This window comes from uncultured Winogradskyella sp., assembly GCF_947496485.1.
In the GTDB taxonomy this organism is placed as follows: Bacteria; Bacteroidota; Bacteroidia; order Flavobacteriales; family Flavobacteriaceae; genus Winogradskyella.
The window spans coordinates 112,196-206,869 of the sequence record NZ_CANMCZ010000006.1; the positions used below are offsets into that span (position 1 = coordinate 112,196).

Sequence of the window (94,674 nt, forward strand, 5' to 3'; positions counted from 1 at the left end):
GAAGGAGAAATCTCTTCACCTAAATAAAATTTGTAATTAGATTTATAATTCTGAATACTAAGTAGGCGCTCAAACTCTAATGATTTTTCCTCTGCAGTTTTAAAAAAATCCTCAACATTAATCTTAGCAAGCGCATTTAAATGCCTTTGTTTTACATTAGCTATGTTCTTAATATAGGTCGTTTCATCAACTTTATAAAAGGCATCTAAATCCTTGGTAAGCTCTGAGCCTTTAACTGATTTCTTAGCAAGATAATTATTTCGTTCTGCACCTTTTCCTTCAAAAACCAGTGTTTCATCAAAATGTTCTGCATCAAAACTTATACTGAGTTCATCCTTTGGATAAAGATAGATATATGCTGTATTGCGCCCATAACTTAAAAAGTAAAAACCACCTTCTATTTTAGCAGATATTTTAAAATTTCCATTGTCATCTAGTTCAGCTGAAGCAACTTCTTTATAATCGAAATAGGTAATCTTTATGGAAGTTACAGAAGGGTTACTGACTTTTCCCGATAGAATCACTTTACCAGATTTAGCAAATACAGATAGACTAATAAATAAAATAAAGAATGTACTAATAGTTTTGTGCATAGTTTTAAAATAAAAACTAAATATACATATTTTGATGTTTGACGTTCTCGAAAATTTAAACGAAATTCGTTATTTAATAATTTGAGATAATGAGACAGAATCTAATAAATAAAATTTTCAGTTTAAAAATTAAATGAAAACACTTTCAATTCTAATTCTCTTAATATTCTGTAATATCAGCTTTTCCCAGGAGCTCGAATTTTCAAATACAATAAATGATATTGTACAACAGATCACTTTTCAGGAAAAACTGAATACAATTCTTTTGTCCACAAATAATTATAAGGATGGTGATAAAGTAAGAATTTTTGCTTCTTTTGTTCTTAACGAAAAAGGTAGATTAATGAATATTACTGTTAGAGCACCACATCCTAAAATTGAAAAATCTGTTAAGGATCTTTTAAATAAAATTATAATTCAAGAAGAACTAACAAAGCAACTACTTAGTAAACATGAAGACGGAAAATTCGCTATTCCAATAATTTATTATGTTATTAGCAGATCTAAAATGAAACGCATTATAGCAAAGCATAATCGAAAAAAAAATAAATCTTAATTAGAAAGAAACAAATCAAATTTAAAGCGATATTAGTTTTTCTGGGACCAATTACTAAAAACAAGTTCAGTATAACAAAACTTTAGAATAATTCCTTCACCTCATCAAAATCCAAACCACCATAATTACCAGAACTCATTAATAACAAAGATTTGTTATCAAAGTTTTGAGAGAATAAGAAGTCTTTAAAATCTTCTGGGTTGGTGTAGATGATTAAATCATCACGTTCAAAAGCGTTGGCTATTTGCGTTTCTGTAACTTCTTCTAATTTTTTAATTTCTACAGCATGTGGAGAATAAAATACAACTGCTACATCTGCGGCATCTAAAGCGCCTTTGTATTCTTTAAGGAATTCAGCATTTAAGCTGCTGTAAGTATGTAATTCTAAGCAAGCGACTAAAGTCCTGTCGCTGTATTGTTCTTTTAAGGCCTTGGTTGTGGCTTCTACTTTACTTGGTGAGTGCGCAAAATCTTTATACGCAATACTGGTTTTAGATTCGGCAATTTTTTCTAAACGCTTGCTTGCTCCTTTAAATGAAGAAATGGCTTCGTAGAAATCGTCTTCATCAATACCCATATGCTGGCAAATCCATTTGGCACCTGCTAAATTGTTTAAGTTGTGTGCGCCAAATACTTCAATTGGCATTGGTCCTTCTGGTGTTTCTAAAAGGGTTTCGCCATTTTCAACCGTATATTCAGGAGTTTGGTAGGCTATTTTTCGTATCTGGTTTTCTGAGGCTTCTACTACGCGTTTTACTTCTAAATCTTCTTCATTATAGTTAATACTTCCACCTGTAATAATTGAATCTACAAAAATGCTAAACTGTTCGACATAGTTTTCATAAGTTGGAAACACATTAATATGATCCCATGCAATTCCGCTTAACAAGGCAATATTAGGTTTGTACAAATGAAATTTTGGGCGCATGTCTATTGGTGAGCTTAAATATTCATCACCTTCTAAAACCATAAAATCATTGTCTTCGGTGAGTTTCACCATCACATCAAAACCTTCTAATTGAGCACCAACCATATAATCGACGTCTCTATCGTGATAATGCATCACGTGCAAAATCATTGAGGTAATCGTTGTCTTTCCATGACTTCCACCAATCACCACACGTGTTTTATTTTTGGCTTGCTCGTATAGAAATTCAGGATAACTATAGATTTTAAGTCCTAGGTCTTGGGCCTTAAGTAATTCAGGATTATCTGCTTTAGCATGCATACCCAAAACAATGGCATCTAAATCTGAAGTGATTTTTTCAGGATACCAACCAAAAGCTTCTGGTAATAAACCTTTAACTTCTAATCTCGATTTTGAAGGGTCGAAAATAGTGTCATCACTTCCCGTGACTTTATAACCTTTATTATGAAGTGCTATGGCCAAATTGTGCATTGCTGCACCACCAATAGCTATAAAATGTACGTTCATAGAATCCTTAAATAAGTAATGTAAAAATACTATTTATAATTCAGGATTTACAGCCAAACTATTAAAAAGCTTTGCTTTAGTGCTGAAGAATTTATTCTGAATCTCAATGGCCTTTAACTGGCCATCAATCAATTTAGACTCACGAGAATTAACCAAAAACAAAGAGCTTTCTCCAAGTTGGAATTTACGCTCTTCTGCTTGTAGCATTCGCTCATAATCCGAGACCATTTCAGTAGTTATCTCATTTTGAGCTACATAAGATTCTAACTCTTGCTTTAGCGCACTAATCTTATTTTGAAGATTCACACGTGTGGCATCCATTTCAAATTCTGTGTCTTGCAACTTAATTTTGGCTAGCCTTAAATCACCACGTTCTTTTCTCAAAAATAAGGGGAAACTCAGGTTTAGTCCACCTTTGTATTCAGCAGTGTTTAAACTTCGGGCCACTTCTGGTGCTTCGGTTAAGAAGTTATATTCCACATCAATTCTTGGTAGTAATCGATTAGCTTTTAAACGCTTATCAACTTCCAACCCTTCGAGTTTATAACCTAAAGACAACATTTTAGGATGTTCATCTAGCATAACCTCATCATCTCGCAATTGATTAATATTAAAGGTGGCATCAACTATTGGTTCTGTATTTACATCTGGAATAATATTGGGTTGTAATTCCACTGGCATATTATTTTCTAGCCATAAAAAATTAGATAATTCTAAAGCTGCTTTCATTAGTTTAACCTTAGATTGCTCTAATCCTAATTTCCTATTATTGACCGCAATACGCGCTTCTGTCGCATCAATTTCTGCATTTTCACCAACTTCTACTCCTTTTTGAATTCCGGTAAAACGTAATTCTGCGTTAACTAAAATATTTTCAAACAACTTTAACTCATTATATGCTTGTAACCATTTAAAGTAAACTAGAGAGGCTTCAAACAGAATGTTATTGACATAAATATCGCGATCTGCTTTGGCTTGTTCTCTAAATAATTTGGCTTGCTTTAGTGACGCCATCCTACTGTTAATCAATAGTCCCTGACCTAATGACACTGAAACACCCGCACTGTACAAACCATCTTCTGGTACAAAAGCTTCAGGATTTAAAAAGTCACCTGTGTTTTCTTCAAAAGCTGCTTTTAACTCTACTCCAAACCAGGTCGGAATTTTAAAGGTTCCGTTGAGTCTATCAAAATACTCTGTGTTCTTGAATTTCTTTCTATCATAATCGACTTCTAATTTTGGGTCAAAAGCACCACGAGATTTCATGAGTTTTGCCTGACTTTCGTCTATAACCAATTGAGCTTGTTTTACAATAGGATGAAATTTCTTCACATAACCAAGATACTCATCAAAGCGCAATACGTTTGATAATTGATCTGTCTGTGCAAAGCTTATAAAACCTAATCCAATAAGCAGTATTGAAAATTTTAGTCTCATCTATTTATTTCTTTTTAGGTCTTGATCTGCCTTCTGGTTGATAGTAATTTGGTGGAAAACCATTCAACTGTCTCCATAATTCATAACCAATTGGTACATCTTCTAGTAATGCCATCGTAAATGCGCCTGAGCCAGCTCTAATATCCTTTGGCCATTCGTGATCTTCCTCATCTGGTGCCAAAAGCACTCTAAATTTTCCATTATCGCTAATAAAATTTTCTATGGCAACAACTTTAGCACCATATGTTCCGTATGATACGTTTGGCCAACCACTAAATATAATTGCAGGCCAACCATCAAACTGTACTCTGACTTTTTCACCAAGGTGAAGCAATGGTAAATCAATAGGCTCTACAAATGTTTCTACGGCTAGGTCAACTTCGGCAGGCATAATGCCTACCAAAGCCTCTCCTTCTTTAAATGTCTGCCCTACACCTCCTCTTATAGCTTTATTGATGTAACCATCGTAAGGTGCTTTGATAAATCGAAGCTCGTCACGCATCTGGTAATTAGAATATTCATTATCTAATTTAGATACTTGTGCTTCTGTATCAAATTGACTCGACTGTGCTGTAAATTTATCGCTCTGTGCTTTAGATATCTTATCAGCATAAGAAGCATTAACTCTTGAAATTTCTACCTGAGCGTTAATCACTTCATTTTTACTTGCTAATAATTTATTCTCTTGTGATATTAATTTAGCTTCCGTTTCCTGAAGCTTTAATCGCTTGTCTTCAACATCTTTAGTAGCTTTAAAACCTTCTGCTTGCAGAGTTACTGTACGATCAAATTGACGTTGTGCAATTTGCTTGTTCGTCTTTGCAGCTTCAAGATCTATGCTATCACTTTGAACTTTTAGCTTAGATTGCATTAACTTATTTCTTGCCTGTTGTAATTTTAGCTGTCTTTCTTGAGAAAGTGCACCAATTTGACGATTCAAAGCTTTTACTTTTTCCCCATATGAACCAACAGATAGTGCTTTAGCATCTCTTTGTTGTCCTGTACGCTCCACTAAGTTAGGATCAAAATATTCACTCTTAATTTCAGAGATTTTCATAATTGTGTCTCCTTTTGAAACAAAGTCACCTTCGCGTACAAACCAATTCTCAATTCTACCTGGTATAGGAGATTGTATGGTCTGTGGTCTTTGTTCTGGTGTGAGTGTCGTCACCAGACCTCTACCCGTAATATTCTGTGTCCATGGTAAAAACAAAATAATGATTCCGACTACAGCGAACGCACCAAGAAATCTATTAAAGTACATGTAATACCTGCCGTGAAAGACACGCTTACCTGACTTTGATTTTGTTATGTCTACCGACTTATTAAGTTGATTATGAGATATATTTAACATGATATTGGTCTTTAAATGATTTCACCCTTTTTTAGTGTAATGACTTCACTACAACTTTGCTCCCAATCATTGTTGCTAATACTTACAACTACCAAAGCCCAAGGATTGGTATCATTTGTAAGGAAAGTAATAATACTGTTCACTTCTTCTGGTTCGAAATGCTCTAAAGGATCTTCTAATATTAATATTTTAGGTTTACCAACAATTGCCCTAGCCAAAACGATTTTCTTAGCTACAGTGAATGATGTTTGTTTGCCTTCAGGATACAAAACCGTATTTAATCCTTGTGGACTCTCTTTAATAAATTCGCTTAACCCAACCTTTTCAATTGCCCACAGGAGTTGCTCTTCTGATATATTTTCGTTTCCAAAAGTTATATTTTCTTTAATAGTACCTTCAAATGGAGTTTCATCTGCCAGAGATAGCCCAAGATGCGATCTATAATGATTTAGGTTAATATTCTTCAATGAATATTCGTCAATATAAACACTTCCGGTAGTGGGCTCAATAACACCAGCAATAAGACGTAACAAACTCGACTTACCAGAACCACTTTCACCTCTAACCAATATTCTACTTTTTGGTTTAATTTTCAGTGAAACATTCTCAAGAATACTCTGATCTCTTTGAGGCACCCTGTACGATACATTATCTAACTCTAAACTAAAATTATCTTTAAAGTCTGGCTTATCACCAACTTGCATTTCTAAATCTTTATCTACAACTTGTCCCATTTTCTCAAGAGAGGTTAAGACGTCATAAAAAGATTCCAATCCTAGTATTAGTTTTTCAACAGAGTTAATAACTAATAGTATTATGATCTCAGCAGCAACAAACTGCCCAATATTCATTTCTTGATTTAAAACTAATAAGCCGCCTATAAGGAGTAAGCCAGCGGTTACAATTACTTTAAAGCCGATCATTTGAATAAACTGTATCACAAGAATTCTAAAATGACTTTCTCTAGCGATTAGATATTCATTGACCAAATCATCATTTTTATTGACTGCTAATGTGGTTTTTCCTGATAATTTGAAACTTACAACAGCTCTGGCAACTTCTTGAATCCAGTGTGCTACCTTATACTTATGTTTAGACTCTTGTAAACTTGTATCCATGCCCTTTTGAGCTGTGAATTTAAAGACCACGTATATTAATAGAAGGAGTAAAATTCCGAATGCTATAAAAAATGGATGATAAAATGATAACAATATCAAAGCAAATAATATCTGCAATACTGCAGATGGAATATCAACTAAAATCTTAGCTAATCCCTTTTGGATATTAAGTGTATCAAAAAAACGATTCGCTAATTCTGGCGGATAGTAGTTGCGCAATTCATTCATTTTAATTTTTGGAAAACGATAGGTGAATTCAAAAGATGCTCTAGTGAAAATACGTTGCTGAATAGTTTCAATAATTCGCATTTGCATCAACTGAAGAATACCAACAAAAGCGACTCCGAGAGTCACTAAAATAACCAAGACAATCCAAGATGTGCTCACTTGTGCACCTTGTATTAGATTGATAATTGCTTGAATTCCCAATGGTAATGTTAAACCTAAAAGCCCTGAAAAAACAGCATAATAAATAACTTGAAGTAAGTCTTTTTTTTCTAGTTTTAACAAGCCAACAAGCCTTTCCCAAGGCGACATAATTTCTTTTTTATCCATGATAAATTATCTCCTAATAGCGTTAATGGTGAGTTCTTTAAAAAAGTCTGTAGGTGTAACATCCTTATTACAATCAGTTATTGAAATAAAGTGTTCTTTTAAAAAGTGTTGATGCAGAGCTCCTTCTACAATTGTACTTGCTAAACTTGAAGCGAATTTATATTTAGGATTGATATTTATAATCATATCTCGCAGTCGCATTATCAAACGCTTATACACTACAAAATAGCCTTCCTTATTTTCAACATCGACCTCCTTGGTTAAGTAAGATTTTGAGTATTCATTAATGATAATTCTATTAAGAACAACTTCGTTAATATGAGTAAAAGTTACATCTTGTTCAATAGTCTTCGTAACCACATCAATAGCTTTAAATAATTGATCTTCCTTATTAGGCATATTAAATGTAGTAAAGACCATTTGATATTCTATCCAAGCCCAATACCAAGAGGTAAGATATAGTAATAGCTTATGCTTACTTTCAAAATAACGATAAATAGAACTCTCATTAGAACCTATTTTTACACCAAGCTTTTTAAACGTGAAACTGTCAAAACCTATTTCATCAATCAATAAAATACTATGCTCAATAATACGCTTACCCAAATCTGATGATTCAGGATCTTTGATGTAGATTTTATCTGGTACAGATATCTTTAAATTTGAAAGTAAACTTTTCATGACTAAATTATTTAATTGCAAATATAATAGTATTACTATTAATTTTGCGCATTTAACAATAATTTAGCATTCTATTAAGCAGAATGTAATTAACAAATAAAATATATGAAGTTAATCTACAGCTTAGAAATTGCTGATTTTTCGTCTTTAAAGACTTGAATTTTAGGCAAACCTGCTATGGCTTTATCAATCCAATTTAAGGCTTCTGTTTTATTGTCTTTATGCTTATAAATTTGTGCCAATCTATAGTAAGCCCACTCTTTTGGCACTCCATCTTTTGAAGAATGATTAGATAAGTAAGCTTTAAGGCATTTCTCGCCTTTATCTAATTGCACATTGTAATCTGCGCAGACTTTACCTATTTGATAGTGCATAGCATTACGTTGAAGTTTTTCATGCCCTTCTTCGAGATTACTAATAGCTTTTTCTGGTTCATTTTGTTCTTCGTAAAAATTGGTCAGCTTTTCATAACATGTAACTGATCCACCCACTTTTATGGCTAGCTTATAATATTTTTCGGCTAATTCTGGTTCGTCATCGTACTCATAGACATAGCCTTTAGCTAAGTAACCATCTACTTTAGATAAGTTTTGCAATTCATTAGCGTATTTTAAAGCTTTAGAATTGCTACCACCTATAATTCCTGGAAGCGACACATACAATTCAACTAAAGCCCAACGCGCATCGATATGATTTGGGTCTAATTCAGCAGCTTTTAAAAATGCTTGCTTTACATCTCCAATAATTCCTAAGGCTTTGATTTTACTAATGCTTAAAGCTTTCATTCCTAAAGCACCACCATATTTGTATTGGTAATTGGCATTTTTAGGTTCCTTTTCTGTTAAGGTTTTATATTGCTCAATAGCTTTATCCCATTTCTTTTGATGACCATAGGCGTCACCTAAAATTTCGATAGCTTCTTTATCTCCAGGATTTGATTCCAAAAACGTAACCATTTCACTTTGAGCATTTTTATACTCTTTTTCAGCAATAAACTCCTCTGCTTTCTCTTTTGAATTTTGAGAAAAGCATATTGAAGACATTAAAAAAACACATAAAAATCTAATCATGATTTAAAGATTTTTTTTACAAAAATACAATATAATAACGTTCCGTTTCACTCACAAATTGTTTAACTTCACTCATCCAAATAATATGTTTACTCGTTACTACTATTTTTGGAATACCTTTTGAAGGTATCTTGTAGAAAATTGATACAGATGAAAAACTATATACATATACTCATGCTAATTTGCTTCGCTTCTTTCTCTAATGCACAAAATGATTTTGATAGTCAATGGGAAGCTGTCACCAAGCTTGAAAACGAAGGCTTAACAAAAAGCGCTTCAGATTTAGTTGAAGACATATATGAGTCTGCCGTTAGCAAAAAGAATAAACAACAACGTATAAAAGCTTTGCTCTACAAAAGCAAATACATGCTAACGCTTGAAGAGGAAGCACAATTAAATGTCGTCAACCTATTTAAGTCGGAGATTGAAACCAGCGACATTGTCACTAAACATGTATTAGAAAATATGTTGGCAACAATGTATTGGCAGTATTTTCAGCAAAACAGGTATAAGTTTTACAACCGGACAAAAACCGAAAGCAAAGTTGATGAAGTTGACTTTAGAACTTGGGATTTAGAGACCTTGTTTAATGAAATTCACGTATACTATCAGCGTTCTTTAGAGAATGGTATTTTATTACAACTAGAACCTTTAGATAATTATAAAACACTTATTGTAGAAGCTAAAAATTCTAAAAATTTTCGTCCAACATTATATGATTTATTAAATCATAATGCCTTAGAATTTTATAAAACTGATGAAAACAGCATCACACAACCTGCTTATAAATTTAGTATTGACACTACAAATTTTATTGCTGACAGTGAGCAGTTCATTAATATTAAAATTGCATCAAAAGATTCAACCTCTTTACAACTCAATGCTTTAAAAATCTATCAAAATCTATTAAAATTCCATCGCAAAAATAAGGCATCGAAAGCATTTGTTGATGTTGATATTGAACGGTTAAGATTTGTATTTCAACATGCAACTTTTGATAATATTGAAAGTTTATTTCTAAAAACCTTAAAAACTAAAGCCGAAACTTTAAAATCATCACCTCAGTCTGCCCTTTATAATTTTGAAATCGCTTATCGATATGTACAACAAGGTTATGGTTATAGTAGCACTGCATACGATGAAGGAGAAGTTGACGAAACACATCGCTGGAAACTTAAAGAAGCTATTGAACTTTGTAACTCCGTAATTGCTGATTATCCTGAAAGCACTGGAGCAAAAAAATGCGAAGGTTTAAAACAAGAAATTTTATATTCTCGCCTAACATTAGAAAGTCTGGAGTTCATTTCTGTTAACTCACCATCGAGAGTACTGATAACCTATAAGAATCTTAATGCACTCGATTTTAAAATTTATAAAATCTCTAAAAAGCAATTAGAACAATATAACAGTTCCTACAGAGCTGATGAAAAGATTAAATTTTTTAAAAAATTAAACGCAGTAGAATCATTCTCAAGCCAATTAAAAACTGAAGATGATTACCAAAATCACAGCACAGAAATTGTATTACCAAAATTGCCTAATGGCTTGTATCTGATAAAAGTTGACACGAATTCTGGAGAAAATGTATTTGCAGTCGCGCACTTTCAGGTTACCGATTTAGCCTTAATTGAAAGCACAGAAAATAATACGCATAATTATCAATTGATTAACCGAAATAATGGGAAACCAATCGTGGATGCAAAAGTTGAATTATCATACACCCAAAATAATTACAATCAACGTTGGAAGAAAAACTTTGTTACTGATCGTTATGGTAAATTTCAATTCAAAAAAGACAATAACCGCTACAGAAATGTTGAAATAAAGGCTAATTATAAAGATGATACTGGCTACTTTGGCGACTATTATATTAATAGGAAATACGAGCAGAATCCTAATAACGATACCCAATATACCTCATTCTTATTTACAGATAGAAGTATTTACAGACCAGGACAAACGGTTTACTTTAAGGGTATTGCAACACAATCTAAAGATGGTAAAACAGAAGTTAATGCTGACAACGAAGCCAAAATAAGACTCAAAAATGTAAATGGTGAAGTCGTTAGCGAACTACTTCTAAAAACCAATGAATTTGGGTCTGTACACGGAGAATTCATTTTGCCAAACGATGGCTTAACAGGTAACTATACCATAGATATGTTTTGTGGTAATTATGGCTATGCCTACATTTCGGTTGAAGAATACAAACGTCCAAAATTTAAACCAGAATTTCAACCGATTACCGAAACTTTTAAAGTTAATGACAGCATCACTGTTAACGGAACAGCAATTGCTTTTGCTGGTAGTAACATTACTGATGCTAAGGTGGTATATCGGGTAAAACGTCAAGTACAATATCCTAGTTGGTACTACTGGAGACGTCCTTATTTTAATTCTGAACCACAAGAAATTACTTTTGGTGAGACTAAAACGAATAACAAAGGAGAGTTTGAAGTCACTTTTAAAGCGATTCCAGATGAAAGTGTCTCTAAAGAAAATCTCCCTGTTTTTAGATACGAAGTTACTGCAGATGTCACAGATATAAATGGTGAGACCAGAACGGCTACAACCACAGTAAATGTTGGTTATCATGCAATGACTGTTCGTATCGTTGCACCAGATATGATTGATAAATCAAAAAAGGAAGTTGAAATATCACTCATATCTAAAAACCTTAATGGGCAGGATGTAACAGCTAAAGGCACACTAAAAATCTATAAACTCAACGCACCAAATACGGTTTTAAAAAACAGGTCTTGGCGTGCTCCAGATTATCAAGTCATATCTAAGGAAAAGTTTAAAGCTTTATTCCCTCACGAAGCATATGAAGATGAAGGTCTCATCACTAATTGGGAAAAAGGAGATGAAGTTTTTAAAACAAATTTTGATACTGAAAAAAGTAAAACCATAACGATAAAGAAGCTTAAAAAATGGGATTCTGGTAAATACATTGTTGTTTTAGAAAGCGAAGACAAATTTGGACAAGCCATAAAAGATGAAGCCTACACCTCATTATTTAGTGCTGATGATAAAATGGTTGCAGACTCTCAATTATTTGAAGCTCAATTAGACAAAGGTAGTTATGACATTGGTTCAATGGCTAAACTAACCATTGGCTCAGCTGCAGAGGATATTACTGTAACTGTTGAAATTGAAAAAGACGGAAAAGTTATTATGACGCAATTGGTGCAACTGAATAACTCAAAACAGACGATAACCATTCCTGTTTTAGAAAGTGATTTAGGTGGTTTTGAAGTGCATTGTAGTTTTGCTGCTTTTAACGATTATACCTCTAGAAAATTCAGAGTTAATGTACCTTATCCTAAAACTGATTTAGAAATAGAAACTAAAACCTTTAGAGATAAGTTACAACCAGGACAGGACGAAACTTGGAGCTTTAAAATTAAAGGACCAAAAGGAGATAAAGTCTCAGCTGAGTTATTAGCAAGCATGTACGATGCCTCATTGGATGAATTCAGAGGACATCAGTGGAGTTTCAACCCAATTAACCGTCCTACATATTATGGTCGTATAAATAAAAACTCTAGACAAAGTTTTGGGACTACAAATTTTAGATTATTTAATAGCTTTAATAGATCTGTAAATTATCCTCAACAAGGTTATGACCGTTTGAATTGGTTTGGTTTTTATTTTGGGAATAATCGTTATTTAAGAAGAAGTGTTATGAAGTCTGAAACTAGGCTATATGACGCAGTAACTATAGAAGAATCGGAATCTTCAAATGAAGCTCCTATGGCTGTAGGTTTAGCCTTGGAAGGAGATGTAAATGGACTTCTTAACATGTCAGATGATGAATGGAGTCCTAAAAATTCAGATAGTAATTATGGTGATAAATCAGCAAATAAAATTGAAGAAAAAGTAGATTTAGAAAACATCCAAATCCGAAAAAACCTAAACGAAACTGCATTCTTCTTTCCGCAATTACAAACTGATGCAGAAGGCAATGTTAGTTTCAACTTTAAAGCACCAGAAGCTTTGACGAAATGGAAACTGCAATTATTAGCACACACCAAAAACTTAGAAAGTGCAGTAACGCAATTAGAAGCAGTAACACAAAAAGAGTTGATGGTAATACCAAATGCACCACGTTTTTTAAGAGAAGGTGATAAAATTAGAATCAGTACCAAGATTGCAAATCTTACAGACAATGAATTATCTGGTATTGCACAGTTATTATTAACTGATCCTGTAACAGGAAAATCTATTGATGGTGAATTATCAAATGCATATAACGATTTAGGTTTTAAAGTCGATGCAAAAGGCAATACTCAAGTCACGTGGAATATAGAAATCCCTGAAGGCATACAAGCTGTACAATACAAAGTTATTGCAAAATCAGGTGATTTTAGTGATGGTGAGCAAAATGCACTGCCAGTATTAAGTAACAGAATGTTGGTTACTGAAACTATGCCAATGTGGATTCGATCTAATGAGACAAAGACGTTTACTTTAGATAAGTTGAAAGATAATACCTCAACAACGCTTAGTCATCATAAGTTAACTTTAGAAATGACTTCTAATCCAGCTTGGTATGCTGTACAAGCATTACCATACTTAATGGAATATCCTTACGATTGTAACGAGCAAACGTTTTCAAGATACTATGCTAATGCTCTTGCGCAACATATTGTAAAATCAAATCCAAAAATTGAGGCCGTTTTTAATCAATGGAAATCTACTGATGCTTTGTTAAGTAACTTAGAGAAGAATGAAGAATTGAAATCATTATTAATTCAAGAAACACCTTGGTTACGAGATGCACAATCTGAAACTGAACAGAAAAAACGCATCGGTTTATTATTCGATATGAATAAAATGACTAATGAATTAAATTCTGCAAAACGTAAGCTACAGCAAAACCAATTACCTTCTGGAGCTTGGCCATGGTTTAATGGAGGACGTGATAACAGATATATCACACAACATATCATTGCAGGTTTTGGGCACTTAAAGCAACTTAATGTAGTTTCAACTGAGCATGACAATCATGATATGATTATGCTAGCTTTACGCTATTTAGATGCAGAATTTGTAAAAGAGTATAAAGATTTAAAAAAGTATAACAAAGATGTTGATTTAAGCAAAGATCATTTATCATACACGCAATTACATTATCTCTATGTACGTAGTTTTTATCCTGAAATTACTCCTTCTAAAGAGGTAAAAACAATAATAGATTATTACCAAAGTCAGATTCAGAAGTATTGGTTAAAACGCTCTTTGTATGCTAAAGGGTTGATGGCCTTAACAATGCATAGAATGAATGATGCAAAAACTGCTGGAAAAATTCTAAAATCATTAAAAGAGAATAGTATCACTTCTGATGAATTAGGTATGTATTGGAAAGCCAACACTAATTCTTGGTACTGGTATCAAGCACCTATTGAAACACAAGCTTTATTAATTGAAGCTTTTTCCGAGGTTGGAACTATCATTCAAAGCGAAGCGAAGAATCTCGAAGATATTGATAACCTAAAAATCTGGTTATTAAAAAACAAACAAACCAATCAGTGGAAAACAACTAAAGCAACAACGGAAGCTGTATATGCCTTGTTGTTACAAGGCAGTGATTGGCTAGATGTTACTGAAATGGTAGATGTTAAAGTTGGTAGCGAAACTATTTCACCTGCAACATTAGAAAATGTAAAACTCGAAGCAGGAACAGGTTACTACAAAACATCGTGGATAGGTTCAGAAATTAAGTCTGAACAAGCGGATGTTACCATAACTAAAAAAGGAGATGGCATAGCTTGGGGAGCTATGTATTGGCAATACTTTGAGGATTTAGATAAAATTACCTCAGCTGAAACACCGTTGAAGTTAAGCAAGAAATTGTTCCTTAAAACGAATACTGATAAAGGAGAAGAGATTTCTGAGATTACTTCAGACACTAAATTAAACGTTGGAGATTTAGTTAGAGTAAGAATAGAACTGAGAACTGATCGTTCTATGGAATTTGTACACCTTAAAGATATGCGTGCTGCAGGTTTTGAACCTATAAATGTATTATCACAATACAAATGGCAAGATGGTTTAGGATATTATGAAAGTACAAAAGATGCGGCAACAAATTTCTTCATCGACTATTTACCAAAAGGTGTTTATGTTTTTGAATACGACTTGCGCGTAAATAATGCTGGTGATATGAGTAATGGTATTAGTACAATTCAATCCATGTATGCACCAGAATTTAGTAGTCATAGTGAAGGAATAAGGATAAAGGTTGAGTAGTTAATTTTTTCTATCTTTATAGGACTAACTAAAGCTAAAAATTATGAATCCAACTGTTTTTAAAGTTATCCGAGTTATTTTTGGAGTGTTACTAGTCATATTTGGCGCGAATAAGTTTTTCAACTTTATGCCAGCACCAGAAGAGATGCCAGAATCGATTATCAACTATATGACTGCTTTGATGTCTACGAAAACCATAGATTTGGTTGGCATTGTAGAAATTGTAGCAGGTTTAGCTTTTATATTCAATAAATATGGCGGATTATTAGCCATTATCTTAATGAGTATTTCAATAAACGCAGTATTGTTTCATGCCTTTTTAGGTCCAGCAGATATTTACGGAGCTATTGTATTACTAATTTTAAATATTGTAATGCTGTTTGGCTATAAACATCAATATAAGGATATGCTCTAATAAAAAATAAAAAAGGCTTCCATTGGGAAACCTTTTTTATTTCTATTTACTACTTGGAGGTGTTGTTGGTCTTACTTCAATTTTACTTGGCAAAGTTCTTGGATTCATTTTTAATAAATCCACAACCAATTCTCCAATATCTTCAATCTGAATTTTCCATGCTCCTTTTTCATTCGGTTCATTGCTATTGAAATAGGTTGAAACCGAACCTGGCATAATAGTACTAACCTTTACTCCGTACTTACGTAAATCTAACATTACAGCTTGGGTAAAACCGGTAACACCAAATTTACTAGCGTTATAAGCTGAACCTCCTGCAAAGAAATTTGTACCAGCTAAACTCGAAATTGTAATATAATACCCTTTGGAATTTTTTAATGCATCTACACTAGCTTTAATGGAGTTAAAAACACCTGTAAGATTAGTATCTATAACATCATTCCACTGTTCTGAAGTTAGATCTTCAATACTACCAAAGTGACCAAGACCTGCATTGGCAACCACAATATCTAGTTGCCCAAAAGTTTTCAGTGCCTGGTTCACAGCTTCTTTTTGACTTTCGAGTCGTCTTACATCGGCTTGAACTCCAATGACAGAACCTGTTGTATTTGTTTTTCTGGCTAAAGATTCTGCAGCTTCGTTAGCTGCCTTTTCATTACGACTTGTAATGACCACTTTTAATCCTTGATTGAGAAGTGCTTCCGCAACACCATATCCTATTCCTTTTGTACCTCCTGTAATCAGCGCTACTTTTCCTTTTAATCTTTCCATAATCTTATTTTTCTATTGAAATCAAAATTACAAAACGAGGAAACAAAGCGGAAGTTTAAACTGTTATGAAAATGATAAAATTATGGAATCCTTTTAGTAATCATAGCCAACTGTCCCATATGATTTGCTTGGTGTTCCATAACATGAAACCATGCCCAATGGTTACTCATATTTCCAATTTTCTTTTTAAACCATTCGTCATCTTTAGTTTTTAGAAGTTCTTTAGTCTTTTTGCGAACGTTATCATAAATATCCATGTAGTATTGAATAGGCTTATCCTTAAATTCCTCGCGTGCTTTATCTCCAAGGCTTAAGGCAGTTTCCCATTTTTTCTTTTCTTCAGCATTAAATCCTCTACCTTCAAATGTGTATACTTGGTAATACGCCTCTGTCGCTGCTAAATGATAGATTATGGCTCCAGGACTATTAGCATTTTCGTCTAAGAGAAAGTCGGTTCCTTCTTGATTTAAATTTCTAACGTTACGTTCTACGCGTTGCTTTAAATTATCGAGCATAGAAATCATGTTTCCTATGTCTTTAGTAAAGCCTTTTGGTGGTTTTATTTCATTCTGAGCAAATGCAAATGAGGTCGATAAAAATGCCACTAACAGTAAAGTTTTAATTTGATTTTTCATTGATTGAATATTTTAGTTTTCTAAAAATAAAGACCAAAACACTTTTCAACCTGAAGATTAACAGTAGATTAACTTATTTTTTAGGAGGATAACCTTCAAATATCTTTTCAACGAGTTTAGCCAAAGTAGCTTCGCGTTTTTCAACTGAAGCGTTTGCTTTGTATGTACTCTCACTTACGGCTTGCCAAAACAATTTTTCATTTTGCGATTTGTCTACAAAATCAATAACTATTTCTCTAGTATATTGATTTCCACCTAGTGGTATACCAACAGAGACACCACCAAAGCCTCCGGCACCTCCACCTCCAGCACCTACACCAATATTAGGATTGTTTCGGTTCATCAGTTCACTACTTTGAATATCAATATAAAAATCTGGACTGTCGGATCGTTTAAGACCCATTGTGGATAGTTTGGCATCTATTGCGCTGATTATACGAATACTGTCAAACTTACTTAAACCCGTCTGCATATCGTCAAAGTAATCATAAGTTTTGTAATGTGTAAAGTCAGTGGATTTCTCGTAGTCGTAATTTACTATTGTTCCGCAAGACGTGAACAAAATTGCAATACATAAATATTTGAGGGTTTTCATAGCTTTTTATTTTAAAGATACGAAATCTAGAAAAGTTATTAATTTAAGATTCTGTTAATCATTCAACATCTTCCAAAGTTTATCCTTTAGCTCAGTAAGTCCTTGTTGTGCAACTGAAGAAATAAACATATAATCAGCTTCTAAATCTTTATCTAAGATAGTAGAAATTTCAGATTTGAGTTCATCGTCCAACATGTCGGATTTTGAGATACAGACAAAACGCTCCTTATCTAACATTTCAGGATTGTAACGCCTCAATTCATCTAACAAAATTTCGTATTGTTCTACAATATCTTTAGCATCAGCCGGAATTAAAAACAACAGAATAGAATTACGTTCTATATGCCTTAAAAAGTAGTAACCTAAACCTTTACCTTCGGCTGCACCTTCAATAATACCAGGTATATCTGCCATTACAAAGGATTTGTAATCACGATACTCTACTATACCTAAATTAGGTTTTAGTGTAGTGAATTCATAATCTGCAATCTTAGGTTTTGCCGACGTTAAGACGGAAAGAAGTGTTGATTTCCCTGCATTTGGAAAACCCACTAAACCTACATCTGCTAATATCTTTAACTCTAAGGTAATATGTCGTTCTTCTAAAGGAATACCTGGTTGCGCATAACGTGGAGTTTGATTTACTGAACTTTTAAAATGCCAGTTACCTCGACCTCCCATTCCACCTTCTGCTACAATCTTTTCTTCTCCATCTTCTGTGATTTCAAATAAAATCTCATTAGTCTCTGTATCTCTAACTACAGTTCCTAAAGGCACTTCTAAATAGGCATCTTCACCATCTGCACCAGTACTTCTACCTTTACTTCCGTGTGCACCATGGCCAGCTTTAATGTGTCGTTTAAATTTTAAGTGAATTAAAGTCCATAGGTTAGAGTTTCCTTTAAGAATTACATGACCTCCACGACCACCATCTCCACCATCTGGACCACCTTTTTGTATATATTTTTCCCGGTGTAAATGCGCAGAACCTTTTCCCCCATTTCCAGAGGATACATGCATTTTTACGTAGTCAACAAAATTTCCTTCAGTCATGTTTATTTCCCACGATAGTGGAAATTTTTTTTAATTAATAAGAAACAAATTCTTGTTTTTGACAAGAATTAAAGTTTATCAATGACTGAACTCAACCGTACAGTAATATCTTCAATGCTACCAACACCATCAACACCAAAGTATTTGTCTTGTGCAGCATAGTAATCTTTCAAAATTGCTGTTTTAGTATAGTATTCCTTAATTCGGTTTCGAATAATACTTTCGTCAGCATCATCTGCTCTTCCACTGGTTTTTCCTCTTTCCAGTAAACGTTTTACCAATACTTCATCATCAACTTCTAATGCAACCATAGCATTAATCTGAGAATCTTTGCTATCCATTAATTCGTCGAGTGCTTTAGCTTGTGCATTTGTTCTTGGGAAACCGTCAAAAATAAAACCTTTAGCATGTGCATTTTTTTCAACTTCTTTGTTTAGCATGTCTATAGTCACTTGGTCTGGTACCAATTCACCTTTATCCATGTAAGACTTAGCCAACATACCCAATGCCGTTTCATTTTTAATATTGTATCTAAATACATCTCCTGTAGAGATATGTACTAAATCATATTTTTCTTTTAAGAAGTTAGCTTGTGTTCCTTTGCCTGCTCCTGGAGGTCCAAATAGCACTAAGTTAGTCATGTGTTGTGTTGTTTTTAATTGATATACATCTGGCAAATCTCTTCCCAAGCCATCGTAATCTAAGCCATAGCCTACAATAAACTTATCAGGAATTTCTATACCAACATAATGAAGTTTAAAATCTTTGTCATAGGCTTCAGGTTTATAGAACAATGTCGCAATGATTAGCTCTTTAACTCCTTCATTCTTAAAAATGCGATGCACTTCTTCTAGAGTTTTTCCTGAATCTATTATGTCTTCTAAAATAACTACTGTACGTCCTGTTAAATCTTGAGTAAGCCCAATCAAACGCTGAATATCTTCAGTCGATTTAACACCTTCGTAAGAGGCGAGCTTAATAAAAGTGACTTCACAAGGTTTTGGATACTTTTTTACAAAATCGCTAACGAACATAAATGAACCGTTCAAAATACCAATAAACACTGGCATCTCATCACCCAAGTCAGACGCAATACTATCTACCATGTTTTGCACAGCAATATCAATTTCTTGCTCTGAAATGAAAGGTTTAAAGTATAAATCGTGAAGCTTAATCAAGGTCTCATTATTTTAGAAATGCAAAGATAATCAATTGATTGAGGATTGACTATTTTTTGATTTACGAATTTAAAAGTATATACCATATTTAGTGTATTTTTGTGGTAATTAAAGTTGAATTTTTAAAAGATTTCCACTTTCGTGGAAAGTAAACATGAATTATTTTTCTTCAAATTTTAAACTTGGTATACTCGGTGGTGGTCAATTGGGTAAAATGCTATTATATGACACTCGTAAATTTGATATTTACACCTGTGTTATGGATCCAAGTGCAGATGCTCCTTCGCGATTGGCTTGCGATGAGTTTACTGTTGGTGATTTATTAGATTATGATACGGTTGTTAACTTCGGAAAAAAGGTAGATGTCTTAACTATTGAAATTGAAAATGTAAATGTAGACGCCCTTGAAACACTCGAAGATGAAGGTATAAAAGTATTTCCATCATCAAAAACACTTCGTGTAATACAAAATAAGGCCGTACAGAAATTATTTTATCGCGACCATAATATACCAACAGCTGATTTTTCGCGTTTTGCGCATCCTTCCGAAATTCAAGATGCTGTAGAGCATGGAGGATTAAGTTATCCCTTTGTATGGAAAAGTGCTCGTTTTGGTTATGACGGTACTGGAGTAAAAATTGTAAAACGCTATACAGACACTGTTGATTTACCAAATGTAGAATGTGTAGCCGAGGACTTGATTCCGTTTAAAAATGAATTAGCTGTCATTGTTGCCAGAAATGAAAAAGGCGATTTAAAAACATATCCTGTGGTAGAGATGGAATTTCATCCTGAAGCTAACCAAGTAGAATACGTGATTTGTCCTGCACGAATTCCGGAGGCAATTGCAAAAAAAGCTGAATTGGTTGCGCTTAAAACTGCAGCTGCCTTTAAACATGTTGGTTTATTAGCTGTTGAAATGTTTCAAACTGAAGATGATGAAATTTTAGTCAACGAAGTCGCTCCTAGACCACATAATTCTGGTCATTACAGTATTGAAGGAAGTTATACATCACAATTTGAACAGCACTTAAGATGTATACTAGGATTACCACTAGGTAATACTGAAAGCAAAGTTGCTGGAGTCATGGTAAATTTAGTTGGATCTGAAGATTACACAGGGAATGTAGTGTATAAAAACATTGAGAAAATTATGGCAATGGATGGTGTGACTCCTCATATTTATGGAAAAAAACAAACCAGACCGTTCCGAAAAATGGGACACGTAACCATAGTAAATAAAGATATTGCAGTAGCGCGTGAAGTTGCTGAAAAAGTAAAACGTACAATTGAAGTTATAAGTGAATAAATTATGAGCAAAGTAGGCGTAATAATGGGAAGTAAGAGCGATTTGCCAGTAATGCAAGACGCTATTGATATTCTAAGAGGATTTGATATAGAAATTGAAGTTGATATTGTTTCTGCACATAGAACTCCTGAAAAACTATTCGATTATAGTAAAAATGCTCATAAAAGAGATATAAAAGTTATCATTGCTGGTGCTGGTGGAGCTGCTCATTTACCAGGAATGGTTGCCTCTTTGTCACCTCTTCCAGTTATTGGAGTACCAGTAAAGAGTAGTAATTCTATCGACGGTTGGGATTCTGTTTTATCTATTTTACAAATGCCAGGCGGAGTTCCTGTGGCAACTGTAGCTCTAAATGGCGCAAAAAATGCAGGGATTTTAGCAGCTCAGATTTTAGGTAGCTCAGACCAATGTATATTAGACAAAATAATGGTTTACAAGGAAGGGCTCAAAGCCAAAGTCATTGATTCCGCAAAAGACTTATAAAAAAGCCTCAACTTTCGTCAAGGCTTTTAGCTATTAATCAACTCCTAATAACAAAAATTAATGCTAATAAGATTTTGCAAAGGTACAGCTAACTTATTATTTCACCCTCTTAAATTTTAGTTAAAAATCACATTATCAACATTTTAGTAAGAAAAATACCATAAAATGACAATTCTTAATAAACCATTCAGCACAGCACATAATACAGCACCTTTTTCAAAAATAAAAACTGAAGATTTTCTACCTGCTTTTAAAACTGGAATAAAAAAAGCTAAAGCAGAAATTGATGCTATTATAAAAAACTCTGAAGCTCCAACTTTTAAAAATACTATTGAAGCCTTAGATTATTCTGGTGAAGAATTAGATCGTATTTCTAGTATTTTCTTCAATTTAAATTCTGCTGAGACTAATGATGAAATTCAAAAAATAGCTCAAGAAGTCTCGCCATTATTGTCTGAATTTAGTAACGATATCATATTAAATCAGGATTTATTTGAACGCGTAAAAGCGGTTTATGATTCAAAATCTGGTTTGGACTTAACAACTGAGCAAGAGACACTTCTTAATAAGAAATACAAAAGTTTTTCAAGAAATGGGGCCAATTTATCTGATGATAAAAAGGAAAAATTAAGAGCCATTGATAAAGAATTGAGCCAACTTAAATTAAAATTTGGTGAACACATCTTAGCAGAAACTAACAAATTTGAGTTGCACCTTACTAATGAATCCGATCTTTCAGGTTTACCAGATGGTGCCAAAGAAGCTGCAAAGCAATTAGCAGAAAGCAAAGACAAAGACGGTTGGTTAATTACTTTAGATTATCCAAGTTATATTCCGTTTATGACCTATGCCGATAACAGAAAGCTAAGAGAAAAACTGTCTAAAGCCTTCGGAAGAAAAGGATTTCAGAATGACGACTTAGACAATCAAGATATTGTTCTTAGAATAACACAATTACGTTTTGAGCGTGCTCAACTATTAGGTTATAAAACCCATGCGCATTTTGTACTAGAGGAACGTATGGCTGAAACTCCAAAAAAAGTTAAATCATTTCTAAATGAATTATTAGAAAAGGCAAAGCCAGCTGCTGACGAAGAATTTAAAAAACTTGAAGATTTCGCCAAAGATTTAGACAGTATTGATGAATTACAAAAATGGGATTCTGGCTATTATTCGGAAAAGTTAAAACAAAAGTTATTCGACTTAGATGATGAACAATTAAAGCCTTACTTAAAATTAGAAAATGTCATCAACGGAGCGTTTACCGTTGCAGAAAAATTATTCGGTTTACAATTTGAAGAAATTGATACCATAGACAAATATCATGAAGATGTTTTAACCTATAAAGTTACTGATAGCGAAGGTGAATTAGTTTCTGTATTTTATGCTGACTTTTTCCCAAGGGCAGGAAAACGCAATGGAGCTTGGATGACATCTTACAAACCACAAATGATTAAAAATGGAGTTAATGAACGACCACATGTTTCTATAGTTTGCAACTTTACAAAGCCTACAAAAAGCAAACCTTCACTCCTAACCTTTAATGAGGTGACTACATTGTTTCATGAGTTTGGTCATGCATTACATGGTATGTTAGCAAACACAACCTATCCAAGCTTATCTGGTACTAGTGTATATTGGGATTTTGTTGAATTACCAAGTCAGATTTTAGAGAACTGGTGTTATGAAGAAGAATCATTAAAACTCTTTGCTACACATTATGAAACTGGAGAGGTTATCCCGATGGAACTTATTGAAAAGATTAAAGCATCTTCGACGTTTCATGAAGGGATGCAAACTCTAAGACAGTTGAGTTTTGGTTTATTAGATATGAGTTGGCATGGTGTTGATCCTTCAAATATAAAAAATGTAAAGGCTCATGAAGTTGAAGCATTTGGAGACACTAGCCTATATCCTGATGTTGCTGAAAACTGTATGAGCACATCGTTTGCTCACATATTTCAAGGAGGCTATTCTTCGGGTTATTACAGTTATAAATGGGCAGAAGTTTTAGATGCAGATGCGTTTGAATACTTTAAAGAGGAAGGTATTTTTAATAAAACGGTTGCGGATAAGTTTAAAACTTACGTTTTATCACAAGGTGGCACAGAAAACCCAATGACTTTATATAAAAAGTTTAGGGGACAAGAACCAAAACCTGAGGCTTTGCTTAGACGTGCTGGATTATTGAAATAGATTAAAGAAAGAGAGTTAAAACTAATTCTCTTTACTTTTAAAATAAACTTTCAATAATTATTGAAAGTTTAAAAATTATTGTATATTTGCTATATGGAATACCAAGAAGCAAAAGATAAATTTATAAGTACATGGGGAAGTTTGGGCACACTTTGGGGCATAAACAAAGCTATGGCACAAATACAAGCACTGCTTTTTGTATCTACAAAGCCCTTGTCCATGGAGGATGTTATGGAAGACCTTAAAATCTCTCGTGGTAACACCAGCATGAATTTAAGGCAACTTATGGATTGGGGAATTGTTACTAAAGTTTTAATTTCTGGCGAGCGTAAAGAGTTCTTCACAACCGAAAAAGATGTACAAGAATTAGCTAGAATCATAGCAAAAGAACGAAGTCGAAGAGAGATAAAGCCAGTCATTAAAGTTTTAGATGAAGTATCTTCCATTAAGGATGATGGTACAGAAAAAACGAAAGAACTAATTAAACAAACAAAGGCTTTAAAAGATCTAACTGACGATTTAGATACACTAATGAATAAACTTGTCAATCAAAAACAAAATTGGTTAACGAAGTCGGTTTTAAAACTGATGAAGTAACCATATATTTTTTAAATATAACTTTCAATATTTTCTGAAAGTTTTAAAATAATAAAATATGAAACATTTTTATCAAATAAATAGTTCGCTTATTCCAATAACTATATTACTCTGGTTTACATTTTGGGGAGGCATGATTGCACAGACGGTGTTAGGTATTGTTCAAGTTGCAATGAGTGTATCAATTATGGTACACTTTAAAAAACTATCCAAATCAATACAAATATTATTTACAGTATATGTAATACTTACTATATCAATAATTATGCTCTACAGACAAATAGGGAATAATGGACATGGTGGTATTGAGCATATGTTCTTGTTTATTATAGTGACACTATTGCTTGCTTTCTTCCACCTTTATATAACCTATAAAATTAAAAACTATGAATAGTAAACTCAATACATCTGCTGGTTTCGTTAAACTATCTTGGAAAAAGTGTTTATGGTTATACCTCATGTTAATACCGATATTTTTGATTGATTTATCAATTTTTAGCTGGTCAGATATAATTCTAGGTTTCGTGCTTACTTTAGTATCAGTAGGAATTGGACATTCAATTGGGTTACACAGAGGCATAATTCATAAGTCCTATAAAACCTCTAAATTATTTAGAAACTTGAGTATATACTTATTCGTGCTTACTGGTTTAGGTAGTCCTTTAAGCTGGTTAAAACAACACTATTTTAGAGATTATTGGCAAAATAGAACAGATTGCCCTAGATATTTTCAATATAATCATTCATTAATCACAGACTATTGGTGGAATCTACATTTAACTTTTGTTCCGAAAAATTTAGATCGATATAATATTCCTAAAGAGGATTTAAATGACCCAACAATATTATGGTTGCACAAAACGTGGTATTTACATTACTTCACTTTTATGCTTCTACTTGTTTACTTGCTAGGCATAAATAGTACGCTTATTGCCACCTGTCTTAGAACATCTATTATCATTTTAGGACATTGGTACATTGGTTATGCGTCGCATAAGTATGGCTATTCAAGATATAAAATAGAAAATGCTGATGAAAGCGGTTTCAATGATGTGCTTCTTGGTTTAATTTCTTTTGGTGAAGGCTTTCATAATAACCATCACTCCCATCCTACTTCTGCAAAATTTTCAATGAAATGGTATGAAATAGATTTTGGATGGATCCTAGTTTGGCTTTTATCCAAACTCGGAGTTATCAAGGAAGTAAATACACAGAGAGGAAATTTAAAGTCAACAGCAATTCCTCACAAAAAAATAAACTGGAAACTACCAAAATTTTAATACTATGAAGACACAAGCAATTCACATCAAAGATTACTCAGAACAAAACAAAATAGAAATGGTAGATTTCTATAACGAAGCTACCGAAGATTATGAGTTTTGGAGTAATGATTACAACATGCATTTTGGATATTTTATTCCATTTAAAACCAATCCTTTTAAACGTGACTCTATGCTCAACCAAATGAATTCTCAGGTGCTGAAACGTTTAAAAATTGGCAAAGCTAAAAACAGGCTTGTTGATTTAGGTTGTGGAATGGGAGGTACTATGAGGCATGCACTCAAATTACACAAAAACATTATTGCCTATGGAGTGACATTATCTGGCTTTCAAGTTCAACAAGGTAATGAGTTACTGAAAGGTAAAAATGGAATTATTCTAAAAGAGAATTATAACAATACGTCTTTTCAATCTAATTCATTCGACTCAGCAGTAGCAATAGAAAGCTTTTGCCATTCTGGTCATGGTGAAAATACACTAAGAGAGACGCATCGTATTTTAAAACCTGGTGGACGATTAGTCATTGCGGATGCTTTTCTAAAAAAGGATAAAACCAAACTCTGTAAAGGAGGTAAATATTCTTATAATAAACTTTGTAACCACTGGAGTTTAGAAAAGTTAGAAACGCACACATTCATAAAACAAAAACTTAAAGCGCTTGGTTTTAAAGATATTAAAGTTGAAGATGCATCTTTTAGAGTTGCTCCATCTGTTTTACATGTCCCTTTTGCAATCACTGGATTTATTCTAAAAAAACTTTTGAATTTTAAATCTATTAAAAAAGAAAGTCTTCACAATTTAAAAGGGTCTTTCTATGCTCTACTTTCAGGATTACATATGAAAAGTTTTGGATATTATATTATCAGTGCCACCAAATAATTAATTTATGAAAACAATCACTATAGCAGGCGGAAGCGGATTTCTAGGGCAAGTCTTAGAAAATTACTTCTCAGAAAAAGGATATACCATTTACATATTAACTAGAAATCCTAAAAGAGATAATGATATAAAATGGAATGCTAAAGATTTAGACAAGTGGACATCTATACTTGAACAAACAGATGTGTTAATCAATCTCACAGGCAAATCAGTAGATTGTAGATATACTGAAGCAAATAAAAAGCTAATTCACGATTCTAGAATAGACTCCACACGTTTGTTGGGTTTGGCAATAACCAACTGTAAAAATCCTCCAAAAACTTGGCTCAATATGTCTACATCTACAATTTATGAGGGTTCATATAGAAAAGAAATGACAGAAACCAATGGAGATATTGGTGATGATTTTTCCATGAATATTGCAAAATCTTGGGAAGCTGCGTTTAATGCTATTGAAACACCAAAAACAAAGAAGGTCATTTTGAGAACATCAATTGTGATTGGAAAAAATGGAGGAGCGCTCATACCTTTAAAACGATTGACCAAGTTTGGTTTAGGTGGAAAACAATGGCATGGCAAGCAAAAAGTTAGTTGGATTCACGAAACTGATTTTGCCAGAGCTATTGATTTTATAATTGGAAGAAAATTGGAAGGCATATTCAACATTGTCTCACCAAAACCGATCACAAACAGAATATTAATGAAAACTTTGAGAAAGGTAATGAAAGTTCCTTTTGGATTATCGCATCCAAAATGGTTATTAAAAATGGGAGCTCAAATCATAGGTACAGAATCAGAATTAGTATTAAAAAGTAGAAATGTAATACCAGAAAACCTTAAAGCAAATGGTTTCAAGTATAAATACAGAAAAATAGAAGATGCATTTAGTGACCTTCTTAAAACATAATTTATTTCTCAACTTTTTACACTACTTTTATTCAGCAATGAGGAAAAACCATCATCCAATAGAATTTTCTAATAAGTCAATAGTCAAAATGAAAACGAAAATGACTTTTCTGTTTATGATTAGATACTTACTCGTCCTTCATTTGGCTTTGGTATTTTTTTCATGTTCAGATGATGATAGACCTGCAACTATTGTCACCTCTTGCGACGACGGTGTCCAAAATGGTAACGAAACAGGTATTGATTGTGGAGGTAGTTGTTATGACAGCTGTGTTCCAGACAACGCGTTGGAAGGTGCTTTAGTCACTAGGCGTGTTTTAGTTTCTAATATCGATTATAAATTAACTGGTCCATACATTGTTAGAGATGGTGGTACATTAGAAATTTTAGCTGGTACAAAAATAAAGGCCTTTACCGATAGTAACGCTTATATAGCTGTAGCACAAGGTGGGCAAATTTTTATATGGGGAAACGCCGACAATCCGGTTGTAATTACATCTGACAGTGAAAATCCAGAAGCAGGTGATTGGGGAGGATTAATAATATGTGGGCAGGCTCCAACAAACAATGCTATAAACTCACGATCAGAACTAGGTGATATTTTTTATGGAGGTACTGATAATGAGACCAGTTCTGGTGTCATTAGATATTTAAGGTTAGAATATACAGGGGCTCTTTTTAGAGATGAAAAACGATTTAATGCTTTAACATTTTATGGTGTTGGTTCTTTTACTACAGTCCAAAATATACAAGCTTATGAAAGTTTAGGTAATGGATTTGAAATTTTTGGCGGACGAATTAATGCTACAAATCTTGTTGGATTAAACACAAATTTATCTGGTATTAAAATATCTGGTGGATGGAATGGTACAGGCAGTTCATGGTATTTATCTAATCAAAATAAGTCTGGAATAGAACTAGGCAATAATGAATTTGATTTTAGTGCAGAACCTGCAACCTCAGCAACAATAGACAATGTCACTATAAATGGTCCTTTGTCAAACAGTGCAATACACTATACTTATGGTGGTGGTCTCTTTAATCTAAATAACGTATATACATCGCAAATTCAATTAGGCATAAACGTAAATAGCACTACCGAATCTGATATGATAGATAATGGAAATTTATTCGTCAATACCATAGAGTTCGATAATCCTTTAACAAATTTTAATGGCTCTAATTACAATGGAACAACAAATTTTTATACGGAAGGTTCAACGAATGGTGCAGGAAATAGAAGCTTATCACCATTATGGGCAGAAAATTGGACAATAGGTTTTTAATTGACTTCAAATTCTTTGAGAATAGAAACTGGCTTACCGTTGGATGTAAATCCCTCTAGCTTTATTTCATAAACCCCTTTTACATCAGAAGTAAAAAAGCTTATAGTTTTATTATTCTCTGAAACATTAAAAATAGGTATCCATAATAGTTGCTGTCTAAAATCTGGGAGTCTCGAAATCCTGTTTTCATTTGTATAAGTTTGCTTGTAATATGTTTTTTTGACTTGAGGTTTATTAATTTGTATGCTAGGTATATTTCCATTATTTATAAACTCATTAGTAGTTAAGCCACCTATCGTCTCAATATTAATAATACCTTGAAATACTTCTAAATCTATCACAAACTGATCTCTGTAGATTTTAACTGTCTTAATAGTAGTAGCATTGAAATCCATCATCTTACTATGATTATCTACAATTACACCGTCTAAAATCAACAAGGGCTTTATGTTTGTATTGGTACCAAAATTAAAACCTTGTATTTCAAAAACATCTTGTCTTTCATTGTCTTTTCTAATAGATGTATTTTTAATTATTTCTTGAACCGTTTCCTTCAAAGTTGCAAATCGGTTATAGTCATCTAAGTTATATGACTCATAAATTCGTCCTTTAAATAAATTATCATGAAGTAAAATTGAAAGTGAATCTGACCTAAATTCAAAATATGCATTCTCAACCTGATTATATACACTCTGCTCTATAATGAAGTCTTTCCATTCTGGATTTAACCTAAACGTTTCAAATTTTAATTCGGAAATATCGAGTTCAGGTTTTGGTTCTAAAATCACATCATAGTCTTGAGAATTTTCTCCCAGCACCTGAAAATAGGCTTTGTTAGTACTATAGTTTTCATCCACATTAAAATAGAAATTACCAGAAATATCTGTATGTGCTATGTTAAGTATATTAAAATCGTGGGCAATCGATACTGCAACCTTTAAGTTTCCTTTATTGTCCGAACCTTTATGCCTTATGCTTCCTTTAAATAATTCACCTCTAAACTCTGGTAAGAAGACGTTAGAATCATCCTTTGAAAATTGAATTTTTTGAGCCTTCAGTCTACTATAGTAATCTACTGTGTGACGAAACTCTGAAGCTGGTATATCGATCTTACGCTTTACACTTACAGAGTAACTTCCACCAATATTATTCAGTGAATCGTGTAATTCTACTACAACTTTTTGTCTCTTACCATAGCGCTCTTTATTTAATTTTAGGCCAATCAGCTGAATAACTTTATTTTCTTTTAGCAAATTATTTACTGAGACACTATCAATCTTAACCTGAGTATCTTCAATACTTGTTATGGATTTATAAGGATTAATAATGGTGAGATTAGCATTACCTAAATTATTAAAATCGCCATTTCTCATCCAATTAGTATATGCTACTAACTTATAATGACCTGTATTAAGTGTTACAGGCAAGAAGAAATCAGCATATCCTCTACCATTATCTAATTTAATTTTATGTTTAAAGATGCGATCACCATTACTCGCAATCAGTTCAACATAGACAATTTTACTCATTTGGCTATTGTTCTTCGTAGTAGTATCAAAACAAAACATTGAGTAATAAAGATATTCCCCAGAAAATAAAAGTCCTCCATTTATGTCTATGTAAATGGATTCCATCGGTGCTGAAATATCATTAACAGCATCACTATTTTGAGTATAATCTTGTTGACTAAATGAGGTTTTAGTTAAAAGGATTAGAATAATAATATAAACGTTATTTAATTTCATTAACTATTTTATTCAACCCAAAAATCGGGTACAATATTACTTCCTAGTGTAGTACAGTCACCACATTGCGGTATAACCATAATATAAGGACCTTCGCCAGGTTGAGGATTAGTATTATAGTCGAAGAAACGCATACTTTCCTCTCTTATAATATTCACTAAATCACGCTCACCAAAATTACCTGCTGTTGATGGTTTTTGAAGTACACAACTTATAACATAAGGAGGTAATTCTTCTCCAGGAAAAAAATCTTCATAACTAAAAAACAATCTTTGTTCTGCTACTGTAGATACTTCAAAATAGCCAGCAATGTTTTCATCAGGATCTGTCAATGAAATAATATTTCCTGCAAGAAATCCTGGCTGATCTTCAGAAAAAACAGTAGTAGATGATTGTGATAATCCTTTCAAAGTATCATAATATGCAAAGGTCTCTGGTGATAAAACATATTGCTTAACTAGTATACTATATCTGTGAGAAAGTATATAATTATCTCTATTTACAAACCTAACGCTATAGTCATCTAATCTATCCTCAACCAGTGCTTGTGTACTTACAACATTTATAGTTGATGCATTATTTGTACTATAACAAATTTGTTCCTCTTGTTCTCTAAGTATTACAGGAATCTCAAAAGTTTCAAAACCTTCAATGACAAATACGGCATCAAAAGGACTCCAAAAAGGTGCTATAATTTTAAAAGTTTCAATAAAATCGTGTCTGTAAAATTTAGAAGACCCAGAAGAATCAAAACTATCAATATTGATTGTTATGCCTTCTTCGCCATTATCATTAATAATTCTTTCAGCAAACACATCATCAATAGTTGTGTTGGCTACAGGCAGTTCCATCGGAGTAGAACGATATGTTCTTCCAGAAGATGTTGTAATATTTAAAATGTAGTTGCTTTGAAGCTCTGCAGCGAATGGTTCTATAGACTTATAAACGCCTTGTTGAGTTTCTTCAAAATTGTATTGATTACCGTTACTTGTAGTTATTGAAACTTCAGCATCTGTCTCAAATGGTGGCTCTTCCTCTTCAAATCTGTATGATCTTGTAAGTGTTACTTCTTGTCTTTTGAGTTCGTTAGTAATTATAGCATTAACTACTAAAACATCTTCAAAACTACCAAAATCACCTTCATATGGCTCCACACAAGATAAGTTAAAAACTATAACAGATAACGCTATAACAAAACGCAGTTTCTTTTTGCTGATTGATATTAGATAACTATAATACTTTCTCATGGTATTAAAAACTAATGTTATAGGTTAAAGAAGGTACAGGTATATTAAATATAGAGCTTTGCAAAGCTTCAATCTCTCCATCATTGTTTATAAAAAAGACAGAATAAGGATTATTTCTTCCTAACACGTTATAGACTGACAAACTCCAAAAGCTATGTGCCAATTTATTTTTTTTATGATTGCCTTCAAAATTTAATCCTAAATCCAATCTATAATAATCAGGAATTCTAAATTGATTTCTATCACTATACAATACAAACTCCCCTCCGTTAAATTGATAGTTACCTGTTGGAAATGTTACAGGTCTTCCTGTTTGATATAAAAAATTACTCGATAGACTTATACGTTGTGATAATTTATAGTTTAACACCAAAGTAAAATCATGTGGCTTATCAAAATTAGATGGAAAATAATTACCATCGTTAACCCGTTCTTCTGCAAATTGACTGTCTAATTTAAAAAATGACCTAGAGTATGTATAACCTATCCATCCTCTTAAATCTCCAAGATTTTTTTTGAATAAAAACTCAACACCATAAGCCTTACCTTCTCCTTGTAATATTTCTGTTTCAACAGCTTCATTTAACTGAATATCCGCCCCAGTCTTAAAATCTAAAATATTATTTTGTCTTTTATAAAATCCCTCTAAACTTAACTCATAAGCGTTTATATTAAGATTTTTATAAAAGCCTAAAGCGAATTGTGTTGCTTGCTGTGGTTTAATAAAATTATCAGATAATTTCCAAATATCAATAGGTGAAACGGTAGTATTATTAGATAAGGTATGTATGTATTGATATGTATTATTAAAGCTAGCTTTTACAGAGAAGTCATCTGACAAAAAATATCTGGCAGCTATCCTAAATTCTGGACCAACATAGGTTTCAATAATTTCATTTTTGCTATAGCTTACTGTATCGATTACAGTACTTTCTGATCTAGGTGTTCCTTCAGAATAAACACGTTTATTCGCCTTACCTAAAGCTGAAAAGAATGACAATCTAAATCCTAAATCTAATAGTAAACGCTCATTGATTTTATAGCTATCTGAAACAAAAAATGCACCTTCAACTCCTTGTTCTTTAGGAATATCAATTGGAGTAATAAGATTTCCTTGTCCTTGAGGTTCAATTTTACCTGGCAATATACCATAAAGCTTACTAGATAAACCATAAGTTATACTATGAGCTTCACTTAGTGAATAATCTAATTTTAATTTTAAAGCTGTTTCGTCAATCTGAAAGCTTTGTATAAAATCATCGCTCATGGTATCCTCATAATCAATATTAAATTTATACTGACTATTGGCCAAAGTTACAGTAGCATTATGTTTATCATTTATCTGATATTGCCATTTTAAAGAAACTAATCTATTACTATAACCAAACAACGAATCTGAAGTGATACTAAATGCATCTTTGCTGTAATAACCTAGAGCTTGTATACTACTCTTTTCATTTATTTTATGATTATACTTGGCAATAAAATCGTAAAATGATGCTTCACTATTATTTAAGTCAGCCTCGTTTAGTGATCTTAAAACCCAATCCGAGTACGTTCCTCTTGCACCAATTATAAGACCAGATTTATCTTTCACAATAGGAGTATTTACAACAACATTACCTGTAACTGGGCCAACCGAAACATCTACTCCAAATTTAGTATAGTCAGCATTTTTAGTTTTTATATCAAAAACGGAAGATATTCTCCCTCCAAACTCTGCAGGAATACTCCCTTTGTATATATCAATATCACTAACAACTAATGGATTTAAAGCTGGAAAAATACCAAAAAAATGTGATGGGTTATATAGCACAGTATTCTCCAATAATATTAGATTTTGATCTGTTTTCCCACCTCTTACATTAAAACCTGCCGCTCCCTCTCCTGCTGATGTTACGCCAGGCTGAAGTGTTGCTACTTTTAGTACATCACGCTCTCCAAGAACTAAAGGAATATTCTTTGACTCTTCAGAATTTATTCTGGTATTGCCCGTACTTGCATCCTCAATATTTTTAATTCCTTGAGAGTTTAAAACTACCTCACTTAACTCTTCTGCCTTACTTTTTACATTAAAATTCAACTTACCGTCATCATAAATAATGACACGAGTTTGCATTCGTTCATAACCCAAACCATTGGTTTCAATAATATGTATTCCTGGCGCAAGCTTTAATTCGTAGTAACCATTATTCTGAGTAACTGCACCTATATTTTTTGATTTAGAAACAATTGCGAGATTTGATATTGGTTTATCAGTATCAGCATCGTAAACATAACCAGACAATTTATAGTTACTTTTTAAATTCCCTCTTTGCTCTTTTCCGACCCTTACGGTATTAATTATACGATTATTTTGATCATTTTTATTTATCAGAACTGGTGTATTATTCTGTAATGTATCGATTGGTTCTTCTTTTATATCTGTACTTTGAGCAGGAAAATAATTTGATGGTAGCTGATCGTAAATAATAGTATTACGGGTCAGGATAATTTGATTATCAGTAGTTATATAAAAATTTAAAGACGTATCCTTTAAAAGATCTTTAATTACAGTAGCCAAAGACTCATTAGCATAAGACTTATTTATAATCACCTCATTAAGCCAATCTTCTGCATAGTAAAACTTATAATTTGTCTGATCTTCTAATTTTAAAAGGGCATCTTTTAATGTAATCTCATTAAACTCTATTGAAATATTATTTGCACTTTCTTGGCATAAAGCAAAGTTTATTGTGTTACATAAAATAAAAAAGAGAACCCATTTATATCTCATTCTTTTGACTCTAATGGTGTTATCATTTCTTCCTTTACAGATCTAAAAACAGCCACTAAATAATCATCGTAGTCTTTGTTCTTTTCTTTTTCAGTATCCAACTCTATGTCATCTATAAATTTTTCATATCTAGGAAACTGCTTCTCTAGCTTTTTTGGATTTTTAATTATGATATACTGATTGTTTTTAATGAGAACATAATTATTGTTCTCAATAAACTCGTAATATCTACTATTTTCATTTGTCTTAGACCTAATCCTCTTTTTATGCTTCTTCAGAAGTTGTAGTGAATCTGTTTTTAATAAAGTTTCAAAAAAACCTTCAATTGTTGCTCCTTTCAGAGTTGTAAAACTCAGATTATTAAATTGATGCCCAAATAACCTAAAGCTCTTCACTCTGCTTTTATTCAATATAATACTCGGATCTTTTGGAGAAAAAGAATGTTTTAATATCAACTGATCCTCAAAAACGTTATACTTCATCCTAACCTTCGTATAAAGTTTATCATCATAAACAACTTCACCAAATACAAAATTTAATTCCTTAAAGAATTTATGCTTTTCGTTAATCATTCTATGTTTTTCTGTGTAAACTAAACCATTGTATATACCTGTATTCTTTTGCCCGATTATTGAATCCGTCCATTGGTATAATTGAGTTTCGCTTTTATCAATCTGCGCGAAACCAATATGGTTTAGCATGAATAATAAAAATAAAGTTACAGCGATGCGCAAACGTTGAATATTTAGTAAGTATAGTGTAAAACCATTAATTATATAAATATAACAAAATAGATCTATTTTGATTTTACATAGGTCTAAAACATCATATTCTCTGCAATTGAATTGGCTATTACTTTCTCGTTTTTTTATCCTATTTTTGAATCAGCAATGAAAAACAAAAATGAATAATCATCAAATAGAACCTAATAACTGGATAAAACTATATTCTGATTATCTATTTAATTACACCGTAACACGTGTTAGTAGTAGGGAAATAGCTCAAGATTTAGTTTCAGAAACCTTTTTGGCAGGTTTAAAATCTATGGCCAATTTTAAAGGTGAAGCCAGTGAGCGTACTTGGTTGATATCTATTCTTAAACGAAAAATTATTGACCATTACAGAAAAATAAATTCTAATAAGGGTAGAGCTGAAGTTAGAATGAGTTACAATAGCGATACAGAAGCTGAAGGAGATTGGCTAGAAGAACGTGTTGCAGACCCTTTTGACAAGACAGCTGAAGACACATTGGTGAACTCTGAGTTGGGAGATGCTATCTATGATTGTCTTGGAAAACTACCTGAAAAACAAGCTGAAGTTTTTAAAATGAAAACGATTCTTGGTTACGATACCGAAACGATTTGTAATGAATTAAATATAACTGCGTCTAACCTTTGGGTAATCATACATAGGGCAAGAACTGCTCTGGCTGGTTGCATGGAAAAAAATTGGTTTTAAATAATTATGAGTAATATAAAATTAAGTTGTCAAGAAGCGAATCATGTTTGTGACAAGAATCAGTATAAAGAAGCAAGCTTTTGGGAAAAAGTAAAGCTGAATATACATTTAATTTACTGTAGAGCTTGTAGAAAATATTCCATGAAAAATGGCAAGCTAACTAAGGTTATGACCTCTTCCAAAGTTGAAGTTCTTGATACTATTTCAAAAGATAAAATGAAAATAGCTTTTGAAAAAGAATTAGCTAAGCATCAATAAAATAATAAGCCAAACAATTGGTAAGCTTTCCACCCAAAAAGCACTATAATATTTTGATTGACTTTTATTTGAAAATACAATAAATAACAATGTTATAAAAGTGATAATTAATGTTGAAACTATTGTATACCCATCGAGTTTGTCTTTAAAATAATCTAGCAAAAAAAACACCATTAAAAGAAAAACACCAATGATTTTGGTTTTTTTTATGCCAATTTTTTGTGGAATTGTTGCGAGTTTTAAGCTATCGTAATTCAAATCCCTTATTTCAAATGGCAACATCAGTACTATAACAAAAATAAACCGCTGCAAACCTGTAACTACAACATCCTCATTTAAGTCAATACCATTATCCATTAGAGGTAAAAAAACAGTAGTATACATCCAAACTAAAGAGATGACGTATATTTTTAATCCACCAATTTGTCTTAGGTTTTTCTGACTATCCCTAAAGTACTTCATTGGCACTAAAGGAATAGCATACAAGAAGGTTATTAGGCCAAAAATGGATAATACAATAAGTGTATTAAATTGAAGTTGAAAAGCATAATAACACATGGCAATAAAGGCAACAAAAGAAAATATCTGAATCACTTTCAGCCAACTTGCTAAACTACGATGATGAAATTTTGCAACACCAAAATACTTTACAAAATTATACCCAGTTATCGTCGCAAAAAACACGAAATACAATACATTTTTATCATAGTCTAACTCAAATTGAATTAGTGTAAGCCATGTTAAAGCATATACTGCCAATGCTACATGAATACTGCTATTGATATAAAAATTAAGAATACGTTTTAAAACATCCACAATACAAAAATAGGCATTGTGTTAATAACCCATTGTTTCGGTTAAAAACTTTAGTTTTCATTAACAAAAAAACTTTGGTAAATCCGTATTTTTGCAAAACTAAAATAAATTAGATTTTTAATGGATACAACTTCTTTTGCACTTAGGCATATTGGCCCAAATTCTGATGAACAAAAAGCCATGCTAAACTCAATTGGTGTCACTAATATTGAACAATTAGTTTCTGAAACCATACCAGCTGGCATTCGTTTAGAAAAAGATTTAGACTTAGATGATGCAATGAGTGAGCAAGAATATTTGACTCATATTTACAAATTATCGCAACTCAATAAAGTCTATAAATCTTATATAGGTTTGGGATATCATCCCACTAATTTACCTGCAGTTATTCAGCGTAATATTTTAGAAAATCCAGGTTGGTATACAGCATATACACCTTATCAGGCAGAAATCGCACAAGGTCGTTTAGAGGCCTTATTAAATTTCCAAACTATGGTTATAGATTTAACAGGTATGGAAATAGCGAATGCTTCACTTTTAGATGAAAGCACTGCTGCTGCTGAAGCTATGGGATTGTTATTTGCAGTTAGAGACCGTAGTCAAAAGAAAGCTAATATCAATAAATTTTTTGTTTCAGATTTAGTTTTACCACAAACCATTGATTTACTGCAAACCAGAGCAAACCCGATAGGAATTGAATTGGTTATTGGTAATGAAGCGCAATACAATCTGTCAGATGAATACTTTGGTGCCTTGTTGCAATATCCAGGAAAAAACGGCCAGATTACCGACATTAAATCTTTTATTGAAAAAGCCAATGCCGAAAATATTAAAGTTGCAGTTGCTGCTGATATTTTAAGCTTAGTAAAACTTGAAGCACCAGGTCATTTTGGAGCAGATGTAGTTGTTGGTACAACACAACGATTTGGAATTCCTATGGGTTATGGTGGACCACATGCCGCCTATTTTGCAACAAAAGAGGCTTACAAACGTGATGTACCAGGACGCATAATTGGTGTAACCAAAGATGCTAATGATAATAGAGCATTGCGTATGGCATTGCAAACGCGTGAGCAACATATTAAACGTGATAAAGCAACATCTAATATTTGTACTGCACAAGTACTTTTAGCTGTTATGGCTGGTATGTATGCTGTTTACCACGGACCTAAAGGTTTAGAATTTATTGCTGATAAAGTAAAAAATTCAACATCTACTCTAGCAAATGCTTTAGAGAATTTAGGTTTAGAGCAAACTAATTCGCATTATTTTGATACACTTCAAATAAAAGCCGATGCGGTCAAAGTAAAATACGAAGCTGAGAAGAAGGAAGTTAATTTTCATTATCCAGATACAAATGCAGTAACAATTTCAATAAATGAGACGACTACAATTTCAGACTTAAATGAAATTATTTCAATTTTTGAACGTGTTACAGGAAATTCCACAAATAGAATTAAATCCATATCAGCTCAAGAAACTATTCCAAATCATCTAAAACGTCAATCTGACTTTTTAAGTTTTGATGTTTTTAATTCGTACCATTCTGAAACGGAATTAATGCGCTACATTAAGCGTTTAGAGCGTAAAGATTTAGCCTTGAACCATTCTATGATTTCATTGGGTTCTTGCACAATGAAATTGAATGCAGCCTCAGAAATGCTACCATTAAGTTGGAGTAACTGGGGCAACATGCACCCTTTTGTCCCAGAAGACCAACCAATAGGTTATAAATTAATGCTTAATGCTTTGGAAAATCAATTAACAGAAATAACTGGCTTTGCAGCAACTTCTTTACAACCAAATTCCGGAGCTCAAGGAGAATTTGCAGGCCTTATGGTAATTAAAGCATATCATGAATCTCGTGGAGATCATCACAGAACTATCTGTTTAATACCTTCTTCGGCTCATGGAACAAATCCTGCAAGTGCAGTGATGGCTGGTATGAAAGTCGTAGTAACCAAAGCATCTGAAAATGGAAATATAGATGTTGATGATTTAAGAGAAAAAGCAGAATTACACAAAGATAACCTTGCAGCTTTAATGGTTACTTACCCTTCAACACATGGAGTATATGAATCTGCAATTAAAGAAATTACACAGATTATTCACGACAATGGTGGACAAGTTTACATGGATGGAGCTAACATGAATGCACAAGTTGGCTTAACAAATCCTGGAAATATTGGTGCAGATGTATGTCACTTAAACTTGCATAAAACCTTTGCAATTCCACATGGAGGTGGTGGTCCAGGCGTTGGACCAATATGTGTAGCAGAACAATTAGTTCCTTTTTTACCAGGAAATCCAATCATAAAAACTGGAGGTCATCAAGCCATTTCAGCTATTTCAGCAGCGCCATTCGGGTCTTCTCTAGCATGCATTATTTCTTACGGTTATATTAAAATGTTAGGCGCAAAAGGTTTAAAACAAGCAACAGAAGTAGCTATACTTAATGCTAATTATATTAAAGAACGTTTAGAAGGTTTTTACCCAACTTTATATTCTGGTGAAAATGGAAGAGCTGCACACGAAATGATTATAGATTGTCGCGATTTTAAAGCTAATGGTATTGAAGTTACAGATATCGCCAAACGTTTAATGGATTATGGTTTTCATGCTCCAACAGTTTCATTTCCTGTTGCAGGAACTATGATGATAGAGCCGACTGAAAGTGAAAGTAAAGCTGAAATGGATCGTTTTTGCGATGCCATGATTTCCATAAGAAAAGAAATCGATGCCGTTTCTAAAGACGATGAGAACAATACATTAAAAAATGCACCACACACGCTTGATATGCTAACCTCTGATGAATGGTTATTGCCATATAGTAGAGAAGCTGCAGCTTTTCCTTTGGACTTTGTTAGAGATAATAAATTTTGGCCAAGCGTGAGGCGTGTTGATGATGCCTATGGAGACCGAAATTTAATATGTAGTTGTGCACCAATTGAGGATTATGTAGATGCATAATCCATTAAACAATACCTTAAAAAAGCACTCAAAATGAGTGCTTTTTTTTGTATTTTAGAATATGAATGCTACTTTTTTACGAATTCAGTAAAAATGATGTGTTCAAAACAAGAAAGTGATAAATATTCTTTATTATTCAGTAGTTTCGCAATAATGAAATTGACATAAAGTAACTATGAGCATTAGAATAACAGGAACGGGAAGTTATATACCAAGCATTATAGAAAAGAATGAGAATTTTTATAATCATGAGTTTTTAAACGCTGATGGATCTTCAATAAATAGCACAAACGAAGTTATTGTCGAAAAATTTAAGGCAATAACTGGCATACAAGAACGACGCTACATTAAGAATGAATTACTAAATTCTGATATTGCATTTTATGCTTCTCAAAAAGCAATTGAAGATGCAAAAATTGATAAAGAAAGTATTGATTATATCATTGTCGCTCATAATTATGGCGATGTAAAACACAATACTGAACAAAGTGATACTGTACCCAGTATTGCCTCTCGCGTTAAACACTTATTAAAAATTGAAAACCCAAAATGTGTTGGTTATGATTTACTATTTGGTTGTCCTGGTTGGATTGAAGGAGTCATCCAAGCCAAAGCTTTTATTGACTCTGGTATAGCAAAACGCTGTTTAGTAGTAGGTACCGAAACTTTATCTCGAGTTATTGATAAACACGATAGAGATTCTATGATTTATAGTGATGGTGCAGGCGCTGTGATTATTGAAGAAAGCAATGAAAAAGGTGGAATTATTGCCCATGAAACAGCAACATATACTTTAGACGAAGCGCATTTTATCTATTTTGGAGAAACAAATCATCCTGAAATTACAGATCAACGCAGATATATTAAAATGTATGGTCGCAAAATCTATGAATTTGCATTAACCAATGTTCCTATATCACTAAAATCTTGTTTAGATAAAAGCGGTGTTTCAATAAACGATGTCAAGAAAATATTGATTCATCAGGCTAATGAAAAAATGGACGAAGCTATTGTAAAACGTTTTTATAAGCTCCATGGAATGCAAATGCCAGAAGGTGTAATGCCGATGACAATAAACACCTTAGGAAACTCTAGTGTAGCAACTGTACCGACCTTATATGATATGATTTTAAAAGGACAACTTGATAACCAGGAGATAAACAAAGGTGATATCATTATTTTTGCAAGTGTTGGTGCTGGTATGAATATTAACGCCATTGTTTATCAGCATTAATTTAAAAGTTTACCGCTTTAGCGGCAAGTAAGTATGTACGAAAAAACTTTTCCAAATAAGCGATTTAAGCACACACTTCATTTTTTAAAAAAACATATTCATACCTCAGAATCAATATTAGATTTAGGTGTTTCAAACCCATTTTCAGATATTATGATTTCTGAAGGTTATACCGTTACAAACACAACAGGCGAAGATTTAGATGAAGACCGCTCTACAATAGAAAATTCTTCAGCTGAAGTAGTTACTGCTTTTGAAATTTTTGAGCATTTATTATCACCTTATGAGGTTTTGAAGTCTATCAAGGCAGAGAAATTAGTTCTCAGCATCCCTCTTAAACTCTGGTTTTCTCCAGCTTACCGAAGTAAAACAGATAAGTGGGACAGACACTACCACGAATTTGAAGATTGGCAACTCGATTGGTTGCTCGAAAAAACAGGATGGACCATAAAGGATAGACAAAAATGGACTAATCCAGTTAAAAAAATTGGTATTAGACCTTTACTAAGACAGTTTACTCCTAGATATTATATTGTTTATGCAGAAAGAGTTTAACTTTGAAAAAATAGCTTTTCAATTTTGAATATTTATATTGTCATTCCTGCACACAACGAAGAAGTTTATATTAATAAAACTTTGAAATCTTTGGCTGAGCAATCTCTACTTCCAAAGAAAGTTGTTGTAGTTAATGATAACTCTAGTGATAACACACAATCTATTGCTGAGAATTATGCTTCAAAATATCCTTGGATTTCTGTTATAAATTCTAAATCTTCTGATGCGCATTTACCAGGCTCTAAAATTGTAGATGCTTTCAATAAAGGTTTAGAATCTCTAGACACCAATTATGATATCATATGTAAGTTTGATGCAGATCTTATTTTCCCTAATAACTATTTAGAAGTAATTGCTAATCATTTCGAAACAAATAAAAAACTTGGTATGGCTTCAGGGTTTTGCTTTATAGAAAAAGATAATCAATGGGTTTTAGAAAATCTAACCAATAAAGACCATATTAGAGGAGCTCTAAAAGCTTACAGAAAAGAATGTTTTAATCAAATAGGAAAACTAAAACCTTCCATGGGTTGGGATACAGTTGATGAACTTTTGGCAAAGTACCATGGTTGGGAAATTTTAACTGACGAATCACTCAAAGTAAAACATTTAAAACCAACAGGACAAACCTATAACAAAGCATCAAAATATCTTCAAGGAGAGGCTATGTACAAAATGCGTTATGGCTTTTGGATTACTTTAATTTCGGCTTTAAAACTCGCTTATAAAAAGGGAAGTTTTAGATTACTAAAAGATTATACGAGTGGTTATTTTAGAGCTAAGTCTAATAAAGTTGAATATCTAGTTTCTACTGATGAAGGAAAGTTTATAAGACAATTTCGTTGGAAAGGAATTAGAAACAAACTATCATAAAACAAGTATTAAACTAATCTAAATCATCTAGTAATAATACAGCTTTATCTTTATGAGATAATGATTTAGAAACAATTTCTTTCAATGTGCTTTTTGCCTCCTGTATTCTATCCCTTTTAATGAAAAGTAATGCTTTATACCAATAACCTTTCTCTGCATCTAACAAATCACTATTTATTAATGTATTAAATGTATGCTCAGCTTCATCATATTTTCCAAGCTCTGTTTGAGCTATACCTTTATATATTGCTAGATTAGCCTCATTGTTAGACAAATTATCTATAGACTGAAAAACAGAAAGAGATTCTTCATATTTTTTATTCTCAAATAATTCTTGAGCTCTTGCTAAATCGCTGGTATCATTTCCTCTTGTAACAAATGAAGGTAAATCATTTAAAGCTATGTAATCATTATATAAATCTTGATTAGAGGTGTTTTCATTAACAAACAACTGAAAGCCTAAAAATATGACAATTGAAGCTGCCGCTAAATAATAGAATAAACGTTTTGAGGTTGCACCTTCCTTAGAATTAAACTCAGAACTGGTCTTAGCTAAAGTTTTTTTTAAATTTTGTAAATCTTCTTCTCTTAAAAGTTTTGCGTAGTCATTAACCTCAGCATTCTTACTTTCAGAAAAACTCCAACTATTTTCATTTAGTGAATTGAACAGCTGTTCCTCTAGCTTAAATTTCTCACTAAAATCAGTATCAGAATCAAGGCGATCTAAGAATGATTTTTCTTCATCTTTAGACAACAATCCTTTTAGGTATCTTTCTATTAAAATATCGTCTTCCATTCTATAATTCGGTCAGGTTTTTAAATCGCTTATCTTTTTTAACATACTCTTTTAGGCTATTTTTACATTTAAAAACGCGCTGCCTGACCACAGTCTCAGAATTATAATTAAATTTTTTCATTATTTCTGCATAAGGTGTCTTGGCAAAAAATAATTTTAATATTTGTTTACAATTCTCGGAAATTAATTCTAGACTCTCAGTAAATAATTCCCATCGTTTTTGTTCTAAAACTGCTAGTGCTATATCTTCATTATCATCTTTAGGTTCTAAATAGTCATTATTTGTTACCCTGACTTTGTTTTTATTCAATTCCCTACGCCACAAATTTTTACAGACGGTAAATAAATACGCTTCAAAACTAGTATTGATAACAAATTTTTCCTTTTTATAACGCACTGCCAATTGCATTAGCGCTTTCTGAAAAATATCTTCAGCATCTTGTTGCTGACCTTTATTCTTTATTACAAATGCTCTTACCTTGAAGAAATTAGATTTATATATATTAATAATCACCTTAGAGTCATTATTTATTAGAGCTTCTAAAAAGAAAGAATTATCTGTCACTCGTCGATTTTAATCTTATAAACAAAAATAAACTTTTATATTTATTGGGTAACAAATTCCTTTTTCGCGAACTATGTTATATAACTCAAAAATTAATTACGATGAAAAAATTTATTTATTTATGCTTATTGGCCTTGTTAGCAATAAGTTTTGGATGCGAGAGAGAAAGTATTGATTCACAAGAACAAGATTTAAATTCTAAGAGTAAATACGACTCAAATGTAGATATCCAAAAAAGAGGTAATCGAGATCTTCCAATGAATGAGATAATTGGTGATACTTTGACAGTATTTATTGACTATAATGACGGTGTTGCATGGTTAGAGGATTATGATAACACATCTCTTGGGGGACCAGTGAACTTTGATCCTATTGAGAACTTTATCTCAAATTATAGAGCTGACATGTCAGCAAATTTTACGATTTATTCGATCCAAGCCTCAACAGTTTCTAATTGTGGATATGTTGATAAGTGGCTAGTTAATGTTCATGAGTATAGAGCCCTTTTTGCAACACCTTTTGTAACAACATTCAATACGACCACTAATGCTACTAAACATAGGCCAAAGCCTGAAAATCACCCTGATCAAGATAATGAAGGTGAGATACCTAACACGATAGACTTGACTGTAGCTTTTCCTTATGATCTTTGTTTTTAATATAGAGATTTATTAAAGACATGTTGTAAGACATAGCCCTGGTTGCTAAATATTTACAAACACCTCCTAATAATTTAAATTAATTAGCAGGTGTTTTCTACATCTTTAGAATTATTATTTTACCACAAAAAAAAACGTCATTAATTAATGAAATTAATTAATCCATATCTTAAAATAATATTATCATTTTTAGTTTTAATAACTTTTAATCAATCAAAAGCTCAAGAACTCGTTAAAGATTTATTAGCTATTACGAAGGATTCAACTTTTTCTTTTCAAGAAAAAAATATAAAAACTAATGAATGGTTTAAATATAGTTTAGATAACAAAAGCCCAGATTCAGTATTCTATGCCGCTTACGAAGTTATTAAGATATTATATAGACAAAAAAATAAAGATGGAGCCATTATTTTAAGCACAAGAAGTATAAACCTAATGGATTCTTTGGATTACCCTAAAAATTCTTTTTACAGAAAAAACTGTTATAGTCTTGGTGTAATGAAAAAAAGTAATGGTGAAAATCCTATTGAATATTTTAATAAAGTATTAGAACTGGGCAATAAAGATAAATTTGCTTACAATGCGAGCAAATCTATTGCTAGAATATACTATGATCAATTAGAGTTTTATTTAGCCGCAGAGCATTATGAAAATACAATTAATATCGGAAAACTATTAAAAAATGTAGATTACGTTACAGAAAACTCACTATATGCAGGTAATTGTTATAAAACTATTAAAACACCAAAAAGTTTAAATAGAGGTATTAAAATAATAACTGATGCTATATTATTTGAAAAAGAAAATTATACAAAAGACACCTATTATGAGGGCTATATAGCGGGCTTAAACACTTTATATCAAAATTTAGGTAATTTATATTTGGATAGAGCGGACTATGATCTTATTAGAGCAAAGGAGAGTTACGATCTATCCTTGAAGTATGCACTAATTTTTAATGACTCTCTAAGGCTTGGTGAAATTTACCACGATATAGGCATATATTATCTCTTAAAAAATCATAGCCCAAAAGCGTTAGAGTATTTTGATAAGTCGATGAGCTACGGACCTGATACTCATTTGAAAACCTACATTCAAAAGAGTAAAAGTCGCTATTATTTGGGTATTAAAGCATATGAAAAATCTAAAATAGAAATTCAGAAAGCGATTAATACTCAAATAAGCTCAGTAAGCAATAATTATTCTGTAATTACACCTATTGCGGAATTTAGCAACGCTCAAAATAAGTTTGAGCTTATGGACCTACTCATTAACAAGGCTGTAATCTTTTCTGGTGAAGCTCAACATTTAAATGATAAACGGCTATTTAAAAAAGCATTACAGATTCTAGAAAATGCAGATGTTTTTTTGGACGATCTTCGTCTAAACAGCTCAGAAAAAAAAGATAAATTATTTTGGAAATCTATTTTTTCAGAATTATATGCAAATGCTATTAATATTTGTTATGCTTTAGACGACAATGAAAAGGCCTTTTATTTTATAGAAAAAAACAAAGCGATTTTATTGAAAGAAGATTTAGAACGAAGATATAGAAGAAACAAAACAGATAGTCCCAATAATATTATCCAAATTCATGATAGCTTAACAAATAATATTGAAAAATATAGAAACAGTAATAATGATAGCCTAAAAAATCTTGAGCTTATTGCCAAGCAGCATTACAATCACTTTATAGACACTCTTGATAATAAATATAAACGTTTATTCAAAACAATAGAACCTACTAAAATAATAAATCTAGGTGCCTTTAAAAGTACCATACATAACCATGACCAGGTATATTTAAATTATATCGTGCAGAACGATTTTCTCGGTTTTAATACCGATAAAATTGGATTTGGTATGCTCATTACAAATTCTGAAACCAAACTTTTTAAACTAAAAAATGTTGATTCATTAAAAAAACATATCGAGCGTTTTAGTAAGCTTATGAGCAAACCACTAAATAGCATTGAGGAGAAAGAAAAATTAAATCAGCTCTCTTTTGATCTGTACAATAGCTTAATACCAGAAGTCATAAGGCCAAACATTAAGGATAAAACAATAACAATAGTTGCAGATAACTTTTTAAATAACATTCCTTTCGATGCCTTACAAACTTCAGAAAAAGATAATGATTTTCTGATATTTAAAAACGAAATTAATTATGCTTATTCATTGTCGCTTTTAGTAGACAACAAAGAAGAAAAAAAGCAAAAAAACAAAGATATTATTGCCTTTGCGCCAATAAGCTTTAATAAAGGTTTATCTGATCTTCCTTACTCTGAAACTGAAATTAATAATTTGAATAATCATCTTGGGCTAAAACCAGATATTTTCAAATATGACAAAGCTTCCAAAATAAATTTTAAGACGAAAATTGAAGATTACAAGCTTATACATGTTTCTACGCATGCCAGTTCTAGTGCTAGTGGATTACCACATATAGTATTTCATGATTCTATTATGGATTTGAACGAAATTTATAAAACAAACAATAATGCTGAATTGGTAGTACTTAATGCCTGCGAGACCTCTCTTGGTGAGCTTGCACGAGGTGAGGGAGTAATGAGCTTAGCTAGAGCTTTCTTTAATACCGGATCTGATGCTGTTACAAGTACGTTATGGTCTGTAAATGATAAATCTTCTGCAATAATCATAGAAGACTTCTATCTAAACCTCAAAAATGGTCAATCAAAATCTGAAGCACTACGACATGCAAAACTCAATTATTTAGAAACACATTCGCTCTCTGAAGCATCACCTTATTATTGGGCTTCATTTATTTTAATTGGTGATGTAGACCCCATAGAACTTAACAACAACTACTCCATATTATATTGGTCATTTGGATGTCTAGCTCTACTAATATTGCTAATTCTACTTTATAAAAAGAAAAAATGAATTCTTCTGGGTAACAAATTTCATTTTTAAGAACATTAAGTTAAACGATGTCTAACTCAATTCTTTAATTATGAAAAAAGTACTTACCCTTTTTATTTTATTAATGTCTTTAAATTTGTTATTCGCACAAGACAATTGTAATGATATAGTAATTTTTAAAGATCCACTAGGATTTCCAGGCTCCTATCAACTGCCTAATAATGCAAATTATATCAGTGGCTCAAGGGAAGCATTGAGTTCTGAAAAATGTAAAATTTTGTTCAGCAATTCTAATCCTGGATTTACTAGTAATCTGCCATCTAACACTAATGATCCTTTTATATCTTATCAAAACCACATCGGAAGCACCTATCTCAGATTAAATGATAAGAATCCAAACACCAAAGATGGAGATGATGTTATTGGTTTAAGAACTAAGTTTCAAAATATTAATAATAGTACTGTGCACATCACTGCATCTCTAGAAATGCAAAACTTACATATCAACGAACTGGTTTTTGCTTACAATCCTGAGTTAGCTCCTCATTTTCGAATAGTTATTACAGATGTACTTAATAATACAGTGTACACTACTAAATGTATTGAATCGAGTGATTTAAACATAGTAAACCCAAATGATTTAATCTATAAATCCTTAGGATTTGAAACCTTTAGTGTTGAAGTTCCTGAATCTGCTAATGGTAGAGATATATATGTTGATTTTATTGCTGCTGACTGTCAATTTACAAACGGTGAAGATTATGCAATGGCCTATATAGAAAGTGTATGCTTAGAGAATGATTCTCAAGACATCAACATACCTGATGATCCTTGTGAGGCACTTTCAGTAAATATTATAACGGATTTTCCTAACTGTAATATCTTTGAAGACAGCAATACCTTTGAAGTATGTGGTTCTTTCACTGCGCTAGATAGTACTGCATCACCAAATATTGTCTTAAATATTACAAATAACAGCAACCCTTTTGGTAGTTCAAGTATATCCATAACTCCAATATTTGACAATGTAGATGCCAATGGTTTAGGCTCAGGAACATTTTGTGTAACACTTAATGAAAATAGTTTTAATCCTGCTGATGATTATGAAATTAATGCATACATCTATATTCCTAGAGTACTAAATTGTACTCAATATTCGGAAACTTATAGCTTACCACTAGAGCCTTGCAATCCACCTGTTACTTGTGGTATATCAATTTATAGCGTTGTAGATTATAATTGGATTGGCCAAGGTAATGTTGCCTTTGTAGCGAATACACAACTCGTATCTGGATGGTCAATTACTAGTAGCAATTTCGAGGTAACATTTAACAATGGTACGGTTACGAACTATAATGGTTATTTAAATCCTGAAGGCACACCACAAATATTGATTAATGTAGATTGTAATAACGTAGTAAGAAAAGTAAAGGCTACAGTTTATTCATCTAATTCATCTGGCTTAAACTGCAGTGATACCATGACTCAAAAATTCTATGTTTGTGGCACAAGTGGTTTTTCAAAAAACAGTGATATAATAAAAATAGTTCCCAACCCAATAAAATCAGGTAGTAATATTAAGATTCAAGGATTAGAAGCTAATGATGTCGAAGAAATTGAAGTGATTGATATGTTTGGAAACATAAGATCAAATCAAAAACTTAAGTCTAACACTATTAGATTAGGTAATCTGCGTACAGGCATTTACTTTATTAAAATATCTACTAAACAGGGCATTATTCAGAAAAGAATAATTGTGAACTAATATTCTTTTTTTATCATAAACGATCTCAACTAAAATTATTAACCAATCTCGTATAATTAACTTTTTCAGCTTACGATAAAAAATTTTGCCCAAAGCTAAGACAGATATTTGGCTGTCTTTAAATGTCCAAAACAATTTTACAACTGCCTTTATTTATTAAATACCAAAATCATGAAAAGCAACTATATGATAATTCTTATGTGTTTTACATTTATGTATAATGCATTTTCTCAGACTAAAATGGACGATTTGGCTCGTTCTCATTTTGAAGAAACAACACAAAACCCCAAGTTCAATAAAGAAGATTTCTCTGAATGGAAAGTAAATAAAATTACACCATCACTAAATCCAGAGATACAACATGTATATATACAGCAGTATGCAAACGGTATTCCTATTAAAGGTGCTACCTACAAATTAACGGTTAAAAACGAAAAGGTCATTTGGCATTATAACCAATTTGTTAATGATATTAATAAAAAAATTAAACTGACTTCTGCAGCTTTAAGTCCAGAAAGTGCAATCAATAAAAACGCACAATATCATCAGTTAAAAACCCCTGTATTAAAACATAAAAAAACTCTTGGTGAGAAAATTAGCTTTAACAATACTGGAATAAGTTCAACACCTTTAAAGGCTAAACTTAATTACATACCTTATAAAAATGAACTCAGATTAGTTTGGTCCATTAGCTTAAATGAGAAAACAGGTAAACATTCTTGGAAAGACGATGTTGATGCCGTAACAGGTGAGGTATTGAAAAGTAAGGATCTAATTCTTTCTTGTAGTTGGGGAGGCGAAAAAAATATAGCCAATGAAAAACCTAAAAATCACCCAAAAAAGAATGATTATGTTAAAAAACTTAACACCAAACTTAAACTAATTACAAATTCAAACTTCAATTCAGGTTATCGTGTATATGCAATGCCTCTAGAAAGTCCTTTATTTGGAGCTCAAAGTATTGTAAGTAATCATCATAGTCCTTTAGCATCACAATATGGCTGGCATAGTGTTAATAATCCAAATGGTCATGAGTTTACTATTACAAGAGGTAATAACGTTTTAGCGCAAGACGACTCAGCAGCTGTCAATCCTTATACACCAAATGGAACTGCACCAACTGGCACTTTATATAACAATGGTACTTTAAACTTTTATTTTCAGTATAATAATTCGTTAAGTCCAACTAGTCCCCAGAACAAAAAAGCCGCGATTACAAATCTCTTTTATTGGGTTAATATTGCACATGATGTGTCATATCATTACGGATTTGATGAAGCAAGTGGTAATTTTCAACACAACAATTTTGATAGGAATGGTGATACTAATAGTCCTTTACCTGATCCAATATTTGCAGACGCTCAAGACACAGGTGACCAAAATAGTATTGGGAGGTTTTCTCCTACAGATGATGGAGAAAGCCCTAGGTTAACAATGTTTGCAAATTCTAATTTAATTGATAATAGAGATACTTCATTAGCCAACTTAATTATTGCCCACGAGTACGCTCACGGCATCTCAACACGTCTAGTAAACGGTGGAATAGATGCTACTGATTACCCAGGAGCTGATAACAATGAAGAAAACATGAATGAGGGTTGGAGCGACTGGTTTGGCTTAATGTTAACTATAAACCCTGATGCTGAAAACCCAAGAACTAGGACTATTGGTAATTATGTTAGTAATCAAGATGAAGATGCAACGTCAAATGAGTTCAGGCCAACACCTTATTCAACTGATATGAATATAAACGGATTAACCTATGCAAATATAAACTCAAGTATGACTTCGCACCAAGTAGGCTTTATTTGGGCTACTATACTATGGGATTTATCATGGGCACTAATCGACGCAGAAGGTTATGATAGTGACCTATATACAGGTACAGGTGGTAACAATAAAGCCATGGCTCTAATAATTGAAGGTATAAAAAACACACCTCGCATAATGGGCTTTGTGTCTGGAAGAGATGCTATTTTACAAGCAGACCAGGATCTCTATAATGGCCAATTCGAATGTTTAATTAAAGAAGTCTTTCGTCGTAGAGGTGTAGGATCTAGAGCTGAAGAAAGTCCTGATTCTTTGGGTGGTCAACGCCCATCATTTGATGCATCTTGTGAAGTAGAGGAATGTTCTAATACTATTACACCAAATTATAGCGAAGGATTTGAAACCTCTATGGGTTTTTGGACTCAGTCTTCTTTAGATGATTTAGATTGGGTTAGAAATTCTGGCAGTACACCTACAAGTGGTACTGGTCCAGATGGAGGTAGTGATAGTTCAAATTTCTACATGTATACTTTAGCAACAAACAGTGGTTTTGGTAACTCTTTGAAATCAGCCATATTAAACTCACCATGTATAGATTTGACTGGTATTACAAATGCTAACTTTAGCTTCGATTATCACATGGAAAACCCAGGTGGTAGAGGAGGTGAACTTCTACTTGAAGTAAGCAATAATGCAGGACTTAGCTGGTCTAATTTATGGGGTGAAATAAATAGTACTGGTAATAATTGGATTACAGTTAATATAGACCTTATAGACTATGTTGGCGATGAAATACAACTTCGTTTTAAAAGATTGAATGCTACAAATGAAACAGCAGACGTGGCAATTGATAATATTAATCTCAACCAAACACAAGATGAAGATTGCTCACAAGCCTATGTAAAGATAACATCAAATACTCCTTTAGATTGTGAGGTATTAGGTTCTGATTTTGAATTTCAAATATGTGGAACATACTGTGAAAGTGAAAATAGTGGTCAATCTTTACAAAATCTAGAAGTAATAATACTAGACGCAGATAATAACACTGAAATTAGTTCAATTCCTGCGAATGAAATAGATTTTTTCTTGAATTCTAATGGTGAATATAGTTATTGTGCTACTATTACAGAATCCAATTTTACCAATGGACTTATTGGTAATTACAACTTTAAAGCTTTAGCTTCATTTTATACACAAGGCACCAATGAAGTATTTGAGCTAGCTGATATGGCTGAAGGGATTTCTTTTGAAAATTGTCAAATAGAATGTCCTCCTTTCATTGATGTGACTATTGAAGATAATCGCATCTTAAAATGGCAGACTGAAGAAGAAGTTGAAGAATATACGTTTGTTTTCGCAGAAAATAGAGAATGTGTTAGTACAGAAGAATTTGAATTTTATTACACTGTTAGCCTATCTAACAACTATTATGACCTAGGTCCGTTGATAAAAAAGTTCAATGGTATATGTATGCAATACAAAATAATATCCGAATGTGGGGCTGAAACACCTTGGTGTAATATATTTTCTAATGGCGAAGAATGGGTTTTTCTAGATGGAAATTGTCTAAATCAGCAGCGAATAGCTAAAAACAATATTACCGTATTTCCAAATCCTGTAAAAGCTGCCTCCACTTTCAGAATTAAAGGTTTAGAAGCTTATGATGTAATTAGCATTGAAGTAAACGATTTATTTGGTAACATAAAGTATAGACATAAACTTAAGTCTGATACAATTAGATTAGGTAATCTTAATACTGGTATTTACTTTATTTCAATATCTACTAAACAAGGTATAATTCAGAAGAAAATTATTGTGGAATAATATCCTTTTTAAATTATGCTAAAGGCTTTGATTATCATCAAAGCCTTTTTCTATTTGCTTTCTCTAATCCAAAACAAACCCCAAAACCTCACCTGTAGCACCATTAGGAAAACTAATACCAAGTAAGGCTGAAATGGTTGGTGCAATATCAGGAATCACAGTTTTGTTATAAGTTTCACCTTGTTTTATACCTGCACCAAAAAATAACAAAGGCACATGCGTATCATAATTAAGACCGCTACCATGAGTAGAACCCGTTTTACTGTATGCAATATGAGCTATATCATCAACAACAATAACATCTCCAGAGCGTTTTTGGTTAAATCCATTTTGTAGTAAGGTTTCAATACCAGTTGTATAATTAGTACTATTCATTGTTGTAGCCGTATAAACTTTAGCAATATTTGGATAACTAATTTGTTCATCAACAAGTGCTTGTTCAACATCATGAATGTTTAAACCCAATTCTTTTAGCTTTGTCTTGTTAAAGAATATTTGATTGTTACTCACATTTTCTACTATATCTTTTGTTCCATAAGCAGATTCTAAAAAATTGGTAAACCGTTCCTTTCTATCATTATAATCCAAATAACCAGCAGGAATATTAACAGATTGTAAATATGCTGGCACGTTTACAGCACCATGATCTGCTGTTAAAAACACTGAGTATTCGCCTTCACCAACTGTTTGATCTAAATAGTTGAATAAACGTTCTAAATCTCTATCTAAACGTATATATGTATCCTCAATTTCTTTCGAATTAACTCCAAAATTATGACCAACATAGTCTGTACTAGAAAAACTCACAGCTAAGACATCTGTTTCGTTGTCTTGCCCTAAAGATTCACCCTTAATTGCCGCTAATGTAAAATCTACTGTAAGGCTATTACCATATGCAGTAGCTTTCAAAATATCAAATCCATTATTTTCAGATTTTAAAGCTTCTAAATCATAAGGAAATGTTGCCGTTTCTTTTCCTTTAAAACCGCGTTCAAAATTATTTAAGTCACTTCCACTTTCAATATAAGTTTCTATCGGTTGATACGTATCCCATATTTTGAAATAAGATTCAGCAGTATCTGAAGTATTAAAGTCTTTAACCCATTGCGGTAAATCATTTCTATAAAATGTACTTGTTATCCATACACCTTCATCTTTACCATGAAACCAATACGCTGCATTAGCACTATGACCTGCAGGTAAAATAGCTCCTCTATCCTTAATTGCAATTCCAATGCTTTTGCCTCTCATTTGAGTAAACAATCGGTTTTCATCTGCAAAACTTGTCGTTAACATTCGGTGTGGTGACATTTTTCCTGCCATATCTTCTGTACCCACAGATTCAACACTATCATCACTAGCACAATACACAGTCTCTTTCGTTTCCTTATCATACCAATTATTAGATATTATGCCATGATACTTAGGTGTTGTTCCTGTGTAAACCGAAGCATGTCCAGGACCTGTATAGGTTGGCACGTAATTGAAGTGGTTGTTCTTACAGTTAAAACCTTCGTTCATCATACGCTTAAAACCACCTTCACCAAACTTAGATTCAAAACGTGTTAGGTAATCATAACGCATTTGATCTACAACAATACCAACGATTAATTTTGGCTTGGCACTATTAGTCGTATTAACTGTATTTTCTATAGATGTCAATGTTTTATCCTGTGATCCACAAGAAGAAAACATAAATACAATTACAATTAGCGAAAGGAATTTTTTCATGCTTAGATAGGTCTTACAATTCAATTTCAAAAATACAATTTTTAGAACATCTTAATTTAAATTAACGTTAATAACTAATCATTTTTTATACATTAGCATTATCAAATTCTAGAATGACATACCTCCATAATATAGGCGCTTACTTTATAATGATTAAAGATATGTTTCGCAAACCAACTAAATGGTCTGTGTTAAAAACTTTAATTCTTAAAGATATTGATGACCTCATCATTGGTTCCTTAGGAATTGTAGCATTTATAGCATTTTTTGTTGGAGGAGTTGTAGCGATACAAACGTCGTTAAATATTAGTAATCCATTAATCCCTAAATATCTAGTTGGTTTCGCAACTCGTCAATCTATTATTTTGGAGTTTGCTCCTACGTTTATTTCCATTATCATGGCTGGTAAGGTTGGATCTTTTATCACCTCTAGTATAGGTACCATGAGGGTTACAGAACAAATTGATGCGCTCGAAGTTATGGGAATAAATGCCATTAACTATCTTGTATTTCCAAAGTTTGTTGCACTTACACTCTATCCTTTTGTTATTTCTATCGCTATGTTTCTTGGTGTACTAGGTGGTTTAGCAGCCTGCGTGTATGGTGGATATGGTACTTATGAAGATTATATTTTTGGTGTGCAAAATGATTTTATTCCATTTCACATGGCTTATGCATTTATAAAAACTATGGTATTTGCATTTATCTTAGCAACAATACCGTCATTTTATGGATATTTTATGAAAGGAGGAGCGTTAGAAGTTGGTAAAGCCAGTACGACTTCATTCGTTTGGACTAGTGTTGTAATTATTTTGTTAAACTTCTTACTAACAAGTTTATTATTAGGCTGATGATAGAGGTAAAAGATTTACATAAATCGTTTGGTGATGCTCATATCCTTAAAGGAATTACTACTTCCTTTGAAAAAGGAAAAACCAATCTTATTATTGGACAAAGTGGTTCAGGTAAAACTGTCTTTTTAAAATGTCTATTGGGCTTATTTGAGTTTGAACAAGGCTCTATTTCCTATGATGGTAAATTTTTCAGTAAGTTGAGCGGTGATGAAAAACGAGAATTAAGATCAAAAATTGGAATGGTATTTCAAGGTAGTGCTTTGTTTGATTCTATGACTATTGCAGAGAATGTGATGTTTCCATTACAAATGTTTACTAAAATGAATAAAAGTGAAATGGAAGACAGAGCAGATACAGTTTTAAAACGAGTTAATTTACCTGATGCCCATAAAAAAATGCCGAGTGAAGCTTCTGGTGGAATGCAAAAACGTGTTGCTATTGCACGCGCTATTGTGAATAATCCTAAATATCTATTCTGTGATGAACCAAATTCTGGTTTAGACCCAAAGACTGCTATCGTAATAGATAATCTTATCCAAGAAATTACTGACGAATATCAAATAACAACTGTTATTAACTCTCATGATATGAATTCTGTAATGGAGATTGGTGAAAAAATCGTATTCCTCAAAGATGGTCTAAAAGCCTGGGAAGGCTCTAAAGAAACCATATTTAGAACCGATAATGAAGTGGTTACTGACTTTGTCTATTCTTCAGAATTATTTAAAAAAGTACGTAAAATGTATATAGAAGAGAATGAATAAGTTAATTTCTTCTCACGAAGATAGTATCAACTTTCAATTCTTCTTTTAACCATTTTTGCAATGCTCGTTCTCTAACCAAAACCACACTATCAGATAAAGATACTTTCCACCTTACATTGGCAACGGTTACCGTATCTATATTTATAAAATCTTTAGATTCTAACATTTTCGCATATCCGAAAAACTCTAAATCGTTAAATCTTACTTTGGCATCTTTAGATAAGGCACTAAAAGATATTGAATTCTTATTTGTGTTTTTGGATTCTATAAGCTGATTTAAATTAGTGATGTTTTCCTCTAATTCTGTTATTTGTTTTTGAAGTCCGTCTATAACATTATCTTTTCTATCTAAATCTGCATATGCCCTGTCTAGTGACTGTATCAAACGGTCTGCACTCCTCGTTTTATTTGCATTGATTACCAATTCAAAGTCCTGAAGGTTTTCATAATTCTTCTTTTCGTTTTGAATATCCGAAATCATTTCATCACTAACATCTCCATTAAAAAAGAGACTTAACTTCTTATTATCTGTATCTAAAACTTTTCTTTGTAGCCATAAGTTAGGGTTAGATTCAATCTCATTTTCTACAAAATTTTTGTAATCTCTTTCGTATTTGTTCTCCTGTAATACAGTTAAAAATGTCCAAATTGCAGGTATCATAACTATAATAGCTATTAGCATTGCAAATCTTGAGATACGTTTACGTTTTGCCGAATTAGCGTATTTAAGCATTGGAAAACGTAATATTTTTAATACTAAAAATGTTGCTAACGCTATGAATATGGTATTGATAGTAAACAAGTACATTGCACCACCAAAAAACTGCCAATTACCCTCAGCCAAACCATAACCTGCTGTACATAATGGCGGCATTAAAGCTGTTGCGATGGCGACACCAAAAATAACAGAGGCAATAGTTCCTTTTTTTGTACGTGCTATGATTAGAGCCAAACCACCAAAGAAGGCAATAAGTACGTCTCTAATATCTGGACGTGTTCTCCCTAAAAGTTCTGAAGTTTCTTCACTCAAAGGAAATAACCAGAAGAATAAAAAAGCAGTTAATAAACTCAACACAATCATTGTCGCTAAGTTTATCAATGATTTCTTTAAAGTGTCAATATCATTAATAGCTATAGACATACCAACTCCTAAAATTGGACCCATTAATGGCGAAATTAACATGGCACCAATCACAACAGCAGTAGAGTTCGCATTGAGACCAACCGAAGCCACGAATATAGAACAAACTAAAATCCAAGCCGTTGCTCCCTTAAAAGGAATATCAGCTTTTATAGCAGAAATAGTTGCATCTCTATCTGTGTCATCCCTAAAGTCGAGTAGCTCGCTTAAAAACGTTTTTGTACTAGCAAATAAGCCTCGTGCATCCTTTCTTACAGCGTCTTTCTTTTCTTCAACAGCATTCTCCTTATTTATTTCGTTTGTTATTTGCGATTTCTCCTCCTCAGAAAAGTTAAATTTATTTTCTTCACTCATAGTTTAACCATATTCCTCTCCAAAATTAGCTTTCACATTTTGAAGTACTTTTTTAATATCTTGTTCTTTTGCTTTAGGAAAGATAACTAAAACTTCGTCTTTATCAACAATGATATAATCTTTTAGTCCATCCACAACAACAATTTTATTTGCTTTTGATCTTATCATATTACCAGACGCATCTTCCAATAACACTTTAGAATTCACTATGGCATTATTGTTTTCATCCTTATCTAGCTTATCATAAAGACTTCCCCAAGTTCCAAGGTCATTCCAATCGAAAGTAGCAGGAATTACATAAACGTTTTTGCTCTTTTCCATTATGGCATAATCTACAGAGATGTTTTCTGCTTTGGCATAATTATCTCTGATGAAATCGTCTTCAAACTCTGTGTTATAAACATTATAGCCGTTTTCAAATAGCTCAAATAATTCAGGTTGATTATTTTTGAACGCAGCAATAACCGATTTAGCACTCCACATAAAAATACCAGCATTCCAAAGAAAATTACCTTGACTTATAAAGGACTTAGCTGTTTCATAATCTGGTTTTTCTCTAAATTGACTAACATGCGCAATACCTTGGGAAGATACTGCATCAAATTCTATATAACCATAACCTGTATTCGGAAACGTAGGAGTGATACCTAAAGTCATTAAAGTATCGTTTTCGGAACAAAAATTGAATGACTGCTTTACGTTATCTGAAAATGCTTGCTCATCTTCTATCCAATGGTCACTTGGTGCTACAATCATTACAGCATTTTCGTTTTCTTTCTGAATTTTTAAAGATGCATATAATATACATGGTGCTGTATTTCGCATAGCCGGTTCTAAAACGACTTGACGCTTTGTAACACTCGGTAATTGCTCCATGACTAAATCATTGTAACGCTCATTAGTCAAAATGAAAATATTTTCTTCAGGAATCAATTGCGCTAAACGATTAAATGTTTTTTGAATTAGTGTATGACCAGTACCAAGCATGTCGTGAAACTGCTTAGGAAAATCTTGTGTACTCACAGGCCAAAATCTTGAACCGACTCCACCTGCCATTAATATGGCGTAATAATTTTTATTTTTCATTATTCTAATAATTCTACTTCAGCATTAGGGTTGAACAGATATAATTTACCTGTTTTAACCTCAACACATTCAAAGCGTTTTCTTCGTTTATTTCCCTTTTTAAAAACTCTATCATTATAAAGCTTAAAGGCTTGTCCCAAAGGTACTTCAAATACATATGTCTTATCATTACTTTCGTCGAATTGCTTTAAGGCTAAGGCGAGTTGCGTGTCTGTATCGCTGGATGCTTTTGGGTTCTTAAAATGTTTTGCCAATAAAGGTAATAATGAGATTGGAAATATTTCTGGTCTAAGATAAGGTAACATTAAATGCTGAAAAGTTTGTTTCCATTCTTTACCGTGAGGTTTTATAAAACGACCATATGTACTGTAAGCTTCAAAATGTGCAATTTCGTGTATTAAGGTAATTAAAAAACGATACGGATTTAAATTAGAGTTTATTGTAATCTGATGCTTACCATTAGGTAACTGTCTATAATCTCCATGTTTGGTTTTACGCTCGTTTTTAACTTTAACGACCAAATTATCATTTACCAATAACGCTTTTATCATTGGTTGTGCTTGTTCTGGGATAAAATCTATATGTGTTGTTTGCATTGCTGTAAAAATACAGCTTTTAGAAAATTTGGTAAGAAAAAATAGAAACACTTTTAGATTTTACTAAAAGTGTTTCTCAGCCATATTATTAATACTTCTCCGCAAGTAAAGATGATGTTTCTAACATATTGATAAAATCTTGCCTATAGCCATTTATATCATCTCCTTTGGCTTTAGATGCCAATTCCTCAACCATAGCATATGTGATATTCCCTTTGTAATTAGAATCTCTTAATAAGAGACCAAAGCCAGCAACTGCAGACGAAAATCTAAAGTTATTTGAAGTTAATTCTAACTTCACTCCTTCATCTACAATGGTATTAGTAATTAAAATACTTTCGTCTTGCTTTGGTTTTTTATATCGAAATTTTATGGTCAGTAATTCATCAGTTTTAGATGCTCTTGTACTTTCTGTTTTTTGATATTTTAAAGGATCATGTTTTGATATATTCTCAGTTGAATTTGAAAGAACCACCTCATAAAGCGCAGTAACCGTATGACCTGCGCCTAATTCACCGGCATCTTTTTTATCGTCATTAAAATCTTCATCATTCATAAGTCTATTTTCATAACCTATTAATCTGTAGGCTTTAACTTGTTTTGGATTAAACTCAATCTGAATTTTTACATCCTTAGCAATCGTGAACATATTGGTGCGCATATCAGTTGAAAAAACCTTTTTTGCTTCTTTAATATTATCAATGTAGAAGTAATTTCCATTTCCTGCATTGCTTATTTGTTCCATTCTACCATCTTTATAATTTCCCATTCCAAATCCGCAAATAGTAAGGTAAATATCTTCTTTTCGCTTTTCTTCAATCAACCTCACCAATTCAGAACTTGATGACATACCTACATTAAAATCACCATCTGTTGCTAATATCACTCTATTATTTCCATTTGCAATTAAATTCTCTTTCGCAATATTATATGCTAATTGTATACCTTGACCTCCTGCTGTAGAACCACCAGATTCAATTCTATCTAAAGCTCTAATAATTTTTTCTTTTTTTGACGCTTTTGTAGAAGGTAAAACTAATCCTGCAGAACCAGCATAAGCTACTATAGCAACTTTGTCATTTTCATTTAATTCGCTCAACAATAATTTTAGTCCTTTTTTAAGCAACGGTAATTTATCATTAGATGACATAGAGCCTGAGGCATCAATTAAAAACACAAAATTGCTAGGTTTTAAATCATTATAATCCAATGATTTTCCTTGAATTCCGATATGAACAAGTTTATGCTCAGTATTCCACGGACAATCTGCAACTTCATTAGAAAATGAAAAAGGATGTTTATCTGTGGGTTGAGGGTAATCATAGTTAAAATAATTAATCATTTCTTCTATTCGCACAGCATCCTTTGGTGGTAATTGATTGTTATTTAAAAAACGTCTAACGTTACTATATGATGCATTATCTACATCTATAGAAAATGTTGATAAAGGATTTTGTTTCGCCTCTTTAAATGCGTTTTCATAAATTCTATCATATTCTTCTGTATTATGATCAATTACTACCTCTTCGTCTGCAGCTACATTATACAATTCAACTTCTTCTACTGAATAAATAGTGTTTTTAGATTCATTAGGATTATGACAGGCGCTAACTAACAAAACAACTGCCAATCCGATTGAAAATTTAATTACTGATTTAAATGGTTTTACTTTCATAATTTTATATTTTTAAACGTTATACAAGCAAACCTAGAGCACTATTGATTTTATCCTTTGGAAAACACTTGTAAATCATTTGTAAATAGTTTACAAATATTACACAATTGACTTTCAGCACCTTATATTAAATTTGAATTTAGAAGAAAAGCATATATTCTCACAGCTAAAACTAGCCATAACGCAAAAGTTCTTGGAAGGTAACAGTGCATCTCATACTATTGAAGATTGGAAAGGTGATGATATTATAGCATTTCAAGAAGATTTATTTGATAAAGTAAAAGCACGTGTAAGCGAAAAATGGTTCTATACCTATTTTAAGAATGAAGCAAAAAAATTACCTCGAATTGATATGCTTAATCTATTAAGTAATTACGTAGGTTACCAAAACTGGAATGCTTTTGAGGCTGAAAATAAAGTTAAAACTAAAATCTCAAAACCTAAAAAAGCTTATAAAACATACTTATGGCTTATAATATTATTACCATGTATTTTATTAGCGTTTTCTATTATTAATAAAAAAAATGAGTATCAATTTTGTTTTTATGATTCTATAAAGAATGAACCAATAAACAACGTTATTTTAAATATTAAAATTTTGAAAAATGGTGAATCACCAATTCATAGAACCTCTGATTCTTTAGGTTGTTTTAACTATTCGGCAGCAGATAAAGAAATTAAATTTATTGTTGAATCACCTTATTATAAAACGGATACAATTGTTAGACAATTTAACTCTAATAAAAATACAGTCGTAAAGCTTGTAGCTGATGATTATGCCTTAATGCTCAATTATTATACGAATAAGAATATTAATGAGTGGAAAAAACACAAGAAAAAACTAAGTGCTATTTTTCATGACAACGCAGAAATTTATCAATTTTTTAAAAATAGTAACGCTGTAGAACTATATACAAAACAAGAATTTATTCAGAAATTGACTATTCCGACTAGAAGTTTAAAAGACATGCAAATCTTAGATAAAACTGTAGTTGACGGTAAAATTGTAAAATTAAAATTTGTAATTCATTAACTATGAATTTGAAGATAAAACATATTGTACTTATCCTAGTTAGTATTATACTTTCAGCTTGTGCCATGGAAAATAGAAGTGTAAAAAGTTCTGATGAAACTTACGAGATGGCTGCAGAAGAATTGGATATAGAAGTCGTAAGTAATTATGAAGTTATACCCACTTTCAACGCTCCATTGATTAATCAAAAATTGCAAGATTTTTATGATTTAATTGCTTTACAAAACCAACATCCTGAGTTTACAGAAGAAGTGACAGAGCAACTAAAGAACTATACAAATGATTCCCTTTCTAATTTTAAAACTAAAAATGTAGCAATCATTGAAAATGTTAAGCAAATAGGTAAGATAATCCACCTTAATGATAGTACAAAGAAAATAAAACTTACTTATAATAAAGTCGTAGACAATACAAAAATCGCTGATACCATTTTTGCTATTATCAATAATAAAATTATAAAAATTGATGGAGAACCGATAGTCTCTAAAAAGGTTCGTTTTTCTAAGAATTAACCTTAATATTCTTTAATTGTTAACCACAATCATTTCAGAATTATCATTTATTTTCAACATATATAATCCTGCAGAAGTTGAGTTGAGTTGAATTGAGGTTGTATTATTTAATTCGTTAAATTTTCTATTTATTTCAATTTTACGCCCTCTAATATCAAACACTTCAATAGCATCTGAAACGTCAGTATTAGTTATGAAAAGTTCTCTATTTATTGTTGGATTTGGGTAAACCTTTTGAATTTGATTATCTATTTCTTGCTCCCCAAGTAAGCCTTCAAAATAAGGTACAGCAAAACTGAACGTACTTTCTGCAATTGCCTGACCAATAAAGCGGCCAGGGATATCATCAGCGGGAGGATGAATTCCACCCCAAATTCTACTCAAACTTGTTTGGTCTGATGCGTCTCTATAAGTTGCCCATTGCAGTATTACATCTTCAGAAGGTCCTTCTTCAAATACTAAAAACTCATTCTTCTTAGCCACAAACTCTCCTAATCCACCTGGAAAAAACGGACTACCAGTCATCATGGTCATTAATTCTGCAGCTGCTCGTGAGAATGTAGAATGTCCTGATACATAGCCTGCAAAAGGAGGAGTCACAAATGTTGGTCTCTGGTAAGGATACCAATTTTCTGCCAAAATCCAGCCTACGCCTGCAACATCAGTTTCTGTATCACTTATAAAATCATGTCCTTTCCAAGTGTACAGTTTTATCTTTCCTACATGTTGATTTGCGAAACCAGATAAAGGATCATCAATTTCAACAACTTCGATATAATTTTCGATTAGTGGAATACCAGAGGTATTATAATTATCTAAAGACATATCTGTACTTTGTCCACGTTCTGCCATTGAGCGAATTGCAGAAATTGGTCTTATATAATCGTACCAACCTTTTATACTCCATGCAGAGATTGCAGAATCATGCATGCCTCCACCTAGAATAAAATAGGCTTTTACGTCCCATTCTAATGTATTCAGAATTTCTCCTTCACCTTGAAAACGTTTTTCAAATTGAGGGTGATCATTCACATAATTCAAAAGAGTAAACCAATGACCTGGCGGAGTTTCAGAATCTGGACCATCTGCCCAAAACTCAGCAAGTACACGACCATAATCTGCTCTTAATACCATGTTAGTCTCATATGGATTTCCAGTAACAGGGTTTAAAGTATGTCCATTACTAATAGATCCTCCTTCCATAAAATTATAGAAATAAGGATACTCAGCATAGTTAGTTGGGAACGCACTTATATCTACATTACCAATAGTGTTTGGAGATATATCTATTTGAACTCCATCACTTGGATCTAAATGCGACTGCCAAACAGAAACCATCGAAAATCCCCATTTATAAGCATCGCTTTCCGCATTATTATCGGTAAGATTTATATATGGTGGAGCTAAAGGATCATGATATACATGATAATTATTACCATCTCTTTGGTAAGTCACTTTTTCTTCATCAGTTAATGCAAATGCAAGAACATTTCCCCATTCAGGACTTAAAAAAGGTGGAGTATCTTCACCCACTATATTTCCGCCTTGGTCGATAAAAATGTTCAATGCTAAAGGCACCCAACGATTCGGATCATTAATTGGTGGATTAATATTAGTACTTGTATCTAATGCATAAGATTCGTTAACTGGCTCATAATAAGCATTATCGTAACCTGTTTGTTCCCTAGAACCATCTTGCAATCCGTAATTAATAATCGTTTGTGCCACGTAATTTCCTAAAGCAGCAGCATTACCAAACTCATATAATAAAGACGAATTGGAGGTGTCATATCCAAGCTTGTCCATTATTAAATCAAACAAATCTTGAGATGTATCAGCATTTGGTGAATTCTGAAAACGATGCGAAAGCAATCGATACATCGCATAACTTATGGAACGTTTTAGTGATTCTTCATTAGTCTCAATGGGTATAAAGTCTTCCAAATCACTGGTAAAACCATTTACAGAATTCCCGATAAGGTACGGATTGGCTACCTCATCATGAATTGCCCAAATATCGTACATGGCAACACTAGTATGAAATAGATTTCTGGCATGTATAGTTGGTCTAGCAAAATCAGCTCTAATGGCTTCTAGTAAAACCTCATTCCACAATCTAGCAATTGATACATCTTCAGGCAGATTATCTGTTCCCAATTCTATATCTAGTGATGCAAGTAAGCTAGAACATTCACTATTAGATTCTGTAACCGAAATCTGACCAATAGATTCTAATTGCCATTTCACTGAGATAGTACTTGTACTTTGGCCACTTAAAATTTCACCACCAGAAACCTGCCATGTAGCAGTAGATCCGTTGGCAATATTATAACTGTAAGTTTCTGTTCTTAAGAATGACGAAGACGTATTACCTACTATTACCTGAGACTCTAAATATGTACAAGACCCATCCTCTAATGTGGCATCAGGATTGTAAGTACATGACAATGGATCTAAACATCCATATATTTTCTGACTTGGAATTATATCTAGTACCTCGATACCAGAACCTTCAGTTGCTTTTATATTAATATCTGAATCTAAATTATTAAACGTTTCTACAAGACCAGATGGCCACTTAATTTCTAATGCCAAAACTTCTGTAGCATCATTTAATCCAAAATGGACGGCTTGCAAGCTCTGTGATAAGAAGCCTACACCGGAATAATAACGTTTAAAAGTTCCATTAGCAGTTGTGATTGTAATTATAGTACCAATACCATCACGATTAGAGGTTGTTCCTTCTAAGTGAATTTTAAACCAATGTAACGAGGGGTTTATATCATCAAAATTTAAAATCTCATTTTCATATAAAAATGATGTACCGTCACTATTTGTTACATATAAATCTATATCACCATCATTATCATAATCCCAATCTATAGCTTCTACACTAACAGTTTCTTCATTTAGACCTAATTCGGAGGAAGCATCTTCAAAGGCATCTTGTCCTTGTACTGTGAGGTTTCTAAAGTAGAAATTAGGCTCTGTACTTCTATTTTCAAAAACATAACCATTGGCAACAAACAAATCTTCATCTCCATCTAAATCAAAATCTGAAAATTTTGTTCCCCAAGCCCAACCTGTATTACCAATATTAAAATTGTCGGCTAGCTCTGTAAAAGTATTATCACCATTATTTTGAAGGAAGAAATTATTATCTATTGCTGTTACAAAAAAGTCGAAATTACCATCATTATTATAATCGCCAATAGTAATTCCCATATCATCACCCATAGTATCCAAACCATAAGCTGTAGCGTTATCAATAAAAGTATTTAAACTATTATTCATATAAAGATTATTGGGCTCGTCAAAATCATTAGAGACCAACAAGTCTAAAAAACCATCTTCATTAAAATCAAAAGGAAATGCGGTATAACTTGCAAAATCTTCACTCTCAATAATACCTGTTGCCACTGAAACATCGGTAAATGTGCTATTACCATTGTTTCTATAGAGTTGATTACTTTCACATGCTTCCCAATCACTAATATATATATCTAGCAAACCGTCATTGTTATAATCAAACCATGTAGCGCCTGTATTCTGACATTCGTTGATAGTTTCAAAACCAGCAATTTCAGTAATATTTGCAAATGTGCCATTTCCTAGATTTCGCCATAATTGCACTTTTAGCGAATAGGTTAAAAATAAATCCGGAAAACCATCATTGTTATAATCTCCCCAAGATGCTCCACTTTTATTTCCGTCTAAACCAAAATAATCGTCTCCACCTTCTTCTTGGGTTAATAAATCAAAAAAACCAGCACTTTCCGTCACATCTGTGAATGTACCATTATTGTTATTTCTGAATAATCTACTTAATGTTTTAGGGCTATCAGTGTTGTCTTTAGCTTTAGCAACAACAAAAATATCGAGATCATTGTCACCATCATAATCTGCAACAGCAACACCATTATTTTCCTCAAGAATATTTAATCCAGCTTCAATTTCTGCATGCTGAAATGTTTGGGCACTAACTTCCGTGGCAAAGAAAATTATAAAGAAGAAAATGAAACAAGAGACTCTATTGACAACTAAGTTTTTTAGCATTCAATTTTTTTATAAATATAAAAATTAGCGTTTACTTTCCATAAGTTTTGGCAACATTAACATCTCACTGAAGGTCTTAGTCGCTTTATGGCTTAATTCATTATTATAATCGTGTGCAGTAAAACCAAAAACATCGAAGTCACCACTAATTGCTGCATTTACACCAAAAAGACTATCTTCTATAACCACACACTCTGATGGTTTAAAACCCATGGTTTTTGCTGCCCATAAAAATATTGCCGGATCTGGTTTCCATTTTTGAATAGTATAACAACTAAAAATGTTTTCTTCAAAATAAGGCAATAAACCAGTTCGCTCTAAATTGAGTTTTATTTTATTTTCTGGTCCACTTGAAGCGACACAAAAAGGAATGTCTAAATTTTTGACTACTTCTAAAACACCGTCAACAGGCTTTATCTCGTTTTTAAACTTTTCGAAAGATCGTTTTCTGTATTCAGCCTCAAAAGTTGAAGGTATTGCAGTATTAATTAAATCTGCAATTTGGTCTATACAATTTTTTAGTGCATTTCCTTTAAAATACTTGTATGCATAATCGAGATTAATATTGGCACCTAATTCATTTGCCATATCAACCATAACTTGATTCCCTAGAGGTTCACTGTCGACCAAAACCCCGTCACAATCAAAAATAATACACTTGTAATCAGACATTAAGGTGTAGAATTAGAAACTTGTAGTACTTTACCGTTATAAAATTTATTTCCTGTTAAAGCAAAATTATGAATATAAGCTGCCATTTCCTTTGCAGTAGTTGGCGCCTTATAACCTGGAAATGCTTCTTCTAACATTTCGGTTTGTACAGCTCCTAAAGCCAAGACGTTAAATTGCGGACCTGTTTCTTTATACTCTTCTGCTAATAATTCTGTTAATGTGATTACAGCCCCTTTACTGGAGCTGTATGCTGCTAATCCTGGGAATTTCATACTGCCTTGAATACCTCCCATAGAACTTATAGTCACAACATGCCCATCACTTTTTATAAATGGCAAAATCACTCTGGCTAATTCTGAAACACCGAAAACGTTGGTCTCATACACTTTTGTAAAATCCTCAAATGTAGTATCAGCAAAAGGTTTATTGATTATAGCACCAGCATTATTAATCAAAATATCGACTTGTTTCCATTCGTCTTTAATGAACTGCTCCACTTTTTGATAATCATCAATGTTACATAAATCGAATGCCAAGGATGTTATATTTTCAAAATGCAAATTATTGACAGGCTGAGCATTTCTAGATAGTGCTAACACATTATGACCTTGATTGGCAAAAAGATGTACTAATTCAAATCCTATTCCTCTGCTTGTTCCTGTTATTATAATATTTTTACTCATCGTTTAAAAGGACTTCTTTTGTTGGTGCATTCATCATACCTTCTAACCCAGGAATCATTTTATTTATAAAATTAGCCATGTGCTGATAATCCATTTGATCCGCTTCGTCGTCAACATGATGGTAGTAATCATAATTAGTGAAATCGAAGGTTGAAATGGCATGTGCTGGCATATTTAGTTGTTTATAAAATGGAAAGTTATCAGATCTAAAGAACAACTGAAACTCTTTTGCCTTAGGAAAAAAACCAACCACTTCTTCACCAGCATATTTATTTAAGATAGGTGCAAAATTAGAACGGTTATAACCACTCATGTAAGCCATGGGAACATCAGCAGCTCTTGGTACACCAATCATTTCAAAATTGATCATAGTATAAGCATTGAAACCTTCATTCTTTAAACGTTCTGCCAAATGTGCCGAGCCTTTTAAACCTTTTTCTTCGGCATCATATAACGTCACTAATATACTTCGTTTATTAGTTTTTGATTGCGCAAAATACCTGGCAAATTCCATAGCTGCAATAGTACCAGAAGCATCATCATTTGCGCCATTTGCAATCGAATCTCCTTCTACAGCTCTACCATTTCCAATATGATCGTAATGACCTCCTAGAATTATATATTCGCTTTTAAGTTTTGGATCGTTTCCTTCAACTATTCCAACGATATTGTATCCATCTAAATCATTTAACTTAAATGAATCTCGATAGGTTTCAAAATAGGGTTTAATACTATTAGATTTAAAATACTTTTCGATAAAAACAGCTGCTTTTTCTATGCCCTCGCTACCTGTTTCTCTTCCTTTCAACTCGTCTGAAGCTAAATACTCCATACTCAATTTAATATCGTCAGCAGATATTGTAATATTATTTTGTTTTACTTTTTCAACGAGTTGTTTTGATTTATCATCCCCAGATTTATCCTCCACTACTTTACGACTAGAGGAACAAGCAATTAAAAAGACAATTAAAATTATTACAAGTGGTTTTTTCATATTTTTATATTTGAGCTTAAAGATAAAGAACTAAAACTAGGTTTAAAATTAATTATTTCCTAATATTACATAGCTTAAGCCTCTATTATTAAGATAGTTATTAGCTTCCCTTAATCTGAGTGTGTTTTTAATATTAGATTTTATTGTTAAAAGCACATTGTCCTACACTTTAAAACGAGAATAAAATGGATTTTAAGCAGCTTCTTAAATTACTAATACTTATTGCTAGTATTCAACTTAGCGCTCAAGATAAGTTCGATATTTCTGGCTTAATCACAGATATAGATAATAATGGTATTTCTTTCGCAAATGTGCTTTTGTTAAGATCTAATGATTCTACATTGATCAAAGGAACTATAACTGATGATAATGGTAGTTATAAAATCGAAAATATCAGTAACGGCAACTACATCGTTATGGGTAGTTATGTTGGTTTTCAAAAAACCTATTCAAAATCATTTAACTTAAGTAATACTTATACTGTTGAAACCTTAGTTTTAAAAGAAGGAAACCAACTAGATGAAGTTTTGATTAAAGCTCAGAAACCATTGTATCAACAAAAAGTAGATCGTATGGTGATTAATGTTGAAAATAGTATAGTTTCCGCTGGCGGAACAGCATTAGAAGTATTAGAGCGGTCTCCAGGGATTAATATCAATAGACAAAGTAACAGCATTTCTATCGTTGGAAAAGAAGGGGTTGTAGTAATGATAAATGATAAAATTAGCTACATGCCAACATCTGGTTTAGTGCAGATGTTAGAGGGAATGAGTGCTGATAATATCGAATCCATAGAATTAATAACTACACCACCAGCTAATTTTGATGCAGAAGGAAATGCTGGTTACATAAATATTGTATTAAAAAAACGTACTGATTTAGGTCTTAATGGGTCTTATTCTATTGCCTTAGGTTATGGAAAAGGGATTACAAATAATGATAATATAAACTTTAACTATCGTAAAAAGAGCATAAACTTTTATGGCAGTTATGGTTTTTCTCTTGATGAAAGAGCGCAACAATTTAAAACCAGTCGGGAGTTTAATGATAATGGAGATTTAATAGCATCTAACACAGTAACTGATAGAGAACCTAATCAACGTAACCATAATCTTAGACTTGGATTAGATGTAAATACATCTGAAAAAACAATTATGGGTATTCTCGTTAGTGCTTTTGATAATAGATGGTCTATGGATGCTGTTAACAATAATATTAATTCCGAAAATGGTAACCCTACATCTTTTGTAATCTTAGATAACGATGAAGTTAATCATTTAAAACATATCGGTCTTAATTATAATATTAAGCATAATTTCACGGAAGATAAATTTCTTAGTTTCGATATTGATTACTTAAATTATGAGTTCGACAACCCAACAAATTACCGTAACTCTTTTTTTGATGATAATAATACATTTACTAATAGTGAATTATTAAGAAGCGGAAAAGAAACACCATTAGAAACTTGGGTAAGTAAGTTAGATTATAGTAACAGAGTAAATGAAAACTTAAAATTTGAGTTAGGCATAAAAGGTGTAAAAAATAATTTTGAAAACGATGTATCTGTCGATAATTTTGAAAACAATATTTGGGTACCTGACCCAACATTAACAAACAAAAGTGTTTTAGATGAAAGTATCTATGCTGGTTATGGTGCTGTTGAATATGGAATTGATGAAAAAACGAGTTTTAAAGTAGGTCTTAGATATGAACATACAGATTCTAAATTAGATACAGATACACAAGGTACTGTCGTAGATAGAAATTACGGAATTTGGTTTCCAAGTGTTTTTATTAATAGGCAGATTAATGACACACTAAGTGTAAATTTAGCTTACTCTAAACGTATAACCAGACCTACCTTTAATGATTTAGCTCCGTTTGTAATATTCTTTGATCCAAATACTTTTTTATCTGGTAACGCTTCTTTACAACCAGCAATTTCTAATGCTTTCAAAGTTGACGTTAATTATAAATCGTATTTTTTATCACTTCAGTATACTAATGAAGATGCTTCTATTGCAAACTTTCAAGAACGTATAGACGAGGCTACTGGTAGATTAATTTTTGAAGCTGCTAACCTAGACTATACAAGAACTTTTGGTGCAACTCTTGGTTTACCAATAAAGTTTTTTGATTGGTGGCGAACTCAAAATAATTTTACATTTATTAAACAAAAAGTTAGAACATTCTATAATGATGAGCCTATAGAATTAAGCTTGGGTAATTTCTCAGCTAATAGTACACACTCATTTAAAATATCCGAAAAGTTTACAGCAGAACTATCTGGTTTTTACAATGGTCCAAGTTTCTTTGGTTCTGCAAAGTATAACGAAGTCTATGGTCTTAATGTAGGATTTCAGCAAAACTTTGGTGAAAAATGGGGAACACTAAAGTTCTCAATTAATGACTTTTTAGATAGTGTTAAGTTTACTGGAGGTACAGACTTACCCGAACAAAATATAAAAACCAACAACACATTCGATTTTTCAAATAGAACTTTTGCTTTAACTTATTCTAGAAGTTTCGGTAACAATAAATTAAAATCATCTCGTAATCGTGAGACAGGTTCTGAAGAAGAACGACGAAGAGTCAATTAAAAAATCCTGTTTCATAAATATGAAACAGGATTTTAATATTTAGATTCTGAAACAAGTTCAGAATGACATATCACTAATACATTTATACTAACATCGTCACAGGATTTTCAATATAACCTTTCAATGTTTGAAGGAATTGAGCACCTGTAGCACCATCAACTGTTCTGTGATCGCATGCTAAGCACAATTTCATTGTATGACCTACTACAATTTGTCCATTTTTAACCACTGGTTTTTCAACAATGTTTCCTACCGATAAAATAGCCGAATTAGGTTGATTGATAATAGACGTAAAGCTATCGATACCAAACATTCCTAAATTAGACACAGTAAACGTACTACCTTCCATTTCGTCTAAAGATAATTTCTTGTTTCTGGCTTTACCAGCATACTCTCTAACTGCTGCTCCAATTTGAGGTAAACTCTGTTCATTCGCAAATTTAACAACTGGAACTAACAATCCATCTGGCACTGCTACTGCAACACCGATATGAACATGATTATTTAATTGCATTCTATCGTCAAACCATTGCGAGTTCACTTGCGGATGTTGTTTTAAAGCCAATGCACACGCTTTAACAATCATGTCGTTATAAGAAATCTTCGTATCTGGAATAGAATTGTATTGTACTCTAAAAGCAATAGCATTTTCCATATCAAACTCCACATTTAAATAATAATGCGGCGCTGTAAACTTAGATTTAGCTAAATTTTTAGCTATCGCCTTACGCATATTCGAGTTTGGTACTTCATCAAAATCTTCTTGTCCTGTAGGAACAAATTTACCTACAGAAGCTGTTTGTGCAGACGGAGTAAAGTTCTCTATATCACGTTTTACGATACGTCCATTTTCTCCTGAACCACTCACTTGAGATAAGTTGATTCCCTTTTCATCAGCCATTTTCTTAGCTAGAGGTGAAGCAAATATTCTTCCTCCAGAATTTGAAGCGGACGCTGATGTAGAACTTGAAACTTTTGGTGTTTCTGTTTTGGTTTCAACAGGCTTTGGAGCTTCTATTTTCTTTTCTTCTTTTTCAGTTTCTGTTTTAGCTTCAGAACCTGAAGCCTTAAAGTTTTTGGCTACTCCTGAAACATCAGTACCTGCTGGGCCAATAATAGCCAATAAAGCATCAACTTTAGCGGATTCACCTTCCTCTAATCCTATATGCAACAAGTTTCCTGATTGGAAAGATTCAAATTCCATCGTTGCTTTATCAGTTTCAATCTCAGCTAAAATATCACCTTCTTCAACCTCGTCACCAACTTTCTTCAACCAAGTTGCAACAGTTCCTTCTTCCATAGTATCACTAAGACGTGGCATAGTAACAACTATAACCCCTTCAGGTAAATCTTCTTTAGACGAAGTTTCAAAATCTACATCAGAAATATCTTTTTCTTCATCTTTAGACTCTGGTGCAGCTTCAGACTTTTCAACTTCTGTACTTCCATTTAGGTAGCTAGAAATATCCTCACCTTCGTCACCAATAATAGCTAAAAGTGTATCTACTTTGGCAGTTTCTCCTTCTTGTATTCCGATATGCAGTAGAGTTCCTTCATTAAAAGATTCAAACTCCATAGTAGCTTTATCAGTTTCAATTTCTGCTAAAATATCACCTTCTTCAATTTTGTCTCCAACTTTTTTCAACCAAGAGGCAACAGTACCCTCTTCCATGGTATCGCTCAATCGCGGCATATTAATTACTTCTGCCATAGCTTACTTAATTTTGTGATCTATAAATGGGTAATCTTCTTGCTCGTATACAACATCATACATAACGTTCTTTTCTGGAAATGGTGATTCATCTGCAAATTTCTCACATTCTGAAACGCGTTTCTTAACATCTTTGTCAATAGCTTTCAGGTCTTCTTCTGTAGCATATTTCTTTTCAAGAATAATATCTTTTACTTGCGTAATTGGATCGATTTTTTTGTATTCTTCAACCTCATCCTTTGTTCTGTAATGCTGCGCATCAGACATAGAGTGACCTCTGTAACGGTAAGTTTTTACTTCTAAGAATGAAGGTCCACCACCTTTTCTGGCACGTTGAATCGCTTCATCAAAAGCCTCAGCAACTTTTATAGGATTCATTCCATCCACAGGTCCAGAAGGCATATCGTAACCTAAACCTAGTTTCCAAATGTCAGTATGATTTGCAGTACGCTCTACAGACGTTCCCATGGCATAACCATTATTTTCACAAACGAAAACTACTGGCAAATTCCATAGCATAGCTAAGTTAAATGTTTCGTGCAATGAGCCTTGTCTTGCAGCACCATCACCAAAACAACAAATTGTTACTGCATCTTTATCATGATACTTATCACCAAAAGCAATACCTGCACCAAGAGGAATCTGACCACCTACAATTCCATGACCACCATAAAAACGGTGTTCTTTAGAGAAAATATGCATAGAGCCACCAAGACCTTGAGAGGTTCCTGTAGCCTTTCCAAACAATTCTGCCATGACGCGTTTTGGATCTACTCCCATACCTATAGGCTGAACATGATTACGATATGCAGTAATCATCTTATCCTTAGTTAAGTCCATAGCATGTAAAGCACCTGCTAATACAGCTTCTTGTCCATTATATAAATGAAGGAAACCTCTAACTTTTTGTTGAATATAAACTGCGGCAAGTTTGTCTTCAAACTTTCGCCAGAATAACATATCCTCATACCACTTTAGGTAAACTGCTTTGGTTATTTTTTGCATGTGTTGATTAATTCATTAAAATAGAATAACAAAAATAACACATTACACAATAATGAAGAAACAGGATGTCGTAAAAAAACAGAAGATTATTGAATAATCTACAACAAAAAGTTTATAACACTGAATTATCAAAAAGAAGTGGTAGTAAATTAGCTAAGGAAGCTGATTTAACAACTTTTCCCTCTTTACCCATGAAATAAATTTCTATTGGTAGATTTTGTTTTATCTCATACTCTGCAATCGATTGTCTGCATGCACCGCATGGTGGAATCGGTTTACTAGTCACCTGATTTTGAGACGATGCTGAAATTGCCATTTTTAAAATCTTAGCATTTGGGTATTTAGCACCAGCATAATAAATAGCTGTACGCTCTGCACATAAACCTGAAGGATAGGATGCATTTTCCTGATTACTGCCAATGACAACTTCATTATTATCGAGTAAAATAGCAGCACCAACGTTGAATTTTGAATAAGGAGCATAGGCATTTTCTCTCGCCTTTACTGCTTTACTCATTAAATCTTGAATGGTTTGGGGAAGTTCATCGATATTTAAATAAACTTGTAATGTGGTTTCTATTTTAACTTCCTTCATGGCTTACAATTTACTTTAGACAAAAAAACTATTGCTTTTATAAAACAATAGTCTTTTAATCTGATTAAAGTTATACTCTAATACTCATCATATTCGCCAGCACCAAAATTAAATGTTAGTGAAAAGCGTAATGTATTTTCTAATGGACTCTGAACTTTCGATGCAGAGAACAAATATGATAGATCTACATTTATGGTTGTATATTTAAAACCTGCTCCTAAAGCAAAAAACTTACGCGCTCCTTTATCTTCAGCTTCATTAAAAAAACCTGCTCTGAAAGCAAAGTTTTCTTGATATGAATATTCTGCACCCAATGCCCATGTAAATTCTCTTAACTCTTCGCTAAATCCACCTGGTGCATCGCCAAAAGATTGAAAAACACCACTAAGAAAACTCACATCAGGATCCTGACCCGAAACAATTACATTACTATTGACCGGATTGTTAGGAAACCCTTCTAAATCGTCTTCATCTTCTTCATATGTGCCATTACCATTGTTGTCTGTAAATTGGTATTCGTCTCCTAATATAGGAGGTGTAGGTACTAATAGTTTACTTACCTCAGCTGTAACTGCCAACTTACTATACTCATCAAAAATAAAATCAAAACCCGCACCTAATCTTAAATTGGTAGGTTGGAAATTCTCTCTACCTCCATCATCATACTTAAATTTTGGTCCTAAGTTTTGAATTGCAAAACCAGCTCTCCAGCGACCATTAAAATCATTATACGCTTCTTCCTCTGATTGATAGTAACCTGTAATGTCTGCACTAAATGTACCAGCAGCATCTGCAGTTGGATCTACAGCAGCTATTCTTAAATCTGATCTCATATAACGCATGGCAACTGCCATAGAAAATTGATCTGCCAAACGCAGAGTATAGGCTACATCTGCTGTAAATTCATTTGGTTTTACATTAATACCTGGATCGTTTTCACTTTGTGTTAAAGTGATTTCTCCTAAACTAAAGTATTTAAAACTTGCGGAAATAGCACTGTATTCATTTAACCTATTAAAATAAGTAGCATAGCTAATAGAGATATCATTGACTAATTTACTTAGATATGGTGTATAACTTAAACTGATTCCAGATTTAGCTTCTGAAAATGCATATTTCGCCGGATTCCATTGTTGTGAAAACCCGTCCACAGATGTTGCTACTCCCATATCTCCCATAGCCGCAGCTCTTGCATCGGGAGCAATAAGCATAAAGGGAACTCCTGTTGTTATAACTCTGCTGTCATTAGTTTTAGGAATTACTACTGTTTGACCATATGTTAGGTTAAATGTAACAAAAGTGATTAGGGTTATTGCGTATTTCTTCATGTTCAATTTAGTTATTAATGCTAGTCTAGTAACATTAATTCGTTAACAAATATAAATTATTATTATAGTATGACAAGTTTTTGAATTTTTTCAACTTGTTTATTTAAACGGTTAGATTTCACTTTTAGTTTATAGACATAGACCCCTTTTCCAATTTTATCACCAAAATCGTCTCTTCCATCCCAAATTATGTCTTTAGATAAAGAGCTTACAGCTTTGCTTCCTCCTGTGGTTTGTCCGTTTAATGTTCTTACCAACTTACCAGAAACAGTGAATATTTGTACTGAAACGTCTAAAGGCTCCACACTATTGTGATTAAACCAAAACTCTGTATAACTCACAAAAGGATTAGGATAGTTTAAAACATTATTTATAACTAATTCTTCATCTTTATCAAAAACCATAAACTGAATTTCTGCTGTTGAAGAATTATTATAAACATCCCAAGCTTTTAAAGTTAAGGTATGTAAGCCTGGTTCTAAATCTCTAAATGGATAAGTGACTACTCCATTAGTATAATCATCTATATTGGCCTGATAATAATCATTTAATACAATTGGGTTCGTTTCGTCTCCATCAATTATAGCTGTAATATCATGACCTATACCACTAGATGTATTTATTCCATTATCGTCTTGTAATTTTGCCAATAAATTAGGAGATTCATTAGTAATACCGCCAGACACGAAATTCTCATCATTCATAAACAAATTGATGACTGGTCCTGTGTTGTCCTCAGGTGCATTTTCATTAATACCTCCAATTTTAATATCGAAATTAGCTCCAGCTTGATCAGAAAGTGGATTATCTGTTTGGGCATAAAAACTCACTTTACCATTACCGACAGGAATACCAATATCCTTAGGTACAATAAAATCAAATTCAAACTGTCCATTAACTATACTTGCCTGACCTTTAAAAATTACTTCCCCTAATGTTGTAAAATCCAAGATAATTAAATCCCCGTTTGAATCTGTTACACCATCATTACCTAGAGTTTGACGCTCAATCTCTTTATCAAAAACTGTAGCTGTTAATGTACCATTATAATCAGACAATAAACTTCCATTTGCATCCACAACTTCACCTGCCAATTTTGTATAACTTAAAGCCTTTAGAGTGTCGATAGGTTGTGTTATTTCAACATCGTTTACCTTAGTTAGTCTAACATTTGGTTTTGCGAAAGCTAATTTCATTGCAGGATCTCCAATGAAAAATACTAATCGTTTTTGTGTGAGGCCAGATATACTATTGTCCGTTTTGGTAAGACGCAAGGCTTCTGCAGCAGAGGAATAATCATTAGCTTGAAAAGCAAATAAATAATCGTCTAATTCCTTATTAATAGATTCTCCTACTGTAACAAAAATTTGTCTTGTTGTTGTTATTAATCCAATTGCACCACCATTTATGTTCCAAAAAGTAAACTCGCCTGCAGTATCTCTATTTGGATCATCAAATTTTGTGTATTCACAAGTTACGGTAACAAACAAATTAAATTTACATACGTTGTTAACTTCTTGTGCCTCGAACTTATCAAAAATTCGTTCTTTAGCAATACCATCTTCACCTCCGTGACCAAAATAGTTAACTACTAATGCACCTACTTCAATAGCATCCTTTATAGCTTTATTTACCTTAGGATATCTATTACCAGCGGCAGATGACTCTTGTTCAAACGCGTCTGAGTGTATTTTAACTACATTCAGAAATGGTTTTTCTGCATTTAAGGTCGTACCAAGACCATCTGTGGTTTCTTGTAATGTTTTCTCCCAATCCACATCGACATCATCGGAAATAAGAAGTATGTTATTTCTCCAACTTCCATAGGCTTCTTTTTGATAATAAGCATCAATTTTATCTACCATTTGCTTGGCACGTTGTGCATCTTCAGCCAATATCCTACCTACAGCAACATCCATTCTATCGGCATTACTCATTGTACCTTCATTATCATCAAGCATGGCATAAAAATCATCCGAAACAAATGAATTCGTTAAAGCAAAACTGCTTATAGTGTACCAAGAAGGCACTAGATTAGTATTATTAGGTATTCTATTTTTATAATCATAAGAGCCCTCTCCGAACAAGCATAAATACTTTAACCTTTTACTCGGTGTGCTTGCATTATCATACACATATTTTACAAAATTTCTTAAAGCGGCTATATCTTGACTACCTGTACTAAACTCATTATATATGGATTGCAAATCAACTACTTTTACATTAAGGTTATACTGATTTCTGTTGATCTGCGCTAAACGCTCTGCTTGCGATAAAAATTGGTTTGGAGATAAAATGATATAATCGACATCTTCGAATTCGCCTTGCGCGTTATTAAAAATAGTTCCTTTTAAATTTTGATTTACAACTATTGACTTTGAATCTTTTATAGGTTGAAAAAAGTTAGAATTAGAAAATGCCAGATATTGTCGCGCTTCGCCAGACTGAACTTTAAAAGACATCGTATTCTGGTCATCTGAATTTATGATATTAGAGATATTAAAGCGATCTGTAATGTCCCATATTTCTTCTACCGCAGAGCTATTAGACAGAACGTATTCTGCAATTCCGGGTGTAGTATTAACATCCCTATTTTTAAAGACTAACTGATCTCCATCATAAGTAAGATCTCTTGTTGCTTCAATATTTATATAATCTAAATAGGCATTCCCAGAAGGATTTCCATTATTGTTATAATCTAGTGTTATTGTAATATCATCAGAAGATATGTTTAGCGAATTGCTAAATGTAGCTCCACTTGCTAAAACAGATCCAGAGACTATAGGATTTAAGTTTAAGTTTGAAACTGCATTACCATTTATAGTAATTGACATATTGGTTGATACTTCAGAGACAGCACCAACTGCAATTTTAAAACTTACAGGTTCGCTATTCACTAAATTTGGAAATTGAAATTCATACTCACGTTGATTTTCGATATCAAAATCATCTCCAAACCATTTACGCCCCAATTTCGCTAAGTTATACTCATCAACTTCATAAAACTGATAATCTTGAAACGTATTAATCTGTATATCAGCAACTGCATCAATAGTAGGCATAGTCAGAATACGTTTTCCATTTCCAGAACTTATATTTACATAATAATAGGTTTTATCAGCGTATAGATTTATGTTAGTATCACTCTCTTGATTATAAGTTGTAGGACCTTCGCCATAAAAAAGTATATAATCGTTATTATCGAAACTACCATCTTCTTCACCAACAAACTTTACAGCATTTTCAACAACATCAAAAGGGTAATTTTCTGAATTTGATAATGGTAACATCCTTCCACCATTACCATAAATCTTTATAGTTCTTGGATCAACAGAATTTGTATTAACTCCTAAACTACTTAAAAAGTTTTTTGTTAATTGAAACACACCAGTCTTATCAATATAAAATCGATACCATTGTCCTGTACTTAAAACCGAATTCGTAATTTCAGTTAGACCCTTTGCTCTACTTTCATAGTTATTGGAACGCTTATTATATATAATTGAGAAAGCAGTAATTTTTTTATACAATCCTTTATCCTTAATAATAGGACTCAATTCAAAATAATACGAACGCTTTCCTCTAGCATTAGTATTATATAACTTGTACTTAGGAGAAGTTGGTATGAGTTGTGTATTTAAATTTTTTAATTCGGATTCGGATATATCTTCATAAGCTACATTAGATATGCTTACTGAACTTTCGTCTATAATACTTCCGTCACTATCCCATTGTGCAAAAAAGGTTAAACCATCTTTATTATTATAATTAAGGTGTTTAACATCAAAAGCAGGAACTTCAATTTTGCCATAATCAGTTTCTAATGTTTTTACACCAGCCCAGTTAATATTAAACTGTTTTTGCTGAGCAAAACATATTATAGAGAAAAAAAGAAAGAATATTGAATAGCAATTTTTCATTTATCCATTTTGGTTTCTTAGCCTTAAAAAATTACATAATTGCATCTCTAACCAGACAATTATATAAATTTACAGTAAAATAACGCCCTTAAAAGCGTGTTATTATGACTTCGCAATTTTAATTTCAAAAATACAACAATAATTCATTTCAATGCTCGTTATTAAAGAGCAAAATACATCCATAAATTGGCCAAAAATCCGATGTTATGTTCAAAAAAAAGGATGAAATGCACTTTTTTTTGCAATTTGACCCAAAAAAAAGTTGTCAGTTTACCTTTAATTGTTATATTGCGACTCTAAAATTTAACGAGCTTACTTAAACGTATGGATATGAAAAATGTCTCAAACCTAAAATTATTAATAGTAATAACGCTTTGTGCAACTATAGTTAGTTGTAAGCGTTCTTCTAATTCTGGCAACGTAGATAGTGCCACAGGATGGAAAATCAACGACAAAAAAGGTGGTTTTCAGTACAACACCCAATTTAAAGAACAAGAAACTCCTCCGGGAACCGCATTTATTGAAGGCGGAACGTTCACAATGGGTAAAGTACAAGATGATCCAATGCATGACTGGAATAATACTCCAAATCAACAGCATGTACAATCCTTTTATATGGATGAAAACGAAGTAACTAACTTGAATTATCTAATTTATTTAGATTATTTAAAAAATGTCTATCCACCAGATGATCCAAATTATACCTTAATATATAAAGGAGCATTACCAGATACTTTGGTATGGAGAAATAGACTTGGTTACAATGAAATGATGACTGAAAATTATTTACGTCATCCTGGTTATGCCAATTACCCTGTAGTGGGTGTAAGTTGGATACAGGCTGTAGAATATGCGAACTGGAGAACAGACCGTGTAGCAGAAATGGCTTTACAAGAAGCTGGCTATATAAAAAGAGATGCGCAATATACAGATGTGAATGCAGAAAGTACATTTAGTACAGATACTTATATTGCTGCTCCATCTCAAACTTACGGAGGAAACGAAGAAGTATTGACTGGTGGAAAACGTAAACAACAAACTGATGCTGATGGTAATCCTATTAATGTATATGCCAACAGAGAAACAGGGTTAATTCCTGTAAAATACAGACTACCAACCGAAGCTGAGTGGGAATATGCTGCTCTTGGAATGAGTGAATTACGAAGCTATAACGTATATAGAGGACGTAAAAAATATCCTTGGGATGGTCAGTATACAAGATCTGGTAAACGTGTTAATCGTGGAGATCAGATGGCAAACTTTAAACAAGGAAAAGGTGATTACGGTGGAATCGCAGGATGGTCTGATGATGGTGCTGATATTACTGCAGAAGTTAAATCTTACGAACCAAATGACTATGGATTATATGATATGGCTGGTAATGTTGCAGAATGGGTAGCTGATGTTTATAGACCAATCGTAGATGATGAGTTTAATGATTTTAACTACTACAGAGGTAATGTATACACTAAAAATGCGATTAATGACGATGGTAGTGTAAAAATCGTTACTGTAGACGAAATTGTATATGATACATTAAGTAACGGTAAAATCGTAGCTAGAGATTTACCAGGTGAAATTGCTAGAATCGCTATTGATGAAGATGAAACTTATTTAAGAACTAACTTCAGCAAAAGTGATAATAGAAACTTTAGGGATGGTGATAAGCGCTCTTCACGCTATTATAGAGAAAGCTTTGATGAAGTTGAAGATGCTACTAAAGATAATACAGGTAAAATGTATAACTCGCCTAAGCATCGTGTAGAAGTAGATTCTACTGATGGTAAAATGATAAGAGAATACGATAAGTCTAACAGCAGAACTTCATTAATTAATGATGATGTTAGAGTTTACAAAGGTGGTTCTTGGAGAGATAGAGCTTACTGGATTGACCCTGCTCAGCGTCGTTATTTCCCGCAAGATATGGCAACAGATTACATCGGCTTTAGATGTGCTGTATCTAGAGTAGGTTCTAAAACTGAAAAAGGTGGTAAAAAACGTAATTAATAAACGTTAAATAATATTTAAAAAAGTCCTGATAAATTTATCAGGACTTTTTTATTTTTAAGCCTATGGAAATAGATGTGCTTTATCAAAAATTTAAAATGTGTTCTGGTGTGTCAACCGATACCAGAAAACTCTCAAAGGATTGTATATACTTTGCATTAAAAGGCGATAATTTTGATGGTAATGAATTTGTACAGAAAGCTTTTGAAAGTGGAGCGAAATATTGTGTTGTCGATTCTAAAAACGCTGTCATTAATGAAAACTGTGTTTTAGTTGATGATGTTTTATCTAGTTTACAACAACTAGCCACTTACCATAGAAGTGAAATTGGCATACCTATAATTTCATTAACAGGAAGTAATGGTAAAACAACTACCAAGGAACTTATTAATACTGTTTTGTCCTCTACATATAAAGTAAGAGCAACAAAAGGTAACCTAAATAATCATATTGGTGTTCCGTTAACCTTGTTAAGCTTTACGAAAAGTTTAGATTTCGGTATTGTTGAAATGGGTGCAAATCACAAAAAAGAGATAGCTTTTTTGAGTCAAATTGCACAACCAGACTATGGCTTAATTACCAATTTCGGAAAAGCACATTTAGAAGGTTTTGGAAGTGTAGAAGGTGTCATAAAAGGAAAATCTGAATTATACGATTACTTAAAAGCAAATGACAAAACTGCCTTTATAAACACTGATGATAAAAAGCAGATTAAACAAATCGGCGACTATGCAAACACGATTTCTTTTGGTGCAGACATAAATAATGATTGCGTTATAACTTTTAAAAGTGCAAATCCTTATGTAAAACTCAACTATGATAATATCGAAATTAACAGCCAACTTATTGGTGATTATAACTATGGTAATATAGCCGTAGCTGTAGCCATTGGTAAACATTTTAATGTTACAACTGAAGACATAAAAAAAGCTATTGAAAGCTATCAACCAGACAATAATAGATCTGAGATTATTAGAAAAGGTACAACTAGAATTATCTTAGATGCTTATAATGCGAACCCAACGAGCATGATAGCTGCACTTAAGAATTTAAAGCAATTAGATGCTAAAAATAAATACTTGTTTCTTGGTGATATGTTTGAATTAGGTAATGAAGCTGAAGCTGAACATCAAAGCATTACCAATTTTGCTGAAGATAATTTTGATGAGAATATATATATAATCGGAGAAAACTTCTATAAAACAAAATCAAAAGAAACAACTAAGGTGTTTAACAGTTTTGAAGATTTAAAACCTATTCTCAATAGCCTAAACCTTTCTGATTCTACTATATTAATTAAAGGTTCTAGAGGTATGGCTTTGGAACGAATCTTAGATTTAATCTAAAACTTTTGTGGGTCATACTGGATTCGAACCAGTGACTTCTACCCTGTCAAGGTAACACTCTAAACCAACTGAGTTAATGACCCTATTTATTATAACCAAAAAAGTCCACATTTCTGTGAACTTTTGTGGGCGCGAAGGGATTCGAACCCCTGACCCCTTGGGTGTAAACCAAGTGCTCTGAACCAACTGAGCTACGCGCCCTCTAAATTGGACTGCAAATATAGATTAGTTTTTAAAATCTCAAAAGGTTTTTGATAAAAAAATCAAATAATTTCTGCTACTACAAAAGTACTTCCTCCTATATAAATTAAATCATCTTTTTCAGCGTTTAATTTTGCATTATATAAGGCATCATTTACGCTTCTATAAGATTTGCCGAATAAACCGACATTTGCAAATACTTCCCTCAATTTAATCGCATCAAGACCACGTTGTACATCTGGTTTACAAAAATAATATTTAGCTTTTTTAGGAAGTAATGGTATAATGGAATCCAAATTCTTATCGTTAACTACACCAAATACAATATGTAGTTTATCAAACTTTTCAGATTGCAATTGTTGCATCACATAAGTTAGTCCTTCTCTATTGTGTGCGGTATCACATATAATTTTTGGCTGCTTTTGCAAAACTTGCCAACGACCTTGTAAACCTGTGTTTTTCACAACGTTTAGCAGTCCTTTTTTCAACTGAGTTTCAGAAATTATAAATCTAGAATCTCTTAAAACTTCAACAGACTGTAACACAGTTTTTATATTATGAATCTGATACAATCCCTTGAGGTCACTTTCTAAAGTGTGTTTTATTAATTGATCTGCAAAATATATTTCTGAATTGCTATCTGCTGCCTTAGCTTTAAAAATAGCTTTGGTTTCTGTCTGTGTTTCTCCTATAACTACTGGTATACTTTGCTTTATAATTCCTGCTTTTTCAAAAGCAATTTCTTCAAGTGTATTACCTAACATCTGCATATGGTCATAACCAATGTTTGTAATCACAGATAATTCTGGCATAATAATATTTGTAGAATCTAGTCTTCCACCTAATCCTACCTCAATGACTGCAATATCAACCTTTTGTTTAGCAAAATAATCGAATGCCATTCCAACGGTCATTTCAAAAAAGGATAAACTATTCGAATCTAAAAAAGCTTTATTTCGTTTTATAAATCCTATAACAAATTGCTTACTAACAACTTTTCCGTTTATTCTAATGCGTTCTCTAAAATCCTTTAAGTGTGGTGAGGTATATAGTCCGACTTTATAACCAGCTTCTTGCAGAATCGATGCCAACATATGGCTTGTAGAACCTTTACCATTTGTACCACCAACATGAATAGATTTGAACTGCTTATGAGGTTCTCCTAATTGCTCTGATAATTTTAGTGTATTAGATGAATCCTTTTTAAAGGCTGAGTTGCCTTTATTCTGATACATGGGTAATTGTTGGAACATCCAACTTACAGTATCTTGGTAATTCATTGTTTATTGACCTACATCAAAGTTAATACTAACAAAGCCTATTTGTCTAGTTGGTGCATCATTATCTGCTGGCCACTTATGTGATAAGGCAATCTTTTTCGCAGGTTCTAATAAACATGGATGTGTGTTTGTAGTACCTCTAATTCCTGGCTCTGCACTTACAACTTTTCCAGCTCTATTAACTTCAATTTTTACAACAACCAAGCCGTATTCATTACAGTCTTGTTTGTATATCCTTTTTGTTGGTCTCCCTCTTCCACCAAGTCCATATCCAATTCCACCCTTTCCTGGCCCTGAACCACCAAAATAGCTTGGTGCGTATGGATCTCCATCTAACTGACCTTTGTTTCCTCCTTTATCATCTGGTCCTTCTCCACCATCAGTATTACCATCAGAATTAGCTACACCATCAATAAGATCTTGAAGTTTCTTCTTTTTCTCAGCTTCCTCTCTACGTTTTCTTTCTTCTGCTTCACGTTTTTGACGTTCTGCACGCTCAGCCTCAGCTTTTGCTTTTGCCTCAGCTTCTTTTTGCTTTTTTATTGCAATTGATTCTGCTGACTCTTGAGTAATAACTTCTTCAGCTTTTGATGTAGATTCCGTTGGTTCTACTTTTGTTTCCTGTGGTTGAGATTCCTCTGCGACCTCTTCTTCAACTGCCTTCCTAGGCTCACTTAAAGGTTTGTTTCCACTTCCAAAATCTGTTGTTCCGAAATTAACAGCAATACCATATTCTTCTGGTGGATCTAAATATTGAGGCCCAACAAAAAATAACAACAAGAATAGAAGCAGAGCAATTAAGCCTGTGATTCTCGCAGAATTACGTTGATGTTTGGTCCCTAAATATTTCACTGTTTTATATACTTTGATTAGTATAGTTTCAAAAATGATGCCGTTTAATTTGGCTTCACTGCTAATATCACCTTGAATTTGTTTCGATTTGCAATATCCATAACCTTCACTACATTTTCAACAGGCACAGATTTTTCAGCCCTTAAAACAATTGTTGGTGTTTCTTGTGTTGCCATAATAGATATTAACTGACTTTCTAAAACACTTTCGCCTACACGTTTCTGATCGATATAATAGGTCAAATCTTTTTTAATACTAACAGCAGTAGATTTTTTATTCTCCGTCTTTCCACTAGCGGTAGGCAAAATAATATCAATGGCATTAGTTGTCACTAAAGTTGAAGCAATCATAAAAAAGATTAATAACAAGAATACAATATCGGTCATTGAAGCCATATTGAACTCTGGTGTTACTTTATTTCTTCCTCTAATATTCATATTAGATAGGTTCGTTTAAGTGATCTAAAAATTCAACAGAATTAGCTTCCATTTGATGGACTACTTTATTTGTTCTCACGACTATATGGTTGTAAGCCACATATGCAATAATACCAACAACCAATCCTCCAACTGTGGTCGTCATAGCTGTATATAAACCACTAGCAAGTACATCCATTTGTATAGTTCCGCCAGCATTAGCTAATTCAAAAATTGAAAGTATCATACCAACTACAGTACCTAAAAAACCAATCATAGGAGCTACACCAGAAATTGTTGCTAAAACACTTACATTTTTTTCTAAACCGTAAATTTCCAATCTCCCAGCATTTTCAATTGCTGTATTGATATCTTCAAGAGGCTTACCAATTCTAGTAATTCCTTTTGCTATTAAACGAGATACTGGGGAATTTTGTTGAGCACAAAGCATTTGAGCAGAATCAATTTTACCATTACTCACGTGATCCTTAATTTGATTCATAAAATTTGAATCGACTTTAGAAGCTGCTTTAATGGCAAAAATACGTTCAAAATAAATGTATGTTGCCATAATTAAGAGTAGAAATAGAATTAGAATAATAACCATTCCTGCAGTTCCACCGCTTGTGATTAATTCTATAATGGAAAGCGTTTTTTCAACTGATTCTCCTTCAGTTAATACTTCTGCACCATCTTGAATAGTACTGGATAATATCATACTATAGTTTTTAAAATTTTAAATTCTTGTTGTTATAACGTTAAGTTTATCTGTAAAGTATATTAGAAAATACTTCTTGTAACCATAAATGCAGCTGCACCAGCTAAAAAGCCAACTAAAGCCAACCATGATATCTTTTTTAAATACCAGAAAAAGTCAATTTTTTCCATTCCCATAGCAACAACTCCTGCTGCAGAACCGATAATTAGCATACTTCCTCCTGTACCAGCTGAATACGCAATAAAATGCCAAAGTTCATTATCTAATGGCTCAGAGAACATTCCCAAACTAGCAGCTACTAAAGGCACATTATCAATTACAGCAGAACCCACTCCTAGTAATAGTACCACTAAATCTGATACCCCTTCACCATGTAATTCAGTACCTAACATTGGCATGCTTTCTTGCAATGATCCTGCGAAGCCGAACAGTATACCTAATGATTCCAAAGCAGCCACTGCCATTAAAATTCCTAAGAAGAATAATATACTTGGTAACTCTATTTTTGATAAAGAATAATGTACAGGACTATGACTAGCATGTTCAGCATGCTCATCTGAAACTACTTGTGTAATTGCAAACTTGGAATTACTGTAAATTTCAGCAAATATTGCAACTACGCCTAACGAAAGCATCATACCAACATAAGGTGGTAAATGGGTTATCACTTTAAATACTGGAACAAAAACAATTGCACCCAAGCCTAAAAACAACATTGTAGAGCTAAACTTATTCTTAGGTTTACCATCTGAATCTTGTAACTCTAAAGTTCCTTTAAAGGGTGTTAATAGTGAAGCAATAAATGTTGGTACGACCATACATAGCAATGATGGAATAAATAGGTAAATAAATAATTTCCCAGTCGAAACTTTATCGCCTATCCACAACATTGTAGTCGTTACATCACCAATTGGTGACCATGCTCCACCTGCATTTGCGGCTATAATTATGAGACCAGCATACCAAATTCTAATACTCCTATCTTTTACAATTTTTTGAAGTATTGATATTAATACTATTGTTGCTGTAAGGTTATCAATAATCGCAGAAAGTATAAATGCTAAGATTGCAAACATCCATAACAACTTCTTTCTACTATTAAAATTCACAGCATTTTTGATAGTCGAAAATCCGTCAAAATAATCTATGATTTCTACAATAGTCATTGCACCTAATAAGAATACTAATATTTCTGCCGTTTTACCAAGATGATGTAATAAGGTTTCTTCCATTAAGTGCATTTTTTCTTCGTGCGGAAGTAAACCAAAATTGTCCATTAAATTGTGCTTAGCCGAATCGAACCATTGCGTAAAATCATCAATCCCCAAAGAAATTAAAGCCCAACTTATTGCCATCATTACTAGTGCTGGTATAAGCTTATCGATTTTGATATTATGTTCTAAAGTAATAGCTAAATAGCCAAAAACAAAAACAAGAATTATTACTGTTTCCATATTATGAAATATTTATATTAATTGTCTTAGTGCAATTTCGAAAGCTGTTTCGCTTACACCAATTTTTGTTGGATTAATTTTATGCACCTCTTTTAAGGCTTTTCTAATCACTTTAGAGGTGTCTTTAAAAATAGCCTCATCTGTCATTTGCACTTTACGCTCCATAAAATACGCAAAAACTCTCGCCATTCCACAATTTGAAATAAAATCTGGTATTAAACTTACTTTTTGATCTGTATGTTCCATTATCGGTCCAAAAAATATTTCTTTGTCTGCAAATGGCACATTAGCACCACAAGTTATAACTTCTAAACCAGTACTAATCATTTGATCGATTTGATTTTGTGTTATTAACCGAGAAGCTGCGCAAGGAGCAAAAACTTCAGTCTGTAATGACCATATTCTCTCATTTATTTCTTTAAATGGGATTAAATCAGTAGAATGCAATGTGTTTCCATTTTTTGCAAGATAAAGGATTGTTATTTCTTTAAATGAAAAACCTTCAGCATTTATCAAGCCGCCAGCTTTATCAATAATACCAACAATTTTAGCGCCCATTTGGGCAAAATAAAATGCAGCCGCAGCGCCAACATTACCAAAACCTTGTACCACAACCCGTTTTCCTTTTATAGAGTCATCATTAATATCGTAAAAATGTTTTGCAGCAACAGCAACACCGTATCCAGTAATCATATCTGCAATAGTATATTTTCTGATAACATCTGGTGAATACCTAGTGTTTTCAATGACTTTGATTACGCCCTGTCTCAACTGACCAATTCTATTGATTTTATCTGCTTGAGTAGGCTTAAAATGCCCTTCAAAAACACCTTCTTGAGGGTGCCATACACCACTTTCTTCAGTAATAGGGATTACTTCGTGGATTTCATCAACATTCAAATCGCCTCCAGTACCATAATAGCTTTTTAATAGCGGAGAAACAGCGGCATACCAGCGTTCAAGTACACCTTTTTTTCTGGGGTCTTGTGGATCGAAATTAATACCTGATTTAGCTCCTCCTATTGCTGGACCTGAGACTGTGAATTTTACTTCCATTGTCTTAGCGAGAGATAAAACTTCATTTCTGTCTAATCCTTTTCGCATACGTGTGCCTCCACCTGCTGCACCTCCTCTTAGGGAATTAATTACAGCCCAACCTTCTGCTTCAGTTTCTGGGTCATTCCAATGAAATACGATTTCTGGAGTTTTATTTTCGTACTTCTGAAGTAAATCTTTTATCAATGGTTATTGTTTAGTTAGTTATAACAAATATAAAAAACTCTAAAGGCTAAATGAGAATTAAATATTAATTTTAAGTATTGGGAAACAAAATTTTCCCAGAAGAATGATTCTTTGTTGCACCAGTTACACTTTTTAGACAATTTACTTCATTTCGTTGTCTTAAAACTCCGAGCAAACCAAAAATTAATGCTTCTTTAAATTCCACGATATCTTTTTTTGGAATTACAATTTCAGATTTTAAAAGATTTTTTATTCTACTTACTAGAAACTCATTGTAAACACCACCTCCAGTTACCAACAAATTGCTCCCTTCTCGATTTATAATTTTTGAAATTTGAATGGCTACATGCTCTACAAAAGTTCTAAGAATATCTTCAATCTTAAGGTCAAAAGACCCAATTAAAGGGAAAATATTTATTTCAACCCATTCTAATCCCAGTGATTTTGGTGGTTTTTCAACATAAAAAGCAAGCACATTTAACTGTGCTAATAATTCTTGATGAATTTTTCCTTTTGAAGCGAGTTGCCCTTTATCATCAAATTCTAGATTTAATTTTGAAACATAGTGATTCAAAACGATGTTCACAGGGCAAATATCAAACGCAATTCTTTTGGCCTTTTCTTCAAAAGAAATATTAGCGAAACCGCCTAAATTCAGACAATAATCATAATTATAAAACAACAACCGATCACCAATAGGTACTAATGGAGCACCTTGACCACCCAACTTAACATCTTGCACTCTAAAATCACAAACTACTTTATGGTTTACTAAATCTGATAAAATTTGTTGATTCCCTATTTGAAGCGTTAAGCCATTTTCTGGTTGATGCAAAGCAGTATGTCCATGAGAAGCAATAAAATCTATTACATTTATATTATTTGCTTTTATAAAAATCGAAATTACCGTTGATAAATATTCAGAATATGACTTATCAATTTCCTTCAATTCCTCTAAAGACCTATTTACTAATTGACTTAGAATTAACTTCCAATCCTTAGAGTATTTTATAGTTTCAGAATGATGAATTTCAAAATCCCAACTGCTATTAAACTTGTAGGTCGCATATATGATGTCGATGCCATCTAAAGATGTTCCAGACATTATTGCTATTACTTTATAATCAAATTTTATCATATTAGTAAAAATAATATTACTTATTGAAAATACCACAAGAAACAGTTATCTTTGCATGAATTTTTTATCAAATCAATAATTACAATATTTTTATGGACTTTAGCTTAACAGAAGAGCATTTGATGATTCGCGATGCAGCTCGCGATTTTGCACAAACTGAATTACTTCCTGGTGTCATAGAACGTGATAATTCACAAACATTTCCTGACGAACTAGTAAGAAAGATGGGGGAATTAGGATTTATGGGGATAATGGTAGACCCAAAATATGGCGGAAGCGGTATGGATGCTATTTCTTATGTGTTAATTATGGAAGAACTATCTAAAATTGATGCCTCTGCTTCAGTTATGGTTTCTGTAAATAATTCATTGGTTTGCTATGGACTCGAAGCTTATGGCACAGAAGAACAAAAACAGAAATATTTAACCAAGCTTGCAACAGGTGAACAAATTGGCGCGTTCTGTTTGAGTGAGCCAGAAGCCGGTAGTGATGCAACTTCACAGAGAACTACTGCCATTGATAAGGGTGATCATTATATTATTAATGGCACAAAAAACTGGATTACTAATGGTGGCAGATCTGATGTGTATTTGGTAATTGCTCAAACTGATAAACACAAAGGTTCACATGGAATCAATGCCTTTATTATTGAAAAAGGTATGCCTGGTTTTGATATAGGTCCAAAGGAGGACAAATTAGGTATAAGAGGTAGTGATACACATACACTTCAGTTTAATGATGTAAAAGTTCCAAAGGAAAATAGAATTGGCGAAGATGGATTTGGGTTTAGATTTGCTATGAAAACTCTTTCTGGTGGGCGTATTGGAATAGCTGCTCAAGCTCTAGGAATAGCAGCAGGAGCGTATGAATTGTCATTAAAATATTCTAAAGAACGTAAAGCTTTTGGTACTGAAATTTGTAATCACCAAGCCATCGCTTTTAAATTAGCAGACATGTACACCGAAATTGAAGCTGCTAGAATGCTAGTAATGAAAGCTGCTTGGGACAAAGACCAAGGCAATAATTATGATATGAGTAGTGCAATGGCAAAACTATATGCAAGTAAAGTTGCAATGGAACATACGGTTGAAGCCGTACAGATTCATGGTGGAAACGGATTTGTAAAAGAATACCATGTTGAACGTTTAATGCGCGATGCAAAAATTACACAAATTTATGAGGGTACTTCTGAAATTCAGAAAATTGTAATCTCTAGAGGTCTTATAAAAGGATAATTATTAAATAAAATATATTGATAAGGCTTCTGAATTATATTTTGAAGCCTTTTTTAATTTTTTGAAAGTTCATTAAGAACTAGTCTCAATTCTCCATAAGAAAACTTATCATCTATCTGATGTTTTAAATCTGAAAGGTTTTCGAAAGTCTTAGTCGGAATAATTTTCTTTAACTCTGAATAGTTCCGATTAGACATCAAGTCTGTAATTTTGATTTCACCTGAAGAAATAAAACTAGCCAAGTGCCCAAATATTGTATTTGAATTTAATTCGCGTTCCAATGCGATTTGATCTATTGATTTTCCTGCTTTAAATAATTCTAAGGATACTTTCTTAGTATCACCTTTTTGTCGTTTTGGTTTTAATTCTTCAAAAACTGAAACATCATTAGAAATTTCAATATCATTTTCATCACAATAGCTTTTTATGACTTGTAATATTTCAGTTCCGTACTTTTCTATACGTGTCTTACCCATACCATGAATTGCCTTTAATTCTTGTTTGGAAGTAGGTAAAATTTCACACATAGCATATAATGATTTTTGGGTAAAAATCTGAAAGTGAACTAAATCCTCTTGCTTTGCGATTTGATTTCTTAATTCTCTTAGCAATTCAAAAAGTTCTATGTTTGTAGTTCCGTCAATTACAACTTTACGTTGCTTTTTTGGTTTATCTTTCGCTAAGAATACAGACTTAGCTCTTAATTCTAAAAACTTTTGTGCAATAAAACCGGTCTTTAGACCTTCAAAATATAATAACTTCGTTTCTAGTAATTCTTCTAAAATATCAAGTTGTTTATTTATATCCTTTTCTATGGATTTATTGTCTGTCGTAAAAGCTACAATTTTAAATGAAGCTTCTATAAATATTTTTGTTTGTTCAGTGAAATATGTTATAGCCTTAGTAAAGCGTTCTTGTGATAATGTATTTGACTCAGGGACATCAGAAGCGTCTCCTATTAACTTCAATTGATTTTTAAAAGAAGAGCTTACCTTTAGTAAATTTGTTACTGCGTCTTTAATAGTTATTATTGGCGTTTCCACTGCACCTTCAATGCTACCTCTATTTTTATAATAAATATCTAAAATTCTATTAGATGGATACAAAAACTTGTAAAAATTAAAAATTTCAGATATTAAATCTAATTGAAAGATTCTCTTGGATTGTTGCAAAATTTCAACATCTGGTTGATTAACTTCAGAATCTTTATTAAATGAAATTACATTGCTATCGCTAATAATTTGACTTGGTGTAATTTTACTTTTTAAAACTAAACCTTCTAATGATTTACAGCGACTGAGTGCTACATAAGTTTGTCCATGCGCGAAAGCAGCTTCAGAATCAATTATAGCTTTTTCAAAAGTTAAGCCTTGGCTTTTATGTATAGTAATTGACCATGCTAAACGTAAAGGCATTTGTTTGTAACTTCCGATTCTATCTTCAGAAATGTCTTTGGTTTCAGAATCTACAGTATATTTTATATTTTCCCATAGTTCTGGTTTTGTAATAATATTAAAATCATCATCTGGACAATTTACTACAACTTCATCTTCATCTAATAATATAACCTTACCTATTTTACCATTGAAATAACGTTTTTCAGGAGAGCTATCATTCTTGATGAACATTACCTGCGCTCCAACTTTTAACTTTAACTCTTCTCTATTTGGAAAAGAGTGCTCTGGAAATTTCCCCTCTACAACCGCATTATACGTTCTAGATTTGCCTTTAAGCTTTTCAATTTCATATTCGTTAGTTTGGTTTGCTTTATGATTATGGGTTGTTAATGAAATATAACCCTCATTTTCACTAGGAACAAAGTTAGGTTGATAACGTTTATTCAATTCATCAGCAGAAGTCAGACTCAATTCATTATTCCTAATTTCATTAAGAATGTCTATAAACAAAGGGTTATCTTGTCTATAAATGTGTTTCAACTCTATAGTGAGTGCATTACATTGTTGATAAGCTAGACTACTAAAAAAAAATGCATTTTTATAAAATTCACTTAACAATTGCCATTCATGTTCTTTAATTACTGGCGATAATTGCTGTAAATCACCAATCATTAATAATTGTACACCGCCAAAAATTTGATTTCTTTCTTTAAAGCGCCTTAAGGTTTTATCAATACCATCTAACAAATCAGCTCTCACCATACTAATCTCATCAATAACTAATAAGTCTAAAGATTTAATAATATTAATCTTAGTCTTGCTGAACTTTCTGTTAAAACCAGTAGACGAATTTAAATCTGTATCAGGTAAAATAGGTCCGAAAGGCATCTGAAAAAAAGAATGAATAGTTACCCCTTTAGCATTTATAGCGGCAACACCTGTTGGTGCAACAACTATCATTCGCTTTTGTGATTGCATTTTTAATTTATGTAAAAAGGTAGTCTTTCCTGTACCAGCTTTACCTGTTAAGAATACATTTCTATTAGTATTATTAACAAAATCCCAAGCTAGACGAAGTTCTTTATTTTCTTTCATGCTACTTATTCAGCTAAAGATTGAAGATAATAAATATGAAACTTTTAAATTGAAGTAAACATGATTAAAAACAAAAAATCCCAACTACAATAAGTAATTGGGATTCAAAAAAGGCGGCGACCTACTCTTCCACAGTAAGCAGTAC

At 32.6% G+C, this 94,674-nt stretch carries 71 protein-coding genes and 2 tRNA genes (1 of these 73 running past the window's edge); 30 read left to right on the forward strand and 43 right to left on the reverse strand.

Annotated features, from left to right (window positions below):
• A protein-coding gene (locus tag Q0822_RS16020) for a TlpA disulfide reductase family protein (protein WP_299125572.1) crosses the window boundary here: on the reverse strand, positions 1-593 show its 5' portion. Its footprint begins 760 nt before the window's first position; the window shows 593 of its 1,353 coding nt (coding positions 1-593); the start codon lies at positions 591-593; the stop codon falls past the left edge of the window.
• Between the two features lie 133 nt (positions 594-726).
• Here Q0822_RS16020 and Q0822_RS16025 point away from each other — a divergent pair, with 133 nt between their 5' ends.
• The gene (locus Q0822_RS16025; RefSeq protein WP_299125573.1) at positions 727-1,149 is read left to right on the forward strand and encodes a hypothetical protein; all 423 of its coding nucleotides are present in this window, start codon (positions 727-729) and stop codon (positions 1,147-1,149) included.
• A gap of 82 nt (positions 1,150-1,231) precedes the next feature.
• Here the strand turns inward: Q0822_RS16025 and Q0822_RS16030 are convergent, their stop codons facing one another.
• From Q0822_RS16030 to Q0822_RS16055, 6 genes are all read right to left on the reverse strand, one after another.
• Positions 1,232-2,584 (reverse strand): Mur ligase domain-containing protein, encoded by a 1,353-nt coding sequence (locus Q0822_RS16030; RefSeq protein WP_299125575.1) that lies wholly within the window; start codon positions 2,582-2,584, stop codon positions 1,232-1,234.
• A gap of 33 nt (positions 2,585-2,617) precedes the next feature.
• Positions 2,618-4,021 (reverse strand): TolC family protein, encoded by a 1,404-nt coding sequence (locus tag Q0822_RS16035; protein ID WP_299125576.1) that lies wholly within the window; start codon positions 4,019-4,021, stop codon positions 2,618-2,620.
• A gap of 4 nt (positions 4,022-4,025) precedes the next feature.
• Positions 4,026-5,375 (reverse strand): biotin/lipoyl-binding protein, encoded by a 1,350-nt coding sequence (locus Q0822_RS16040; protein WP_299125579.1) that lies wholly within the window; start codon positions 5,373-5,375, stop codon positions 4,026-4,028.
• An 11-nt stretch (positions 5,376-5,386) separates the two neighbouring features.
• Positions 5,387-7,048, reverse strand: coding sequence for an ATP-binding cassette domain-containing protein (locus Q0822_RS16045; protein ID WP_299125581.1), 1,662 nt, complete (start codon positions 7,046-7,048; stop codon positions 5,387-5,389).
• Positions 7,049-7,054: 6 nt separating this feature from the next.
• Positions 7,055-7,729: a TetR/AcrR family transcriptional regulator gene (locus tag Q0822_RS16050; RefSeq protein WP_299125584.1), complete on the reverse strand. Its 675-nt coding sequence runs from the start codon at positions 7,727-7,729 to the stop codon at positions 7,055-7,057.
• Positions 7,730-7,845: 116 nt separating this feature from the next.
• Positions 7,846-8,799, reverse strand: coding sequence for a tetratricopeptide repeat protein (locus Q0822_RS16055; RefSeq protein WP_299125587.1), 954 nt, complete (start codon positions 8,797-8,799; stop codon positions 7,846-7,848).
• A 150-nt stretch (positions 8,800-8,949) separates the two neighbouring features.
• Here Q0822_RS16055 and Q0822_RS16060 point away from each other — a divergent pair, with 150 nt between their 5' ends.
• Positions 8,950-15,054 (forward strand): alpha-2-macroglobulin family protein, encoded by a 6,105-nt coding sequence (locus tag Q0822_RS16060; protein WP_299125588.1) that lies wholly within the window; start codon positions 8,950-8,952, stop codon positions 15,052-15,054.
• Between the two features lie 43 nt (positions 15,055-15,097).
• Positions 15,098-15,469 carry a DoxX family membrane protein gene (locus tag Q0822_RS16065; protein ID WP_299125590.1) on the forward strand — a complete coding sequence of 124 codons (372 nt, stop codon included), beginning with the start codon at positions 15,098-15,100 and terminating at the stop codon, positions 15,467-15,469.
• 42 nt (positions 15,470-15,511) lie between these two features.
• Here Q0822_RS16065 and Q0822_RS16070 read toward each other — a convergent pair whose 3' ends face one another.
• The 5 genes from Q0822_RS16070 to Q0822_RS16090 all read right to left on the reverse strand — a co-directional run bounded on the left by Q0822_RS16070 (position 15,512) and on the right by Q0822_RS16090 (position 19,701).
• Positions 15,512-16,240: an SDR family oxidoreductase gene (locus Q0822_RS16070; protein ID WP_299125593.1), complete on the reverse strand. Its 729-nt coding sequence runs from the start codon at positions 16,238-16,240 to the stop codon at positions 15,512-15,514.
• 80 nt (positions 16,241-16,320) lie between these two features.
• A complete protein-coding gene (locus Q0822_RS16075; RefSeq protein ID WP_299125596.1) occupies positions 16,321-16,875 on the reverse strand; it encodes a DUF664 domain-containing protein in 555 nt (184 codons plus the stop codon).
• Positions 16,876-16,948: 73 nt separating this feature from the next.
• On the reverse strand, positions 16,949-17,470 hold the full coding sequence (locus Q0822_RS16080) for a DUF4136 domain-containing protein (protein WP_299125598.1): 522 nt from the start codon (positions 17,468-17,470) through the stop codon (positions 16,949-16,951).
• Between the two features lie 54 nt (positions 17,471-17,524).
• Positions 17,525-18,523 (reverse strand): GTPase ObgE, encoded by a 999-nt coding sequence (gene obgE, locus Q0822_RS16085; protein WP_299125602.1) that lies wholly within the window; start codon positions 18,521-18,523, stop codon positions 17,525-17,527.
• A gap of 68 nt (positions 18,524-18,591) precedes the next feature.
• Complete coding sequence (locus tag Q0822_RS16090) at positions 18,592-19,701, reverse strand: adenylate kinase (protein ID WP_299125604.1); 1,110 nt, start codon at positions 19,699-19,701, stop codon at positions 18,592-18,594.
• A gap of 154 nt (positions 19,702-19,855) precedes the next feature.
• Between Q0822_RS16090 and Q0822_RS16095 the strand changes: the two genes are divergently transcribed.
• From Q0822_RS16095 to Q0822_RS16135, 9 genes are all read left to right on the forward strand, one after another.
• Entirely contained in the window at positions 19,856-21,010 is a 1,155-nt protein-coding gene (locus Q0822_RS16095) for a 5-(carboxyamino)imidazole ribonucleotide synthase (protein ID WP_299125607.1), read from the forward strand.
• A 3-nt stretch (positions 21,011-21,013) separates the two neighbouring features.
• Positions 21,014-21,493, forward strand: coding sequence for a 5-(carboxyamino)imidazole ribonucleotide mutase (purE, locus tag Q0822_RS16100; RefSeq protein ID WP_299125609.1), 480 nt, complete (start codon positions 21,014-21,016; stop codon positions 21,491-21,493).
• A 165-nt stretch (positions 21,494-21,658) separates the two neighbouring features.
• On the forward strand, positions 21,659-23,689 hold the full coding sequence (locus Q0822_RS16105) for a M3 family metallopeptidase (protein WP_299125612.1): 2,031 nt from the start codon (positions 21,659-21,661) through the stop codon (positions 23,687-23,689).
• A gap of 93 nt (positions 23,690-23,782) precedes the next feature.
• Positions 23,783-24,286, forward strand: coding sequence for an ArsR family transcriptional regulator (locus Q0822_RS16110; protein WP_299125614.1), 504 nt, complete (start codon positions 23,783-23,785; stop codon positions 24,284-24,286).
• 58 nt (positions 24,287-24,344) lie between these two features.
• Entirely contained in the window at positions 24,345-24,680 is a 336-nt protein-coding gene (locus Q0822_RS16115) for a hypothetical protein (RefSeq protein WP_299125616.1), read from the forward strand.
• Positions 24,673-25,566: a fatty acid desaturase gene (locus Q0822_RS16120; protein ID WP_299125618.1), complete on the forward strand. Its 894-nt coding sequence runs from the start codon at positions 24,673-24,675 to the stop codon at positions 25,564-25,566. Before Q0822_RS16115 ends, Q0822_RS16120 begins: the two co-directional genes overlap by 8 nt.
• 4 nt (positions 25,567-25,570) lie before the next feature.
• Positions 25,571-26,446 carry a methyltransferase domain-containing protein gene (locus Q0822_RS16125; RefSeq protein ID WP_299125621.1) on the forward strand — a complete coding sequence of 292 codons (876 nt, stop codon included), beginning with the start codon at positions 25,571-25,573 and terminating at the stop codon, positions 26,444-26,446.
• Positions 26,447-26,453: 7 nt separating this feature from the next.
• The gene (locus Q0822_RS16130) at positions 26,454-27,353 is read left to right on the forward strand and encodes a TIGR01777 family oxidoreductase (RefSeq protein ID WP_299125623.1); all 900 of its coding nucleotides are present in this window, start codon (positions 26,454-26,456) and stop codon (positions 27,351-27,353) included.
• Positions 27,354-27,441: 88 nt separating this feature from the next.
• Positions 27,442-28,638 (forward strand): hypothetical protein, encoded by a 1,197-nt coding sequence (locus tag Q0822_RS16135; protein ID WP_299125626.1) that lies wholly within the window; start codon positions 27,442-27,444, stop codon positions 28,636-28,638.
• Here Q0822_RS16135 and Q0822_RS16140 read toward each other — a convergent pair.
• From Q0822_RS16140 to Q0822_RS16155, 4 genes are read right to left on the reverse strand one after another with little or no spacing between them, the layout of a single operon-like run.
• Positions 28,635-30,383 (reverse strand): hypothetical protein, encoded by a 1,749-nt coding sequence (locus Q0822_RS16140; protein ID WP_299125628.1) that lies wholly within the window; start codon positions 30,381-30,383, stop codon positions 28,635-28,637. The genes Q0822_RS16135 and Q0822_RS16140 overlap by 4 nt on opposite strands.
• An 8-nt stretch (positions 30,384-30,391) precedes the next feature.
• On the reverse strand, positions 30,392-31,630 hold the full coding sequence (locus Q0822_RS16145) for a DUF4249 domain-containing protein (RefSeq protein ID WP_299125631.1): 1,239 nt from the start codon (positions 31,628-31,630) through the stop codon (positions 30,392-30,394).
• Between the two features lie 4 nt (positions 31,631-31,634).
• Positions 31,635-34,406, reverse strand: coding sequence for a carboxypeptidase-like regulatory domain-containing protein (locus tag Q0822_RS16150; RefSeq protein WP_299125634.1), 2,772 nt, complete (start codon positions 34,404-34,406; stop codon positions 31,635-31,637).
• The gene (locus tag Q0822_RS16155; protein ID WP_299125637.1) at positions 34,403-35,107 is read right to left on the reverse strand and encodes a hypothetical protein; all 705 of its coding nucleotides are present in this window, start codon (positions 35,105-35,107) and stop codon (positions 34,403-34,405) included. Before Q0822_RS16155 ends, Q0822_RS16150 begins: the two co-directional genes overlap by 4 nt.
• A gap of 202 nt (positions 35,108-35,309) precedes the next feature.
• Here Q0822_RS16155 and Q0822_RS16160 point away from each other — a divergent pair, with 202 nt between their 5' ends.
• Positions 35,310-35,864, forward strand: a complete 555-nt coding sequence (locus tag Q0822_RS16160; RefSeq protein ID WP_299125640.1) for a sigma-70 family RNA polymerase sigma factor — start codon at positions 35,310-35,312, stop codon at positions 35,862-35,864.
• A gap of 6 nt (positions 35,865-35,870) precedes the next feature.
• Complete coding sequence (locus Q0822_RS16165) at positions 35,871-36,122, forward strand: hypothetical protein (protein WP_299125644.1); 252 nt, start codon at positions 35,871-35,873, stop codon at positions 36,120-36,122.
• Here the strand turns inward: Q0822_RS16165 and Q0822_RS16170 are convergent.
• Positions 36,105-36,938 (reverse strand): hypothetical protein, encoded by an 834-nt coding sequence (locus Q0822_RS16170; protein WP_299125646.1) that lies wholly within the window; start codon positions 36,936-36,938, stop codon positions 36,105-36,107. The two genes, Q0822_RS16165 and Q0822_RS16170, sit on opposite strands and share 18 nt — an antisense overlap.
• A gap of 120 nt (positions 36,939-37,058) precedes the next feature.
• On the opposite strand from Q0822_RS16170, the gene gcvP reads away from it, so the two are divergent.
• From gcvP to Q0822_RS16190, 4 genes are all read left to right on the forward strand, one after another.
• A complete protein-coding gene (gcvP, locus tag Q0822_RS16175; RefSeq protein WP_299125648.1) occupies positions 37,059-39,908 on the forward strand; it encodes an aminomethyl-transferring glycine dehydrogenase in 2,850 nt (949 codons plus the stop codon).
• A gap of 175 nt (positions 39,909-40,083) precedes the next feature.
• On the forward strand, positions 40,084-41,142 hold the full coding sequence (locus Q0822_RS16180) for a ketoacyl-ACP synthase III (protein WP_299125651.1): 1,059 nt from the start codon (positions 40,084-40,086) through the stop codon (positions 41,140-41,142).
• Positions 41,143-41,175: 33 nt separating this feature from the next.
• Positions 41,176-41,697, forward strand: coding sequence for a methyltransferase (locus Q0822_RS16185; protein ID WP_299125653.1), 522 nt, complete (start codon positions 41,176-41,178; stop codon positions 41,695-41,697).
• Between the two features lie 24 nt (positions 41,698-41,721).
• A complete protein-coding gene (locus Q0822_RS16190; RefSeq protein WP_299125655.1) occupies positions 41,722-42,570 on the forward strand; it encodes a glycosyltransferase family 2 protein in 849 nt (282 codons plus the stop codon).
• 13 nt (positions 42,571-42,583) lie between these two features.
• Here the strand turns inward: Q0822_RS16190 and Q0822_RS16195 are convergent, their stop codons facing one another.
• Positions 42,584-43,366, reverse strand: a complete 783-nt coding sequence (locus Q0822_RS16195; RefSeq protein ID WP_299125657.1) for a hypothetical protein — start codon at positions 43,364-43,366, stop codon at positions 42,584-42,586.
• A 1-nt stretch (position 43,367) separates the two neighbouring features.
• Positions 43,368-43,931, reverse strand: a complete 564-nt coding sequence (locus Q0822_RS16200) for a sigma-70 family RNA polymerase sigma factor (protein ID WP_299125659.1) — start codon at positions 43,929-43,931, stop codon at positions 43,368-43,370.
• 134 nt (positions 43,932-44,065) lie between these two features.
• Between Q0822_RS16200 and Q0822_RS16205 the strand changes: the two genes are divergently transcribed.
• The 4 genes from Q0822_RS16205 to Q0822_RS16220 all read left to right on the forward strand — a co-directional run bounded on the left by Q0822_RS16205 (position 44,066) and on the right by Q0822_RS16220 (position 52,835).
• Complete coding sequence (locus Q0822_RS16205) at positions 44,066-44,590, forward strand: hypothetical protein (protein ID WP_299125662.1); 525 nt, start codon at positions 44,066-44,068, stop codon at positions 44,588-44,590.
• 147 nt (positions 44,591-44,737) lie between these two features.
• Entirely contained in the window at positions 44,738-47,494 is a 2,757-nt protein-coding gene (locus Q0822_RS16210) for a CHAT domain-containing tetratricopeptide repeat protein (RefSeq protein ID WP_299125664.1), read from the forward strand.
• 70 nt (positions 47,495-47,564) lie between these two features.
• Positions 47,565-49,238 carry a T9SS type A sorting domain-containing protein gene (locus tag Q0822_RS16215; RefSeq protein ID WP_299125666.1) on the forward strand — a complete coding sequence of 558 codons (1,674 nt, stop codon included), beginning with the start codon at positions 47,565-47,567 and terminating at the stop codon, positions 49,236-49,238.
• A gap of 171 nt (positions 49,239-49,409) precedes the next feature.
• Complete coding sequence (locus Q0822_RS16220) at positions 49,410-52,835, forward strand: M36 family metallopeptidase (RefSeq protein WP_299125668.1); 3,426 nt, start codon at positions 49,410-49,412, stop codon at positions 52,833-52,835.
• 63 nt (positions 52,836-52,898) lie between these two features.
• Here Q0822_RS16220 and pafA read toward each other — a convergent pair whose 3' ends face one another.
• A complete protein-coding gene (gene pafA, locus Q0822_RS16225; protein WP_299125670.1) occupies positions 52,899-54,566 on the reverse strand; it encodes an alkaline phosphatase PafA in 1,668 nt (555 codons plus the stop codon).
• A gap of 113 nt (positions 54,567-54,679) precedes the next feature.
• Between pafA and Q0822_RS16230 the strand changes: the two genes are divergently transcribed.
• Both Q0822_RS16230 and Q0822_RS16235 read left to right on the forward strand, forming a co-directional pair.
• Positions 54,680-55,417, forward strand: a complete 738-nt coding sequence (locus Q0822_RS16230) for an ABC transporter permease (RefSeq protein WP_299125673.1) — start codon at positions 54,680-54,682, stop codon at positions 55,415-55,417.
• On the forward strand, positions 55,417-56,184 hold the full coding sequence (locus tag Q0822_RS16235) for an ATP-binding cassette domain-containing protein (RefSeq protein ID WP_299125676.1): 768 nt from the start codon (positions 55,417-55,419) through the stop codon (positions 56,182-56,184). Before Q0822_RS16230 ends, Q0822_RS16235 begins: the two co-directional genes overlap by 1 nt.
• Position 56,185: 1 nt before the next feature.
• On the opposite strand, the gene Q0822_RS16240 is transcribed toward Q0822_RS16235, so the two are convergent.
• The 4 genes from Q0822_RS16240 to Q0822_RS16255 all read right to left on the reverse strand — a co-directional run bounded on the left by Q0822_RS16240 (position 56,186) and on the right by Q0822_RS16255 (position 61,036).
• The gene (locus tag Q0822_RS16240) at positions 56,186-57,679 is read right to left on the reverse strand and encodes a DUF389 domain-containing protein (protein WP_299125678.1); all 1,494 of its coding nucleotides are present in this window, start codon (positions 57,677-57,679) and stop codon (positions 56,186-56,188) included.
• 3 nt (positions 57,680-57,682) lie between these two features.
• Entirely contained in the window at positions 57,683-58,765 is a 1,083-nt protein-coding gene (locus Q0822_RS16245; protein ID WP_299125680.1) for a mannose-1-phosphate guanylyltransferase, read from the reverse strand.
• Positions 58,765-59,361, reverse strand: a complete 597-nt coding sequence (locus Q0822_RS16250) for a SprT-like domain-containing protein (RefSeq protein WP_299125682.1) — start codon at positions 59,359-59,361, stop codon at positions 58,765-58,767. The genes Q0822_RS16245 and Q0822_RS16250 overlap by 1 nt, the downstream gene beginning before the upstream one ends.
• Before the next feature lie 88 nt (positions 59,362-59,449).
• A complete protein-coding gene (locus tag Q0822_RS16255) occupies positions 59,450-61,036 on the reverse strand; it encodes a VWA domain-containing protein (RefSeq protein WP_299125685.1) in 1,587 nt (528 codons plus the stop codon).
• A 133-nt stretch (positions 61,037-61,169) separates the two neighbouring features.
• Here Q0822_RS16255 and Q0822_RS16260 point away from each other — a divergent pair, with 133 nt between their 5' ends.
• Together Q0822_RS16260 and Q0822_RS16265 are read left to right on the forward strand one after the other, a co-directional pair.
• Positions 61,170-62,069, forward strand: coding sequence for a hypothetical protein (locus Q0822_RS16260; RefSeq protein ID WP_299125688.1), 900 nt, complete (start codon positions 61,170-61,172; stop codon positions 62,067-62,069).
• A 2-nt stretch (positions 62,070-62,071) separates the two neighbouring features.
• Positions 62,072-62,581: a hypothetical protein gene (locus Q0822_RS16265; RefSeq protein ID WP_299125691.1), complete on the forward strand. Its 510-nt coding sequence runs from the start codon at positions 62,072-62,074 to the stop codon at positions 62,579-62,581.
• A gap of 12 nt (positions 62,582-62,593) precedes the next feature.
• Here the strand turns inward: Q0822_RS16265 and Q0822_RS16270 are convergent, their stop codons facing one another.
• The 4 genes from Q0822_RS16270 to Q0822_RS16285 are packed head-to-tail and all read right to left on the reverse strand — an operon-like array spanning position 62,594 to position 68,986.
• Positions 62,594-66,637: an FG-GAP-like repeat-containing protein gene (locus tag Q0822_RS16270; RefSeq protein WP_299125694.1), complete on the reverse strand. Its 4,044-nt coding sequence runs from the start codon at positions 66,635-66,637 to the stop codon at positions 62,594-62,596.
• A 24-nt stretch (positions 66,638-66,661) separates the two neighbouring features.
• Complete coding sequence (locus tag Q0822_RS16275; RefSeq protein ID WP_299125697.1) at positions 66,662-67,309, reverse strand: HAD family hydrolase; 648 nt, start codon at positions 67,307-67,309, stop codon at positions 66,662-66,664.
• Complete coding sequence (locus Q0822_RS16280) at positions 67,309-67,992, reverse strand: SDR family oxidoreductase (RefSeq protein ID WP_299125700.1); 684 nt, start codon at positions 67,990-67,992, stop codon at positions 67,309-67,311. The genes Q0822_RS16275 and Q0822_RS16280 overlap by 1 nt, the downstream gene beginning before the upstream one ends.
• The gene (locus Q0822_RS16285; protein ID WP_299125702.1) at positions 67,985-68,986 is read right to left on the reverse strand and encodes a M20/M25/M40 family metallo-hydrolase; all 1,002 of its coding nucleotides are present in this window, start codon (positions 68,984-68,986) and stop codon (positions 67,985-67,987) included. The genes Q0822_RS16280 and Q0822_RS16285 overlap by 8 nt, the downstream gene beginning before the upstream one ends.
• A 185-nt stretch (positions 68,987-69,171) precedes the next feature.
• On the opposite strand from Q0822_RS16285, the gene Q0822_RS16290 reads away from it, so the two are divergent.
• A complete protein-coding gene (locus Q0822_RS16290) occupies positions 69,172-71,589 on the forward strand; it encodes an outer membrane beta-barrel family protein (RefSeq protein ID WP_299125704.1) in 2,418 nt (805 codons plus the stop codon).
• Positions 71,590-71,671: 82 nt separating this feature from the next.
• Here the strand turns inward: Q0822_RS16290 and Q0822_RS16295 are convergent, their stop codons facing one another.
• From Q0822_RS16295 to porU, 5 genes are all read right to left on the reverse strand, one after another.
• Complete coding sequence (locus Q0822_RS16295; RefSeq protein ID WP_299125706.1) at positions 71,672-73,300, reverse strand: pyruvate dehydrogenase complex dihydrolipoamide acetyltransferase; 1,629 nt, start codon at positions 73,298-73,300, stop codon at positions 71,672-71,674.
• A 3-nt stretch (positions 73,301-73,303) separates the two neighbouring features.
• A complete protein-coding gene (pdhA, locus tag Q0822_RS16300; protein ID WP_299125709.1) occupies positions 73,304-74,305 on the reverse strand; it encodes a pyruvate dehydrogenase (acetyl-transferring) E1 component subunit alpha in 1,002 nt (333 codons plus the stop codon).
• 112 nt (positions 74,306-74,417) lie between these two features.
• Positions 74,418-74,900 carry a cytidine deaminase gene (gene cdd, locus Q0822_RS16305; RefSeq protein ID WP_299125712.1) on the reverse strand — a complete coding sequence of 161 codons (483 nt, stop codon included), beginning with the start codon at positions 74,898-74,900 and terminating at the stop codon, positions 74,418-74,420.
• 77 nt (positions 74,901-74,977) lie between these two features.
• A complete protein-coding gene (gene porV / locus Q0822_RS16310; protein WP_299125714.1) occupies positions 74,978-76,228 on the reverse strand; it encodes a type IX secretion system outer membrane channel protein PorV in 1,251 nt (416 codons plus the stop codon).
• Positions 76,229-76,290: 62 nt separating this feature from the next.
• On the reverse strand, positions 76,291-80,148 hold the full coding sequence (porU, locus tag Q0822_RS16315) for a type IX secretion system sortase PorU (RefSeq protein ID WP_299125715.1): 3,858 nt from the start codon (positions 80,146-80,148) through the stop codon (positions 76,291-76,293).
• Between the two features lie 324 nt (positions 80,149-80,472).
• On the opposite strand from porU, the gene gldJ reads away from it, so the two are divergent.
• The gene (gldJ, locus tag Q0822_RS16320) at positions 80,473-82,155 is read left to right on the forward strand and encodes a gliding motility lipoprotein GldJ (protein WP_299125716.1); all 1,683 of its coding nucleotides are present in this window, start codon (positions 80,473-80,475) and stop codon (positions 82,153-82,155) included.
• Between the two features lie 65 nt (positions 82,156-82,220).
• Positions 82,221-83,501, forward strand: a complete 1,281-nt coding sequence (gene murF, locus Q0822_RS16325; RefSeq protein ID WP_299125717.1) for a UDP-N-acetylmuramoyl-tripeptide--D-alanyl-D-alanine ligase — start codon at positions 82,221-82,223, stop codon at positions 83,499-83,501.
• An 8-nt stretch (positions 83,502-83,509) separates the two neighbouring features.
• Here the strand turns inward: murF and Q0822_RS16330 are convergent.
• The 9 genes from Q0822_RS16330 to Q0822_RS16370 form a co-directional block, all read right to left on the reverse strand.
• Positions 83,510-83,584 (reverse strand) — tRNA-Val (locus tag Q0822_RS16330).
• 43 nt (positions 83,585-83,627) lie between these two features.
• Positions 83,628-83,702, reverse strand: a tRNA-Val gene (locus tag Q0822_RS16335).
• A 62-nt stretch (positions 83,703-83,764) separates the two neighbouring features.
• Positions 83,765-84,982 (reverse strand): folylpolyglutamate synthase/dihydrofolate synthase family protein, encoded by a 1,218-nt coding sequence (locus tag Q0822_RS16340; protein ID WP_299125719.1) that lies wholly within the window; start codon positions 84,980-84,982, stop codon positions 83,765-83,767.
• A 3-nt stretch (positions 84,983-84,985) separates the two neighbouring features.
• Positions 84,986-85,834 (reverse strand): energy transducer TonB, encoded by an 849-nt coding sequence (locus tag Q0822_RS16345; RefSeq protein ID WP_299125720.1) that lies wholly within the window; start codon positions 85,832-85,834, stop codon positions 84,986-84,988.
• Between the two features lie 44 nt (positions 85,835-85,878).
• Complete coding sequence (locus tag Q0822_RS16350) at positions 85,879-86,271, reverse strand: biopolymer transporter ExbD (protein WP_008269293.1); 393 nt, start codon at positions 86,269-86,271, stop codon at positions 85,879-85,881.
• A gap of 1 nt (position 86,272) precedes the next feature.
• Positions 86,273-86,968 (reverse strand): MotA/TolQ/ExbB proton channel family protein, encoded by a 696-nt coding sequence (locus tag Q0822_RS16355; protein ID WP_299125722.1) that lies wholly within the window; start codon positions 86,966-86,968, stop codon positions 86,273-86,275.
• 62 nt (positions 86,969-87,030) lie between these two features.
• Positions 87,031-88,422: a sodium:proton antiporter NhaD gene (gene nhaD / locus Q0822_RS16360; protein WP_299125724.1), complete on the reverse strand. Its 1,392-nt coding sequence runs from the start codon at positions 88,420-88,422 to the stop codon at positions 87,031-87,033.
• Positions 88,423-88,434: 12 nt separating this feature from the next.
• Positions 88,435-89,661, reverse strand: coding sequence for a Glu/Leu/Phe/Val dehydrogenase dimerization domain-containing protein (locus tag Q0822_RS16365; protein ID WP_299125730.1), 1,227 nt, complete (start codon positions 89,659-89,661; stop codon positions 88,435-88,437).
• Between the two features lie 73 nt (positions 89,662-89,734).
• Entirely contained in the window at positions 89,735-90,802 is a 1,068-nt protein-coding gene (locus Q0822_RS16370; protein WP_299125726.1) for an anhydro-N-acetylmuramic acid kinase, read from the reverse strand.
• A 92-nt stretch (positions 90,803-90,894) separates the two neighbouring features.
• Here Q0822_RS16370 and Q0822_RS16375 point away from each other — a divergent pair, with 92 nt between their 5' ends.
• Positions 90,895-92,037, forward strand: coding sequence for an acyl-CoA dehydrogenase (locus tag Q0822_RS16375; protein WP_299125727.1), 1,143 nt, complete (start codon positions 90,895-90,897; stop codon positions 92,035-92,037).
• Between the two features lie 53 nt (positions 92,038-92,090).
• On the opposite strand, the gene Q0822_RS16380 is transcribed toward Q0822_RS16375, so the two are convergent.
• On the reverse strand, positions 92,091-94,529 hold the full coding sequence (locus Q0822_RS16380) for a helix-turn-helix domain-containing protein (protein ID WP_299125729.1): 2,439 nt from the start codon (positions 94,527-94,529) through the stop codon (positions 92,091-92,093).
• Between the last annotated feature and the right edge of the window lie 145 nt (positions 94,530-94,674).

Bases quoted from the DNA above. Each gene is read 5' to 3' on its own strand.
- Q0822_RS16025 (WP_299125573.1), top strand. From the start codon at position 727: ATGAAAACACTTTCAATTCTAATTCTCTTAATATTCTGTAATATCAGC.
- Q0822_RS16030 (WP_299125575.1), bottom strand. From the start codon at position 2,584: ATGAACGTACATTTTATAGCTATTGGTGGTGCAGCAATGCACAATTTG.
- Q0822_RS16035 (WP_299125576.1), bottom strand. From the start codon at position 4,021: ATGAGACTAAAATTTTCAATACTGCTTATTGGATTAGGTTTTATAAGC.
- Q0822_RS16040 (WP_299125579.1), bottom strand. From the start codon at position 5,375: ATGTTAAATATATCTCATAATCAACTTAATAAGTCGGTAGACATAACA.
- Q0822_RS16045 (WP_299125581.1), bottom strand. From the start codon at position 7,048: ATGGATAAAAAAGAAATTATGTCGCCTTGGGAAAGGCTTGTTGGCTTG.
- Q0822_RS16050 (WP_299125584.1), bottom strand. From the start codon at position 7,729: ATGAAAAGTTTACTTTCAAATTTAAAGATATCTGTACCAGATAAAATC.
- Q0822_RS16055 (WP_299125587.1), bottom strand. From the start codon at position 8,799: ATGATTAGATTTTTATGTGTTTTTTTAATGTCTTCAATATGCTTTTCT.
- Q0822_RS16060 (WP_299125588.1), top strand. From the start codon at position 8,950: ATGAAAAACTATATACATATACTCATGCTAATTTGCTTCGCTTCTTTC.
- Q0822_RS16065 (WP_299125590.1), top strand. From the start codon at position 15,098: ATGAATCCAACTGTTTTTAAAGTTATCCGAGTTATTTTTGGAGTGTTA.
- Q0822_RS16070 (WP_299125593.1), bottom strand. From the start codon at position 16,240: ATGGAAAGATTAAAAGGAAAAGTAGCGCTGATTACAGGAGGTACAAAA.
- Q0822_RS16075 (WP_299125596.1), bottom strand. From the start codon at position 16,875: ATGAAAAATCAAATTAAAACTTTACTGTTAGTGGCATTTTTATCGACC.
- Q0822_RS16080 (WP_299125598.1), bottom strand. From the start codon at position 17,470: ATGAAAACCCTCAAATATTTATGTATTGCAATTTTGTTCACGTCTTGC.
- obgE (WP_299125602.1), bottom strand. From the start codon at position 18,523: ATGACTGAAGGAAATTTTGTTGACTACGTAAAAATGCATGTATCCTCT.
- Q0822_RS16095 (WP_299125607.1), top strand. From the start codon at position 19,856: ATGAATTATTTTTCTTCAAATTTTAAACTTGGTATACTCGGTGGTGGT.
- purE (WP_299125609.1), top strand. From the start codon at position 21,014: ATGAGCAAAGTAGGCGTAATAATGGGAAGTAAGAGCGATTTGCCAGTA.
- Q0822_RS16105 (WP_299125612.1), top strand. From the start codon at position 21,659: ATGACAATTCTTAATAAACCATTCAGCACAGCACATAATACAGCACCT.
- Q0822_RS16110 (WP_299125614.1), top strand. From the start codon at position 23,783: ATGGAATACCAAGAAGCAAAAGATAAATTTATAAGTACATGGGGAAGT.
- Q0822_RS16115 (WP_299125616.1), top strand. From the start codon at position 24,345: ATGAAACATTTTTATCAAATAAATAGTTCGCTTATTCCAATAACTATA.
- Q0822_RS16120 (WP_299125618.1), top strand. From the start codon at position 24,673: ATGAATAGTAAACTCAATACATCTGCTGGTTTCGTTAAACTATCTTGG.
- Q0822_RS16125 (WP_299125621.1), top strand. From the start codon at position 25,571: ATGAAGACACAAGCAATTCACATCAAAGATTACTCAGAACAAAACAAA.
- Q0822_RS16130 (WP_299125623.1), top strand. From the start codon at position 26,454: ATGAAAACAATCACTATAGCAGGCGGAAGCGGATTTCTAGGGCAAGTC.
- Q0822_RS16135 (WP_299125626.1), top strand. From the start codon at position 27,442: ATGAAAACGAAAATGACTTTTCTGTTTATGATTAGATACTTACTCGTC.
- Q0822_RS16140 (WP_299125628.1), bottom strand. From the start codon at position 30,383: ATGAAATTAAATAACGTTTATATTATTATTCTAATCCTTTTAACTAAA.
- Q0822_RS16145 (WP_299125631.1), bottom strand. From the start codon at position 31,630: ATGAGAAAGTATTATAGTTATCTAATATCAATCAGCAAAAAGAAACTG.
- Q0822_RS16150 (WP_299125634.1), bottom strand. From the start codon at position 34,406: ATGAGATATAAATGGGTTCTCTTTTTTATTTTATGTAACACAATAAAC.
- Q0822_RS16155 (WP_299125637.1), bottom strand. From the start codon at position 35,107: ATGCTAAACCATATTGGTTTCGCGCAGATTGATAAAAGCGAAACTCAA.
- Q0822_RS16160 (WP_299125640.1), top strand. From the start codon at position 35,310: ATGAATAATCATCAAATAGAACCTAATAACTGGATAAAACTATATTCT.
- Q0822_RS16165 (WP_299125644.1), top strand. From the start codon at position 35,871: ATGAGTAATATAAAATTAAGTTGTCAAGAAGCGAATCATGTTTGTGAC.
- gcvP (WP_299125648.1), top strand. From the start codon at position 37,059: ATGGATACAACTTCTTTTGCACTTAGGCATATTGGCCCAAATTCTGAT.
- Q0822_RS16180 (WP_299125651.1), top strand. From the start codon at position 40,084: ATGAGCATTAGAATAACAGGAACGGGAAGTTATATACCAAGCATTATA.
- Q0822_RS16185 (WP_299125653.1), top strand. From the start codon at position 41,176: ATGTACGAAAAAACTTTTCCAAATAAGCGATTTAAGCACACACTTCAT.
- Q0822_RS16195 (WP_299125657.1), bottom strand. From the start codon at position 43,366: ATGGAAGACGATATTTTAATAGAAAGATACCTAAAAGGATTGTTGTCT.
- Q0822_RS16210 (WP_299125664.1), top strand. From the start codon at position 44,738: ATGAAATTAATTAATCCATATCTTAAAATAATATTATCATTTTTAGTT.
- Q0822_RS16215 (WP_299125666.1), top strand. From the start codon at position 47,565: ATGAAAAAAGTACTTACCCTTTTTATTTTATTAATGTCTTTAAATTTG.
- Q0822_RS16220 (WP_299125668.1), top strand. From the start codon at position 49,410: ATGAAAAGCAACTATATGATAATTCTTATGTGTTTTACATTTATGTAT.
- pafA (WP_299125670.1), bottom strand. From the start codon at position 54,566: ATGAAAAAATTCCTTTCGCTAATTGTAATTGTATTTATGTTTTCTTCT.
- Q0822_RS16230 (WP_299125673.1), top strand. From the start codon at position 54,680: ATGACATACCTCCATAATATAGGCGCTTACTTTATAATGATTAAAGAT.
- Q0822_RS16235 (WP_299125676.1), top strand. From the start codon at position 55,417: ATGATAGAGGTAAAAGATTTACATAAATCGTTTGGTGATGCTCATATC.
- Q0822_RS16240 (WP_299125678.1), bottom strand. From the start codon at position 57,679: ATGAGTGAAGAAAATAAATTTAACTTTTCTGAGGAGGAGAAATCGCAA.
- Q0822_RS16245 (WP_299125680.1), bottom strand. From the start codon at position 58,765: ATGAAAAATAAAAATTATTACGCCATATTAATGGCAGGTGGAGTCGGT.
- Q0822_RS16250 (WP_299125682.1), bottom strand. From the start codon at position 59,361: ATGCAAACAACACATATAGATTTTATCCCAGAACAAGCACAACCAATG.
- Q0822_RS16255 (WP_299125685.1), bottom strand. From the start codon at position 61,036: ATGAAAGTAAAACCATTTAAATCAGTAATTAAATTTTCAATCGGATTG.
- Q0822_RS16265 (WP_299125691.1), top strand. From the start codon at position 62,072: ATGAATTTGAAGATAAAACATATTGTACTTATCCTAGTTAGTATTATA.
- Q0822_RS16270 (WP_299125694.1), bottom strand. From the start codon at position 66,637: ATGCTAAAAAACTTAGTTGTCAATAGAGTCTCTTGTTTCATTTTCTTC.
- Q0822_RS16275 (WP_299125697.1), bottom strand. From the start codon at position 67,309: ATGTCTGATTACAAGTGTATTATTTTTGATTGTGACGGGGTTTTGGTC.
- Q0822_RS16280 (WP_299125700.1), bottom strand. From the start codon at position 67,992: ATGAGTAAAAATATTATAATAACAGGAACAAGCAGAGGAATAGGATTT.
- Q0822_RS16285 (WP_299125702.1), bottom strand. From the start codon at position 68,986: ATGAAAAAACCACTTGTAATAATTTTAATTGTCTTTTTAATTGCTTGT.
- Q0822_RS16290 (WP_299125704.1), top strand. From the start codon at position 69,172: ATGGATTTTAAGCAGCTTCTTAAATTACTAATACTTATTGCTAGTATT.
- Q0822_RS16295 (WP_299125706.1), bottom strand. From the start codon at position 73,300: ATGGCAGAAGTAATTAATATGCCGCGATTGAGCGATACCATGGAAGAG.
- pdhA (WP_299125709.1), bottom strand. From the start codon at position 74,305: ATGCAAAAAATAACCAAAGCAGTTTACCTAAAGTGGTATGAGGATATG.
- cdd (WP_299125712.1), bottom strand. From the start codon at position 74,900: ATGAAGGAAGTTAAAATAGAAACCACATTACAAGTTTATTTAAATATC.
- porV (WP_299125714.1), bottom strand. From the start codon at position 76,228: ATGAAGAAATACGCAATAACCCTAATCACTTTTGTTACATTTAACCTA.
- porU (WP_299125715.1), bottom strand. From the start codon at position 80,148: ATGAAAAATTGCTATTCAATATTCTTTCTTTTTTTCTCTATAATATGT.
- gldJ (WP_299125716.1), top strand. From the start codon at position 80,473: ATGGATATGAAAAATGTCTCAAACCTAAAATTATTAATAGTAATAACG.
- murF (WP_299125717.1), top strand. From the start codon at position 82,221: ATGGAAATAGATGTGCTTTATCAAAAATTTAAAATGTGTTCTGGTGTG.
- Q0822_RS16340 (WP_299125719.1), bottom strand. From the start codon at position 84,982: ATGAATTACCAAGATACTGTAAGTTGGATGTTCCAACAATTACCCATG.
- Q0822_RS16350 (WP_008269293.1), bottom strand. From the start codon at position 86,271: ATGAATATTAGAGGAAGAAATAAAGTAACACCAGAGTTCAATATGGCT.
- Q0822_RS16355 (WP_299125722.1), bottom strand. From the start codon at position 86,968: ATGATATTATCCAGTACTATTCAAGATGGTGCAGAAGTATTAACTGAA.
- nhaD (WP_299125724.1), bottom strand. From the start codon at position 88,422: ATGGAAACAGTAATAATTCTTGTTTTTGTTTTTGGCTATTTAGCTATT.
- Q0822_RS16370 (WP_299125726.1), bottom strand. From the start codon at position 90,802: ATGATAAAATTTGATTATAAAGTAATAGCAATAATGTCTGGAACATCT.
- Q0822_RS16375 (WP_299125727.1), top strand. From the start codon at position 90,895: ATGGACTTTAGCTTAACAGAAGAGCATTTGATGATTCGCGATGCAGCT.
- Q0822_RS16380 (WP_299125729.1), bottom strand. From the start codon at position 94,529: ATGAAAGAAAATAAAGAACTTCGTCTAGCTTGGGATTTTGTTAATAAT.